This is a genomic window from Enterobacter cloacae complex sp. 2024EL-00214 (assembly GCF_043945575.1).
Classification (GTDB): Bacteria; Pseudomonadota; Gammaproteobacteria; order Enterobacterales; family Enterobacteriaceae; genus Enterobacter; species Enterobacter cloacae_P.
In genome coordinates this window covers 1-113,588 of sequence record NZ_JBIMRC010000003.1, presented here as the reverse complement: position 1 = coordinate 113,588, position 113,588 = coordinate 1, and the positions used below count along the sequence as shown (strand labels likewise).

The window sequence follows — 113,588 nt, the reverse complement described above, 5'->3', positions numbered from 1 at the left end:
GACACTTTAATGCCCGGATAGGCCAGCACCCACAGCCACTCATCAAACCCTGGCACCTGCTGGCTAATGATGCCATTTTCTTCAATCATCAACTGCATGCCGCCGAGGAAGCACGGTGCCACGTTGTCGTAATGAATGCTGCCGGAGATACGGCCTTCCAGCTCACCCATTAAGCCCAGCAGGCGGTTATTATTCAGTGGTTTGCCGCAGTGTTCGTTCATCGCCACCAGTGCGGCGACCACGGAGCAGGCGCTGGAACCCAGACCAGAGCCAATCGGCATACTTTTTTCCAGCGTCATGGTGACCGGCACCTTTTTGCCAATCTCCTGACAGAAGCGTTCCCAGCACTGATATACGATATTCTCGCGTGGGTCGGATGGCAGTTTGCTGGCAAAACGGCCCACATTATTCAGGCTGAAGCTCTCCGCCGCCTCAACCGTTACCGTATCGCCCAGCAGTGAACCATCAACCGGCGTAACCGCCGCACCCAGCACATCGAATCCGACGCTCATATTGGCGCTGGAAGCCGGGGCATAAACTTTGACCATGTTAAACTCCTAACTTCCATGACAGGGTACGCAGCAGATCGGCAAAGACACCCGCCGCCGTAACATCGTTCCCTGCACCATAACCGCGAAGCACCAGCGGCAATGGCTGATAATAGTGGCTGTAAAACGCGAGGGCGTTTTCGCCGTTTTTGACTTTGAACAGCGGATCGTTGCCATCCACTTCGGCAATCTTCACGCGGCACACGCCATCTTCTTCAATATTGCCAACATAGCGCAATACCTTACCTTCATCACGGGCTTTCGCAACGCGAGCGGCAAAGAGGTCGTCAAGCTTTCCTAAATTCGCCATAAAGGCGCTGACATCACCGCTGTCATCAAATTCTGCCGGCAGTACCGGCTCAATCACAATATCCGAAAGCTCCAGCTCACGACCGGTTTCACGCGCCAGAATCAACAGCTTACGCGCCACGTCCATACCGGAGAGATCGTCACGCGGGTCTGGCTCGGTGTAGCCCAGTTCACGCGCGGCACGGGTCGCTTCTGACAGGCTCATTCCCTCATCCAGCTTGCCGAAGATAAACGACAGCGAGCCAGAAAGGATACCGGAGAAACGTTGCAGCTCATCCCCCGCGTTCAGTAGGTTTTGCAGGTTTTCGATAACCGGCAGGCCCGCCCCCACGTTGGTGTCATACAGGAACTTACGGCGCGACTTACTCGCCGCCAGGCGCAGCTGGTGATAGTACGCCATTGACGAGGTGTTGGCCTTCTTGTTTGGCGTGACCACGTGGAACCCTTCACGCAGGAAGTCTGCGTACTGATCGGCAACCGCCTGGTTCGAAGTACAGTCAACAATCACCGGGTTAAGCAGGTGATACTCTTTCACCAGACGGATCAGTCGACCCAGATTGAACGGCTCTTTCGCATCGTCCAGCTCCGCCTGCCAGTTTTCCAGATTCAGGCCATGTACGTTGGTCAGCAGCGCTTTGGAGTTGGCAATTCCGCAGACGCGCAGATCAATATGTTTCTTCTTTAGCCACTCCTGCTGACGCTTAACCTGCTCCAGCAACACACCACCCACTCCGCCTACGCCGATCAGGAACAGCTCAATCACCTGGTCGGTGTTGAACAACATCTGATGCACCACGCGTACGCCAGTGGTCGCATCGTCGTTATCCACGACGACCGAGATTGAGCGTTCGGATGAGCCCTGCGCAATGGCCACGATGTTGATATTGGCCCGCGCCAGCGCGGCAAAGAATTTGGCGGAGATACCGCGCAGCGTGCGCATACCGTCGCCCACCACGGAGATGATCGCCAGACGTTCCTGAATGGCGAGCGGCTCCAGCAACTCTTCTTTCAGCTCCAGGTAGAACTCTTCTTCCAGCGCGCGACGGGCACGCAGGCAGTCGCCCTGCGGCACACAGAAGCTGATGCTGTATTCGGAAGAGGACTGGGTGATCAGCACCACGGAGATGCCGTTGCGGGACATGGCTGCAAACACGCGCGCCGCCATGCCAACCATCCCTTTCATGCCTGGGCCGGACACGCTAAACATGGCCATATTGTTCAGGTTAGAAATGCCTTTCACCGGCAGGCCATCTTCATCGGTACTGGCCCCAATCAGCGTACCTGGTGCTTGCGGGTTACCGGTATTTTTAATCAGGCAAGGGATCTGGAACTGCGCAATCGGGGAGATGGTACGAGGGTGAAGCACTTTAGCGCCGAAGTAGGAAAGCTCCATCGCTTCCTGATAAGACATCGACTTCAGCAGTCTGGCGTCTGGCACCTGGCGCGGGTCACAGGTATAGACACCGTCAACGTCAGTCCAGATCTCACAACAGTCTGCACGTAAACAGGCTGCCAGCACGGCGGCGGAGTAGTCAGAGCCGTTACGGCCCAGCACCACCAGTTCACCCTTCTCGTTTCCGGCGGTGAAGCCCGCCATCAGGATCATATGGTCAGACGGGATTTTGCTCGCGGCAATGCGGCGGGTCGATTCGGCAATATCGACCGTAGATTCGAGGTAGTGACCTACCGCCAGCAGTTTTTCAACCGGATCGATCACCGTGACGTTATGACCGCGCGCTTCCAGCAGTCCCGCCATGATGGCAATCGAGAGTTTCTCACCACGGCAGATCAGCGCGGCGTTGATGCTGTCAGGGCACTGGCCGAGCAGGCTGATACCGTGCAGAACGTGTTTGATGTGGGCGAACTCTTGCTCAACGAAGGTTTTCAGCTGTGCAAGCGGGAAGCCGGGTTGAGCCTCCGCCAGACCCTGCAGCAGCTCGGCGAAGATACGCTCGGCATCGCTAATGTTCGGGAGTGCATCCTGGCCACCGATGGTTTTTTCAATCATCGCCACCAGATGGTTCGTGATTTTCGCCGGAGCAGAGAGCACGGTTGCAACCTGCCCCTGCCTGGCGTTGTTCTCCAGGATATCGGCAACACGCAGAAAACGTTCCGCATTTGCCACTGATGTACCGCCGAACTTCAACACTCGCATGGTTCTACCTCATTTCCTTTAGCCGAAAAAAAAGCCCGCACTGTTTGGGTGCGGGCTTTTTTCTGTTTTTCCTGTACGCGTCAGCCCGCATCGTTACCTGTGGTAATGATGGTGGTTGTAGTAATGGTGGTGATGCTGATGCGTTTCATGGATGTTGTGTACTCTGTCATTATTATCTGTCTGTGCTGTATTCTTTTAGGGTTAAAGGATCAGGCTCGTTAAGTCAATTAATTTTTAATTTGATCACAATTCGGGACACTTTCACGTCCCGCTGCTTGCAGATTTATTTTCATCCGATTCCCCCTGATACACCTCACGACATTAGACGGTTACGCCATAATAAAAAAATATGACAGCATTTTACTCGGCTAATTTTTTTTCAATATCGTGCAGCAAACGGTGCAACATTGCCGTGTCTCGTTGCTCAAGACGCCCAAGCCGCTGTTGTAACCAGTCGGCCATTTTGAGGTCATCCGCAACACCAAGCTGCGTTAACAGCGTTTGTGCACGCACACGCAAGGCGGCGAGCTGGTTCTCATCTGTCCCGGTCGGCTGAGCGGGTGCAGTTTGCATTAAAGATGCTAATTGATAGCAATAGACCATCACCGCCTGGCCCAGATTAAGAGACGGATAATCCGCCACCATCGGCACACCGGTCAGGACATCTGCCAGCTCCAGTTCTTCGTTGGTTAATCCAGAATCTTCACGGCCAAAGACCAGCGCCGCTTTCGTTAACCACTGGCTTCTCTCACGCAACACGGGAACCAGCTCAGCCGGTGTGGCGTAGAAATGAAACTTCGCCCGGCTGCGCGCCGTGGTTGCAACGGTAAAAGAAATATCGTGTAGCGCATCGGCGAGCGTGTCGTAAGTGGTTATATTATCAAGAATATCACCCGATCCATGTGCCACCCAACGGGCCGCGGGTTCCAGGTGTGCCTCGCTCCCGACAATACGCAAATCGGTAAAACCCATAGTCTTCATGGCGCGCGCCGCAGCGCCTATATTTTCTGCTCTGGCTGGGGCAACCAGTACAATCGACAGATGCATTTATGCTCTCTTTTTAATCAGTTAGCGGGTAAAAATGTGATGCGTCTCAACATATTACGCAGCACGAATTTACAAATTTGCAACAGAAATCACCGAAATAGCGCTTTTTAATAAATTAAAAATACTAAACTATTCTGAGGCTGAACAATCAGTTAGAATGTTAACAAATACTCATTATCCTTATGTTTTATAATGATAATGACCATATGAATACCTTTCTATGATTGGATTCGTATTGTTTATCAATCAATGTCCGCAACTAGTTGGTTTATTGAAAATTTGTGACAAAGGCTAGCATTCAGCTACGATGATTTCATCAAACTGTTAACGTGCTACAATTGAACTTGATATATGTCAACGAAGCGTAGTTTTATTGGGTGTCTGGTGTCACTTAGCCTGTTATGTTGCTGTTAAAATGGTTAGGATGACAGCCGTTTTTGACACTGTCGGGTCCAAAGGGAAAGTACCCACGACCAAGCTAATGATGTTGTTGACGTTGATGGAAAGTGCATCAAGAACGCAATTACGTACTTTAGTCACGTTAAGCCGGTCATGTTAATTTGCGACATGTATCAGGCAGGTCAGGGACTTTTGTACTTCCTGTTTCGATTTAGTTGGCAATTTAGGTAGCAAACATGCAGACCCCGCACATTCTTATCGTTGAAGACGAGTTGGTAACACGCAACACGTTAAAGAGCATTTTCGAAGCAGAAGGCTACGATGTCTTTGAAGCGACCGATGGCGCAGAGATGCATCAGATCCTTTCTGAAAATGATATCAACCTGGTCATTATGGATATCAACCTGCCGGGCAAAAACGGCCTTCTTCTGGCACGCGAGCTGCGTGAACAGGCGAACGTTGCGTTAATGTTCCTGACAGGCCGTGACAACGAAGTTGATAAAATTCTTGGTCTGGAAATCGGTGCGGATGACTACATCACCAAACCGTTTAATCCTCGCGAGTTAACCATTCGTGCACGCAACCTCCTGTCCCGCACCATGAACCTGGGCACGGTCAGTGAAGAGCGTCGTAGCGTAGACAGCTACAAATTCAACGGCTGGGAACTTGATATCAATAGCCGTTCACTGATCAGCCCGAACGGTGAGCAGTATAAACTGCCGCGCAGCGAATTCCGCGCGATGCTGCACTTCTGTGAAAACCCGGGCAAAATTCAGTCCCGTGCAGAGCTGCTGAAGAAAATGACCGGTCGCGAGCTTAAGCCACACGACCGTACCGTAGACGTGACTATCCGCCGTATTCGTAAACATTTCGAATCTACGCCAGATACGCCGGAAATCATCGCCACAATTCACGGCGAAGGGTACCGTTTCTGCGGAGATCTGCAGGAGTAATCCCGCAGTCAGACCATAAAAAAACGGCGCTTTTGCGCCGTTTTTTTTATTTCCAGATCCGCATTGTGTCGTCATCCGGGTTGGCCGGAGGCATCGGTCGCTTCGACTGCGAGAGTGAATACCAGTCGAAGTGACGGGTCAGATACATCACCGCAAACAGCGCCATTGCCAGAACAGCGGAACCCAGCAGTAACGCACTGTCCTCAGAACGCAGCAGAAACCACATCACCACATCAAGCCCCAGCAGAGCCAGCACAAACATTCCGCTTCGTTTCCAGCTTTTCAGCACTGCCTGCAGGTATACGCTATTCATCAACGCACCGACAAGGCTTGCAATAATCCAGGCGGGGGTAAATCCTGCGTGCTCAGACAACGCCAGTAATACCAGATAGAACAGCACCAGCGATAACCCCACCAGCAGATACTGCATCGGGTGCAGGCGCAGCCCGGTTAAGGTCTCGAAAACAAAGAAAGCCATAAAGGTCAGTGAAATCAGCAAAATTGCGTACTTAATCGCGCGGTCAGTCAGTTGATACTGATCGGCAGGTGTTGCCACCGTCACGCTAAAGGCCGGGATTTCAGCCCATTCAGGCGACTCATCGCCATGAAACCAGCTTTCCATATTGTTAGCAAACCAACTGCTCTGCCAGTTTGCCTGAAAACCAGAATCACCAATTTTGTGTTTCACCGGCAGATAGTCGCCCATAAAGCCCGGATGCGGCCAGTTGCTGGTAAGCTGCATTTCGCTATTACGTCCCACCGGGACAACCGCAAAACTACCGGTTCCCGCCAGGTTTAGCGACATCCCGAATGCAAACGTTTTTGTCTCAAGTGCTTTATCGGTCAGCGGGATATGAATACCGGAAAGCGTCCCATATACGCCTGAACCCGGCTCTACGTCTGGCGTCTCACCGTTGATATTTGCAACCTTCACCGTGCCAATTCCCCGGGCATCACCAACGCCGACAACGATAAACGGCTGCCCCAGGGTCACCGTTTCCCCTTTCAGTTGCGCCATTTTCTCTGTGTTAAATTGCGCGTTTATCTTCAGATCCGTGTTCCAGATTTGCCCGTCATAGATCCCAATATTGCGGGACTCTACGTGCTGGTTTCCTTCAACAAGCAGAGTTTCTGGCAGAATGAAGTGCATATAGCTTTTCTTGTATTCGACCTTCTTCTCATCCTCTAACTTGTAAAAGATCTCCGCCACCGGAATGGCAATCAACGGACCGACCAGTTTTTGCGGTCCACTGGTACTTTGACGAAGCGTGTTTTCGACATCGTTGCGGTAACTTTCACGCTCTGAAATCAGGTTACTGACCATAAACAACGGAACTAAAAGCAGCAGGATGCACCCCAGTAGGGTGCTTACTTTCCAGAACAGGGGGGATTTCATCATAACGTCTCCTTTGTGATGAGGAGAGCGTAACCAGGCTGTGTGGGGTCAGTTTGAAGTTATGTGAAGGGACGGTGAAGTGTCAGCGTGGCAATCACGCCCCCTTCTTCCCGATTGTGTAGACCGATCTCCCCTTGATGCAGACGTGCGACTTCCTGGACAAATGCCAGCCCAAGCCCGCTGCTCTTCAACCCGTTCTCACGCGGAAGCGAATAAAAACGTTCGAAAATACGCTCAAGCGCATAATCCGGGATCCCACTTCCGCTATCGGTGACAGTCAGTTGTACCTGCCTGTGCCCCTCTCTGGACGACAGTTCAATGGCTCCGCCCTGCGGCGTAAAGTCGATGGCGTTATCCAGTAAATTACCCAGCGCCTGTTCGAGCAGGTCCGCATCCCCCTCCACCTGTAACGCCGTGCTTTCACAGATCAGCGTGATATTTTTAGCTGCCAGTAGCGCCGAGCGCGCATCGCTCAGTCGCGTAAACAGCGTGTCGATACTGACACTCGCGGGGACAATCTCTACCCGATTTTCAAGCCGCGCCTGGGTGAGCAGTTTTTCAACCAGCAACTGCATGCGCGCATTTTGTACCAGAATATTATCGATAAACCGCGCGGCCACCTGCGGCGGTGGCTGCTCGGAGAGAATTTCTGCCGCGCCTCGAATGGCCGCGATCGGGCTTTTCAGCTCATGGGTGAGGGCGTGAACATAGTGTTCAATATAGTTTTTCCCTTCCAGGCGAATACGCATGTTCTCCAGTGCCTGCGCCAGTTTGCGCAGTTCACTGCTGCCGGGGTCAGGTAACGGCAAAGGTATATCATTGCTCACGGAATCGGCATAGCGCGAGAGGGTACCGATCGAGCGGTTGATCCACGCTGCCACCACCAACCCTATCAGCAAAGCAATACCGAGCAGTGCCCCTCCTGCCCACAGGATCCGTCGCTCGCTACGGTGGATGACGGGTGCCATCGCGCTATTGGGTTTCCCCACAGAGAGCACACCAATGATTTTGCCCTGATCCACAACGGGCGCAGCAACATACATCACCGTGCTCTCTGGATCACCCGGACGGCTCTGGGTACTACGTGCCCCGTATTCCCCGCGAAGCGTCAGCCAGACATCATTCCATCGCGAGTAATCTTTACCCACGGCCAGACCAGCAGAATCAAACACCACCCTGCCCTGCGCATCGGTCATGTAAACGTGATACTCGTTACGGACTTTTTGAATGCCGCCGATACTGGCGCGAAAAGGGTGCTGATGGAGCAGTGAAAATGCCTGCGCCAGTTTGCCTTGTTGCGCATTACCCGAGAGCACATCATCACGCCCCACTTCGGCCAGTAAAGTGGCGGTATCGATTAGCGTGCCCTCGGTTGCCCTGCGAACGCCAGGCTTCACTTCCTGAACAAAGATCGACAGCACAAACCACGCGGCGATAGCCACAATCAGGAAGTACCCCAACAACAACCGCATCCCAATGCGCATTAATAAAGCCCCAGACTATAGCCCATACCCCGATGGGTGCTGATGGGTGAAAGCGTCTCGTTCACCGTTCGCAGCTTGGCACGCAGGGTCTTGATGTGGGTATCCACGGTACGATCGAAACTGTCGCCGTCTTCGCCCCACACCTTGTCCATTAACTGTTGACGGGAAAATACGCGCCCCGGTGCCTGTAACAAGGTTTTGAGCAGCAAAAACTCGTAGCGGGTCAGGGGCAACGGTTCGTCAAACCAGCTAATTTGCGCAGCAGGTTCGTTCAGTTCAAACTGGCCGATACGAACAATCTCTGTGGGTGCGGCCGACTTTTGCATCCGTCGTAAAATTGTCCGCACCCGCGCGCACACTTCTCGTGGGGAGAAAGGTTTGGCGACGTAATCATCCGCCCCCATTTCAAGGCCAAGCAACTTGTCCACTTCATCACTGCGCGCTGTCAGAAACAGTATCGGCAGTGACGGATGCTGCGCCAGCAACTGACGGCACAGCTCAAAGCCGCTGATATCCGGCAACCCGACATCCAGAATGGTGAGCGCGGGAACCTGCCGCCGCGCCTCCTCCAGCACCGGTAAGCCCCGTTCAAACGTCTTTACCGCAAACCCCTCCTGCTGGAGCATATAGACCAGCGTATCAGCGATGCTGATTTCGTCTTCAACCAGCCAGACCACAGGTTGTTGCATGGTTCGTCCCTGAATTAATGCCACGGCATAATCGGCACTGCACTCAGCGCGTTTTTCGGCGAACCATCGACCACTTTATCGGAGTAAGCCAGATATGCCAGAGCGTTACGTTTTGCATCGTAAAAACGCACAACCTGCAGTTTTTTGAACACCAGAGAGGTCCGTTTCTGGAATACCACTTCCCCCTGAGCTTTACCGTTTTTGATTTTATCGCTCAGCTCAACCGGGCCAACCTGCTGGCACGAAATGGCCGCGTCTGAGGTATCTTCCGCCAGCCCCAGACCGCCTTTAATACCGCCCGTTTTCGCCCGGCTGATGTAGCAGGTGACGTTTTGCACGTCCGGATCGTCAAACGCCTCCACCACGATTTTGTGGTCCGGACCAAACATTTTAAACACGGTATCGACGGAGCCGATCTGCTCTGCCTGGGCGATGCGCCCCACCATCAACATCAACGCGGTAAAGAGTAAAGTCTTGTATTTCATATTGTTACCATTCTTTAAATTTACGCTGGGTGATTATTCAACACTTTAGATAAAAATGTAGCAAGATCACAGGATTAGAATATATTTGCCCAAAATATGCGGCAAAAGGCATTTATGTGCAAAAAAAACACTGAATGCTAAAACATCAAAAAATGCTATTATCCGCTAACCTGTTATCAGGTACCTGCTGTTTTAAGGATGAGGATAGTATATGGATCAGGCTGGAATTATTCGCGACCTGTTAACCTGGCTGGAAGGTCATCTTGACCAGCCTTTGTCACTGGATAATGTGGCGGCTAAAGCAGGCTATTCCAAGTGGCATCTGCAGAGGATGTTCAAGGATGTCACCGGTCATGCTATCGGTGCCTATATTCGCGCACGTCGTTTATCAAAGTCTGCTGTGGCGTTGCGCCTGACCGCGCGCCCGATTCTGGATATTGCCCTGCAGTATCGTTTCGATTCGCAGCAAACGTTCACCCGCGCCTTTAAAAAACAGTTCTCGTTGACGCCAGCGCTGTATCGTCGCTCGCCAGACTGGAGCTCATTTGGTATACGTCCGCCGCTACGCCTGGGCGAATTTGCGATGCCAAAATATGAAATACTCACCCTGCCTGAGACCCACTTGATCGGCACAACGCAGAGTTACTCCTGTTCTCTGGAGCAGATTTCCGAGTTCCGCCATCAGATGCGCGTTCAGTTCTGGCGTGATTTCCTGAGTCATGCCCCGGCCATTCCGCCGATTCTGTACGGTCTCAACGAAACGCATCCAAGCCAGGAAAAAGACGACGAGCAGGATGTGTTCTACACCACCGCATTAACGCCTGAGATGGCAAATGGCCACGTTCAGGGTTCTAAGCCGGTCGTGCTGCAAGGCGGCGAATACGTGATGTTCTCGTATGAAGGGCTGGGGACGGGCGTGCAGGAGTTTATCCTGACCGTTTACGGAACCTGCATGCCAATGCTGAATCTGAATCGCCGTAAAGGTCAGGATATTGAGCGTTACTACCCGGCAAAAGATGCAAAACCGGAAGAAGGCCCTATCAATCTGCGTATGGAATTCTTGATCCCGATACGCCGTTAACGCTGCAGTTCATCGAGTGCAGGGGCATCAAGATGCGAAATGTCCCCTGCCATCTCCACCACCCAACCCGACGCCAGCCACAGACTTTCCTGATAATCGATACGGGAAATCGAGCAGTTGCGCAGGCGCAAACGACGTTCAGCATAGGCCGGTAACCCCAGAATGGTGCTGACCAGGCAGCCCAGCGCGATACCGTGACTCACCAGCAGCGGACGGCTCCCCGCCGGAAGCTTCAGGCATTCTGCCAGTGCCGCATGCATACGCACGCTCAGTTCCTGCATGGATTCACCTTCAGGAATACGGCCATCTTCAGTACCGTTCACCAGCGTGCGACGCCAGTCCTCTTCTGCTTTTGTCAGCGTATCAATATGGCGTTTTTCCAGTACGCCCATATCCAGCTCGCGCAGGCGCGGCTCAAGCATGACGTCACACCCGCAGGCATCCGCGATAATGCGTGCAGTCTGCTGCGTGCGACCTAAATCGCTTGAAATAACATGAGTAATGCCCAGCGTTCTGGCGCGTTCCGCCACCTGCCACGCTTGCTGCACACCCTTTTCGGTAAGAGGACTGTCTGACTGGCCTTGAATACGTCGCTCGGCGTTCCACTGCGTTTCACCGTGGCGAACAAGGTATACCTGTAACATGCTTTTTTTCCGTTATACTGCGATGAGTTTTTTTTGAATCGAGCTTAATTATGCACCATGTTGTCTCTGCTACCACTAATCCTGCCAAAATTCAGGCAATTCTAAGGGCATTTGAAGAGATCTTCGGCGAAGGATCCTGCCATATAGACGCCGTCGGCGTCGAGAGTGGTGTTCCCGAACAGCCGTTTGGAAGCGAGGAAACACGCGCTGGCGCACGAAATCGCGTGGCCAATGCAAAGGCGGTCTCCCCAAATGCTGACTTCTGGGTGGCGATTGAAGCGGGAATCGACGACGGTGCGACGTTTAGCTGGGTGGTGATCGAGAGCCGCGAACAGCGTGGTGAGGCACGTTCGGCAACGCTACCGCTGCCGGCAGTCATTCTGGAAAAAGTGCGTGAGGGCGAGGCGCTCGGGCCGGTGATGTCACAGTACACCGGCATTGATGAGATTGGCCGTAAGGAAGGGGCAATTGGCGTCTTTACCGCGGGCGCGCTGACGCGTTCAGGCGTTTATCACCAGGCGGTCATTCTGGCACTGAGTCCGTTCCATAACGCGATTTATCGTTGAATGCCTGTTCATCACCGGATGACGGTTTCACCTTATCCGGCCGACGAAAAGCACCGTCAGGCGTTATGTAACAGAACCTGTTCCAGCCACTGACGCAGCTCAACCGGCGCAGACTTCAGGCTGTTTGAACCACGGGTAATGGTCGCGATGCCCGCGCCCAACTCATTTTTCAGCTCACGCTGGCTCATCTCGCCGCGCAGCAACTCTTCAATGATCCGCACGCGCGTGCCCAACGCTTCACGCTCATCGGGCGTCAGCATCAACTGCAAAAGCGGTAAATGCAGATCCTTGTCATATGACTGGCGAAGCAGCTCCACAAAACGAAGCCACTCCTGATGACGTTGTTCGGCCATCGCCGAGGAATACGGGGAATGCTGGGTCATGTTATGCCGCCTGTTGTACTCATTAGCGAGTACAGCATAACACAACCCACGCCGATCAGTAACGTCTCTGCCACTCCGTATCGCTCATCAGCGTATCTTTCTGCCCCAGGAAGTAACGGTAGTAGGCATCATACGCCAGCACGTTCTTCACATAGCCGCGCGTTTCCGAGAACGGAATGCTCTCAACAAACGCCACGGCATCAATGCGCCCGGCGCTGTTACCCAGCCATGTGCGCACGCGGCCAGGACCTGCGTTATACGCCGCCGAAGAGAAGATACGGTTATTGCCAAACTGCTGATAAACATACTGCAGGTAGCTGGTACCGATATTGATGTTGGTATCCGGATCCAGCAGTTGTGACGGACTGCTGTAGCCAGGGATATTAAACATCTTCACCGTGTGCGTCGCCGTACCTGGCATAATCTGCATCAGGCCGCTGGCTCCCACCGGGGAACGCACTTTCGGGTTCCAGGCACTCTCCTGACGGGCAATCGCCATTGCGTAGCTCTGCGGGATATCTTTGCCGCTGGTATAGCGATCGAACAGATCTTTGTAAGCCAGCGGGAAACGCTCCTCAAGATGATCCCACAGCTTACCCGCGATCGTTGCCTGCACGCTCAGATCCCACCAGTGGTTATCAAAGGCGTAGCGGGCTAACTGCGCTTTCTCGTCCATCGTCCGGCTGGTGACAAGGTTGGCCCACTCACTGCGCGCGGTGTTATCCATATTCCAGTACATCAGCTCGCGAACGCGCGCCATCTCTGGCCCCTGCGTTAACGCTGGATTAGCGCTGGCCGGAGCTTTATCAATACGGAAGGTGTACTCCTCACCCAGACGCTGCGCCGCCGCCATCGGGTAAAAACCGCGCTGCTGCATCAGAGAATGGAGGATCTCTTTGGCTTCCTCATCACGACCTCGCTCCAGCAGCAAATCAGCCTGCCAGTAACGCCATTCGTCTTTCTCTTTGGCTTCCATTGGCAACCGTGCAAGCCAGGTATTAAGCCCACGGCGATCGCCCGTACCCAGCGCCATGCGCACGCGACGCTCCACCAGCGATGTGGAGTTTGAACGCATAACGGCATCATCACGCCAGCGAGCCTGTTCATCGGTCACATCGGTACCCATCAGTCGCCACGCCACAATGTCGCGCAGCTCCTGAGTTTGATCTTCATTAAGCTGCTGTGCCTGCACCAGCTGTGGGATCATTAGCCGCGCGTTTTCGACATCATCACGCGCCACACTGGTAAAAGCGACTGCCGCCATCTGGCGGGTAAAATCAGTCGCCCCCGTGCTACGCGCAAAGGTCAGCACCGAGTTGGGATCGTTCGCCAGCCCAATCACCGCAGTGGAAATTGCCTGATAATCCGATGGCATTTGCCCCGCCAGCGCGGTGACCAGACGCGTATTCCCGGCCTTCATCGCCAGGCGAATGCGTTCAAGGTAAGACAGTGGATCTTGTTTGCCAGAGGCACGCCATGCGCCAAAGAGCGAATCACAGGCATTAGGCTGATCTTTCCCGGTCAGCCACAGCTCTTTGGCTCCGATCCAGGCTTCTTCCTGCTGCCCCGCGGCCCATTTGGCGTAGTAATAGTTACACTGGGCTTCTGCTGTATTCGGCTTTTCCGGGCTGAAGGCCAACAGTCCACGCCAGTCTTCACGGCGCGCCAGTTCGTTCACAAAACGGGACTGCAGGGTACGCGCAGGTGGCAGGGTTGGGTTCGCCTGGATAAAATTATTCACGGTGACGGTGGGTTGGTTCATGAGATCGTCAGTAATCTGGCGATACTCCAGATACGGATACAGTGGATAGTCTTTTAACGTCGGCATTAACGCCTGTACGGTATCCATCTGCTTGTTATCCCACGCCTGTTTAATCTGGGCGTAGCGACTACGTTGTTCATCCAGTGAATCGGCATGCACCGCCTGGCTTACCGCCATTACGCATACGCTGGCAGCCAGCAGACGCCAGACCACCTGTTTGGCTTTTTCCACAAGCTCTTCCTCATTGTTTTTTCGTCAATTGCAGCGTCTTGCCACGTCAAAGTCTAATCAACTTATGCTAACCAGGCATCCGGCAACGCGCCACGTCATGGACACTTTTTTACCTTTCTTGCGCGTTTTAACACTCCCGACGTTCCTTGCTGGGATTAGGTCGTGAAAAAGGCTACACTTCGGGGCTGTTAACTATTCTCATCACGATAAAAGAGGCGAAGTCCAACGTGGCTCAATTCGTTTATACCATGCATCGTGTCGGCAAAGTGGTACCGCCGAAACGTCATATTCTTAAAAATATCTCGCTGAGCTTCTTCCCGGGCGCGAAAATCGGTGTTCTGGGTCTCAACGGTGCCGGTAAGTCTACCCTGCTGCGCATCATGGCCGGCATCGATACAGACATCGAAGGTGAAGCCCGTCCTCAGCCAGGCATCAAGATTGGCTACCTGCCGCAGGAACCTCAACTGAACCCGGAACACACCGTGCGTGAATCCGTCGAAGAAGCGGTTGCTGAAGTGGTTAACGCGCTGAAAGGTCTGGATGAAGTGTATGCCAAATACGCGGAGCCGGATGCGGATTTCGACAAACTGGCCGCACAGCAAGGTAAGTTTGAAGAGATTATCCAGGCGCATGACGGTCACAACCTGAACGTGCAGCTGGAGCGCGCCGCTGATGCCCTGCGTCTGCCAGACTGGGATGCGAAAATCGCCAACCTGTCCGGTGGTGAACGTCGCCGCGTGGCGCTGTGCCGTCTGCTGCTGGAAAAACCAGACATGCTGCTGCTCGACGAACCAACCAACCACCTGGATGCAGAATCCGTGGCCTGGCTGGAACGCTTCCTGCATGATTTCGAAGGTACCGTAGTGGCGATTACCCACGACCGTTACTTCCTCGATAACGTAGCAGGCTGGATCCTGGAGCTTGACCGTGGTGAAGGTATTCCGTGGGAAGGTAACTACTCCTCCTGGCTGGAGCAGAAAGATCAACGTCTGGCGCAGGAAGCTTCGGCTGAAGCGGCACGTCGTAAGTCTATCGAGAAAGAGCTGGAGTGGGTTCGTCAGGGCACGAAGGGCCGTCAGTCTAAGGGTAAAGCCCGTCTGGCACGCTTCGAAGAGCTGAACAATACCGAATACCAGAAACGTAACGAAACCAACGAACTGTTTATTCCACCTGGAGCACGTCTGGGGGATAAAGTGGTTGAAGTCAGCAACCTGCGTAAGTCCTACGGCGACCGCCTGCTGATTGACGACCTGAGCTTCTCCGTGCCAAAAGGCGCGATTGTCGGCATCATCGGCCCGAACGGTGCGGGTAAGTCCACCCTGTTCCGCATGATGTCTGGCCAGGAACAGCCTGACAGCGGCTCAATCACCCTGGGTGATACCGTGAAGCTGGCCTCCGTTGACCAGTTCCGTGACGCAATGGATAACAGCAAAACCGTGTGGGAAGAAGTCTCCGGCGGTCTGGATATCATGCGTATTGGCAACACCGAAATGCCAAGCCGCGCCTACGTTGGCCGCTTTAACTTCAAAGGTACCGACCAGGGCAAACGCGTAGGCGAGCTGTCCGGTGGTGAGCGTGGTCGTCTGCATCTGGCGAAACTGCTGCAGGTTGGCGGTAACGTACTGCTGCTCGATGAACCTACCAACGACCTGGACATCGAAACCCTGCGCGCACTGGAAAACGCCCTGCTGGAGTTCCCGGGCTGTGCAATGGTTATCTCGCACGACCGTTGGTTCCTTGACCGTATCGCCACCCACATCCTGGACTACCAGGATGAAGGTAAAGTGGAGTTCTTCGAAGGTAACTTCACCGAATACGAAGAGTACAAGAAACGCACGCTGGGTGCAGATGCGCTGGAGCCGAAGCGTATTAAGTACAAGCGTATTGCAAAATAAACGCATAACGGCAACTTCGGTTGCCGTTTTTTATGTTTGTTCCCTCTCCCTGTGGGCTGAGGGAGAGGGTCAGGGTGAGGGCATCAGGCCGCACAGTTTCACTACCCCACGTAAAACCGTTTCACCTCATCAAACTGCATCGCAAAGTCAATATAGCTCATCAGTGCAGGTGAGTTCAGCTTACGACTCGGGTAGACCAGCCACAGGTCATTCCCCTCGACATTCCACTCCGGCAGCACCTGAACCAGCGCCCCCTTCTCGATTTTATCTTCCAGCAGAAAGGCGGGTAACAGCGTGATCCCGGCTCCGGCAATAGCACACTCGCGGGCGTACACCAGGTTATCTGTCATGTGGATGTTGTCCGGCAGATAGCGGTAATCCTCACTCTCGCTTTGCAACAACCATTCAGACCAGGCCTTGTGGGTAATACAGCGATGTTCCACCAACTGGCGGGGATGCGTCAGCGGCTCCCGGCGGGACAGATAGTCCGCAGAGGCCAGCATATAGCGCGGGCAGTGCCCAATCATTCGGCCAATCAGAGAAGAGTCCTGCGGTTTGCCGGTGCGCAGGGCAACATCAAAGCCAGACTCCACCAGATCCAGCACGTCGTCGGAAATTGAAACATCCAGTGAGACATCCGGATAGCGCAGCTGGAACTCCGCGTTCATGTGCGCCAGCAACGTTGCGCCGATCCCTGCCGGACAGGTGATCCGCAGCCGCCCACTGGGGTTTTCGCGCAGCCGCTGTATGGCGTACTCTGCTCGCTCGCTGGCTGCCAGCATCTCGCGGCAATGCACCAGATAGTGCTCACCCGCAAAAGTCAGGTTGAGCCTGCGCGTGGTGCGGTTAAGCAGCCGGATCCCCACCTGCTGCTCAAGCTGACTGATCCGCAGGCTGACGCTGGATTTCGGTAGCCCGGCCCTCTGTGCTGCAGCAGTGAAGCTACCCATCTCGGCGACCAGTGCGAACAATGCCATATCCTGGAGCTGTTTAAACATGATTGTTCATCCCGTGCGAACACTTCATTCCTGATTGTTCATATTATCACGCAGATGAACGGGACTGTGGGGTGGGTTCGAGGGAAAGTGATGGTCGGGTGATGACGTGTATACGCCCTCTCCCCTTTGGGAAGAGGGCCGGCGTCAGGGCTTACTTCCGCTCCCCCATCATCTCCTTCACCAGCTCGACGCAGCGCAGGAAACGGGTGTCGTAATCTGGCTCTTCTACGTGCACAAACTCCACGTTGTTTTCGTGAAGCATCCCCACCAGCATGGTCTGGAACTCTTTTCGGTCCACCGAGCTGCCGAGGCTGCGCATACCATCCGCCACCCACGGGGTGTTATTCTCCAGCAGGATCACCAGGTCAAAGCGGTATTCATCAATCAGCACCTGCACAAACGGGTGTTCTCGCCCTTCGTACTTTTTACAAAATGCCTGGGTAGTGACGAAATCGGTATCAATGAATGCCACTTTATTGGCATATTTCACCGCAAAATCAATGTATTGAGCATGGCCGAGCGCGATTTTATCGTAATCGGAATACTGCAACGCCATCTCATCACCGCCCAGATGGGAGAAAACATAATCACGCCCGTATTCCCATGCGCTGGTGGTGTTGAAGATGTTCGCCAGCTTGTTGACCAGCGTTGATTTACCGCTCGACTCACCACCGAGGATCGCCACCGTACGCACAAAGAACGGCTTCACTTCTGTCGGGATGTAATCCCAGTAGCGGAACGGGTTTTCGCGGATCTGTGCCCCGCTGATGTTCATAAAGGTCCGCTTAGGGTCGATCAGCACAGTTTCAGTACCCAGATGTTTGCGGAACTGCGGCGCATCGGACTCTTCAGAGGTGTAGATCCAGTTCGGGGCAATGCCCTTCTCTTCCATAAACGCTTTAACGCCGTTGCTCCACACATCCCAGCCGTGCGGATACGGCTCCATGCCCTCTTCGTTAAAAGCATGAATACGAATGTTTTTCTGATACTTAAACGTCTGAAGCAGCCAGCGCAGGCGATCGGGCACCGTCGGCTGCTGCGACATGGCGCTGTCTTCAAACAGCTGACGGTCACGGGTTTCGTCGTAACCCATAATGATGTGCAGCTCGTCGACCTGGCTACAGGCGCGCTGGATCAGGTAGATGTGTCCGGTATGCAGCGGATAGAACTTGCCGAACACCACGCCAATGTTCTTTTGTATACGCGGGAATTCAAGCCCCAGAAAGCGGTGCAACGCTTCCAGCTTTTGCGCGCTGGGGCTTTTGATTTTAGCGTTCAGCAGTTGGCTCAGGTAGCCTTTGGTCATGCCGCTGGCATCCGCCACCTGCTGCAACGTGCAGCCATTCTGGCGGATTGCGGTCTTGAGATAGTCAAATGATGACATAAATTACGGTGCCTCCTGCAACATCGAATACATATACCCTAAATAATTCGAGTTGCAGGAAGGCGGCAAGTAAGCGCATCCCGGGAGCTTACTAAAGTAAGTGACCGGGGTAAGCGAACGCAGCCAACGCACATGCAACTTGAAGTATGACGGGTATAATTATAAGTCGTCAAAGACACTTAATGCATCTGCGAGTTTTTTTACGCCATAAACCTGCATCCCTTCCGGGATTTTTTTCGGCACATTGGCCGCAGGGACAATCGCACGACGGAAACCGTGTTTTGCCGCTTCGGAAATACGCTCCTGGCCGCTTGGCACCGGGCGGATCTCGCCGGCCAGACCCACTTCGCCAAAGACCACCAGATCCTGCGGTAATGGCCTGTCGCGCAGGCTGGAGACCATCGCCAACAGCAACGCCAGGTCAGCACTGGTTTCAGAGACTTTAACCCCGCCGACCACGTTGACGAAAACGTCCTGATCCGCCATCTGCAGGCCGCCATGACGGTGCAGCACAGCCAGCAGGATCGCCAGGCGGTTCTGTTCCAGACCGACCGCCACGCGCCGTGGGTTACCCATCATCGAGACATCCACCAGCGCCTGAATTTCGACCAGGAGCGGACGCGTTCCTTCCCACAGCACCATTACCGAGCTGCCAGAGGTTACTTCATCGCCACGGCTCAGGAAGATGGCCGACGGGTTGCTGACCTCGCGCAACCCCTGCTCGGTCATGGCAAATACGCCTAATTCGTTTACCGCGCCGAAACGGTTTTTGTGGCTGCGCAGGGTGCGGAAGCGGGAATCCGCATCGCCATCGAGCATCACGGAGCAGTCGATACAGTGTTCGAGCACTTTTGGCCCCGCCAGCGAGCCATCTTTGGTCACGTGGCCAACCATCACAATCGCCACGCCGCGCGTTTTGGCAAAGCGCGTCAGGTAGGCGGCCGTTTCACGCACCTGCGCCACACTGCCCGGTGAGGACTGAATGTCCGCCATGTGCATCACCTGGATGGAGTCAATGACCATCAGCTTCGGCTGCTCTTCTTCCGCAATCATGCAGATCTGCTCGATGCTGGTTTCCGAGAGCATATTCAGGTTGCTTGTCGGCAGGCCAAGACGGTGCGCACGCATCGCCACCTGCTGCAAGGACTCTTCACCCGTGACGTACAGGGTTTTCATCTGTTCAGCGAGCTTGCAGAGTGTTTGCAACAGTAAGGTTGATTTACCCGCACCCGGGTTACCGCCGATAAGAATGGCACTGCCCGGCACCACACCACCGCCGAGCACGCGGTCAAACTCTTTAAACCCGGTGGAAAAACGCGGCAACTCTTCAAGGCTGATGTCCGAAAGTTTTTGTACTTTCGCGACACCTGCGTTGCCCGCATAGCCACTCAGACGTTCGTTACGGGCCACGCCCGGCGAAGCCGCCACACCACGCACTTCGGTGATGGTATTCCAGGCATGGCAGGCGCTGCATTGCCCCTGCCAGCGCGGATAATCTGCACCACATTCGTTACAGACAAATGCGCGTTTTGGAGCTTTCGCCACGGTTTACCTCGTTATTTCTGATTAATGCTGCCGGAGAGAATGCAGAACACTCCCATCAGGTCAGCATGACGGATAGTGATTTCCGTCTTTTCATTTACTTTTGGCTTGGCATGATAGGCGATACCAAGACCGGCAGCCTTGATCATCGGCAGATCGTTGGCCCCGTCACCAATCGCCACGGTCTGCGTGACTGGAATTTCATATTTCTCCGCCAGACGGGTCAGCGTATTGGCTTTGTATTGCGCATCCACGATATCACCAATCACGTGGCCGGTCAGTTTACCGTCGATAATCTCCAGCTCGTTTGCCACCACGGTGGTCAGACGCAGCTTGTCGCGCAGGTAATCAGCGAAGAAAGTGAACCCGCCGGAAGCAATAGCCACTTTCCAGCCAAGTGTTTCCAGCTTCAGCACCAGCTGTGTCAGCCCTGGCATCAGCGGCAGCTCATCACGCACCTGACGCAAAATGTTGGCATCAGCCCCTTTCAGGGTCGCGACGCGCTGTTTCAGGCTGGCAGTGAAATCCAGTTCGCCACGCATGGCACGTTCCGTGACTTCAGCCACCAGCTCGCCGCTGCCCGCCAGCTTCGCGAGCTCGTCAATGCACTCGATCTGAATAGCCGTCGAGTCCATGTCCATCACCAGCAGCCCCGGCGTTTTCAGGTGCGGAATTTTACCGAGCGGCGCAACATCCAGCCCGGCGTCATGCGCCAGACGCGTCGCGCGCTGCGTCAGAGAACCCGCCAGGCGGATAACCTGGAAATCTTCCACACACCAGGCGGCGACAATCACCATCGCAGCACCCAGCGTGGTTTGATATTGGGTAAGGCGTTGCTTATCCAGGCCGCGTCCGTACAGCAGCCAGCCGCTACGACCGGCGTGGTAATCCAGAGGCATCACCTCATCGCCACTTAAAGAGAGTGGCAATCCTGGCCATAAAGAGACATCCGTTGGCAGGTCACACCAGGTAATGTTCGGCATTGAAGCTCCTGTAATTTCGTTCGCAGCGGTTGGTTCCACGGGGAAAATAACGCATGAGGCTACCCTGTAACCATCACTTCTGGCAACATTAAGCCGTAAATTTTCAGCAGGTGGAATATGGCTCGCGCAAAACTGAAATTTCGGCTTCACCGTGCCGTGATTGTCCTTTCCTGTCTCGCACTATTAGTGGTGCTGATGCAAGGGGCATCGTGGTTTAGCCAGAATCATCAACGGCAACGCAACCCGCAGTTTGAAGAGCTGGCCCGCACGCTGGCACGTCAGGTGACGTTTAACATCGCCCCGTCCATGCGTACCGAAACACCGGACGATAAGCGAATAAGCCAGATCTTACGCCTGTTAACGGAGAACAGCCGCATTCTGGATGCCGGTGTGTATGACGAGCAGGGTGACCTGATAGCCCGTGCTGGCGAGCACGTTGACGTGCGCGACAGGCTGGCGCTGGACGGCAAAAAAGCCGGGGGCTATTTCAACCAGCAGATCGTTGAACCTATTCAGGGGAAAAATGGCCCGCTGGGGTATCTGCGCCTGACCCTCGACACCCACACCTTGCCTACCGAAGCCAAACAGGTGGATAACACCACCAACATTCTTCGCCTGATGCTGCTGCTTTCACTGGCCATCGGCGTGGTGCTGGCGCGCACCCTGCTGCGAGGTAAACGCAGCCGTTGGCAGCAATCACCGTTCCTGCTGACCGCAAGCTCATCGATTCCCGAAGAGGAAGAGAGCGAGAAGAAAGATTAGTGATAAAGTAGGCTGGCGATTCAGAAAAGGAACTTTGCCATGACGACGTTACGCCTGCTTATCTCTGACTCTTACGATCCCTGGTTTAACCTCGCGGTGGAAGAGTGCATCTTCCGCCAGATGCCCGCCACTCAACGCGTACTGTTCCTGTGGCGCAACGCCGATACGGTGGTCATTGGGCGTGCACAAAATCCGTGGAAAGAGTGCAACACGCGACGCATGGAAGCAGACAATGTCCGGCTTGCGCGCCGCAGTAGCGGCGGCGGTGCGGTGTTTCACGATCTCGGCAATACCTGCTTTACCTTTATGGCCGGCAAGCCGGAATACGATAAAACCGTCTCGACCGCAATTGTGCTTAGCGCGCTGAGTACTCTTGGTGCCACGGCGGAGGCCTCCGGGCGTAACGATCTGGTCGTGAAAACCACCGGGGGAGATCGAAAGGTTTCCGGTTCAGCCTATCGGGAAACGATAGATCGAGGGTTCCACCACGGTACCCTGCTGCTGAATGCCGATTTGAGCCGTCTGGCAAACTACCTCAATCCGGATAAAAAAAAGCTGCAGGCGAAAGGTATAACCTCCGTACGTGGCCGCGTGGCGAACCTGGTCGAACTCTTGCCGGGGGTTACGCACGCCCAAATCTGCGAAGCGATCCGCGAAGCATTCTTTGATCATTACGGCGAGCGCGTGGAAGCGGAAGTGATTTCCCCCGACAAGACCCCGGATCTCCCCAACTTCGCGGAAACCTTTGCTCGCCAGAGCAGCTGGGAGTGGAACTTCGGTCAGGCCCCCGCCTTCTCCCATCAGTTGGATGAGCGCTTTAGCTGGGGCGGCGTCGAACTGCACTTCGACGTTGAAAAAGGATATATCACCCGCACGCAGGTCTTTACCGACAGCCTGAATCCGGCACCATTAGAAGCGCTGGCAGTACGTTTGCAAGGCTGTTTGTACAGAGCGGACAGGCTGCAGCAGGCATGTGAGGCATTGCTGACCGACTTCCCTGAGCAGGAAAAGGCGTTGCGGGAACTGTCGGTATGGATGGCTGGGGCAGTGCGTTGAACCACGCGGAAACCAACAGCGAAAAAACACCAGTGAGTAAATAGCGGGTTATAAACCCGCTATGAGAACATCGATTAAATAAATTATATTCATCTAAATAAATTAAGCCCTTCATTGCAATGTTATTAATTATAATTAATACATTTACAATTTAAATTCCCTACATATATTCACCAAACCAATTAAATAACCCATCACCCCGTCAAAAAGCGCCCTCACTCCTTCAGTAACTGTATAAAACAATTCATTAAATGAATTGTTTTATACCTGGCAACACCTGGCAACATTCGAGGGCATAGATAATGGAGAGTATAATAACCGACCACCGAATAATATTTTATTTCATATACAGGGTATGACTACGAGAATTCATACCTCGTACTAATCAGGCTCGATTATGCAAAAGAAAAAGCTAATTGCCGCTGCTGTCGCTATTGCGCTGCAAACCTATTATTACCCGGCCATGGCTGCCGATAATGATAATAATGATGACAAGAAAAAATGTCCGACCAATATTTCTTTATTATCTGAAACAGCACGCGAAAAGCTTCCGGCGACCTGCCTCGTCGGACAGGAAGCCAATCATGACTGGGCGTGGATCGCTGGCAGCGCAGCAGCGTTGATTACCGGCATCGCCATTGGTAACCACGACAGCGGCGGCTCTGACCATCACTCATCCCCCCCTGCACCGCCGGACGATGACGGCGGTGACGTCATACCACCGGACGATGGTGGTGGCGACGTCATACCACCGGACGACGACGGCGGCGACGTAACACCACCTGACGATGACGGTGGCGACGACACGCCAACCGATAACACCGTGAAAACGTTCAGCAATGGCGTCACCATCGACAAAGGTAAGGATACGCTGGCGTTCGACGATATCAAACTGGATAACGGTGAACATCCCGGCCCAGCTACCTTCAGCTACTCAAAACAAAACGACCAGTGGCAGATGACCACCCAGGACGGTAAAACGCTCTACATCACCGGCTGGCATGTAGACGGCAACAATGCCGCCATCATTGAAGGCACGCAGGCAAACGGCGACTACTGGAAGTATGACAGCCGCGGCTACCTGATCCTCGCCGATGCTCAAACTGCGGTAATTACGGGTGATAACGCAACCCATGCCTTCGATCGCGGACAGGACGTCAGCGGCCAGGGCAAAACCGGCGTCATTATTTCCGGCGACAAAACGACCAACACCCTGAACGGAAACTCTCACATCACCGATGGCGCGACCGGCATTGTGATCACCGGCGATGACACCACCAATGTTATCTCGGGGCAGTCCACCGTGGATAACGCCATCGGCGCGCTGATTTCAGGCGACGGCTCAAGCCTTAATATCTCCGGCGGTATCGACGTCACCGGCGGCGGCACCGGGCTGATTGTTGACGGCGACGACGTCGATATCAATAACGCCGGGACATCGAGTACCAGTGGCAAAGGTTCCACCGGCGTCATCGTCAAGGGCAACAACGCGAATATCGTCAACAGCGGCGACATGACCGTTACCGATGGCGCGACCGGCGGAGCCATTACCGGCGACAACGTCACCATCGATAACAAAGGGGACTCAACGACCAGCGGCTCAGGCTCCACGGCGATGATCCTCGACGGCGACGGCACAACCATAACCAACGAAGGGAGCCAGACCGTCTCCGACGGCGGCACCAGCATCGCCATCAACGGCGATAACGCGCGCGTAACCAATGATGGCGCACAGACGATCACCAGCGGCGGCACTGGCACCAAAATCACCGGCAACGACGCCATGGTCAACAATACCGGCGAAACGAACGTCAGCGACGCGGACTCCATTGCGATGTCCATTGACGGCGATGGCGTGCTGGTGCTCAACGAAGGGGATCAGACGATTTCAGGCGGCGGCACCGGCACAAAAATTAGCGGCGATAACGCCACACTCTCCAGCACCGGCGATATCAGCGTTGACGGGTCAAGCTCCGCCGTCGTCATCCTTGACGGCAACGACGCCAGGATGACGCAAACGGGCGATCTGGTTGTCACCAATGGTGCGTGGGGGCTGGTCTCCCACGGTGAGAACAACACGCTCTCCAACACCGGTCATACCACGGTGCATGACGAAGACTCCATTGCGTTTATTGTGGCGGGTAAGAACAGCACCTTCACCAATAAAGGTGATGTCGATGTCAGCCTGAACGGCACCGGCGCGCTGGTCAGCGGCGATGGTTCGAAGGTGACACAAAAAGGCAACATCAACGTCACGGCCGTGCAGGACAGCAGCGGCCTGTACCGCGGCGCAACGGGTATCGACATAGCAGGAAATAGCACCACCACCAACATTCAGGGCAACGTCACGCTGACGGGCAACCTTGCCGAAAAGAAGCTAACGGACGAAAGCCTCACCGGCATCCGCATTAAGGGCGACAACAATAACGTATCGTTAAGCGGCACACTGACGATTGAGACAAATGATCAAACCGAATGGTCTACAGAATCGCTGGACTCTGTCGGTCTCGATATTCAGGGCGATGGCAATACGGTCAATCTGACCGGCGGTATTGATTTAACCCTGACTTCAATGGCAACGCCAGCCGCCCATATCTACGGCGTGAAGATTGACGGTAACAGTAGCGTCACGCTGAGCGGTCATTCGCAAATCGATACTTTGAGTATCATCGGAGGGCCGCTCACCCTGGCCGCCGTCAAAAACGGCGGCGATATGGTGTTCTCGGACAGTTCCGTGGTGGATATCACGTATGAGCTGCTGCCACAAACCGCAGTCATCAGCTCAAGCGTCCTGCTGACGGCCGACGATCAGGGATCAACGATCGATAACCAGGGGGCGATCAACTCTCAGGGCATCATGTTGATGATGCAGGCGCAGAATGGCGCAGCGATCAAAAACAGCGGTGAGATAACCGCTAAAACTGGCGCAGTGAATTACGGGCGTGGCGTGGGTATGATCGCCAAAAATAATGGGTCAACGGCAACCAACGCAACGGGCGGTAGCGTGACGCTGGTCAGCGGCGCGACACCCTTTTGGGGAGGTGATATCGGCGGCTACCCAATGACGGGCTATGACAATACCGCCTACGGCATGATGGCGTTTGATGACGGTGCAATCAGCAACCAGGCCGGGGGCAATATCTCGGTGTCTGGCGCAGGTCTGTACGGCATGGGGGTTACCGACGGGACGGCAAGCAATGCGGGCGACATCTATGTTGATGGCTTTAAGCAGATACTGGATGCCGACGGCAATATCACCGGTGAACAATACTGGAAAGCCTCTTCGGCTCAACTGCCCAGCACGGGTATGGTCGCCGGTTCGGAAAACAATGACGACAGCAAAGCCACCGCCACGAACACCGGCACCATCATCGTGCATAACGCGGGCTACGGCATGAGCGCCATGTACGGCGGTATGGCGATTAACCAGGGAACCATCACCCTGACCGCCGACGGCAATACCGGGGAGGCGAATCAACTGGTCGGCATGGCGGCGCTCTCGGGCGGCGAAGTCATCAATGACACCACCGGCATCATCAATATTGACGCCGCCTACGGCCAGCCATTCCTGTCCACCGGGGGCGGTATCGTCCTTAACTACGGCACCATCTGTATTCAGGGAGCCTGCCAGGACAGCGCAGCCTATAACCCAACAGACCCTTATATAAGCATACTCTATTCCGGTGGGGTGATCGCCGCCACAGGTGAAACGGTCACGCTTACTGGTGGTGGGCTGATTCAGGGCGACGTCACCAATGACGGAACGGTGAGCGGCAGCGGTCAGTTAACCCTCAGCGACAGCAGCAGCACGCTGACCAACCATGCCACCGGCGTTATCAACACCAGCGTTACCGTCAATGAAGGCACCATGACCAACAACGCGTCCGGCATCATTAACGGCAAAATCACCCTCAACGATGGCATAGTGAACAACGAAGGGACGGTGAATAGCGTCGCCCTTAATGGTGGAACATTCAATAATGACGGCACGATAACCCAACATATCATCACGAACGGCGGCACGTTAAACACGCGTTCAGGTAGTCAGGTACTGCGTGGCGCGCAACTGAATGGCAAGACGGTGGTCAATAACAGCGGCATCTGGACTCTCGGCTATATGGGAGAAGGGAACTACAAAGGCACGCTCGACATCAATGGTAGCGCGGTCTTCAACAACAGCGGCAAGTTGGTTATTAATAACGCGCAAAACAACGTTAACATCTCTTACAATGGCGTGCTCTATAACACCAGCGCTGGAGATATCGAGATCACCAATGCCATAGCGGGTGCCGGTATCACGGTTCAGAAAGGCGTAGGCACGTTCATCAACGCCGGCGTAGTGAACGCTACGGCGCAGTCCATGATGGCAAGCGCCGGGGATGCCGACAGCGGTCACGCTTTCTTCTGGAACCAGGATGGCGGTATCGTTAACTACGACGTCGATAACGGTAAAGCCGTCAACTTCACCCACAATAACTACGTGGCGCAGAACGACGGCACCATGAACATCAGCGGCAACAATGCCATCGCGATGAACGGCAGCAAAAACGCCCAACTGGTGAACAACGGCACCATCAACCTGGGTACCACAGGTACCACCGATACCGGCATGGTCGCTATGGCGCTGGACGCGAACGCCACGGCAGATGCGGTGATTGAAAACAACGGCACCATCAATATCCATGCCAGCAACTCTTACGCCTTCAGCGTGGCGGGCGCGGGACATGTCGTCAACAACGGTACGGTGGTAATTGACCCGACAGTGACCGGTTCCGGTCTTATCAAACAGGGCGATACCGTTAACGTGGAAGGCACAAACGGCAATAACGGCAACAGCAGCGAGGTGCATTACACCAACTATACCTTGCCGGGGACGCCATCCACGGTATCCGGCTCGTCGTCTTCCACCCCCGCTTCCTCCTCCGATATGAACGACCTGTCGGGCTACGTGGTCGGCACTAACACCGACGGCAGCGCAGGTAAGCTCCAGGTCAGCAACGCCAGCATGAATGGTGTTGGCATCAACACCGGCTTTACCGCTGGCACCGCTGACACCACCGTCACGTTTGATAACGTGGTCGAAGGCAGTAATCTGACCGATGCCAGCGCCATCCAGTCCACCTCCGTGGTCTGGAATGCGCAGGGCAGCACCGATACCAACGGCAACGTTGACGTGACCATGACCAAAAACGCCTACACCGCTGTCGCCACTGACACCAGCGTGAACAGCGTGGCAAAAGCGCTGGATGCGGGCTACACCAACAACGAGCTGTACACCAGCCTCAACGTGGGTACCACCGCCGAGCTGAACAACGCCCTGAAGCAGGTAAGCGGCAGCCAGGCCACCACCGCCTTCCGCGAGGCGCGCATACTCAGCAACCGCTTTAACATGCTGGCCGATGCTGCGCCGCAGGTGAAAGAGGGTCTGTCGTTTAACGCGGTGGCAAAAGGCGATCCGCGCGCCGAGCTGGGTAACGACACCCAGTACGACATGCTGGCGCTGCGCCAGACGCTGGACTTAACGGAAAACCAGAACCTGACGCTGGAGTACGGCATCGCCCGCATCGACGGTAACGGTTCGCAGAGTGCAGGCGACAACGGTCTGACCGGCGGCTACAGCCAGTTCTTCGGCCTGAAGCACAGCATGGCGTTTGACAGCGGTCTCGCCTGGAACAACGCCCTGCGCTACGATGTACACAGCCTCGACAGCAGCCGCGCCGTCTCCTACGGCGACGTCAGTAAAGTCGCAGATTCCAGCGCCCGTCAGCAGTACATGGAGTTCCGCAGCGAAGGGGCAAAAACCTTCTCCCTGCTGGATGATGCGCTGAAAGTGACGCCGTATGCCGGAGTGAAGTTCCGCCATACGCTGGAAGACGGTTATCAGGAGCACAGCGCCGGGGACTTTAACCTGAGTATGAATGCGAGCAGCGAAACGGCGGTGGATTCCGTGTTTGGCCTGAAGCTGGACTACGCCGGTAAAAACGGCTGGGGTGCCAGCGCCACGCTGGAAGGCGGCCCGAACCTGAGCTACGCCAAAAGCCAGCGTACCGCCTCGCTTCAGGGCGCGGCAGGCCAGCAGTTCAGCGTCGATGATGGTCAGAAAGGCGGTGGCATCAACGGTCTGGCGACGGTCGGCGTGAAATACAGCGCCAAAGATACCCGCCTGAGCGTCGATGCTTACCAGTGGAAGGAAGACAACATCAGCGATAAAGGCTTTATGCTGAACCTGAAGAAAACCTTCTGATTACCCGGCGGATAAAACGCAAAACCGGGGAGACGTAAACGCCTCCCCGGTTATATGCAGGCCCGGTAAGCTAGCACCTCCGGGCACAAACTTTCTTACGCTTTATCGCCCAGCAGAACGGATTCCAGCGCGATTTTAATCATGTCGTTGAAGGTAGTCTGACGCTCAGCAGCCGTAGTCTGCTCGTGCGTACGGATGTGGTCAGACACTGTGCAGATGGTCAGGGCTTTCGCACCAAACTCTGCCGCCACACCGTAGATGCCCGCCGCTTCCATTTCCACGCCCAGGATGCCGTACTTTTCCATTACGTCGAACATTTCACCGTCCGGGGAATAGAACAAGTCAGCCGAGAACAGGTTGCCCACGCGCGCATCAACGCCCAGCGCTTTTGCCGCATCTACCGCGTTACGCACCATATCGAAGTCAGCAATCGCGGAAAAATCGTGATCCTTGAAGCGAATACGGTTCACTTTGGAATCGGTGCAGGCACCCATACCGATAACCACGTCACGCAGTTTAACGTCCATACGAACAGCGCCGCAGGAACCCACGCGAATGATTTTCTTGACGCCGAAATCAGTGATCAGCTCTTTAGTGTAGATGGAGCAGGACGGGATACCCATACCGTGGCCCATTACCGAGATTTTGCGGCCTTTGTAGGTACCGGTGAAGCCCAGCATGCCGCGAACGTTGTTCACTTCACGCACGTCTTCGAGGAAAGTTTCTGCAATGTGCTTCGCGCGCAGCGGGTCACCCGGCATCAAGACGACGTCAGCGAAATCACCCATTTCTGCGTTAATGTGAGGAGTTGCCATCTTCAGTTCCTTATTCGTTATGTATTCTCCCTCTCCCTGTGGGAGAGGGTTGGGGTGAGGGCATCAGGCCACACCCGTATTTCCCGTGGGAGAGGACCTGGGTGAGAGCATCAGGCCTCACCCAATGTGACTCAGAACATGGCCTTGCCATAATCCATGTCGGACGTACCAAAGTGTTTTGCAATCGTCTGACCGATATCCGCGAAGGTTTCACGGTGGCCGAGCGAACCAGGTTTCACTTTCGGGCCGTACACCAGCACCGGAATGTGCTCACGCGTGTGGTCGGTTCCGGTCCAGGTTGGGTCGCAGCCGTGGTCAGCAGTCAGGATCAGAATGTCATCTTCCCCGACCAGCTCCATCAGCTCTGGCAGACGGCGGTCGAACAGCTCCAGACCGGCAGCATAGCCAGCCACGTCACGGCGGTGACCCCAGGAAGAGTCGAAGTCAACGAAGTTGGTGAAGACAATGGTCTTATCGCCCGCGTCTTTCATCTCTTTGATGGTGGCATCAAACAGCGCATCCAGGCCGGTGGCTTTCACTTTTTTAGTGATACCGCAGTTGGCATAGATGTCCGCAATTTTACCCACGGAAACCACGTGACCGTCTTTCTCTTCGACCAGTTTTTGCAGCACGGTTGGCGCTGGCGGCTCAACGGCCAGGTCGTGGCGGTTACCGGTACGCTGGAAGTTACCTGCTTTGTCACCGATAAATGGACGCGCAATAACACGGCCAATGTTGTAGCCGCCTTCGGTCAGCTCTTCACGGGCGATTTCACACAGCTCGTAAAGTTTATCCAGGCCATAAGTCTCTTCGTGGCAGGCGATCTGGAACACGGAGTCAGCAGAGGTGTAGAAAATCGGCTTGCCGGTTTTCATGTGCTCTTCACCGAGTTCATCCAGGATCACGGTACCGGAAGAGTGGCAGTTACCGAGGTAACCCGGCAGGTTGGCGCGCTTAACCAGTTTGTCGAGCAACGCCTGCGGGAAGCTGTTCTGGTGATCGGAGAAGTAGCCCCAGTCAAACAGAACCGGCACACCGGCAATTTCCCAGTGACCAGACGGGGTATCTTTACCGGAAGAGAGCTCATGCGCCCAGGCGTACGCGCCCACCACTTCCGCGTTAGCATCCATACCGGCTGCAATCTTACCGGTAGAACCTTCGTGCGCTTTCACCAGACCCATACGCGTCAGGTTTGGCAGAGTCAGAGGGCCTTTACGACCGTTGTCCGCTTCGCCTTTGGCACAGGCTTCAGCGATGTGACCCATCGTATCGGCACCCACGTCACCAAAACGTTCTGCATCTTCTGTCGCGCCGATGCCGAAGGAGTCCAGCACCATAATAAATGCACGTTTCATAATTGTTCTCCGTACGTAGTGCTCAAAAGTAAGTGATCAGATCAGTATACTGCTATTCGGTAATACGACGATAGACCGTTGGTGTGCTTTCTGGTGCTTTATTGTCGAGCTGGATGGCGGCTTTCACGGCTTTTGCCGCTTCTTGCCAGCTGCTTTCATCTTTCGCGTGGATCACCGCCAGTGGGCGTTGTCCGTCGACGCTGTCACCCAGGCGGGCCATATCGGTAAAACCGACGCTGTAATCAATGGTGTCCGACGCCTGACGACGACCACCGCCCATTGAGACCACCGCCATGCCGAGCGCACGGGTGTCCATCGCAGAAACAAACCCAGCGGTATCAGCATAAACGGCTTTGCTGAGCGTCGCGGTTGGAAGGTATTTTGCGTAGTTTTCCACGAAATCAGTCGGGCCTTTCTGCGCGGCAACCATACGGCCAAAGATCTCTGCCGCTTTACCGTTGTCCAGTACCGCCTGCAGTTTCACGCGCGCGTCTGCGTCGTCTTTGGCGAGTTTGCCGGAGATAAGCATCTCCACGCACAGTGCCATTGTCACGTCGAACAGGCGCGGGTTACGGTATTCACCGGTCAGGAATTGCACGGCTTCACGCACTTCAACGGCGTTACCGGCGCTGGAAGCCAGCACCTGGTTCATATCGGTCAGCAGTGCAGTGGTACGCACGCCCGCACCGTTGGAAACACCAACGATAGCCTCGGCCAGTGCAGCAGAAAGTTCATACGTTGGCATAAACGCGCCGCTGCCCACTTTCACGTCCATCACCAGCGCATCCAGACCTTCCGCCAGCTTTTTCGCCAGAATCGAGGCGGTGATCAGCGGGATGGAGTCAACGGTTGCGGTGATATCGCGGGTAGCGTAGAAACGCTTGTCTGCCGGAGCAAGAGAGCTGGTCTGGCCGATAATTGCCACACCCACATCTTTAATAATATCGCGGAAGCGGTTGTCATCCGGGAAGATATCGAAGCCCGGAATGGCTTCCAGTTTATCGAGCGTACCGCCAGTGTGTCCCAGGCCACGCCCGGAGATCATCGGAATGTAACCCCCGCAGGCCGCGACCATTGGGCCAAGCATCAGCGAGGTTACGTCACCCACACCACCGGTGGAATGTTTATCTACAATCGGACCATTGAGGTCGAGGCTTTTCCAGTCCAGAACGGTTCCTGAATCTCGCATCGCCATGGTCAGCGATACACGCTCAGGCATCGACATATCGTGGAAGAAAATGGTCATCGCCAGAGCAGCAATTTGCCCTTCAGAGATGGTGTTATCACGAATACCATTGATAAAGAAGCGGATTTCTTCATCGCTTAATGCATGACCATCACGTTTTTTACGAATAATTTCTTGTGCGAGAAACACGGTAACCTCCCGAAGTAGGCCGGGCTCGCTACGCGCCACCCGGCATTTCAAATCTTAGTAGCTGCTTGCGCTCTTACCGTCGCCGTGACCCAGCGCCTTCAGCAGGCTTGCCAGCAGGCTGGATGCGCCAAAGCGGTAGTGACGGGAGTCCGCCCAGTCCGCACCGAACAGCTCATCAGCAATCGCCAGGAACTGTTGCGCGTCTTCAGCGGTACGCACGCCACCAGCTGGTTTGAAACCAACGGTTTTGGACACGCCCATATCACGGATCACTTCCATCATGATGCGTGCGCTTTCCGGGGTAGCGTTAACCGGCACTTTACCGGTAGACGTTTTGATGAAATCCGCACCGGCTTTGATGGAGATTTCAGACGCTTTACGAATCAGCGCCTCTTCTTTCAGTTCACCGGTTTCGATGATGACTTTAAGCAGCACGTTTGCCGCAGCACACGCGTCTTTACAGGCTTTCACCAGGTCGAAACCAATCTTCTCGTTGCCCGCGATCAGCGCGCGATACGGGAACACCACGTCAACTTCATCAGCACCGTAGGCAATGGCCGCGCGGGTTTCTGCCAGTGCAATGTCGATATCGTCGTTGCCGTGGGGGAAGTTAGTCACGGTAGCAATACGCACATCCGGCGTGCCCTGCTCTTTCAGAGTCTTACGTGCAATCGGGATAAAACGCGGGTAAATACAGATGGCTGCGGTATTACCGACGGGCGTTTTCGCCTGATGGCACAGGGCGATGACTTTCTCATTGGTGTCGTCATCGTTCAGGGTGGTCAGGTCCATCAGTTTCAACGCGCGCAGGCTGCTTGCAGTTAAATCGGTCATAACATTCTCCAACGGCATTGCCGTATAAATTTACCTTGCGGGTCTGTGAGTATTCTAACATTCACCCGCACTTACACTTCGACATTCATCACAGTTAATGAAAACTGCGTACAAATTTGCATTACTGTAATGAGATCAACTTCAAACTTTAGTTCGCTAATTGCTGACTAAAGCAGCGATTACCCCTGTCGGATCAAAGGCCCTGACGGGATGGCTTCCTACAATCCGTTCATCATCCGCAGAACAATAAAGGAAGCGAATATGTCCCACGCCGGCCCCGACGCCCTGCAACAACGTTGTCAGAACATTGTGACAAGCCCGGTATTAACCCCGGAGCAAAAGCGGCATTTTCTGGCGCTGGAAGCGGAGAACAATCTCCCCTATCCAGACCTGCCTCAGGCTGCCCGTGCCGCACTGGACGAGGGCGTTATCTGCGACATGTTCGAAGGCCATGCGCCTTACAAACCCCGTTACGTCCTGCCGGATTACGCAAAATTTTTGGCTAACGGCTCGGAATGGCTGGAGCTGGAAGGGGCAAAAGATCTTGATGATGCCCTCTCGCTGTTAACCATCCTGTATCACCATGTGCCATCCGTCACATCAATGCCGGTCTACCTGGGACAACTCGATGCGTTACTGGATCCGTATGTTAGAATTCTAACACAAGAAGAAATCGATGTTCGAATAAAACGTTTCTGGCGTTACCTCGACAGAACGCTACCTGATGCTTTTATGCATGCCAACATCGGCCCGGCGGACACCCCCATCACGCGTGCCATTCTACGTGCGGATGCAGAAATGAAGCAGGTCGCACCCAATCTGACCTTTATTTATGACCCGGATGTTACGCCCGACACTCTGCTGCTGAGCGTGGCAAAAAACATTTGTGAATGCAGTAAACCACATGTTTCTAATGGCCCAGTCAATGATAAAATTTTCACAAAAGGCCGCTATGGTGTGGTGAGTTGTTACAACTCCCTGCCGCTCGCAGGCGGTGGTAGCACTCTGGTACGCCTCAACCTGAAGGCGATTGCTGAACGCAGCCATTCCCCTGAAGACTTCTTCACCCGCACGTTGCCGCACTACTGCCAGCAACAGATAGCCATCATTGATGCGCGTTGCACGTTCCTGTATGAAAAATCCGGCTTCTTTGAGAATAGCTTCCTGGTCAAAGAGGGGCTGATTGATAGCGATCGTTTCGTGCCAATGTTTGGCATGTACGGTCTGGCTGAAGCGGTGAACCTGCTTTGTGAGAAAGGCGGTATCAAAGGTCGTTACGGTAAGGATGAGCAGGCCAACGCACTGGGCTATCGCATTAGCGAGCAGCTCTCGGCGTTTGTTGAAAACACCCCGGTGAAATACGGCTGGAAACAGCGCGCGCTCCTGCATGCACAGTCGGGGATCAGTTCCGACTCAGGCACCACGCCGGGCGCACGTCTGCCTTACGGTGATGAACCCGATCCCATCAGCCACCTGCTGGCCGTAGCACCGCACCATCAACACTACACGTCCGGGATCAGCGATATTCTGACGCTGGAAGAGACGGTAAAACGTAACCCGCAGGCGGTCGTACAGCTTTGTCTGGGGGCGTTTAACGCGGGTATGCGCGAATTTACCGCCAACGTCGCCGGTAACGATCTGGTGCGCGTTACCGGCTATATGGTGCGCCTGTCGGATCTGGAAAAATACCGCGAAGCCGGGTCGCGCACGAACACGACGTGGCTTGGCGAGGAGGCCGCGCGAAATACCCGCATTCTGGAACGTCAGCCACGCGTGATAAGCCATGAACAGCAGATGCGCTTTAGTTAGTCAGGTTATCCCCTTCTCCTGTGTGGACGGTCCAGGCAGCCGCCTGGCGCTGTTCCTGCAGGGCTGCAACCTGCGCTGCAAAACCTGCCACAACCCGTGGACAATCGGTCGCTGCAACGACTGCGGCGATTGCGTCCCCCATTGCCCGCACGATGCGCTGAACATTCAGGCCGGACGCGTCTGGTGGCAGGAGAGCCACTGCCAGCAGTGCGATACCTGCCTGCATTTATGCCAGCAACAGGCGACACCCATGGCGCACCGCTTCAGCGTGGAAGAGATCCTCACGCAAATTCACAAAGCAGCACCGTTTATAGAGGGGGTTACCGTAAGTGGCGGCGAAGCCACCACGCAGCTGCCGTTTTTGATCGCCCTTTTCTCGGCGATCAAAACCGATCCCGCGCTACGTCATTTAACCTGTCTGGTGGACAGTAATGGTCTGTTAGGGGAAACCGGCTGGCAAAAACTGCTGCCGGTGTTTGACGGTGCCATGCTGGATCTGAAAGCCTGGGGAAATGAGCATCACCGCTTCCTGACCGGGCGTGAAAACCCGCAGATCAAACACAGCATCCGCTGGCTGGCGCAACATCAACGGTTAACGGAACTGCGGCTGCTGGTGATCCCGGATCAGTGTGATTATCTGGAACATCTCAAACCGCTGATCGTCTTTATCCGTTCTCTGGGGGATGTCCCGGTGCGGATCAATACCTTTCACGCACAGGGAGTTTACGGTGAGGCCGCGTCATGGCGCAGCGCCACGCCGGACGACGTTGAGCCGCTGGCACTGGCGCTGGAAAAACAAAAGATTACGGTGATCCGCCCGGCGCTTTATCTATAGTGTGACGCCAAAGAGTGAACGGGTATTCTCAAGCAACGCCCCGGCAATGAGCGCTTCTGGCTCCTCACGCAGCTCGCACAGCGTGGTAAACACACGCGCCGCCTGCTCCGGGCGATTAGGCTGTCCCTGAAAACCGTTGAGCGGCATATCGGGGGCATCCGTTTCCAGTAACAACGCTGACAGCGGCAATTGTGCCATCACCTCCCGGGTTTTGCTGGCACGCGGGTAGGTAATTGTCCCGCCAACGCCTATTTTATAACCCAGTTCAATAAACCGCTGTGCCTGTTGCAGGCTACCAGAAAAACCATGCACAACGCCCGTTCGCGGCAAATCGATACGTTTCAGATGCATTGCCAGTTTGTCATGGGTACGTCTGGAATGGAGGATCACCGGCAGATCGTGGCGTTTTGCCAGCCTGAGCTGTGCATCCAGGAGAGCCTGCTGGCGCTCAAACTGCGGATCATCGCGCCAGAGATCGAGCCCGATCTCACCGATGGCGACGAGTTTGTTCCCGGCGGTTTGCAAAACCACATCCAGCTTCTCAATATGCTCATCAAGATGACGCTCAATAACTATCGGATGCAGCCCAAGTGCAGCATATATGGCGCGATGGTGCTGAGCGAGGTTAAGAACACGCTCAAAATTAGCCGCTTCGATCGCAGGTACAATGATCGCCTGAACGCCTGCTTCGGCGGCTCTCGCAATGCTTTGTTCTTCATCACCCGTAAACGGCGGAAAATCAAAGTGGCAATGGGTGTCGACAAAGCAGTGCATCACGCCAGATCCTCGCTATCAAATTGTGCCTCATTCGCTGCGCCTGGCTGGCGAGGTGATAATCCATTTATGCTCCTCCAGCCCGTGGTCATGTTCAGACACAGTAACGCACATCCCCACGGGTACTCAAATGAGAAAAAGCCAGTCGCAAGGACTGGCTTCAGTGTCGCTGTCAGAGTAATGCATAGCTATGGACGGCGACGTCCAGTAAACAGGCTGACCAGGAACAGGATAATGCCGACGACAAAGACAATTTTCGCCGCACCCGCTGCCGTCCCCGCCAGACCACCAAAGCCCAGCGCGGCGGCAATTAACGCGATAACCAGAAATATAATGCCCCAACGAAACATAAGCCTCTCCTTTACCATAGTTAATGTCGGCCGCTAAGCATGAGCGCTCAGGCTACTCACCGGCGTTTTTCCAGGTGTAGTTCTTATTTCGCCCTCAGGCCTCAGCCAGACGGGCGAATTGTGCTCATTTACTTCGTCTTCAGATCGTTGTTGACGCTCTTCACACCCTCAACGGCTTTCGCAATGGATACGGCATGTTCAGCCTGAGCCTGACTCTCGACAACACCACTCAGGGTGACAACTTTATTGTCGGTTTTAACGGAAATACCAGCGCTCTTGATATTTTTATCATCCACCAGCGCAGCTTTCACTTTTGCTGTAATTGAGCTGTCATCCATGAAATTACCGACTTTATTCAGAGAGCTATCGATTTTTTCCCCTGCGCTATTTGCGGTGGACTGCACGTTATCCATTGTGTTGGTTTCCGCGAGGACAGAACTGCTCACGAGGATGCTACCCAATGTGACCGCCAGCAGAGTTTTCGAAATCTTCAGTCTTGTCATATTCATCGATATATTCCTATGTTTTACCCGTTATTTGGGCGACATATTTTCCTTACAGACAGATTGATATATTGCGAATAAACACCAGGATAAAATAGCGAACCAGAAAATATATTCTGAATAGTTAATTCATCCACATTCGGTGCTAAACACTGAGTTAAATATAGATCACTATCCCTGTGTCGCATTCAGAATAGGTCAAAAAACGAGCGACACTCAGGAAAATGCGATGATTTAAGAACATTCCGCAAGGGATTAATAAGACTGGATTTAAAGAAGAGCACGGCGGCTGCCGTGCTCTGAGAGGAGATTAGTGTTCGCGCGTTTTGCGGAACTGCACGTCAGGATAACGTTCCTGCGTCAGGTTCAGGTTCACCATTGTCGGCGCGATATAGGTCAGGTTATCACCGCCATCCAGCGCCAGCTGAATTTCGTTCTTACGCTTAAATTCTTCGAATTTCTTCACGTCAGAACACTCAACCCAGCGCGCCGTGGCCACGTTGACTGATTCGTAAATCGCTTCGACGTTGTACTCGCTTTTCAGACGCGCAACGACCACGTCGAACTGCAGCACACCGACAGCGCCCACGATCAGATCGTTGTTGGCAATCGGACGGAACACCTGTACAGCACCCTCTTCGGAGAGCTGTACCAGCCCTTTCAGCAGCTGTTTCTGCTTCAGCGGATCGCGCAGGCGAATACGACGGAACAGCTCCGGTGCGAAGTTCGGAATACCGGTGAACTTCATCATCTCACCCTGGGTGAACGTATCACCGATCTGGATGGTACCGTGGTTGTGCAGGCCGATGATGTCACCCGGATACGCTTCTTCAACGTGGGAACGGTCGCCCGCCATAAAGGTCAGTGCGTCGGAGATCACCACGTCTTTACCGATACGCACCTGGCGCAGCTTCATGCCCTTTTCATACTTACCGGACACCACGCGCATGAACGCTACGCGGTCACGGTGTTTCGGGTCCATGTTGGCCTGAATTTTAAAGACGAAGCCAGTGAATTTTTCTTCCTGTGCTTCCACTTCACGGGTGTCGGTTTTACGCGGCATCGGGCGTGGTGCCCACTCAATCAGACCGTCCAGCATATGGTCAACGCCGAAGTTACCCAGTGCGGTACCGAAGAAGACCGGTGTAATTTCGCCACTCAGGAACAGCTCTTTGTCGAACTCATGAGACGCCCCCTTCACCAGCTCCAGCTCGTCACGCAGCTGCGCGGCCAGCTCTTCACCGACTGCCGTGTCCAGATCCGGGTTATCCAGACCTTTTACAATGCGCACTTCCTGAATGGTGTGGCCTTTACCGGTCTGGTACAGGTAGGTTTCGTCTTTATAGAGATGGTAAACGCCCTTGAACAGCTTACCGCAGCCAATCGGCCAGGTGATCGGCGCACAGGCGATCTTCAGCTCGTTTTCCACTTCATCCATCAGCTCCATCGGGTCGCGGATGTCACGGTCGAGTTTGTTCATGAAGGTGAGGATCGGCGTATCGCGCAGACGGGTGACTTCCATCAGCTTACGGGTACGATCTTCTACACCTTTCGCGGCGTCGATCACCATCAGGCAGCAGTCTACCGCCGTCAGGGTACGGTAGGTATCCTCGGAGAAGTCTTCGTGGCCCGGGGTATCCAGCAGGTTTACCAGGCAGTCGTGATACGGAAACTGCATCACGGAAGTGGTAATTGAAATACCACGCTGCTTTTCCATCTCCATCCAGTCGGATTTTGCATGCTGGCTGGAGCCACGGCCTTTTACGGTACCGGCGGTCTGGATCGCCTGTCCGAACAGCAACACCTTCTCGGTGATGGTCGTTTTACCGGCATCCGGGTGCGAAATAATGGCAAAAGTGCGGCGTTTGGCCACCTCTTGCAGATAAGGAGACAACGTCATAATCAAATCTTCTTATGTAAGCGCGACAGCAGGCCGCGCATCATGGAATACGAAAAATGCGGCTATTTTACCCATCAATGGGGGGCAGGCAATCATTGTTTACACAGGAGCTGCTCCAGTTCGTTCAATGACGTGACGGTCCAGGTCGGCTCGATCCCTTCCGGCTGCGCGCGGCCATGCGCGTTCAGCCAGACGGTCGACAGACCTGAGTTCATGCCGCCAAGAATGTCTGATTCGGCAGTATCGCCGACCATCAGTACACGCTCACGGTCAGGATTACCCGCTTGTTCAAGCGCATAATCAAAAATACGCGGATCAGGTTTTGGCACGCCGACCTCTTCCGAGATCACCAGCGCGTCGAAATGATCGCGCAGGCCGGTGCGCTCAAGGCGGATCTGCTGCAGCGCGGTAAAACCATTGGTGATGATCCCAAGCTTCGCCTTGCCTTTCAGCGAATCCAGCAGGGAAACCGCCCCTGGCAGCGGTGCGCAAATCTCGGCCATCGCGTTCAGGAACGCGTCGTTCAGCAAACCCGGGCTGACGTTTAACCGCTCCGCCCATGCATCAAAGCGCTGGTGCTGCAGCTGTAACGCGGTGATGGCACCGTTCTGGTAATCCACCCACAGCGGTTTGTTTACCGCCTGATAGTCCTGAAAATCTTCAGCGGTGAAGGTGACGCTATAATCCAGAAACATCCGCTGCAGGCCACCGAATGCGTCAAACGTGAACAGCGTTTCGTCGGCATCAAAGAAAATCCAGTCCCATTTCATCGTTACAACCTTATTTTAGTTATCCAAGCGGCAAAGCCATAATAATGGCGTCTTCACGTCCCTCTGCGGTGGGGTAGTAGTTACGGCGGATTGTCGCCTCGTTAAAGCCTAAGCTTTCGTAGAGTGCGATGGCGGCGACATTCGATGCACGCACTTCCAGCCACAGGGTGAAAACGTCACGGATTTCCAGCTCGCGGATGAGATGCTCAAGCAGTTCCCTGCCCAGCCCACGACGCTGAAACGCAGGATCAACGGCGATATTAAACAGCGTTGCCTCATCAAGGACGACCTGAGTAATCGCAAACGCGGCCATTGTGCCGTCAACATCCAGGCGGTAGTTCAGGTACCGTTCACCCTGGTTGCTGGCGAACGTTTTTTCGCTCCACGGAAATGCGTGGGCGCGTGTTTCAATCGCGAACGCTGTTGTCAGGTCAGGCGTCGTGAGGGAAGAAATCGTGTTCATATTCGCAGATTTGTTGCCATAGCGCGCGGCGCGCGTTTGGGTTGGCTTTCAGTTCTTCCAGCGCGGGCGAGCTGATCTGGCTCCCCTGGAGGGTGCTCTCGTCTGGCTCCCCCATTCGCCAGCTATTGCAGCGACTGTCAGGAGGGAGCATCGCGACCCGCTCTGGCGTCAGCTGTAAAACCTGATCGGAGGTCAGCTTCAGGCTACGAAGGACATCACCGATAAGGGGTTCATTCAGGGCAGGCAGTTCTTCCGCCACCATCACCAGGCGCACGTGCGCAGGGATGGAGATCGCGATTTCACCCTGCAACGCCGTCGGGCGACGCAAGGCCCACTGGGTAATGCCCAGTTGCTGCAACTGCCAGTCTCGTCGGGATGTCATAGCGAAAACTCCTGTCTCTCAGGCGCGCAAATATAGCAAATGTGTCGAAAGTGCGCCATCTACCTACTATAATCCCCGCCTGAGTTTATTGAGGAACAATTCATGTCTGCATTTACCCCGGCAAGTGAAGTCTTGCTGCGCCACAGTGATGATTTCGAACAAAGCCGTATTCTGTTTGCCGGAGATATGCAGGATGACCTGCCTGCGCGTTTCGACTGTGCTGAAAGCCGTGCCCACACCCAATATTACCACCACTGGCAGGTGTTGAGCCGCCAGATGGGCGAGCGCGCGCGCTTTAGCCTGGTGGCAGAGCAGAGCGATGTTGCCAACTGCGATACGCTGATTTATTACTGGCCGAAGAACAAACCGGAAGCCCAGTTCCAGCTGATGAACCTGCTCTCCCTGCTGCCGGTCGGTTGCGACATCTTCGTTGTCGGTGAGAACCGCAGCGGCGTGCGTAGCGCAGAGCAGATGCTCGAAGAGTATGCCCCGCTGAACAAAGTCGACAGCGCCCGTCGCTGCGGCCTGTACCACGGTCGCCTGGAAAAACAGCCATCGTTTGATGCAGATAAATTCTGGGGCGAATATCAGCTTGACGGTCTGACCATCAAAACCCTGCCGGGCGTCTTCAGCCGCGACGGTCTGGATGTTGGCAGTAAGCTGCTGCTGTCCACCCTGACGCCGCACACCAAAGGCAAAGTGCTGGACGTGGGTTGTGGTGCGGGCGTACTGGCGACAGTACTTGCCAGCCACTCGCCAAAAGTGCGTTTAACGCTGTGTGATGTCAGTGCTCCAGCGGTAGAAGCCAGCCGCGCAACGCTTGCGGCCAACGGCATTGAAGGCGAAGTGATGGCCAGCAACGTCTTCTCTGATGTGACTGGTCGCTTTGACATGATTATCTCTAACCCACCGTTCCACGACGGGATGGAGACCAGCCTTGAGGCGGCGCAAACGCTGATCCGTGGTGCAGTCCGTCACCTCAACAGCGGCGGCGAGTTGCGTATCGTCGCGAACGCCTTCCTGGCGTACCCGAAAGTGCTGGATGAAACCTTTGGCTTCCACGAAGTGATCGCCCAGACCGGCCGCTTTAAGGTTTACCGCACCGTGATGACACGTCAGGCGAAAAAATAATTCGTCATGTTTGTTTGCCGGATAAGCGCCAGCGCCATCCGGCAAACAGGCGTCTCTGTTCCGACCATTTTTGCAGCAATCAATAAAAGGTGCGCACTTTTCAGTTGACGTAAAGCTGAAAACATCTAGAATGCGCCTCCGTGGTTACGATACTTTTACAGTATCGATGGTATGCGAAGGTGGCGGAATTGGTAGACGCGCTAGCTTCAGGTGTTAGTGTCCTTACGGATGTGGGGGTTCGAGTCCCCCCCCTCGCACCATAAATCACGTTGATATTGCTCGCACTGGGCGAAGGTGGCGGAATTGGTAGACGCGCTAGCTTCAGGTGTTAGTGTCCTTAGGATGTGGGGGTTCGAGTCCCCCCCCTCGCACCAACGAGGCGATATCAAAAAAGTAAGATGACTGTGCGAAGGTGGCGGAATTGGTAGACGCGCTAGCTTCAGGTGTTAGTGTCCTTAGGATGTGGGGGTTCGAGTCCCCCCCCTCGCACCAATTATCTTACATCCCTTCTGTTGTACCTCTTCTTTTTCCCTGTTATTTCAAACTCATCAGTATCACCAGAATTCCACTGACCAGCGCAACGCATGATGGCAGCAACACAAAGTGCCGTAACTGCTTATGCCAGATCATTGCCGACGTCACCAACAACCCCGAAACAATGATGGCTTTCCAGGTCTCAATGGAGAGATCGGCAAACATCAGACCGCCCAGAATCACCCCCGGTAGCAGTACACCCCAACCACTTCCCAGCGCCCTGTTCAACATGCTTTACCCTTTCATACCGATAATGATAACCAATATCATATGGTAATAATTATCATATGTCAGCATGCATAATTAAAATCAATCGCCCTTTACCTTTCCTGTAATGACAGGAAATGCCTAAGGTGATAAATTGCTCACCTGTTAACTACCTATAAAGATTTTCTGATAATTATTTTTCGATTTACTTTGCATTCACTATTCAAAAACAACACCTATTCATCTGTTTTAATTAAATTTTAATAAAAACGTACTACTATGACATCACAATCCTGGCGGTCTTTGGTCAATAGCAAATATCAATTATCTTTACGTTTATTTTTATTCCTGAACGCTACCTCAGCCGTGTTCTCGGTAACAAACCCGCTCTATTCTGTCCCTCAGTTTCCGATGCCCCTGTTCGCTATTTTTGCAATCAGTAGTGGATTACTCCTCTGGCACTGGAAAAACAGAACCCGGAAAGTCAATATTTCTGTCGTTTCCTCGATCTTCGGTTCTTTATGGGCCTGGCAAATTGTCTCGAAATTTTTGTTAATTACGCACGATCAGCTGACATATTTGATCATGGCGTTATTAACAGTACTTTTTATCGGTTCACTGTCATTTGCCAGCAATATCAAAGCATTTATTCTGCATTCCTTACCCGCCTTTATTGCCTGCCTGTGGTTAAGCAATCATGAAAACTGGCTGAGAATGACCTACTCCTTCGCACTGCCTGTGGTGGCGATTGGTATTCACAATATTCTGCAAAGACGTAACGACCATTTCGCTCAGGAGCTGCTCTCCCGGTTACTGGAAGAACGAGAAACGCTTACCGATCTCAGTATGATGGATCCGCTTACCGGCCTGTATAACCGTCGTGGCCTGCAAAGCCGGCTGGAGAACCTGCCGACGGTAGAAAACGGCGAGCACTTTGTCCTGCTGCTGGATATCGACCACTTCAAGGCCTACAACGACCACTATGGCCATATGATGGGCGACCAGGCGCTGATCCGGGTCTCTGCGGCAATCCGTAATGCCGTGCGTTCACGTGATATTGTCGCGCGTTTTGGTGGTGAGGAGTTTATGGTACTGCTGACCAACATCTCGCTTGAACATGCCCGTCTGACGGCAGAGCGGATCCGCCAGAAAGTTTACGATTTAAAAATCCCGCATATGTTCAACGAAAGTGTCGCCACCAACGTCACCATCAGTATTGGCATTGCCATTTTTGAGGGTGACGACGTTGAAAGCGCGCTGGAAAAAGCGGATAAAGCCCTCTACGAAGCAAAGCATATGGGACGTAATAACATCCTGTTCAGCGAAGAGATGCAGACAACATAAGGACGGGAACCGGAAAGGTCGGCATGAATAATAGCGGCTTCTCCGGTGAGAAGGGTAAACACGCAAAACGGCAACCTCCGGTTGCCGTTTTGCTTTGACCTATGCAACCTGCTGGTTTTCCTCTTCAGCATTACGCTGCGCTTCTTCAGCTTCCTGTTCCAGCAACTGCTTCTCGTACACTTTAAAGAACGGGAAGTAGATTATTGCCGATACGCAGGCCAGCACCACCACCAGGATGGCTGCGCGGAAATCCCAACCCAGTGCCCATGCGGCACCCACTGGGGCAGGAGCCGTCCACGGCACGACAGAGATCACGCGGCTAATCAGATCAAACTTCATCGCTGACCAGGCCAGCACGGCATTGACCATAGGGGCCAGCAGGAAAGGAATAAAGAACACCGGGTTCATCACAATCGGGGTGCCGAAAATGACAGGCTCATTGATGTTAAAGATGCTTGGCACCACGCTCAGACGGCCAATTGAGCGCAAATGTGCAGAGCGGCTGCGCAGATAGCAGAACACCAGCCCCATCGTAGCTCCCGAACCCCCAATCACAATAAAGAACGTCCAGAACGCTTCCATAAAGATATGTGGCAGAGGCTGGCTGGCCGCCAGCGCGGTCTGGTTTGCCCCCAGGTTGGTCAGCCAGAACATCTGCAGCATTCCGGAGACAATAGCTGCACCGTGGATCCCCGCAAACCACAGCAGATGGCCAATCAACACCGCCAGCAGGATCGCAGGCAGGGAGTCTGCCGCAGAAACCAGCGGTTTAAAGACAGACATAATGGCCTGCGGGATCAGCATGCCAAACTCAGACTGAATCAGCAGACTCAGCGGATAGAGCGTCAGCACCACCACCAGTACCGGGATCAGCAGATCAAAGGAGTTTTTGATCATCGGTGGTACCTGGTCAGGCAGACGAATACCAATGTTGTGCGCTTTCAGGAACCGCATCATCTCTACGCAGTAGATTGCCACCAGAATGGCGGTAAAGATCCCCGTCCCCCCCAGGCTGTCTACAGGCAGAGTGCCTTTGGTTTTTGGCGCTGCGACCAGCAGAAATGCCATGAGCGACAGCATTGCGCACATGAACGGATCTAACTGATACGACTTAACATAGTGTTTGCCCAGGTTATAGGCGATGGCCGCACAGATATAGATAGACATCACCCCCATCGTCATATCAAACGGCGTCAGGATCTGGCCTTCGAATTGCTTCGCCATATCCAGCCAGGCGCGCGCGAAGCCCCAGGTGGTATCTGGCGAAAACGGTGGGTAAGCAAACACTAACAAGAATGATCCTACAATCATGAACGGCATTGCGGAGATGAACCCATCCCGGATAGCCATAACATGACGCTGGGAGGAGATCCGCCCGGCTATCGGGCTAACGTAATTCTCAACAAAACGGAATATCAGGTTAAACGCAGCATGGTTGGCAGACATAGCAGATCTCCTGTCAGACGTTCGTTACAGGCGCATCCACGCCACACGTTAATCCATAAATCAGCTTCACAACCTTGCTGGCTTGTGTACCAGCGGTACTGCTCAGACAGAATGGTTTCATAATTTGCTCTTATTATTGGATACAGGGGACGTTACGTACTCAGTATTAATCTCTCACGCACGCTCCGCAACCGGTTACTGTAACCGGTTTCTGTGAATGTGAAGGCGATCCAGAAATCAGCCATACGGGATATTTGTTACTTAAGAGATATTTACAGAGCATAATTTCTTATGACAGATTACGCAGGATATTTGTCAGGAGGAAACAATGAGTTTGCAGTCTGTACAGCAGTTTTTTGCCGACAACGCTCCGGATATAGAGGTCATAGAACTTAGCCAGAGTACCGCCACCGTTGCCCTGGCCGCGGCTGCCCATCGCGTTGAGCCGGGGCAAATTGCCAAGACGCTGTCATTAAAGGTCAAAAATGAGGTGATTCTGGTGGTCGCGAAAGGTGATGCACGTCTGGATAACAAAAAACTGAAAGACACCTTTGGTGCGAAAGCACGCATGCTCAGTAGTGATGAGGTGGTCACCATCACCGGCCATCCTGTTGGCGGCGTATGCCCGTTCGGGCTGGAAAACCAGCTGTCGGTGTACTGTGATATTTCCTTAAAACAATACGCTGAAGTGCTCCCCGCTGCCGGTGCAATCCACAGTGCTGTGCGCATTTCACCTGAGCGGATGGCTGAGCTGACATCCGCCAGGTGGGTCGATGTCTGCATTTGATCGTTGCGCCAGAGCGTATCTGGCGCATCCACACCAGGTTATGAGAATACTGGCGTGCTTAACACAGAGCCTCGAGTATCTCTGGCCGGAAGATGAGTCAAAATGTCCGCCGCGTCCAGTAGCCCTACATCTGAATTAACCCCCAGCTTCACCATCGCGTTAAACTTATGCGCCCGGATGGTTTTAATATTACGTTCAAGCTGTGTCGCGATTTCAGGGATGGAATACCCGAAAGACATATAACGCAAAATCGCGCGCTCCGTTGGGCTTAACATCCTGCTCTGGCTCACATACCAGTGGTTCAGTACATTGTCATTGATTCGATGTGTTTCACTTAGCAACGCAAGCAACTCCGCCTGCAGGTGGCTAAGCGACACCGCCTTACTAATAATGCCATGAAGGCGTGAAGGCGAAAGATGGCCAATCAACCGCGCTTCCATCTCATCAGATGCCAGTATAATCCGCTGGATGTCACTATGAGTAAACGCAAGATCCCGCAGACAGGCCAGACAGTTACGACGCTCCTCTCGCGCATCAGACAGTGAATAAATCACCGAGAAAAAGGAGATGTGAGGAAGTGCCGCCTTAAAACTGTCGAACTGGGTAAACAGGTGCAACTGATAATGGCTGAGCTCAGGCATCGCAAAGAGATGCTGCAGCCCAACCGCACTCATTGCGCAATTTTCGATGACAGCGATATGTCTTGCTGTAACGGTCTTTTCCATTCCTCGTACTCTCCATAGGCTGACATTAAACTCAGCTCTCTCATTCCCTGTGTACTGCTGATCCAGGCGTACATATCGGCATTACTACGTAGTGACAACCGGCGCATCGCACTATTTTTCTGCGCACTAATCGTTTTGTTGCTCTTCTTGAGCAGTGTGGCAATTTGGTTAATTCCCCAACCTTTACCTAACAGGCGCAATACTTTGCGTTCGGAGTGTGTGAGCGCAATAAAGTGTTCGTCTTCATCTTCAGAGCCTGGTGATTCTGCCAGTAATAACGTCTGGCTTATCCGCTCCGCCCGATCGCTACCTGCACGAATAGCGTTAATCACGCCTTCAATCGGCTCCATATCAGAAAGTAACGTACTTTCCGGACGCATAAGCAGCTCAACAGCAATCGGATAAAGAGGACGGGAGACTAAAAAAATCCAGTGAATACCCCGGTATTGGTTCAATAAACCGTAATACTCTTCCAGTAAGCCCCGGGGGTTTCCGTAATACCCTGAAACATCAGCAATAATGACGTCAGCACGGCGTAACTGAAGCAAGGTTAACTCTTGCAGTGAGCGGCAGTATGTCAGCTCAAACTCAGGAAAATGGCGTGCCATGACGCTACCCAACCCGTTTTGCATGACGGGTATCCTGCTAATCACCACTCCGTGTTTACCATTCAATGGCAACATAGACCCTCCGTGTCCATTTTTCATTTATCGGGTAATCTTTAGGTTTAACGTACATTCGCCCCTGAATGCACAACTGATTAATACACGCAGAAGATGGCAGATGTTATTGAATTAAGAAACGTCTAAAACAGTTATAATATCTCATAAAGATCAACTAAATTTAATTCAAACAACCTTAAAATAACGAAAATATAAAATTAGAAAAACTTAATATAAATGTTTTATATTTTGAGATTAAAGAATTCACAATATTAATGAATTAAGGCACGCACCGTGGCGCAAACCGGGTGACAACTGTTTGCACAAACCTTGATCTGACCCAGAGCACAAGACACCTCTCTTTGTGCTAAAAGTAAGCATTCAGTGCCATCAGGCAAGCATTCTTTCTTCTCTTCAGGGCAATACATGCAGGCAGATCAGTCAATGCAGCGTGCGATAACGCGGCTATGTATTCAGTGCGGACTTTTTCTCCTCCAGCATGGAGCGGAAAGCGCGCTGGTCGAGGAACTTTCTACGCGGCTGGGGCTGGCGATGGGTATGGATAGCGTTGAAAGCGCTATCTCATCAAACGCCATTGTGCTGACCACCATTAAAGACGGTCAGTGCCTGACCTCCACCCGTAAAAACCACGATCGCGGTATTAATATGCACGTTGTGACGGAGGTGCAGCATATCGTTATTCTTGCGGAGCACAAACTGCTCGACCTCAAGGAAATTGAGAAACGGTTTAACCAAATCAGGCCATTACGCTATCCACGTTGGCTGGTTGTGCTGATGGTGGGACTGTCATGCGCCTGTTTTTGTAAGCTCAATAAAGGTGGCTGGGACGGCGCACTCATCACGTTCTTCGCCAGCAGCCTCGCCATGTATGTCCGTCAGTTACTGACGCACCGGCAATTGCACCCACAAATTAACTTCTGCATTACCGCGTTTGTCGCCACCACGGTTTCAGGCTTGCTCCTGCGCCTGCCACAGTTTGCCGATACTCCCACCATTGCTATGGCCGCCAGCGTACTCCTGCTGGTACCTGGCTTTCCGTTAATTAACGCGGTTGCCGACATGTTTAAAGGACATATCAATACCGGTCTGGCTCGCTGGGCTATCGCCAGCTTACTTACGCTGGCCACCTGCATCGGTGTGGTCATGGCAATGACACTGTGGGGGTTACGCGGATGGGCGTGATAGATTTTCTGCTTGCACTGGCGCAGGACATGCTCCTGGCCGCCATTCCTGCCGTCGGATTTGCGATGGTATTTAACGTACCGCAACGTGCACTGCCGTGGTGTGCTCTGCTGGGTGCTATTGGTCACGGCTCGCGGATGCTGATGATGACGGCGGGCTTTAACATCGAATGGTCGACATTTATCGCCTCAATGCTGATTGGCAGCATTGGCATTCAGTGGTCACGCTGGTATCTGGCACATCCAAAAGTGTTCACCGTCGCAGCCGTTATCCCTATGTTCCCGGGTATCTCCGCCTATACGGCCATGATTTCAGCGGTAAAAATCAGTCACTTTGGTTACAGCGAACCACAAATGATCCTCCTGCTGAGCAACTTTCTTAAGGCATCCTCCATTGTTGGAGCGCTCTCCATCGGGCTGTCGATCCCCGGTTTGTGGCTGTACCGCAAACGTCCACGCGTTTGAGAGTCGAGTTGTTTCGCTGCCGTGGGGATAATCTCGCCATTCCGCCTGGTGCTGAATGGCGCTCACCAATAAAATTGCTTGCAATTATATCGCGCACTACCTATATTCAATCCATGAATGCAAAAACGAACGACACCACCACCGCGCTTCTGCTGGATAACCAGCTCTGTTTTGCCCTCTATTCGGCAAATCTGGCGCTTAACAAGCTGTACCGGCAACTGCTGGCACCGCTAAACCTGACCTACCCGCAATACCTGGTGATGCTGGTGCTGTGGGAGCAGGATGACATTACGGTGTCGGACATTGGTGAACGGTTGTTTCTTGACTCCGCCACCCTGACGCCTTTGTTAAAACGTCTGGAAAGTGCCGGGCTGATAAACCGCCATCGTTCGCGTAAAGACGAGCGCCAGGTCGCGGTCACCCTGAGTGATGCGGGGCGCGCACTTCAGCAACAAGCGCTGGAAGTCCCTCACGCGGTGGGCTGTGCAGCACAATGTGACACTGACAGCATGCTGGCACTCAAGCAACAGCTTGAACTTTTGCGACAACAGTTACAGCACGCGTAAGGCTATACTTTACGCGTATTTATTTACCCACATATATCGCACGCTATTTAATAGCGCACATAAACGTAAGATGAGGAACCTGCCATGTCTTTAGAAAAAGTTGTCTACACTGCCAAAGCCAAAGCAACCGGAGGCCGTGATGGCCGCGCCACCTCTTCCGATGGCGTCCTGGACGTTAAACTGGGTGTGCCAAAAGAGATGGGCGGCATGGGCGGTGAAGTCACCAACCCTGAACAGCTGTTTGCTGCGGGTTACTCTGCCTGCTTCCTGGGCGCAATGAAGTTTGTGGCCGCACGTGACAAATTCACTCTGCCAAAAGATGCCTTTATTGAAGGCGAAGTGGGGATTGGCCCGCTGCCAACCGGTTTTGGTATTGAAGCAAAACTGAACATCCACGTCGAAGGTATGGATCCTGCTGAAGCCAAAAAACTGGTGGATGCTGCGCACATTGTTTGCCCATACTCCAACGCCACCCGCGGTAATATCGACGTAACGCTGAACATTATCGCGTAATCCAGACTGATTCCCTCTCCCTGTGGGAGAGGGTTAGGGTGAGGGCATCAACCCGCACTTTCCCCCTCCATTCCCTCCCCCGCTCTGTGCTACCATAAACCCATATCACGCCCGTAGTTATCAGCAGAGAAAGTGTTATGTCCTCCAGAATCCTGACCAACAGCGTCGCTGGCATTGATGCCTTTATGCGCGATCCCCGTGGCGTGTTGACCCATGCCGAAGGCGGTACGCTTGCCGTGTTTGCCGATAACGCTCCGGCGTTTTATGCAATTACACCGGAGCGTCTGGCGCAGCTTCTGGAGATTGAAGCGCGGTTGTCACGCCCGGCGAGCGATGTCACTCTGGATAACCAGTTCTTTGACGAACCGGGTCACGCCCCTGTGGCCATCCCGATGGGGAAATTTGCCCTGTACGCGGGCTGGCAGCCGGACGCCGATTTTCAGCGTCAGGCGGCGCTATGGGGCATTGCACTGACTCAGCCCGCAACCCCCGAAGAGCTGGCCGCGTTCACCGCCTGGTGGCAGGCAGAAGGCAAAGTATTCACCCATATTCAGTGGCAGCAAAAGCTCGCACGCAGCCTTCAAATCAACCGCGCCAGCAACGGCGGGCAACCTAAGCGCGATATCAACGCGTTTTCAGAACCGGATAAACAGATCCCCAACGGATTCCGAGGTGCGAAATGAAAAACGTCGGCGACCTGATGAAACGTCTGCAAAAAATGATGCCCGCTAACGTAAAACCCGCCTTTACCACGGGTGAAGAACTGCTGGCATGGCAAAAGGAACAGGGTGAGATCCGTGCAGCCGCCCTCGCCCGCGAAAACCGGGCGATGAAAATGCAGCGCACCTTTAATCGCTCCGGTATCCGTCCGCTACACCAGAACTGCTCTTTTGATAACTATAAGCTTGAGAGCAACGGGCAGATGAACGCTCTCGCCGCCGCACGTCAGTACGTGGATGAATTCGACGGCAACATCGCCAGCTTCATCTTTAGCGGCAAGCCAGGCACCGGGAAAAACCACCTTGCCGCCGCCATCTGCAACGAACTTCTGCTGCGCGGGAAATCCGTATTAATCATCACCGTGGCCGATATTATGTCCGCCATGAAAGACACCTTCAGCAACCGTGAAACCAGCGAAGAACAGCTGCTTAACGATCTGAGCAACGTCGATTTACTGGTCATCGACGAAATTGGCGTCCAGACCGAATCACGCTATGAAAAAGTGATCATTAACCAGATTGTCGATCGCCGCTCCTCTTCCAAACGCCCAACCGGCATGCTGACGAACCACAATATCGACGAGATGACCCGCTTACTGGGCGAACGCGTGATGGATCGCATGAAGCTCGGCAACAGTCTGTATGTCATCTTTGACTGGGAAAGTTATCGCAGCCGCGTCACCGGCAAAGAGTATTAGGATATTTCCAGGAAATGCAGGTGACCCGAAGGTATATACTGGAGCCACTTTCGGCCCGAAACGGACCTTTTTTGAGTAAGCCACTATGAAAAAAACTTTTCTTTTCAGCACACTGTTAGGCGCACTGCTGGTTACCGGCGCGGTGCAGGCTGCATCATGGCAGGATTCTCTGACCAGTGCCGCGAACGAACTCACCAAAGAGAGCAGCAGTTCTCAGGGCGGTCTGTCAGCGTCTTCCCTCACCAGCCTGTTAGGTGGCAGCACTCAGGGGCTGAGCGCGGGCACAATGAATAACGCCGCGGGTATTCTGGAGTATTGTGCGAAGCAAAAACTGGCCTCCGTGACCGACGCACAAAACGTGAAAAACCAGGTGCTGGGTAAACTAGGTCTGGATACCCAGGAACAGAAACAGGACACCAGCTATATGGATGGTATTCAGGGCCTGCTCAATGCGCAAAACGGGCAGCAGCTTAACCTGAGCACTATCGGCAACTCCTCGCTGGCGAAACAGGTGAAAACCAAAGCCTGCGATCTGGTACTGAAACAGGGCATTAATTTCATCTCCTGATCCACCCCATTTTCTGCCACAACACGCCGCGTTTATTACGATAGTCTTGCAACGCGGCGTCAACTGAGCGTTTTTACCACCTGCCACCGTCTCAGCGTCCATATGTCAGGATGCGACCGCCTTCAAAAAAGCGATTTTATAAACCAATTCCTAACAACTGCATGCTTTAGTGACACTAAAATTGCAGCTTAACAACATCGTAATTACATTGTACTACCAAAACATGAACAGTTAGCCAGCTAAGATCCTGGCGTGATGAGGATAGCTTGTTGTCAGAGTTAGTGTCCCTATTCCTTTTCCTGGCTTCCATCGGCGTTTACGCCTGGAAAGCGGGCCGTAACACCTGGTGGTTTGTCGTCACGCTGGGGGTACTCGGTATTTTCATTGTTTTAAACATTACCCTGTACGCCAGTAATTATTTTACCGGAGACGGTATTAACGATGCGGTGCTCTATACCCTGACCAACAGCCTGACCGGTGCGGGTGTCAGTAAGTACATACTTCCAGGTCTGGGAGTCGTCCTGGCGCTGGTTGCCATTTTTGGGACTCTCACCTGGGTACTGCGCCGCCGTCGGCATCGTCCTCATCATCATGGCTACAGCCTGCTGGCGCTTTTCCTTGCGCTGGCCTCCGTCGACGCCAGCCCGGCATTTCACCAGATAACCGAGCTGGTAAAATCCCAGTCGCGTGACGGCGATCCGGATTTCGTGGCGTATTACAAAGAGCCATCGAAAAAGATAGACCACCCGAAGCTCAACCTGGTCTATATCTACGGCGAGAGTCTGGAACGCACGTATTTTGATGACGATGCCTTCCCGAACCTCACGCCGGAGCTGGGCGCGCTGAAAAACGACGGTCTCGACTTTAGCCACACCATGCAATTACCCGGTACTGATTACACCATCGCCGGCATGGTCGCCTCACAGTGTGGTATCCCGCTGTTCGCGCCATTTGAAGGCAATGCTTCAGCTTCGATGTCGAGCTTCTTCCCGCAGAATATCTGTCTTGGCGATATCCTGAAGAACTCCGGCTACGAAAACTATTTTGTACAAGGTGCCAACCTGCGCTTTGCCGGAAAAGACGTGTTCCTGAAATCGCACGGTTTTGACTATCTGTATGGTTCAGAAGAGTTAAAAACCACGGTCGCCGATCCGAATTATCGTAACGACTGGGGCTTCTACGATGATACGGTGCTGGACGAAACCTGGAAGAAATTCGAGGAGCTGTCTCGCTCCGGCAAGCGCTTCTCGCTCTTTGCCCTGACCGTGGATACCCACCATCCTGACGGATTCGTTTCACGCACCTGTAAGCGTAAAAACTACGCCATTGACGGTAAGAGTAATAAATCCTTCAGCGCCGTGGCCTGCAGCCAGGAGCATATCGCTGCATTAGTCGAGAAAATCAAAGCCTCACCGTATTTTAAAAACACGGTAATTGTTGTCTCTTCTGACCACCTGGCGATGAAAAACAGCGCATGGGATGCCCTTAACAAACAGGATCGCACCAACCTGTTCTTCGTTCTGCGCGGCGATCACCCACAACAGGAGGTGATTGCCACCAAACGCAACTCAATGGATAACGGAGCCACCGTGCTGGATATCCTGGGGGGAGATAACTTTATCGGTCTTGGCCGCAGCACCCTGTCGGGACAATCGTTGTCAGAAGTGTTCCTCAACATGAAGGAAAAAATCCTCGCATGGAAACCGGATATCATCCGGCTGTGGAATTTCCCGAAAGAGATGAAAGACTTCACCATCGATCAGGATAAAAGCATGATCGCGTTCTCCGGTAGCCATTTCCGCTTGCCGCTACTGCTGCGCGTGTCGGATAACCGGGTCGAGCCGCTGCCGGAAAGCGAATACTCCGCGCCGCTGCGTTTCCAACTGGCCGATTTCGCCCCGCGCGATAACTTTGTCTGGGTCGACAAATGCTACAAAATGGGTCAGCTCTGGTCGCAGCCGCTGGCGCTTTCTACCGACTGGTGTGTTTCTCAGGGGCAGCTCGGGGGGGAACAGACTGTCCAGCGCGTCGACAAAGCACAGTGGAAAAGTAAAACCGCGTTTAAGGATACGGTTATTGATACCGCGCGCTACCAGCGTAACGTCGACATGCTGAAAATCGTCGACAACGACATCCGCTACAAGGCCGACAGCTTCATCTTCAACGTGGCCGGAGCCCCGGAAGAGGTGAAGCAGTTCAGCGGCATCTCCCGCCCCGAATCCTGGGGACGCTGGTCCAACGCACAACTGGGCGATGAGGTGAAAATTGAGTACACCCATCCTCTGCCGGAAAAATTCGATCTGGTGATCACGGCGAAAGCCTTTGGGCCGAACGCAAACCAGCCCATTCCTGTACGCGTGGGCAATCAAGAACAAACGTTAACGCTCGGAAACAACGTCACCACCACCACGCTGCATTTCGATAACCCATCGCGCAGCAAGACCCTGGTGATTGTGCCGCCAGATCCGCAATCCACTAACGAAGGCAATATCCTCGGCCACTCACCGCGACAGCTTGGGATCGGAATGGTTGAAATTAAAATCGTGAGCAGCGCGGGCTGATGGATCTGTACACCATGAAAATGACCGTTCGACCTGCAACATTTCACGATGTCGCTGCCCTGCCCGCCATTGAGCGCGCCGCAGGCCAGCGCTTTCGTGAGATTCCTGCGCTGGCATGGCTTGCCGACAGCCCTGCCATTTCAGCAGAACGTCATCTGGCCTGTATCGAACAAGGGATGAGCTGGCTGGCGCTGGTCGGGGATAAGCCGGTTGGTTTCATCCTCGCGGAGATACATCCCACATCGCTGTTTATTGTGGAACTCTCGGTTCACCTGGACTGGCAGAGAAAAGGCGTCGGTCGGCAGCTTATCGCCTGTGCTGTTGAGCAGGCTCGCAAACTGGGGCTGACGTCGCTCACGCTGACCACCTTCCGTGACGTACCGTGGAATGCGCCGTTTTATTCGCGGCTGGGGTTTGAAATAGTCACAGAATTAACGCCAGAGCTGCGTCAGAAAAGAGAGGAAGAAGCCGCGCACGGATTAGCGTATGACTCTCGCTGTGCCATGCGCCGGCATCTTATTTAGGCGCTAAAAAACCGAACCATCGGCCGGGTCAGGCGCAACCGCCACCCGGCACAACAGACAGAATTAGAACGTTTCCCAGTTATCGCCCGCATCGGCCGTTGCCGCTTTACGCGCCATGACCGGGGCAACGGTTTTCGCTGAGGCAAGCTCGCGCGCTTTCATCTGCTCCTGCTGAATGCGGAATACCGCAACGGCCTGCGTCAGACGGCTCGCCTGCTCTTCCAGCGCTGCCGCAGCAGCGGCGGACTCTTCCACCAGCGAGGCGTTCTGCTGGGTCACGCGATCCATCTCAGCCACCGCCAGACCCACCTGGTCAATACCGCGGCTCTGCTCGTCAGAGGCAGAGGCGATTTCACCCATGATGTCAGTCACGCGGGTCACCGCATTGACGATTTCACCCATCGTTTCACCGGCGCTTTCTACCAGGGTAGAACCCACTTCCACGCGGCCAACGGAGTCTTCAATCAGGCTCTTAATTTCGCGTGCCGCCTGGGCGCTGCGCTGTGCCAGGTTGCGCACTTCACCCGCAACCACGGCAAAACCACGCCCCTGCTCACCCGCACGCGCCGCTTCTACCGCCGCGTTCAGTGCCAGAATGTTGGTCTGGAAAGCAATACCGTCGATCACGCTGATAATATCAGCAATCTTCTGCGAACTGCCGGCGATGTCACGCATGGTTTGCACCACGTTATCCACCACTTTACCGCCTTTCTGCGCGGTTTCAGACGCGCTCAGCGCCAGGTTGCTCGCCTGACGGGCGTTCTCGGCGTTCTGCTTAACCGTCGCGGTCAGCTGTTCCATGCTGGCAGCGGTCTCTTCCAGGGAAGCAGCCTGCTGTTCAGTACGGGAAGAGAGATCGTTGTTACCCATCGAGATTTCGCTCGCGCCGCTGTAGATGGCGTTCGCACCGTTACGCACGTCACCCACGGTACGCACCAGCTCACCCTGCATATGACGCAGCGTGTCGGCCAGAACCCCCATCTCGTTGGAACCTTCCACATCAATGCGTTTCACCAGGTCGCCGCTGGCGATATGGCGAATGCTGTCGATCAGACGGTTCAGCGGGGAGATCAGCGCCTGCTTAATACCCAGCCAGACGGCAATAATCACTACCAGCACGGCAACCAGCACGCTAATCAGCACCCAGATAGCCTGGCTGTAAGAGCTGTTACTGTCTTCCACCGCGGTCTGGTACAGCTTGTCGTTCTGCTGCAGGTAGCTCACATACTGCTTCTCAAAACCATCCTGATAGCTCTGGGTTGGTTGATCGAAGAACGCATTGATTTTGCCTGCACCCAACAGCTGGATCAGCTCCGCCAGCGCACCGTGGTAGATATCGTAGTTACGTTTGATTTCCATCGCTGCGGCGTCGCTCTGACGCGGGTCACGCGGCAGGGCTTCGTAGTCAGCCCAGTTTTTTTCCGCCTGTTTCAGAGACGCAGAAGCAATGTGCATCAGATCGGAAACGGTCGCGCCGCTGCCAATATTGCTCTGATCCATCATGTAGCGGATGCCCGCACGGTTCAGGGTGTTACGGGTTTGCAGCAACGCAACCCAGCTGCCGTTCAGCGTGGATTGTTGCTGGCGAATGGTTTGCAGGACGGTGAAGTTCTCTTTGTCATGCTTGAGGGCATTGAAGAAAAGACCACCGGAGGTAAGTTGTAACAGGCCAAAAATAGCGAGAACCAGCATTAAGCTGGTGACAATCTTGATACGATTTAACATGTTTTCTCTTTCCATCAGACAGATAACAGAATTTTCGGCCTGGGAAAGGAAAACTTTACGAAAAACGTACTACCAGGAAGGACATAATCCCTCCTGATATGTTGATAACGCCGACAATTATTTGATCAGAGAAGAGATATCCCTGAAAAGTGAATGGGTTATATTCACTCCCTCGCGGATCGTACGCTCACGAGAAAAATAGCGACGCTCACCCGGCAGACGAGCGCCTTGCTGCTGCATCCCGATAAAAAGCGTCTCGGCACGCGCCAGATGCCGCGCTGCGTCCGTACCCAGGAAGCGATCCGGATCCAGCGCCAGAATAAGCTCACCACCATAGGGCAATCCGCCTGCGCCATTATCCCACGCCAGCGACTCCGCGCTGGTCATGTCGCCAATCAGCGGCCCGGCAAGCAGTTCAACCATCGCCGCCAGCGCCGAACCTTTATATCCGCCGAACGTCAGCATCGCACCGTCGAGGATCGCCTGCGCATCCGTGGTGGCCTGGCCGTCGCGGTCGATCCCCCACCCTTCCGGTACCGCTTTTCCCGCCCGTTGATGGAGCTGGATCTCACCGCGGGCTGCCGCACTGGTGGCCATATCAAAGATAAACGGTGGTTTATCCCCGCGCGGCCAGCCAAACGCAATCGGGTTAGTGCCAAACAGTGGCTTCGTCCCGCCAGCGGGGGCGACCCACGCATGGCTGGGGGTGGTAGCCAGTGCCACCAGCCCCGCATCCGTCAACGGCTCGACATCGGCAAACAGCGCCGAAAAGTGTACGCAACGATTAATCGCCAGAGCAGCCATTCCGCTGTGCCGTGCCTTTTCCATCAACAGCGGGAGCGCCCGCTCGAACGCCAGCAGGGAAAATGCCCCACCGGCGTCCACCTTCACGATGGCGGGCGCGGTATCGGTGATAACCGGCTCAGCGTCTGGCGACACCTTCCCTTTGTGCAGGGTCGCAACAATCCCCAGCAACCGCCACAAACCATGCGAGGCACAACCATCACGCTCACCGTGGGTGACATTTTTTGCCACCACGGCGGCATGTGCCTCACTGAATCCATTCCCGTGCAGCACCCGGTGTGCCAGCGCATAAGCCTCTGCTAACGAGAGGTTGACCATCTCCATTACCGACACCTCTTACTCTTCTTCGTCCCCGGTAAAGTTAGCCTGCGGCAGGCAGGTTCGCTCGCCCCAGTAGTAAATTCCCAGCGACATCACCGCCACGATGACTGTATCCCACGGATGCGCAATCACTCCCGAACCACCAAAGCTGCCAAGCCAGGAGAAGAGCATAATCAGCGCGTAGAAGGCGATAAGCCAGAGGGACGATTTCACCTGCTGCGCCAGGCTGACGGTATGCACCGGCACTTTAGATTTGCACAACACGTAGACCACAAACATCACAATTTGCAGCCCCAGCAGCCACGACAGCGTGCCCCAGCCAGACCAGAACACAATCAACGCCGAAATCACAAATGACACCGGGCCGATCACCCCGAAAGCACGCACGCGGAACGGGCGCGGCAGATCCGGCGCATTACGGCGCAGCCCCGCCGCCGTGACCGGTGCAATGGCATAGCTCAGCACCAGCGCCGCCGACACCACGCTAATCAGCTGTTCCCATGACGGGAACGGCAGCGTCCAGAAGATAGACATCGCGAAAGTCAGCCACAGCGCCGGACGCGGAATGCCAGACTCTTTATCAATGTGGGTGAATGCCTTAAAGAACGTCCCCGCTTTCGCCCAGCCATAAATCACGCGCGGCGTGGCGTTCATATAGATATTGCCGGTACCGCTTGGGGAGACAATCGCGTCACACACCACCATAAATGCCAGCCAGCCCATCCCGAGCGTAATGGCGATATCCCGGTACGGCAGCGAAAACTGCTTGCTGATCTCCGCCCAGCCGCTACCCAGCATCTCCGTCGGAATACTGCCGAGAAACGCCAGTTGCAGCAGCACGTAGATAATCGTCGACAGCACCACCGACAAAATCAGCGCCACCGGGATGGTACGCTGCGGGTTCTGCACTTCGCTCGCCACCGAGATGATTGGCGTCAGCCCCAGGTAGGCAAAGATTATCCCCCCCGCGCTGATCGCCGCTTCCACGCCCGACATGCCAAACGGCGCAATGCCCTGAACGTGCAGGTTCTCAGGCCTGAAGAAGGTAAACAGGGTGACGACGACCGCCAGTGGCACCAAAAACTTCAGAATACTGATGATGTTATTGGAGCGGGCGAACGTTTTCACACTGTAGTAGTTCAGTCCGAAGAAGAAACACAGCAACAAAAACTGCACCCCCCAGCCCAGTAGCGTCGGGTCACTCGACCCGGGCTGAGTCAGCATCGGGAACCAGGCTGCCGCATACTGGCGCGCGGCCACAATCTCGATAGAGATCAGGCTGGAGAACGCAATCAGCGTAATAAAGCCGAGCAGATAGCCCATCAGCTCACCGTGGGAGAACACCGGATAACGGATAATCCCCCCGGCGCGGGGCAGCGCGGCCCCCAGCTCACAATAGACAATCCCCAGCAGCAGAACCGCAATCCCGCCGATGACCCACGAGGCAATCCCCGCTGGCCCGGCAATGGATGCCACATGGCTTGCAGCAAACAGCCAACCGGAGCCGAAGATCGCCCCAAGACCGATAAACGTCAGGTCGGTGAGCGTGAGCTGCTTTTTAAATTTCCCCGACTCAACAACGCGGGACTGTGTTTGATGCGTAGAGTGGATCGTCATGGTCAAGCCCTTCAGTCAACAGAGGGGGAAATGGCTTCCCGGGTCCACTGCCCGTTAATCTGGCGCAGCAGGTTCAGGGGGTTGGCATCCTGGACAGCAGGCGGCAACAGTGCGGCAGGCACGTTTTGCAGGCACACCGGGCGCAGAAAACGCTCAATGGCTTTTGTCCCTACGGAAGTACCGCGTGAGTCAGTGGTGGCAGGCCACGGACCGCCGTGTACCATCGCATCGCACACTTCCACCCCGGTCGGATAACCGTTAAACAGCACGCGCCCTGCTTTTTCGCTCAGGGCAGGCAGCAGGCGCTGCGCCAGCGGCCCGTCGTCAGATTCCGCGTGAACCGTCGCAGTCAACTGGCCCGGGATGGCGCGCAGAATAGACAACAGTTCAACCTCGTCAGCCACCTCCACCAGCACCGCCATCGGGCCGAACACCTCATGCTGTAACAGTGGATCCTCTGCCAGCAGCAGCGAAGCCGGAGCCTGATACAGCCGGGCCTGTGCGCAGCCTGTGGCCGATCCGTCAGCTCCCGCCAGCCGCTGAATAGCGGGATGCGCCTCAAACGCGCTGACGCCTTCCTGATAGTGCGCCAGCGTCGGGGCATTCAGCATGGTCTGTGCCGGAGCCTGATTCACCGCCGCCTTCAGCGCCTGAGTGAAGCGGGTAAAACCCTCCCCCCGCAGGGCGAGGATCAGCCCCGGCTTCGTACAAAACTGCCCACAGCCCAGGGTGAAGGAGGCCACCAGCTCATTTGCCAGCGTCTCTGCCCGGGTAGCTAACGCCTGAGGCAGAATCATCAGCGGGTTAATGGCTGACATTTCCGCAAAGACCGGAACAGGCTGCGGACGCTGCTGCGCCAGCTGCCACAGCGCCTTGCCGCCGCGCAGTGAGCCGGTAAAACCGACCGCCTGAATAGCCGGATGGCGAACCAGCTCAGCCCCAATGTCGGTGCCGAAAATCATGTTAAAAACGCCCGCAGGCAGCGACGATTTATCAACTGCGCGCACAATGGCCTGGGCGGTCAACTCCGCCGTTGCCATATGTCCGGGATGCGCTTTCACCACCACCGGACAGCCTGCCGCCAGTGCGGAAGCGGTATCGCCTCCTGCCGTGGAGAAGGCCAGCGGGAAATTGCTGGCACCGAACACCGCCACCGGGCCCAGCGCGGTCAGATACTGGCGCAGATCCGGGCGCGGCAGCGGCTGGCGTGCAGGCAGCGCGGTATCAATACGCACGCCAAAGGTGTCACCCCGGCGCAGCACACCCGCAAACATCCGCAGCTGATTGCTGGTACGGGCGCGCTCTCCCTGCAGCCGTGGCAGCGGTAGCGCCGTCTCCTGGTGAGCTATCGCGAAAAAGTCCTCGCCGAGTAAATCCAGCTCGTCGGCGAGGGTATCGAGAAAGCGGGCGCGCACCTCGGGTGAGGTCTGCGAAAAGACAGGGAACGCCTGCTCAGCCGCCAGTGCCGCAGCGGCGACCTCCTCGCGGGAGGCAGGGAAGAAACGGTATCCGGTCGGCTCATTGTCAGCGGCACGCAGGCCCGGCAGCGTCGCCTCACCGCTTGCCACGCGGCGTCCGGCGATAAACTGCTGGCCTGATATGCAGAGAGATAAAGTCATCGTCGTTCCTTTTCTCAGAGGCCTACGTCCGGCAGCTGCGGTCGGGTCGCCAGCGCCTTCTCAACAACCGCCACCACGTGCGCACGGGTCTCCCCTTCCAGCGCTAAACGCGGTGGACGGGTAATGGCGCTGCCGCGTCCCAGCAACTCTTCGCAAAGCTTAATGCACTGCACCAGATCCGGACGCGCGTCCAGATGCAGCAACGGCATAAACCAGCGGTAAAGTGCCATCGCCTCTTCGTACCGCTGCTGCTTCGCCAGGCGGAACAACGTCTCCCCTTCACGTGGGAAAGCGTTCGACATCCCGGAGATCCAGCCTTCCGCCCCAACGGCAATACTCTCTACCACCACGTCATCCAGCCCGGCAAACAGCACAAAGCGGTCACCAACGGCGTTACGCAGGTCGGTAAAACGGCGGGTATCGCCGGAGGAGTCTTTGAAGCAGACGATGTTGTCGCAGTCGGTGAGCGTCGCCAGAATGTCCGGCGTCACGTCGTTTTTGTAGATTGGCGGGTTGTTGTACACCATGATCGGCAGGTCGGTGGCGGTCGCCACGCTGCGGAAATGGGCGGCAGTTTCATGCGGCTTAGAGGAGTAAACCAGCGCAGGCATCACCATAATACCGTCAACGCCCACGCGCTCAGCCTCTTTCGCCATCTTCTGCGCAAACGCGGTGGTGAATTCAGCCACCCCGGCAATCACCGGGATCTGACCGCCCGCCGCGTCTTTCGCCACCTCGATAATCTGCAGCTTTTCCTGCGTGGTCAGCGAGGTGTTCTCCCCCACGCTGCCGCACACCACCAGGCCGGAAACACCATCCCTGACCAGGTTTTTCATCACTGCATGGGTGGCATCCAGATCGAGAGAGTAATCGCTACGAAACTGGGTAGTGACTGCCGGAAATACACCGCTCCAGTGAATGGCTTTCTTGCTCATGTTCAGTTCCTTGTCGTCAATTTGTTAAATCAAAGTGAATGAATGGTGAATATTCACTGACAGATTGACGTTTCAGGCGACCGACGGCTTGGTGGTTTTCCTCCCCTTTGATGACGAAATTAGCACAGTGAGTTTGTCTTACCCGGCCAGCGTGATGCGAAAATCACGCGGCGTAGAGCCGGTCATCGCTTTAAACTGGCGGCTAAACGCGCTGTGATCGGTATAACCGCATTGCAGGGCAATATCGGTAATCGGCGTATCGCCGGCCAGCAGCTCGGTGGCCTTTTCCAGCCGCACCTTGTGGATCATCTGGCGTGGGGTGAGGTGAAAAATGCGCTTACAGTAGCGTTCGATCTGCGCCACCGACATGCCGCTCAGCGCGGTCAGCTCTTCCATCGCGATTGGCCGGTGGTAATGGTTGCGGATATGCTCATCGACAATCGCCAGCCGCTGCCACGCCGGGTGACGCGCCTGCGCTTCCTGCAAGTCGTGCGAAATGCCTGCCATGCCGATCACCTGGCCCTGCGTATCCCGAAGCGCCAGCTTCTGAGTCAAACACCAGCCGCGCTCACGACCATTGTAGAGATGCATCTCCAGCTGATCGCGCAGGGTCACCCCCTCACGCAACACCCGCATATCCTGTTCGGTATACCCCTGCCCCAGCGCGGAAGGGAACACATCGGCAGAGGTTTTGCCCAGCAGAGAAACAACGTTCTTAAACCCACAGCGGCGTGCCAGGGTCATGTTGACCATCAGATAGCGCGCCTGCACGTCTTTAACAAAAAACACCACGTCAGGAATGGCATTGAGCAAGGGTGCAATCAACGCTATCGCATTCAGCAACATCTGGATATCTTCCGGACGCTGGCGCGCCAGCCCTTCACATATCTGGCTGAGTTCAGACACTTCCAGCACCGGCGACGGAGCCAGCACATCATCAATAACACAGGACATAACGCTTCCTCCCGATTAGTGAGCTGGATCTTTATTAACTTTTCATTAACTCATCAAGCCCCCATGCTGCGTTTTGCGATCCTGCCACAGGTTTGTCATTTCCTCTGTATCATCCACTGGCGCAGTCCCCTTTTTTGGTTTACCACACCATCAACAGAATGATTAATAAGAAATAAATATGAATTTCACTTAAGAATGAAACCGGTCACTGTGCTGATTTCGTCATTTCCGGTGACGAAAGCGATCAAGCCGGAACGTCAGGCTTACGCCAGCATTTAGCAACAAGATTTTAACTTTCCGGAGATCCCATGACAGCGCAGCACAGTGAACTGAGAGTAATTGACTCCCACACCGGCGGCGAACCCACCCGCCTGGTCATCGACGGTTTTCCGGATCTGGGAACAGGCAGCATGGCCGAGCGCCGGGCGCGCTTTGCCCGCGATTACGACGACTGGCGTAAAGCCATCATCCTTGAGCCACGCGGTAACGACGTGCTGGTCGGAGCCCTGCTCTGTAAGCCAGTTTCACCGCAGGCCACGGCGGGGGTCATCTTCTTCAACAACTGCGGCTTTCTGAACATGTGCGGCCACGGCACTATCGGGCTTATTGCCTCGCTGGCCTGGCTTGGGCGCATTCAGCCAGGCCGACACGTGATTGAAACCCCGGTGGGTGACGTTACCGCTACGCTGCACGAAGATGGCAGCGTCTCAGTCGAAAACGTCCCGGCTTATCGCTGGCGTAAGCAGGTGCAGGTAGAAACCGCCCACGGCACGGTCACGGGCGATATCGCCTGGGGCGGCAACTGGTTCTTCCTCGTCAGCGATCATCCGTTTGCAGTCACGCCGGATAAGCTCCCTGAATTGACCGAATACGCCTGGGCAATCCGTGAAGGGTTAGAACATGCAGGTATTCGCGGCGAACATGACGGCATTATCGACCATATCGAACTGTTTGCTGAGGATACCCATGCGGACAGCCGCAGCTTTGTACTCTGCCCCGGTAAAGCCTGGGATCGCTCGCCCTGTGGCACTGGTACCAGCGCCAAGCTGGCCTGTCTGGCGGCGGATGGCAAACTCAGACCCGGAGAAACCTGGCGACAGGCGAGCATCATCGGCAGCGAATTTACCGCCCACTATGTGCCGCATGGCGACAAAATCGTACCGACGATCCGCGGTGAGGCGTGGGTCTGCGGTGATAACCGGTTGATCCTCAATGCTGGCGATCCGTTCCGCTGGGGGATCGCGCTGTGATCGAAAGTGACGTGATTGTCATCGGGGCCGGGATTATCGGCGCGGCCTGCGCCTGGCAACTGGCAAAGCGCGGGCAACGGGTCACGCTGGTCGACGACGGCAACGCCGGGGCGACGGCAGCGGGTATGGGTCACCTGGTCTGTATGGATGACGACCCCGCCGAACTCACCCTCTCCGCCTGGTCTCTGGCACGCTGGCGGGAACTGACCCCCCGGATGCCGGAAAGCTGCGCCTGGCGCGGATGCGGCACCCTGTGGCTGGCGGAAACTGCGCAGGAGCTTGCGCTGGCAGAGGAAAAACAGCAGCGGATGGCACAGGTCCAGGTCACCAGCGAGATGCTCACCCGCGAGCAGCTTGCCGCACGCGAACCCCTGCTCACCTCCCGGCTCACCGGCGGGCTGTCGGTGCCCGGTGACAGTATCGTCTACGCACCGAACGTCGCCCGCTGGTTTATTGACGATGCCGGCGTCACGCATCTTCGTGATAGCGCCCTCTCTGTCGAGGCTCCTTACGTCACCCTGCGCAGCGGTCAACGTCTGCGTGCGGGCGCTATCGTCATCGCCTGTGGTCTGAATGCCAACACGCTGCTGGAGGAAAACTGGCTCAGGGCGAAAAAAGGCCAGCTGGCGATCACCGACCGTTACGGCCCGTTGCTCAGCCACCAGCTAGTGGAGCTGGGATACGGGGCCAGCGCCCACGCAGGCGGAACGTCGGTGGCGTTTAACATCCAGCCTCGCCCCACCGGACAGTTACTGATTGGCTCTTCCCGCCAGTTCGATAACACGGACCGCGAGCTGGATCTCCCCTTGCTGGCACAAATGCTGGCGCGCGCACGTCATTTTTTACCCTCGCTGGAGAGCCTGAATATCATCCGCTGCTGGAGCGGTTTTCGCGCTGCATCGGCAGACGGCAATCCGCTCATTGGCCCGCATCCCACACGTCCGGGTGTCTGGCTGGCGCTGGGTCATGAAGGGCTGGGCGTCACGACGGCCCCCGCAACCGCCGAGCTGCTTAGCGCGCAGATCCTGGGCGAGCGCCCGGCGGTTTCCCCAAACGCCTGGCTTCCCGCACGGCTGTACAAACAGGAGGCCATCGCATGACGATCCTGAACATGATTATCGACGGCCAGCCCTGCGAGGTTTCCGTTGGTATCAGCATCGCGGCAGCACTGGCGCTGATGGGCAACGGTGTCACACGCCACTCGGTCAGCGGCGAACGGCGAGCGCCCTTCTGCGGAATGGGAATATGCCAGGAGTGTCGCGTCACGGTAAACGGACGCCGGGTGCTGGCCTGCCAGACGGAATGCCAGCCCGATATGGTGATTGAAAGGAGCCAGTATGCGAATGTTTGACTGCGAAATTCTGATCCTCGGCGCAGGGCCTGCCGGGCTATCGGCGGCGCTGGCCGCCGCACGCTGCGGAAAATCGGTCATGGTTCTTGACGACAACCCGCGTCCTGGCGGGCAAATCTGGCGCGATGGCCCGCAGGTCTCGCTGCCCCGACGCGCCCGTCGTCTTCGTCAGGCGGTGGCAGAACAGCCGCGCATTACGCTGCTGAACGGCGCGCGGCTGATTACCCGTCCTCACGCGCATTCCATTGTTTTTGAAACCGCAGATGGCTGCGGAGAGATCCGCTGGCAGCGGTTAATTTTATGCTGCGGTGCGCGCGAGCTTTCGCTGCCGTTTCCCGGCTGGACGTTACCCGGCGTGACGGGAGCCGGAGGGCTACAGGCACAGATTAAACATGGCCTGTCGCTCAACGGCGAACGGGTGATCATTGCCGGAAGCGGCCCGCTGCTACTGGCGGTCGCCAGCACGGTGAAACGCGCGGGCGGAAATATCGTTGCCATCATCGAACAGGCTCCGGTGAGCGCGCTGGCCCGCTTCGCGGCGGGGCTTTGGCGCTGGCCTGAAAAACTGCGCCAGCTCGGCGAGCTTTTCCCCGCCCACTATCACCCGGCAAGCCAGGTTATCCGTGCGCAGGGTGTCTCACATCTGCACTCCGTCTCCGTACGTCATCAGGGAAACACCCGGGAGATCGCCTGCGACAGGCTGGCTATCGGTTACGGACTGGTGCCGAACCTTGAACCCGGATTGATTTTTGGCTGCAAAACGGAAAATCAGGCAATTTGGGTTGATGCAGGGCAACGCACCAGCGTGCCGGATATCTACGCCGCAGGGGAATGCACCGGCTTTGGCGGCAGCGAGCTGGCGCTGGCGGAAGGGGAAATAGCGGGTTATATCGCGGCGAATAATCCCGAAAAGGCAGCAAAAGCCATCGCCGCCCGTGCCCGCTGGCAACGTTTTTCCCGGGCGCTACATACCACCTTTGCCTTACCGGACGCGCTAAAAGAGGTTGTCACTGCGGATACGCTGCTCTGCCGCTGCGAGGACGTGCGCTGCGGCGATGTGCAAAATGCCGAAAGCTGGCAGGCGGCGAAGCTCGCATCACGCTGTGGGATGGGTGCCTGCCAGGGAAAAACCTGCGCCACCAGCGCCCGCTGGCTGTACGGCTGGCCGCTGCCACAACCGCGCGAGCCCCTTTCCCCCGCGCGTATCGACACGTTGATCCACCTGGCGAAACCGGAGGGCTGAATTATTCCTCTTCCCCACGCTCTGCAATATGGCGATTGCCGAGCGAGATAAACTCTTCCAGCAGCGTCGTCAGTTGCTTCATCTTCTCCGGCGTATATTCCGCTTCAATGTGCTGATACGCCTCTTCCACCTGCGCCTGTGCGTGCTCATACAGCACATTCCCCTCTTTGGTCAGCGACACGTACAGCTTGCGCTGGTCATTCACCGGCTTTAAGCGCAGCACCAGACCGTCGCGCTCCATGCGCGTGAGAATGCCCGTCAGGCTCGGACGCAAAATGCAGGTCCGAAACGCCAGGTCGTGAAAATCCATCGACGGGCTTTCTGCCAGCACGCGCACAATCCGCCACTGCTGTTCGGTCAGATTATGCCGCTTCACAATCGGGCGAAAGTAAGCCATCGCCGCTTCCCGCGCCTGCAACAGCGCGATGGTTAATGAGTCATGCATAGCCTCTCCCCGCCAATCATTAACAAGTAAACAATTTAAAAAAGATGTTTTTATAAACAACACGTTTTACATCAAAAAGTCTAACAGAAACCAGTCAATTTTATTAACAGAATGATTTATATAAAATTTAAAATTGATATGTAAATTTATTGTTACTCATATCACAATTTCTTCACTTCTGATTGCGAAACAAACAGCAAAAGCATAAAACCAGATTATTAACATATTAATGAAATCACAACCCGGATCCCCGGCCTGAGGAGTAGTCAATGAAAGGTACTGTTTTTGCCGTGGCGCTTAACCATCGCAGCCAGCGTGATGCCTGGGGCGACGCGTTTGAAAAAGCCCCTTATCACACCCCACCTAAAACGGCGGTATGGTTTATCAAACCCCATAACACCGTGATCCGCGCAGGTGAACCCATCCCGTTTCCGCATGGGGAAACGGTGTTAAGCGGTGCAACGGTGGCTCTGGTGGTCGGCAAAACGGCCAGCAAGGTACACGTGGAAGACGCTGCGGAGTACATCGCCGGATACGCGCTGGCCAACGAGGTGAGCCTGCCGGAAGAGAGCTTTTACCGCCCGGCGATCAAAGCCAAATGCCGTGACGGCTTCTGCCCTCTGGGTGAGCTTGTCGCCGTTGATAACGTCGATAACCTGACCATCATCACCGAGATCAATGGCCGCGAAGCCGACCACTGGAACACCGCAGATCTGCAGCGTAACGCGGCCGAACTGCTGAGCGCCCTGAGCGAATTCGCCACCCTCAACCCCGGCGATGCCATTCTGATTGGCACGCCACACTCGCGCGTGGCGCTGCGCCCCGGCGATCGCGTGCGCATCCTGGCGAAAGGGTTCCCGCCCCTGGAAAACCCGGTGGTTGAGGCGTGCGACGTCGCCACCGTTCAACGCCCACACCCTCACGCCACGCTGTTTGCGCTGGGCCTGAACTACGCCGATCACGCCAGCGAGCTGGACTTTAAGCCGCCGACTGAACCGCTGGTGTTCATCAAAGCACCGAACACCTTTAACGGCGACAACCAGACGTCGGTACGCCCGGACAACGTCGACTACATGCACTACGAAGCGGAGCTGGTGGTGGTGATCGGCAAAACCGCGCGCAATGTCAGCGAAGCCGGGGCGATGGACTATGTGGCGGGCTACACGGTGTGTAACGACTACGCCATTCGCGACTACCTGGAAAACTACTACCGCCCGAACCTGCGGGTGAAAAGCCGCGACGGGTTAACCCCCATCAGCCCCAACGTGGTGCCCAAAGAAGCTATCCCCGACCCGCACAACTTAACCCTGCGCACCTTCGTTAACGGCGAGCTACGCCAGGAAGGCACCACGGCGGATCTGATCTTCAGCATCCCGTTCCTGATTGCGTACCTGAGCGAATTTATGACCTTACAACCGGGCGACATGATCGCCACCGGCACGCCAAAAGGCCTTTCCGACGTAGTGCCTGGCGACGAAGTGGTGGTGGAAGTGGAAGGCGTTGGCCGCCTGGTGAACCGAATTGTGAGTGAGGAAACGGCAAAATGAAAAAGATTAACCATTGGATCAACGGCAAAAACGTAGCAGGAAGCGACTACTTCCACACCACTAACCCGGCCTCCGGCGAGGTGCTGGCTGAAGTGGCCGCCGGCGGTGAAGCAGAAATTAATCAGGCGGTTGCGGCGGCAAAAGAGGCATTCCCGAAATGGGCCAATCTGCCGATGAAAGAGCGCGCACGCCTGATGCGCCGTCTCGGGGATCTTATCGATCAAAACGTCCCTGAGATCGCCGCAATGGAAACTGCCGATACTGGCCTGCCGATCCACCAGACCAAAAACGTGCTGATCCCGCGCGCCTCGCATAACTTCGAGTTCTTCGCCGAAGTGTGCCAGCAGATGAACGGCAAAACCTACCCGGTCGACGACAAAATGCTCAACTACACCCTGGTGCAGCCCGTTGGCGTCTGCGCGCTGGTGTCGCCGTGGAACGTACCGTTTATGACCGCCACCTGGAAAGTCGCACCGTGTCTGGCGCTGGGCAATACCGCGGTGCTGAAGATGTCTGAACTTTCGCCGCTGACCGCCGACCGTCTGGGCGAGCTGGCGCTGGAAGCGGGTATTCCGGCAGGCGTGCTAAACGTGGTGCAGGGCTATGGCGCAACGGCGGGCGACGCGCTGGTACGCCATCACGACGTGCGTGCCGTCTCCTTTACCGGCGGCACTGCCACCGGACGCCGTATCATGCAGAACGCCGGCCTGAAAAAATACTCAATGGAGCTGGGGGGAAAATCCCCGGTGCTGATTTTTGAAGATGCCGACATTGAGCGCGCACTGGATGCCGCCCTGTTCACCATCTTCTCCATCAACGGCGAGCGCTGCACCGCCGGTTCACGCATCTTCATTCAGCAGAGTATCTACCCGGAGTTCGTAAAACGCTTTGCCGAACGCGCTAACCGTCTGCGCGTGGGCGACCCGACCGATCCAGACACCCAGGTTGGCGCACTGATTAGCCAGCAACACTGGGAAAAAGTCTCCGGCTATATTCGCCTCGGTATTGAAGAGGGAGCCACCCTGCTGGCAGGCGGCCCGGACAAACCCACCGATCTGCCTGCGCACCTGAAAGGCGGCAACTTCCTGCGCCCGACCGTGCTGGCAGATGTCGACAACCGCATGCGCGTGGCGCAGGAAGAGATTTTCGGACCGGTGGCCTGCCTGCTGCCGTTTAAGGACGAAGCGGAAGGTCTGCGCCTGGCCAACGACGTGGAATACGGTCTGGCGTCGTACATCTGGACGCAGGACATCAGTAAAGTGCTGCGCCTGGCGCGCAATATCGAAGCGGGCATGGTATTCGTCAACACCCAGAACGTGCGTGACCTGCGCCAGCCGTTTGGCGGCGTGAAGGCCTCCGGCACCGGGCGTGAAGGCGGTGAATACAGCTTCGACGTGTTCGCAGAGATGAAAAACGTCTGCATCTCGATGGGCGACCATCCCATTCCAAAATGGGGAGTCTGATATGGGCAAGTTAGCGTTAGCGGCAAAAATTACCCATGTTCCGTCGATGTATCTTTCTGAGCTGCCGGGGAAAAACCACGGTTGCCGTCAGTCGGCCATCGACGGCCACAAAGAGATCAGCCAGCGCTGCCGCGAGCTGGGCGTGGATACCATTATCGTGTTCGACACCCACTGGCTGGTGAACAGCGCCTACCACATCAACTGTGCGGATCACTTTGCAGGGATCTACACCAGCAACGAGCTGCCGCACTTTATCCGCGACATGACCTACGACTACGACGGCAATCCGGCGCTGGGTCAGCTGATTGCTGACGAAGCGGTGAAGCTCGGCGTGCGCGCCAAAGCGCACAACATCCCGAGCCTGAAGCTGGAGTACGGCACCCTGGTACCGATGCGCTACATGAACAGCGACAAGCACTTCAAAGTGATCTCCATCTCGGCGTTCTGCACCGTGCATGACTTCGCCGACAGCCGCAGGCTGGGTGAGGCCATCGTCAGCGCCATCGAAAAATACGACGGCACCGTGGCGGTGCTCGCCAGCGGTTCGCTGTCGCACCGTTTTATCGACGACCAGCGCGCGGAAGAAGGGATGAACAGCTACACCCGCGAGTTCGACCGTCAGATGGACGAGCGCGTGGTGAAGCTGTGGCGCGAAGGCCAGTTCAAAGAATTTTGCAGCATGCTGCCGGAGTACGCCGACTACTGCTACGGCGAGGGCAACATGCACGACACGGTGATGCTGCTGGGGATGCTCGGCTGGGATAAATACGACGGCAAGGTGGAGTTTCTCACCGAGCTGTTTGCCAGCTCCGGTACCGGTCAGGTCAACGCCGTTTTCCCGCTGCCCGCGTAAGGAACCCCTATGCCGCACTTTATTGCTGAATGTACTGACAACATCCGCGAACAGGCTGACCTGCCGGGGCTGTTTGCCAAAGTGAACGACGCACTTGCCGCCACGGGCATCTTCCCGCTCGGCGGTATCCGCAGCCGCGCGCACTGGCTGGATACCTGGCAGATGGCCGACGGTAAGCACGATTACGCGTTTGTGCATATGACGCTGAAAATCGGCACGGGGCGCAGCCTGGAGAGCCGGGAAGCCGTGGGGGAGATGCTGTTTGAGCTTATCAAAACGCACTTCGCGGAACTGATGGCAAACCGTTATCTGGCGCTGTCGTTTGAGCTCGACGAGCTGCACCCGACGCTCAATTACAAACAAAACAACGTGCACGCCTTGTTTAAGTAATACCGTCCCCTCTCCCTTTGGGAGAGGGTTAGGGTGAGGGGAAATCTCTGCGGCCTGATGCCATCACCCCGGCCCTCTCCCACGGGGAGAGGGAGAAAACAAACATAAAACTGGATACCGCCATGCTCGACAAACACACCCATACCCTGATCGCCCATCGTCTGCATCAGGCTGAACAGTCCCGGGAGCAGATCCGCCAGATCTCACTCGACTACCCGACGATCACCATCGACGACGCCTACGCCGTACAGCGCGAATGGGTGAGCCTGAAGATCGCCGAAGGCCGGGTGCTGAAAGGCCACAAGATCGGCCTTACCTCCAAAGCGATGCAGGCCAGCTCGCAGATTAGCGAACCGGACTACGGCGCACTGCTGGACGACATGTTCTTCCACGACGGCTGTGACATTCCCGTCGATCGCTTTATCGTCCCGCGCATCGAAGTGGAGCTGGCCTTCGTGCTGGCAAAACCGCTGCGCGGCCCGAACTGCACGATCTTCGACGTTTACAACGCCACCGATTACGTGATCCCGGCTCTGGAGCTGATCGACGCCCGCTGTCACAACATCGACCCGGACACCCAGCGCCCGCGCAAGGTGTTCGACACCATCTCCGATAACGCCGCCAACGCAGGCGTGATCCTCGGCGGCCGCCCGATTAAGCCCGACGCGCTGGATCTGCGCTGGATCTCCGCCCTGCTCTATCGCAACGGCGTGATCGAAGAGACCGGCGTCGCCGCTGGCGTACTCAACCACCCGGCGAACGGTGTGGCATGGCTGGCCAACAAACTCGCACCGTACGACGTACAGCTTGAGCCAGGGCAGGTCATCCTCGGAGGGTCGTTTACCCGTCCGGTCACCGCCAGTAAGGGCGATACCTTCCACGTGGACTACGGCGACATGGGTTCCATCAGTTGCCGCTTTGTCTAGGAGACAACCATGCAAAACGCATTCAAAGCGGCGCTGAAAGCCGGAACACCGCAAATCGGTTTATGGCTGGGACTGACCAGCAGCTACAGCGCTGAACTGCTGGCGGGTGCAGGCTTCCACTGGCTGCTGATCGACGGGGAGCATGCCCCCAACAGCGTGCAAACCGTGTTAACCCAGCTTCAGGCGATTGCGCCGTATGCCAGCCAGCCGGTGGTGCGCCCGTCGTGGAACGACCCGGTACAGATCAAGCAACTGCTGGACGTGGGCGCGCAAACCCTGCTGGTGCCGATGGTGCAAAACGCTGACGAAGCGCGTCTGGCCGTACGTTCCACCCGTTATCCGCCTGCGGGAATTCGCGGTGTGGGCAGTGCTCTGGCGCGTGCATCACGCTGGAACCGCATTCCCGATTACCTGCAACAGGCCAACGACGCCATGTGCGTGCTGGTACAAATTGAAACCCGCGAGGCGCTGAAAAACCTGCCGCAGATCCTGGATGTAGAAGGCGTGGACGGCGTGTTTATCGGCCCGGCGGATCTCAGTGCCGACATGGGCTTTGCCGGTAATCCGCAGCACCCGGAAGTACAGGCCGCCATCGGGCAGGCGATCGTGCAGATTCGTGCTGCGGGCAAAGCGCCCGGCATCCTGATGGCCAATGAGCAGCTGGCAAAACGCTATCTCGAACTCGGCGCGCTGTTTGTCGCCGTCGGCGTGGACACCACCCTGCTCGCCCGCAGTGCCGAAGCGCTGGCGGCACGTTTTATCGATAACCCGGTTACGTCAGTTAATAACAATAAATCCGTCTACTGAATGTAAGATCTGGAGCGCACCATGACGACCTCTACCCTGCAAGATAATAAAGCTGTTGAACATCGCGTTATAAACAAGCTGTTCCGTCGTTTGATCGTGTTTCTCTTTATCCTGTTTGTCTTCTCGTTTCTCGACCGCATCAACATCGGCTTTGCCGGGCTGACGATGGGCAAAGATCTGGGCCTCACCTCCACCATGTTTGGCCTGGCGGCAACGCTGTTTTACGTCACCTACGTGCTGTGCGGTATCCCCAGCAACATCATGCTGGCGAAAATCGGTGCGCGCCGCTGGATCGCCGGGATCATGGTGGTGTGGGGCATTGCCTCCACCTGCACCATGTTCGCCACCAGCCCGCAGACGCTCTACGTTTTACGCATGCTGGTGGGTATTGCGGAGGCGGGCTTCCTGCCGGGGATTTTGGTCTATCTCACCTGGTGGTTCCCGGCCTATCACCGCGCCCGTGCCAACGCGCTGTTTATGATTGCCATGCCGGTGACCATGATGCTCGGCTCGATCCTCTCTGGCTATATTCTGGCGCTGGACGGGCTATGGAATTTGAAAGGCTGGCAGTGGCTGTTTCTGCTGGAAGGGCTGCCCTCCGTGGTGCTCGGCGTGGTGACCTGGTTCTTCCTTAACGACACGCCGGATCAGGCCAGCTGGCTGGATGATGACGAAAAACGGGTGCTGAAAACGATGATCGCCCGCGAGCAGGAAGTCGCCATTGCCCGCTCCGTCACACCACGATCGACGCTGCGCGAAGTGCTGACCCCGGCAGTGCTGCTCTACACTCTGGCCTATTTCTGCCTGACCAACACGCTGAGTGCTATCAACATCTGGACGCCACAGATCCTGCAAAGCTTTAACAGCCACAGCAGCAACATCGTGATCGGCCTGCTGGCGGCGATCCCACAGTTTTGCACCATCCTCGGGATGATCTGGTGGAGCCGCCGCTCCGACAGGCTAAAAGAGCGAAAAAAGCACACCATCCTGCCGTATCTGTTCGCGGCGGCGGGATGGATGCTGGCGTCGGCGACAGACCACAGTCTGATCCAGCTGCTTGGCATCATCATGGCCTCAACCGGATCGTTTACCGCTATGGCGATATTCTGGACGACGCCGGATCAGGTTATTAGCCTGCAGTCCCGGGCGGTCGCGCTGGCGGTGATCAACGCCATCGGTAACGTAGGATCTGCAGTCAGCCCCCTGTTGATAGGCATTTTGCGCGATACGACCGGCAGCTTCAGCTCTGGTCTGTGGTTTGTGGCCGGGCTGCTGGTGGTTGGCGCGCTGGTGCTGACCCGGATCCCGATGACGCAGCGGGAAAGCCTGGAGCATGAACCGGACATCGCCGCGCAGAAGATCCACTGAGGAACGGTTATGTGCCAGAGCCCTGTCGCCAATATCGACATCAGCAAAGAGTACGACGAAAGTCTGGGTACTGACGATGTGCACTACCAGTCGTTCGCCCGCATGGCGGCCTTTTTTGGCCGCGACATGCAGGCGCATCGTCACGACCAGTATTTTCAGATGCACTTTCTCGATACCGGGCAGATTGAGCTGCAGCTCGACGATCACCGCTACTCGGTGCAGGCTCCGCTGTTTGTCTTAACGCCACCGTCGGTACCGCACGCGTTTATCACCGAATCCGACAGTGACGGGCACGTGCTGACGGTGCGCGACGATCTGATCTGGCCGCTGTTAGAGGTGCTCTACCCCGGCACGCGGGAAGCCTTCGGCCTGCCGGGCATCTGCCTGTCACTGGCCGATAAACCCGACGAGCTGGCGGCACTGAAACACTACTGGCAGCTGATTGCGCGCGAATCCACGGAACAGCTGCCCGGGCGCGAGCATACGCTGGCGCTTCTGGCACAGGCAGTTTTTACTCTGCTACTGCGCAACGCGAAGCTCGACGACCACGCCGCAAACGGCATGCGCGGCGAGCTGAAGCTGTTCCAGCGCTTTAACCAGCTGATTGACGTCCATTACCATGAACACTGGACGGTGCCGGATTACGCCAACGAGCTGCACCTTACCGAATCCCGACTGACCGATATCTGCCGTCGCTTCGCCAACCGGCCGCCAAAACGGTTGATCTTCGACCGGCAGCTGCGTGAAGCCAGGCGGCTGCTGCTGTTTTCCGACAGCCCGGTGAGTGAAATTGCCTGGCAACTGGGGTTTAAAGATCCGGCCTATTTCGCGCGGTTTTTTAATCGCTTAGTGGGGTGCTCACCCAGCAGCTATCGGGCGCAGAAAGTACCGGTGTCGCCTGTTCCCCTCACCCCTGCCCTCTCCCAAAGGGAGAGGGAGTAACCGTCCCCTCTCCCTTTGGGAGAGGGTTAGGGTGAGGGAAATCACACTCTGCGATCTATCGTGAAAAGTACCCGTCGTTGTCCCAATCGTCCCTTCACCTGCCGCCTCTCTCACGCTTCAATTAAACAACAAAAACAAAACATAAATTTAACAACACTATTCCGTTACGAGGTCCCTATGAAGCCTGAAGATTTCCGCGCTGATGCCAAACGTCCGTTAACCGGCGAAGAGTATTTAAAAAGCCTGCAGGATGGTCGTGAAATTTATATCTACGGCGAGCGCGTCAAAGACGTCACCACCCATCCGGCGTTTCGCAACGCGGCAGCCTCCATCGCCCAGATGTACGACGCGCTGCACAAACCCGACATGCAGGACACGCTGTGCTGGGGCACTGATACCGGCAGCGGCGGCTACACCCACAAGTTCTTCCGCGTGGCGAAAAGTGCCGACGACCTGCGCCAGCAGCGTGACGCCATCGCCGAGTGGTCGCGCCTGAGCTACGGCTGGATGGGCCGCACGCCGGACTACAAAGCAGCGTTTGGCTGCGCGCTGGGAGCCAACCCGGCCTTCTACGGCCAGTTCGAGCAGAACGCCCGCAACTGGTACACCCGCATCCAGGAAACGGGGCTGTACTTCAACCACGCCATCGTTAACCCACCGATTGACCGCCATAAACCGGCGGACGAGGTGAAAGACGTCTACATCAAGCTGGAAAAAGAAACCGATGCCGGGATCATCGTCAGCGGTGCAAAAGTGGTGGCGACCAACTCGGCGCTGACCCACTACAACATGATCGGCTTCGGCTCTGCGCAGGTGATGGGTGAAAACCCGGACTTCGCATTGATGTTCGTCGCACCGATGGATGCCGAAGGGGTGAAGCTCATCTCCCGCGCCTCCTACGAAATGGTGGCTGGCGCAACCGGTTCTCCGTACGACTACCCGCTCTCCAGCCGCTTCGACGAGAACGATGCCATTCTGGTGATGGATCATGTGCTGATCCCGTGGGAAAACGTGCTGATCTACCGCGATTTCGATCGCTGCCGTCGCTGGACGATGGAAGGTGGTTTTGCGCGGATGTACCCGCTGCAGGCCTGCGTGCGTCTGGCAGTCAAACTCGACTTCATCACCGCCCTGCTGAAAAAATCACTGGAATGTACCGGCACCCTGGAGTTCCGCGGCGTACAGGCCGATCTGGGCGAAGTGGTGGCCTGGCGCAATATGTTCTGGGCGCTGAGTGACTCCATGTGCTCCGAAGCTACCCCGTGGGTGAATGGCGCGTATCTGCCGGATCATGCCGCGCTGCAAACCTACCGCGTGATGGCCCCAATGGCCTACGCGAAGATCAAGAACATCATCGAACGTAACGTTACCAGCGGTCTTATCTACCTGCCGTCCAGCGCCCGCGACCTGAACAACCCGCAGATTGACCAGTATCTGGCGAAATACGTGCGTGGCTCCAACGGCATGGATCACGTTGAACGCATCAAGATTTTGAAACTGATGTGGGATGCCATCGGTAGCGAATTTGGCGGTCGTCACGAGCTGTATGAGATCAACTACTCCGGCAGCCAGGATGAAATTCGCCTGCAGTGTCTGCGCCAGGCGCAGAGCTCCGGCAACATGGACAAGATGATGGCGATGGTCGACCGCTGCATGTCCGAGTACGACCAACACGGCTGGACGGTGCCACACCTGCACAACAACAGCGATATCAACATGCTGGATAAGCTGCTGAAATAACGCAGCGGGAGGTTTCAATGCAATCAAATGAACAACGCCTGCGTTTTCGCGATGCGATGGCCAGCCTGTCGGCGGCGGTCAATATTATCACCACTGAGGGCGATGCAGGTCGCTGCGGCATTACCGCCACCGCCGTCTGCCCGGTCACGGACACGCCCCCTTCGTTGATGGTCTGTATTAACACCAACAGCGCGATGAACCCGGTGTTTCAGGGGAACGGTAAACTGTGCGTCAACGTGCTCAACCATGAGCAGGAGCTCATGGCTCGCCATTTTGCCGGGATGACCGGCATGACGATGGAGGAGCGTTTTAGCCTCTCCTGCTGGCAGAAAGGCCCGCTGACACAACCCGCGCTCAAAGGCGCGCTGGCAAGCCTTGAAGGGGAGATAAGCCAGGTGCAAACCATCGGCACGCATCTGGTTTATCTTGTTGAAATTAAAAACATCATTCTGAGCGAAGAGGGCCATGGCCTGATCTATTTTAAACGCAACTTCCACCCGGTGATGATGGAGCCAGAAGCAACCGTCTGATCTGCCACGCGCTGGCGCACCCCGCAGCCAGCGCGTTTCCCGCAAAAAATACTAAGGTTTCCGCTAAATCACGCCGTTATATAACCATAAGATAAATTTTCTGTGTCTGAATACTGACATTTCCTGTCAGTGCCACCCGCATAATTCAGCGCATATCCCTTAAATAAACAGGAATACCTTATGGCTAATTCGACGCGGAGCCGCTCGGCTGAACGTCTGGTCGATATTCTGGTGGAGCTACATTTAAACGGTGTGGTAAACCGCAGCGCGCTGATGGAAAAATTTAAAATTACCGAGCGTACCGTCTACCGTGATTTAAATGCGCTCTCCCCGATAGTGGAACATACCGGTAATGGGCTATATCGTTTGATCCACACCGCACAATCAACTTATGGACAAGGCCTGCACCACACCATCTCTAACTTCCTGAATGCTGATAATTTTTTCCCGGAAAGAAATACAGATTTTTGGCAAAAACTTGAATCCCGCGTTGACGAAAATCATATTCTTATTCTTGGAAATGATGCAGAGCATACCGTACAGCGTGATATTCTCCGCCATTTATCGAAAATTGAGAAATCGATTAAGAATCGTAATGTTTGCCAGATTGTGTATAAAGGCAAAACCCGTCTGATTAATCCATACAAACTCATTAACCAAAAAAATATATGGTATTTACAAGCCACCGAAAATAGCAGGTTGAAATCCTTCTCCCTGAGTCAGATTAGCTGGCTTGATATTCAGAAAAGCACATTTATGCCTGAGGAGCACGTGATTGAGCTACTGGAGAAACGCCTCGATCCGTGGGTGTCTGAGAGTACTTTCGAAGTGAAAGTATTTATCAATCGTAATATTTCGCACTACTTCCAGCGCCGCAATTTACTACCAGAACAAGAACTACTGGGTGAGGAAAGCGGTGGCGTCACGCTCCGCTGCCTGGCGGCACATGAGAACCAGATCCTGCCGCTGCTTTTCTACTGGCTGCCGAACATTCAGATTTTAGAGCCGGTGTGGCTGAAAGAGAAGTTCGTGAAGACGCTGGAAGCCTATCTGGCACAGGAGTCTGCACCCTAATCAGGTGATCTCAATCACATAATTTCATCCACTGACGGCGGGTCTGAACCACTCGCCGCCACCTTTGACCGCTTACTCATCGCTTTCAACCACTCACCGATTTACCGTCCTTGACACACGCGACACTCTGGCACGATCGCTCCAGCATTAATCAATACCTCCTCAACGAACCCTGACCCTTTTTTCTTCACATAAAAAACCAGGTCTTACTATGGATACTAAAAAACTACTGAAGCACGTGCCCTGGGCATTACTCGGGATCCTCGGCGCTTTCTGTCTGGCGGTTGTCGCATTACGCCGGGGCGAACACGTAAGCGCCCTGTGGATCGTGGTGGCGTCTGTTTCCGTCTATCTTGTGGCTTATCGCTACTACAGCTTGTACATCGCGCAGAAGGTCATGAAACTCGACCCGACGCGTGCTACCCCGGCGGTCATTAACAATGACGGCCTGAATTACGTGCCCACCAACCGCTACGTGCTGTTTGGTCACCACTTTGCCGCGATTGCGGGTGCAGGTCCGCTGGTCGGCCCGGTGCTGGCCGCGCAAATGGGCTATCTGCCAGGTACCCTGTGGCTGCTCGCAGGCGTCGTGCTGGCGGGTGCAGTGCAGGACTTCATGGTGTTGTTTATCTCTTCTCGCCGTAACGGTGCCTCTCTGGGTGAGATGGTCAAAGAAGAGATGGGCCGCGTGCCGGGAACGATCGCCCTGTTCGGCTGCTTCCTGATTATGATCATCATCCTTGCGGTGCTGGCACTGATCGTGGTGAAAGCGCTGGCCGAAAGCCCGTGGGGGGTGTTCACCGTCTGCTCAACCGTGCCAATTGCGCTGTTCATGGGTATCTACATGCGCTTCCTGCGTCCGGGACGCGTGGGCGAAGTGTCGGTGATTGGTATTGTGCTGCTGGTCGCGTCCATTTACTTCGGCGGCGTGATTGCACACGACCCGTACTGGGGTCCGGCACTGACCTTCAAAGACACCACCATCACCTTCGCACTGGTCGGTTACGCATTTATCTCCGCCCTGCTGCCGGTCTGGCTGATTCTGGCTCCGCGTGACTACCTGGCAACCTTCCTGAAAATCGGCGTTATTGTCGGTCTGGCACTGGGTATCGTGATCCTCAACCCGGATCTGAAAATGCCTGCGGTCACGCAGTACATCGACGGCACCGGTCCACTGTGGAAAGGCGCGCTGTTCCCGTTCCTGTTCATCACCATCGCGTGTGGTGCGGTCTCGGGCTTCCACGCCCTGATCTCCTCCGGTACCACGCCAAAACTGCTGGCGAATGAAAACGACGCACGCCTGATCGGTTACGGCGCAATGCTGATGGAATCCTTCGTAGCGATCATGGCTCTGGTTGCCGCCTCCATCATCGAACCGGGTCTGTACTTCGCGATGAACACCCCACCAGCGGGCCTGGGCATTACCATGCCAAACCTGCATGAGATGGGCGGTGACAACGCGGCAATGATCATGGCGCAGCTTAAAGATGCCAGCGCCCATGCGGCGGCGACCGTCAGCTCCTGGGGCTTTGTGATCTCGCCTGAGCAGATCATGCAGACCGCAAAAGACATTGGCGAACCGTCCGTACTGAACCGTGCCGGTGGCGCACCAACGCTGGCCGTCGGTATCGCACACGTGTTCCACAAAGTGCTGCCGTGGGCGGACATGGGCTTCTGGTACCACTTCGGTATTCTGTTCGAAGCACTGTTCATCCTGACCGCGCTGGATGCCGGTACCCGTGCAGGCCGCTTCATGCTGCAGGACTTGCTCGGTAACTTCGTACCGTTCCTGAAGAAAACCGACTCTCTGGTCGCGGGCGTGCTGGGTACGGCGGGCTGCGTAGGCCTGTGGGGTTACCTGCTGTATCAGGGCGTTGTCGACCCGCTGGGCGGCGTGAAGAGCCTGTGGCCACTGTTCGGTATCTCTAACCAGATGCTGGCAGCCGTTGCTCTGGTGCTCGGTACCGTAGTCCTGGTGAAAATGAAACGCACCAAATACATCTGGGTGACCGTGGTTCCTGCGATGTGGCTGCTGCTCTGCACCACCTGGGCGCTGGGTCTGAAACTGTTCAGCACCAACCCACAGCTGGAAGGCTTCTTCTTCATGGCTAACCAGTACAAAGAGAAGATTGCCGCAGGCGGCGGTGACCTGACCGCGCAGCAGATTGCCAACATGAACCATATCGTGGTGAACAACTACACCAACGCGGGTCTGAGCATTCTGTTCCTGGTGGTGGTGTACAGCATCATCTTCTACGGCATCAAAACCTGGATGAAAGTGCGTAACGCTGAAGGTCGTACGGATAAAGAGACTCCGTATGTACCGGTTCCGGAAGGCGGCGTGAAGACCTCTTCACACCACTAAAAATAACGGCGGGTGGCGCTACGCTGACCCGCCCTACAACGGTACAGTAGGCCCGGTAAGCGTAGCGCCACCGGGCTTTTTCTGTCTGGAACGTACAATGTTTGGTAACTTAGGCGAAGCAAAAAAATACCTCGGTCAGGCGGCGAAAATGCTGATTGGCATTCCGGACTATGACAACTACGTTGAGCATATGAAGACCAACCATCCGGATAAGCCGTACATGACCTACACCGAATTCTTCCGTGAGCGCCAGGAAGCGCGCTACGGCGGAAGTGGAGAAGGCGGCATCCGTTGCTGCTAAAGGAGAGATCATGACCCCGATTACCGTCACCCTGTTGACCGGTTTCCTCGGCGCAGGCAAAACCACCCTGCTGCGCCACATTCTGAATGCGCAGCATGGCTTCAAAATCGCCGTCATTGAAAACGAGTTCGGCGAAGTCCCGGTGGACGATCAGCTGATTGGCGACCGCGCCACGCAGATCAAAACCCTGACCAACGGCTGCATCTGCTGCACCCGTTCTAACGAATTAGAAGATGCCCTGCTCGACCTGCTCGACAGCCGCGATCGCGGTGATATCGACTTTGACCGCCTGGTGATTGAATGCACCGGCATGGCCGACCCGGGCCCGATTATTCAGACCTTTTTCTCCCATGACATCCTCTGCCAGCGCTATCTGCTGGACGGTGTGATTGCCCTGGTCGATGCGGTTCACGCCGACGAGCAGATGAACCAGTTCACTATCGCCCAGTCACAGGTGGGTTACGCCGACCGCATTCTGCTGACCAAAACCGACGTGGCAGGTGCCAGCGAAAAACTGCGCGAACGTCTGACGCGCATTAACTCACGCGCCCCGATTTACACCGTCACGCACGGCGATATTGACCTGTCTCAGCTGTTTAACACCAACGGCTTTATGCTGGAAGAGAACGTCACCTCAAAACCGCGCTTCCACTTTATGGCGGATAAACAAAACGATGTGTCGTCGATTGTGGTCGAACTGGATTACCCGGTGGATATCAGCGACGTCTCCCGCGTAATGGAAAACCTGCTGCTGTCGTTTGCTGACAAACTGCTGCGCTACAAAGGGATGTTGTGGATCAACAGTGAACCGAACCGCCTGCTGTTCCAGGGCGTGCAGCGTCTGTACAGCGCCGACTGGGACAGACCGTGGGGAGAGGAAACGCCGCGCAGTGTAATGGTGTTTATTGGTATGCAACTGCCGGAAGAAGAGATCCGGGCAGAGTTTGCGGGGCTGAAAAAATAAAATACAGACTCCCTTTTGATTGAGAAAGGGAGTAATTTTTCCGTAACACAAATTTCGTGCAGCCTCCTTTGTGTTTCCCATATTGTCTGTTAAGGTCATTAACAATAATTAAATTATGCTTTGGATGAATATTCACTGAAATATTAATCGAGCGTAAATCTATATTTTTCATGAATTGATAGGCGTAATATGGCAATCGTCATCCCCACAATTAGTAGTTGTAGCGAGAAAATCACGGCCGGCGAGAAAAGACTGGCAAGGCTTCTTGAAGGGGGGCTCAGCGATTTGTGCACATGCTGGTATGATACCCGAATGGGGGAAAAGCAAAATCACCCAGATTTTGTGATATTGACCCCAGACAAAGGCTTGTTATTCATTGAGGTCAAAGACTGGTATATCACAAAAATAAAATCTGCCAACAAAACGCATATTCATTACGAAACCAGGAACGGCGTTGAGCCGTTGAAAAACCCACTCGAACAGGTTCGTCAATATACCTTTCACACCATTGACAGCCTGAAAAAAGATCCTCTGCTTCGCCAACAAGAAGGGGATTATCAGGGAGGTTTTATTATGCCGTATGGATATGGTGTTTATTTTAGCAACATCACCCGAGCCCAGCTTGAAAAGAGTTTTCTACCCGACGAACTAAATGAAATATTGCCCACCAGCCAGGTAATTTGTAAAGATGAGCTCACTGAATTTATGACCAGGGAACAAATCTCTGCCCGGCTCGAATCCCTTCTCAAGCATAACTTCGTTCATCACACAACACCGCAACAGCTTGATCGCATCCGATGGCATCTTTATCCCGATGTACGCATTAACACGTCTGTTACGCAGGGTGTTCTGGATAATTTTACGTTCCATACCCCTGATATAGTTTGCATGATGGACAGGAACCAGGAACAACTCGCCAGAAGCATGGGAGCGGGACACCGGGTTATTCACGGCGTGGCAGGATCCGGCAAAACGCTCATTTTGCACCACCGCTGTATTGAACTTGCCAACAATATTGAAAACACCAAACCGATTCTGGTGATTTGCTACAACATCACGCTGGCCAAAAAACTCAAAGCGCAACTCGAGCAGCACACCCTCAGACTCCCCGTCGAAGTCATCCATTTTCATGCCTGGTGTTATCAGCAATTAAACGCGCATCATCGTATTCCGCCAAATAACAAAAACTTTATTGAGCTGATGGAAAATGCACTGACGGTGGCATTTGAAGAGGGGATTATAAAACCGGAGCAATACAGCGCCGTTCTAATCGACGAAGGACACGATTTCAAGCCAGAGTGGTTGAGAATACTCGCCCGTATGCCGGACAACAAAGATAATTCGCTTCTTTTCCTCTACGATGACGCCCAGTCTATCTACCAGAAGAAAAAAGCGCTCGACTTCACACTCTCCAGTGTCGATATCAAGGCCCTCGGCCGCACGACCATCCTGAACACCAATTATCGTAATACCCGGCAAATACTCCATTTCGCCAGCAGCATTGCATTTAATTACCTCAATAATCACATTGAAGAGGCGCTCAAATACCAGCAACCTGATGCCGGAGGATTGTCAGGTAATTACCCGGCACTGGCCAGCTTTGATAATCAGGACCAGGAGATTACTCACGTGCTCGATTGGGTGACAGAGCAGCGGCAGCAAGGTGTTGCATGGTCAGAGATCGCCATACTGTGCCCTTCAACATACAGCCTCTCGGGTATGCTGGGGCCACGTCTCTCGGCACGTAACATCCCTTACCAGATGATTGTCACCAGCGATGATAAAAAGCACTGGTCGCCGCAAAATGATTTCCTTTGCGTGATGCCGTTACCAAGCAGTAAAGGGCTTGAATTCCACTCGGTCGCTATTATGGATGCCGCAAAGGAAAGGGACGAGGAGGATCTGAGTGACGATATCAAGCGCCTGTATGTCGGATTTACCCGCGCGCGCCAGAATCTTCTGGTGACAATGCACGGAACCGGAAGCCTGCGCGATCATCTTGTCGATACCTACGAGCATAGCGCGAAGGCAATTTAGTGAATCTACGCTATTAATCAACACACATTCCCTCTCCCCGGGCTGTACACCAACGAGGAGAGGGTCAGCCCCTACTTCAACGCTTCCGGCAGCGTCACAATCCACAGTTCACTGTCTGACTCCGGCTTCTTCAGCGGCTTCACGCTGAGCGTGGTGGTCACCGGTTTGTCATCCAGCGTCAGAGCCCCCTGGGTATTCACCCGATAATCCTTGAGCTTCTTACCTTCGACCGGGTTTTGCATCGCCACCTTCACGCCAAAGTCGTTATCGTTCGCCACCGCCAGCGTTTTATTGTCAATCAGCGCCAGCCCTTCGGCCTTCTCCTGTTGCCAGCCCAGCGCGCGCAAATCGGTCACCCGCGTTTTACCCGCAAGTGTAATACCGCGCTTCGCCAGCGTCTTCTCATCATCAAATTCCGGGTACTCATCCGGCTTATCGAAAGCGGCTAAATCGCTCGCCTTGCTGAGATCGACCTTGTAGATGAGGTTACGCATCTCTTCGTTTTTACCCTCACCTTGCTCAATCAGCAGGATGTGCTGGTTATCAAGCGCCACGATATCGCCGATTTTGGCATCACTGTTTTTGCTGTAGGCCGCACTGTCTATGGGATAGCCGTACATCGCGGTTTTTCCGGTTGCCGGGTCGAAGCTCACCAGACGCGTAAACAGCGCCTGTTTTTTACTCTTACCGTCGATATCCAGCGTGCTTTGTACTGCGGCAATAATACGCCCGTCCGGCATACGGGTGAGGCCTTCAAAGCCCCGGTTCGGTTGACGCCATTTGATAATATTGGGCAAACCACCCGCGACAGATTTTTCCCCCTCCGCCGCCTGCGGCCCGTGGACGGTCAGGATTTTACCTTTGCTGTCGACGTTAATCAGAAACGGGCCATACTCGTCACACAGCCAGTAACCGCCTTTCCCATCCGGCGTAATCCCTTCCGTATCCAGCCCGCGATTGTCGCCCTTCAGCACCTTTAACGTGTCGCTGAACGCCACTTCATTGGTGGAGCCGATCACGCCGCTTTGTAGCGGCAGCCCGTTAATTTCACCTTTATCGTCATGCAGAGGACGGGCATCAATGGCCTCTGCTTTGCCGTTCTGTACGCGAATTGTCATGAGAAGCGGTGCGAAATCCGGTGTCACAAAGATTTTGGCTTCGTTTTTACCCACCTTTGGCGAATCCGCATTCGGGCCGCGATCGGTGACGGTGACAAAGGTCAGGGCATCACCCTGTTTACCCGTAAACAGCAGGCCGGAACCAATACCAACGGGGAGTCCATTCGGGAACGCACTGGCAAACGCACCGCTGTATTTCACGTGTGTACCTTCGGGAAAACTCACGATATAGCGTTCGGCAGTGGGCTGCGCCGCCAGGGCAGAGGAAGAGAGAACACAACCGATAAATGCGGGAATAATTTTTCTTTTCATAATGTTAGCATCCATAAAGGGAAGCTAACACCGTAAAGAATAAACGTGTCAGGAAAATGACATTGGATGGAAACATTACCGCTCCCGATGGTGCTGCATCTCCAGTAGCAGCAGCATGGTCAGCGCCTGTGCATAAGGCACGGGTGCAACCGCGATATCGCAGTAATACTGGATATCCCAGCCGAGCATGGTACCGCGCGACGCCTCAAGCACCAGCCCGTCGTCGTCGATACGCGCCATCACGGCGTCGCAGGCGCGCAAAGCATGTGCTCTCACGTCATCGTTCAGGATCCCCATACGCATACCGCGCAGCATTCCATAAGCAATACCGGCTGTTGCTGAAGATTCCTGCGGAGACAACGGGTCGTCGAGCACCGTGTGCCACATGCCGTTCTCCGCCTGCAGTTCGCACAGCGTGCGCACCTGGCGCACCACAACCTGCGACAGATAACGGCGTACGCTCACGTCAAGATGCTCACCCATCAGTTCAATAAATTCAGGTATGGCAACGGTGATCCACGCGTTCCCGCGCGCCCAGAATACGCCAGCAAAATGGTGCTTATCGATAAACGTCCAGCCGTGATACCACAGACCGCTGACGGGGTCGCTCAGGTAGCGGGTGTGCAGCAAAAACTGGTATCCCGCTTCGTCGATGAGCTGCCGGCGTTCAAGCACAACCCCCGCCACGCCGAGGAACAGACACGTCATAAACAGCGTATCGTCCCACAGTTGCCCGGTGTTGGGCTGCTCCTTCACCACATGCTGGAAACCGCCCTCTTCGGTTTTCGGTAGCTCACGCAGCAACGCATCGGCCCAGTGGTTGACCACGGCGAGCAGATCCTGACGCTGATGGTGCCCGGCCACCAGCGTCAGCGCGATCATCGGCGCAGTGGTATTGATCTGCACCTCCGGCAGACCTTTGCCAATCTGCGCGTCATACCACGCGAGAATGGCACGTTGTAGCGCCGTATCGTTGCGGAAATCAGCAAAGCGCCAGTAACCGTACAGCCCCACGCCCACCTCCCATTCCCACTCCTCGAAATGAATGGCAAATCCGTCCCCCACGCCCACTTCATCGAGATTTTTCAGGCGACAAAAACCACGTACCACGCGCTCCAGGGTGTTCATTAGCGGCTCGTTGTTCATGCTTTGCCTCCCTTCATCCGCATCTCGCCAAGCCGCCGTTGCCGATCTCCGGTACGTGAAGAGGCAATAAAAAGCGCCTCCGGGAACAGCTGTCCGGCAAGATGCTGGGCGGTATGAAACGCAGCAGCATGGCCTGGGTCCCAAAAATCCATCACATCGCAACCCCGTTCGTCGTGCCAGTAGCGATACCCCAGAATGGCCGATTTCACCCTTCGCCACAGCGGTTCAGGGAAACAGGCATTCCGGTGCGCCTGCCAGAGCCGCAGCAGCGTCAGCAGGGAAAACACAGATCCTTCCTCACGTGCGCTCACCCGTTTGAGCAGCCCATACAGCAGGGCATCTGCCTCCGGGCCGTATTCACGCTGCGCCATCAGCGTCAGCAGGCGCTCCGCGTCAGGCTCCGGCGGCACAGATCTTTGGGGAAGTGCCTCACCCTCATGCCACACAACACCCAGCGGCGGTTCACCGAGATAGACCATTTTCAGCGCACAGAGGGTATCGCGCTCAAACAATTCGTCGAGATGGAGAAGCACGCGGTTTTCGCCCTGGCAAAGCGGGAGGCTGACGTCCAGAAACTGCATTTCGTTACGGGTAAAGGGCGTAAAGCAGGCCGCCAGTGTACCGGAGCACCACAGACGCACGCCGCCGCAGGTACCGAGACGAAATGCATATTCCCCGCCATGTGGCGCGATAACATCGACCGCCAGCCAGCGCTGAACATGAAACGGTAAAGGGCAAAACGCGGAGAAAGAGACAACGCCGTCTGCATCGCTCGCCGCAATATGATCCAGCGGCCACGCCTGCAACGGGTCGATGCCCCGCCCGGCATAGCGGTGCTGGAATATGCGGCGGCAAAACGACATATCCTGTGCCCTGCGGGCATGGCGGATACGTTCGTCAAACACTTCCCCGGTATAAAATTCCGCAAAACGTTCTTCTTTTGCGGCAGATACGCGAAAACGCGTCAGCGCCCCGCCCTGCGTCAGTTGCCTTTCACCCTGGAACATCGCTTCCTCATCTCACGAATCCATACAAAACACGGATATTTTCAGAGAACGGGATAAACAGAACGAGGGAACATCACCGACGAATATCAGGTTCTGCCTGGTCACTCACAAAGCCGCCAGGCTCCGGGGGAACAGCGTGACAGGTATCACACCTGACGGATGGCAGAAAAATCGTGATGCGACAAACGTCACACAAACTCCCCAGTCCGGGATTTTTATGTGATGCCCGTCGACTTACTTAAGCCCTTTCAGCTCCTCGCCCAGGCTATCGGCCAGGGCGCGAACGCGGGATGCATCAAACAAGACGTGTAAGCCGGGGGAGGCATCAGCGTGCTTTGCGCAGTAGTCGTCCATCTCGGCGGCGCTGCGGTACAGCTCCTGAATGTTGATCTGACAAATTTCCCGCATGCTCCAGCTGTTCTCCACTTCACGGGCAAAACGCAGGGTAAAGAAGGCTTTCTGCGCATGTAAAAACAGGAGGCAGTAGAGTGAAAAACCCTGCCACTCCTCCAGCCAGCGCTGTTTGAGCGCCCACGGGAATGCCGCTGTGTCGGCAAAACGCAGCGCCTGTTCACGCAATTCGGCAGACGCCGCCCCCGCATCGTCCTTCTCTTTAGCGATCCGCGAAAGGGAGCTGGCAGACGCCTCAACGTCGTGGGCGCTGAAAAAGACCTCGCGCTCCGAACCAGGCAGCCAGTGGTTGCGGTTAAGCTGCCCGAACAGGCTCCACACCGCCTGACCGTAGCTTTCGGGTACCTGGCTGTGACGATGAAAAACGTGATCGCGCACGTAGATAGCCTGGTAAAGCACCTGTCCGGCTCGCTCCAGCAACGCCTGGAACGTCTCAAAAGTCTGCGCATCTGGCCGCCAGCCGTAGCGCTCATCCAGCCAGTGAGTCAGCAGCTGCGCCTGCGTCTGGTGCGTGTCATCACTCGCCAGCATGCGGCTACAGGCCACCAGATTGCATTCACTCAGGGTGCCGATGATCCAGTGGTTATCAACCCCTTCCCAGCTGGCTTTGCACACTGCACCGCGGATCGCCGGGTTGCTGCGACACCACAACAGCCGCCCCTGCAGTTCGTCAATACGCGGGAACGGAAACACGCCCCAGCCCACCTCTTCTCCTACCAGATCGATCTCCGCCCACACTTCACGTTCCTGTACCGCCAGCAGCGCCGGGTTATTCGGGAACGACGGCCAGAACCGTTCAGGCGTCAGCTTGATGGAGACGCTCACGCTTTCCGGCAGCGGGTGAATAGCATCCAGCACGTTAGCCACATCATGATTCCCCGCCGGGAAAACGCGCAGCACCAGGTGTTTATTTTCGTGCTGCATGGCGCGAGACAGGGCGTTAAAACAGCGGCTGTAGAGCGCTAAACTGCGCTCATCATGCTGCGGCGCTTCCGCGCTTAGCTCCCAGTTCGGACGCGAAACAGGCAGCAGACCGTCCGTATTGGAGATGGCCACCAGCAGGCCATGCAGCGCGGGAATACGCTGGCAAATGAGTGAAACTTTCTCGGCCAGATACCCGCTCCAGAAATCCACGTCAAAGCGCACACCGTGCCCTGGCTCAAACAGATGAGGGTGCGCGAGCAGCAGATCGGTCGGGAAGTTGAACTCTTTCGCCTGCAGGTAAAAACGCAGTCCCTTTTGCTGACACAAAAGACCGAGGCGGTTGAGATACACGCAGCGGGCGCGCTGCTGGCTGGAAAGGCGGTCATTGTACTGATGCGGCGTGTAGCCTTTGGGAGAGACAAGTTTGTCGAACAGATCCACCTGCCCGACAATCACGGTATTGAACGCATGTGCGACGGCGTATTCCACCAGCTCACAGGCCTTTTCCCAGTTCCAGTAAGCCTGATTATTTAACTCCAGCGCGCGCGTCTGCCACATTCATTCGTTCCTTTTGTCGCCCGGTTGACCGGCCAACAGTGATACCACAGAACGACAAAAAGAGATGTGTCACGTGTTACGGATCACGTAGCGCGTCGCCTCAAAGCGATTGAGGATCAGATGCACCAGAAAGACCATCGTCAGCGTCGCCACCAGCGCAAAGGTCACGGAGGTGATGCGGTACAGATCGCTGAACACCAGATCGCTGTCCGGGTGCATGTTCTGCCCGAACATAATGCCGATGGTGGTAATGCTGGCAAAACCCACGCCTGCCCCAACCTTCTCCATCACGTGTAAGCGTGCGCCAAACGCCAGCCCCATGCCGATAAGCGGCATCATCAGCAACATGTGGCTGCTGTGATCGTAGAGGATGAGCTGCACAACAAGAATATACAGGCAGCCCAGCACCACGCCAACCACGCGCCAGATCGAGCTGATTACCGCGCCACGGTAGTGCATCGGGAACAGGATCAAAATCCCCGCCATCAGTGCTGAAAGAGAGTCGCTCAAATCGCTGAGCTGGAAGACCACAAAAATCAGCGTGGCGACGGTGCCGGAGAGCAATGACTCATGGCGTACGCGGGCGTCATCTTTCTCTATCAGCGGCGGCGGGTTGCGCGGCTCAACGTCCGGCAGCAGGTAGTTCATCAGCGCGCTCAGGCACACGGCCATCACGCTCGCTTCGAGGTTGGAAAACAGCAACGTGTGCCAGTGAGTGGTGGGGTAACTCATAAAGTTGAGCATCACGCTCTGGCACACCACGCCCATCGAACCGAACAGGAACAGCGGCCCCTTGCTCATAAAGCGAAAACGCATCACGTACAGGGCAAATACCACCAGCGTCATGATCAGTGGCCATTGCGACAGATAGCCGATGATCATCACCATTTCGACGCAGTTCAGCAATGCACTGAAGATAAACTGCTTCGCTACATGGCGATTAAACACCGGTACCAGCGACAACAGCATGATGGGGTACACCACATAAAACACGCCGTAGCGGGTGTTGTAAAAACTCGAGATGCTGAGCGCAATCATCCCGGCAAAGACGATGCGCAGGGTCTGGCGAAAGTCGTTTGCCGTGTAGACGATGTTGCCGTGCGGGGTAAACACCCGCGCCAGAGTGCTAATAGACATAATGCAGCAGGCTCACCAGATGGATTTGCATCCCGGAGAAAAAGCGCGCAAACGCCCCTTCGCTGTTGTAGAGCTGCACGGTGGCACGTGCGCCTGTTGGCAGGTGTTTCGGCAGCGCCTCATCCACCGCCACGTGAATACGCATGCGCTGAGCATCACGCACCCAGCGGCTGGAGGTTTCTGGTTCAGACAGTTCACCGTTAACGGCCTCCTGCCCTGCGAGGATCCCCGCGTCGCTGCTGGTCACATGGGCGTGGAACACCTGCCCCGGGAAGGCATCAAACACCACGGCGGCATCGGTCCCCTCGCGGGTATGGCGCAGACTCTTCTCACGAAAATCTGCCACAATATCGGTCTGGTTGTTCACCAGCGCCAGCGAGGCCGAACCGGAGGAGGCGTAAAATCCAGGACTGAGCTGCAGGTTACTGACCGTACCGTCCGCTTGCGCGTAGACCTTCGTCCAGCCGAGGTTCAGCTCGGCTTCATCCAGCGCATTACGGTATTTTTGCAGCGTAACGTTGCGGTGTTCATCCCGCTCGCCGCGCTGGATACGCAGGTTATGAATGTTCGCCTGAATCGAGCTGACGGACTGCTCGCTGCTCTGCCATGTGGTGCGAACTTTATCCAGATCCGCCTGCGAGACGTTTTGCAGGGTGCTCAGCTTCTGGTAGCGGTCAAAGGTCACTTTATCGTTACGCGCCGTCAGTAGCGCCGTTTGCAGGCTGGCCTGTGCGGCGGTAATTTGTGCATCCAGCTGGGCATTGGAAAGACGCGCCTGCGCCAGCGCAATTTGTGCCGCTTCAACCTTGTTGCGAAACGGCGTGTCATCCAGCTCAAACAGCAGATCGCCTTTCTTCACCAGGCTGTTGTTGTGCACATGGACTGCCGCGACATAGCCGGAGACGCGCGCCGATACCGGTGTCACCACGCGCATCACGGTGGAGTCCGGCGTCAGCGGGATCCAGATATCCGCGACGATAAAGTAAACAAACATCAGCAGGAAAGAGGCAATACTCACCCTTACCCAGCGGGCAAACTTTTGTTCAGGAGTCATTATTTTTCGGTCTTGTTATCTTCTTCGCGGATAGTCCGCAAATTGCAGGCAAATTGTTGTAATGTGGCGCTAAAAGCCGCCATCTGTTCCGGCGCGATATTGTGCGATACACGCGCCTGATATGTCTCAATCACCCGGGTAAGCCGTTGCAGGATGGCGTTACCTTCAGGCGTCAGCGTCAACAGCCGGATGCGTTTGTCATAGGGCGATACGGTGCGTAGCAGGTAGCCCCGCGTCTCCAGCAGTGTGAGGGTGCGCATCAGCGGCGGCAGTTCAATGCCCTGCACTTCCGCCAGCTCGCTCACCGAGACGTTATCCCCGAGTTGTTGCAGCTGAACCATCACCGTCCAGCTCGACTGGGTCAACCCGGTATCGAGAATGGCATCGTCGATAACAGCACGCCACTGGCGCACGATCATCGCCATCTGCATACCCATCGGCCTGCGGCTAAACAGTTCGTCTTCACTCATGGGGGAACCCTCTTGCATAACATGATCACGATAATAGTTATCATGGTAACTATCAAGAAACGCGAGGGGAAAGAGCAGGAATTGCGAAAGAAGATCCTCCTTCTCTCTGCGGGGCGAGGGGCATCGGACCGCAGAGAAATTTAGCGACTAAAATGCTTCTTAACGGCACTCCTGCCGGAAGCGGTCACCACCACCTCCCGAAACCCCACCACCCGCTGGATCCACCCTTTACTTTCAAGATGAATCAGTAACGCCGCACCTGCCTCACCGCCAAGGTGAAACCGCCGTTCACTCCAGTCGAGACAGGCGCAGCAGGCCTTACGGCGCGAATGTGCACTCAGGGAAATGCCGAGCTGCAGAAACTGCTCGCGACCATACAGGGTCAGTGCCGAACCGTCCTCCTCCAGCCAGCCCTCCGCCTGCATATAATCGTAAATCTGTACAGCAACCGCGCCCGCCAGATGGTCATAGCAGGTTCGTGCATCACGCATCGCTTTCGGCGCGGTGGTTTCCGGCGGAGTAATACGGTTCCAGGAGAGTCCCATCATCTGCTCAACCAGCACCGCCACATCGTGCCCCGTCAGGCGATAGTAACGATGCCGCCCCTGTGCAAGACAGGCGATCAACTTCCCCTCCACCAGCCGGGCGAGGTGCCCACTGGCAGTCGAAGGAGCCACATCCGCCACCGCGCTCAGCTCGGTGGCGGTCCACGCCCGTCCGTCCATTAACGCGCAGAGCATTTTCACGCGCGATGCATCGGCCATCGCCGCAGCGACCGCCGCAATGGCCTGCTCCAGTCCCGCATGATTATCGGGAGGTAAGCTCGTTTTTAACATCGACAGCCCACGGTTCAGTGATCTCTGCGGCCAGCTTATCATTATCCGTCAGCAGGATAAGCTGATTTGCATGGTCGCTGTATTGAGTAAGGATAGAGACCCCCTGCCCGGCCAGCACCGCCGCAATCTCACCCAGCTCGCCGGGGCGCTCCTGTTTAAGCTTGCGGATTATCGGCCTGCGCACCGAACGCACCTCAAACCCGGCCTCAAGCAGAATGCGTCCTACTTTTTCCCCCTCTTCCACCAGGAAATGTGCCTCAACGCCAAATACACCACCGCCTTCCAGCCCCACGCCGCTGCGTCCCAGCAACTGGCCGAATCGCGCCAGTTCGCCTGGCACATCATTGAAAATCACATGAACGTCATACATTCGCGTGACCTCCTGTTTCGAAAGAATATTCCCGCACCATCTGCGCGATGCGTATGCGGTAGTCGCTAAAAATCGACTCTCGCCCCTCGGCCTGTGCGGCCTGGTGAAAGACGTTCTGCTTCCAGTTGCGGATAGCCTCTTCGTCCCGCCACCAGGAGAGGGAGAGGATCTTGCCGTCGTTCGTCAGGCTCTGGAATCGTTCAATATCGATAAACCCGTCAATTTCCGCCAGCAAAGGCTTAAGCTCTGCGGCAAGTTGCAGGTAGCGAGCCTGGCAGGCAGGTTCAACTTTAGCTTCGAAAAGGACTGCGATCATGTTTGTCTCTCCGTTGTGGGTTAGAGAGAGCATGCGGGAAAGAAAAGCGTGATGCTTCGGTGAGGAGCGAAGTATTTTGTCGGTTGACGCTGCGCTTATCCGCCCTACACATTCCCGTCAGTCCGGTAAGCGCAGCGTACAGCGATTACTCCAGATTAGCCTTATTCAGCCCGTAAGCCGCATCCAGCGAGCCAGGTTCCATGCGGGAAGTGATACCCAGACGGTTCCAGGCGTTGATTGCCACGATGGCGAAGTTCAGCTCTGAAATCTCCACGTCCGAGAAATGCTCCGCCACGCTGCGGTACAGTGCATCGCTCACGCCGTGAACGCCGATTTGCGTCAGCGCTTCGGTGAACGCCAGTGCCGCTTTCTCACGAGCGCTGAACAGCGGGGACTCACGCCATGCCGCCAGATGGTACAAACGCAGCTCACGCTCCCCGGCAATTTTGGCCTCTTTCGAGTGCATATCCAGGCAGAAAGTACAGCCATTCAGCTGCGAAACGCGGATGTCGATCAGGTGCTTCAGTGCCGGGTCGATGGAGGTTTTCGCCACTTCCATGCTCAGGTCGGACAGCGCTTTGGCGAGGGCTGGTGTGGCTTTATGGTGATTGACGCGAGTGCTCATTGTCTTTCCTCTTTTGTATGCGGCATATGTCATGCGATGAGGAAAATTTACGCGATTCATGACATAGTAAAAAGATACAAAAAGCGTGAAATGAGGTAGGACATGAAACCCGGCTATCACGAGATTTATACCCGCTATCGCGACAACATTACGCGCGGCGTGCTGAAGCCTGGCGACAAGGTGCCCGCCATTCGCGTCCTGGCGGAAGAGCTGAAGGTAGCACGCAAAACTGTCGAAACGGCGTATGCCATCCTGACGGGCGAAGGGTATCTGGTGAGCCAGGGCGCGCGCGGTACGCGAGTGAACCCGGATCTCCTGTTACCTGTCCGGAACGTGCCCGCAGAACAGGCGACCGGCACGCTGCCGGCATCGCTTATCAGCCAGCGTGAACGGGCCGGTTTTTTGCGCCCGGGGATCCCGTCTCTCGACAGTTTTCCCTATAAAAAATGGCTGCTGCTTTCAGGCCAGGCAACGCGCTCTATGCGCCAGGAGGAGATGCTCAACCCGCCGGTGCTGGGCTGGTATCCGCTGCGCCAGGCCATCGCCCGCTATCTGAACATCTCGCGCGGGCTGTCCTGCACCGCCGAACAGGTGCTGATCACCAGCGGCTACAGCGGCAGCCTGCGCCTGATCCTCTACACCCTCGCCAGCCGTAGCGACAAAGTCGTGTTTGAAGATCCGGGTTATTTTATGGGACAACAGCTGCTCAAACGGATTGTGCCCCGGCTGCACACCGTGCCCGTCGATCATTCGGGTATGGATACGGAGTACCTGCTTCGCCACCACCGCGATGCCCGTTTTGCTATCGTCACGCCCTCGCACCAAAGCCCGCTCGCGGTTACGCTCTCCCTGCCGCGTAAACAGCAGCTTCTCGACTGGGCAAGCCAGAACGAGGCGTGGATCATTGAGGATGATTACGACGGCGAATTTCACTACACCCGCAAGGTGCTGCCGTCGCTGAAAAGCCTCGACCAGCATGACCGGGTGATCTTTATGGGCACCTTCAGCAAAACCATTATGCCGTCACTGCGTATGGGCTACGTGGTGATGCCCACCAGCACGGTGGACGCTTTTACCGACTGCGCGGATATCGTCACCAGCGGCCAGCCGGTGCTGACGCAAAAGATCCTCACCGCCTTTCTCAACGAGGGCCATTTTTTCCGTCATCTCAAGAAGATGCGTGCCCTGTACCAGACCCGCCGTGACTGGATGATCGCCGCGCTCAAAGCGGTGTATGGCGACCTGTTCTTTACCGAACAGAACGACGGCGGGATGCACATCGTGGCGTTTCTGGCGAAAGGCAGTTGCGACAGGGAGATCGCACGTTGCTGGCAAGCACAGCAGTTGCAGGTCAATGCACTCTCCGAGTGGTATCGCGGGTCAGGCAAACGCTACGGGCTGGTGATGGGGTATAACAACGTGCGGAGCTATGAGGAGGCGCTGGCGTTACTGGAAAGGCCGAAACAACACACGCTGGAATTACTACTCTGAAATCAGATAGCTGTCCGGCTGGCTACTGATTGTGATACAGATACAATCTTGACGCTTTTTTATATTTCTAAGGAAAAGAAAATGAAATCAATTCTGGGATTCGACTATTTATTAACGCCACGCGTGCTGGTCTTTTTCTACTGGATCGCCATGCTGCTTATTTTCGTCGGCGGCATTTACTCCATGTTCACAGAGCATCTGATTACCGGATTTATCGGTATGATCTTCAGCCTGATTGGCTGTCGCGTCATGTTCGAACTGATCATGGTGGCGTTTAAGAATAACGAATATTTGCGCCGCATCGCTGAAAACACATCCGTGAAATCAGTCGAATAATCCTGTTCGTAAGCCCGGTAAGCGTAGCGCCACCGGGCGATACCCGCCAAAACTTACACATCATGTCGCGACAGCCCGACATCCCTGAGCTGCTCGTCGCTCATCTGGCTTAAAATCCTGCGGGTACGGTTGATCAGATACCACTGTCTCACCGTTTTCCAGATCCAGACAAACGCGATAAACGGACGTTTTGAACGATTCTCATAGAATTCCATGATGCTCTCCTCACTGTGCCAGTGGGGTTATCATCGTGGAAATCAGCCTGCGCAATACAGACTCAAAAACAACTTTTGTTTAACATACAGATCCGCTAAAACAGTATCTGCATGCCGTTTTTTACGGCAATCTGTACTGGTTTTTAAATCTGTATGGTGAAAACTGAGGATACAGCATGACGCGCTATCAACATCTCGCCAACCTTCTGGCAGAACGCATTGAACAAGGGTTGTATCGCAGCGGTGAGCGTTTACCGTCGGTTCGCACGCTGAGCCAGGAGCACGGCGTGAGCATCAGCACCATACAGCAGGCCTACCAGATCCTCGAAAAGCTGCAGCTGATTACCCCCCAGCCTCGTTCCGGCTATTTTGTCTCTCAACGCAAAGCTCAGCCCCCGGTCCCGGCCATGACGCGCCCGGTGCAGCGCCCCGTAGAGGTCACCCAGTGGGATGAAGTGATGATGCTGCTGGATGCCCGCGCAGACAAAGAGATGATCTCTTTTGGTGGTGGCTCGCCGGATATCTCCCAGCCCAGTATGAAGCCCCTGTGGCGCGAGATGAGCCGCATTGCGCTGCACAATCCGAACGAAATGCTGAGCTATGACGTCCTCGATGGCCGCCTGGAATTGCGCGAGCAGATCGCACGCCTGATGCTGGACGGGGGGTCTACCGTGGCAGCGAACGAAATTGTCATCACCAACGGCTGCCACGGCGCGCTGTCGATTGCCCTGCTTTCGGTCTGTAAACCGGGGGATATCGTGGCAGTCGAATCCCCGTCATTCCACGGTACCATGCAGATGCTGCGCGGGTTTGACATTAAGGCCATTGAAATTCCTACCGATCCTCAAACAGGGATCAGCATTGAGGCGCTAGAGCTGGCGCTGGAGCAGTGGCCAATCAAGGCGGTGATCCTCGTGCCTAACTGCAATAACCCGCTCGGTTTTATCATGCCGGAGGCACGCAAGAAGCAGGTGCTGGCACTGGCCCAGCGTCACGATATCGTCATTGTTGAAGATGATATCTACGGCGAGCTGGCGGCAGAATACCCGCGCCCGCGCACCATTCACTCTATGGACATTGATGGCCGCGTGCTGCTGTGCAGCTCGTTTACCAAAACCGTCGCACCGGGGCTGCGCGTCGGCTGGATTGTGCCAGGCCGTTATTACGACCGGGTGATGCACATGAAATATGCCGCAGGCGGGTTCAACGTGCCGGGCACGCAGATGGCGGTGGCGGCGTTTATCCGTGACGGTCACTACCATCGCCACGTGCGGCGTATGCGCCAGATTTATCAGCAAAATATGGAAACCTATACCTGTTGGGTACGGCAGTATTTTCCGGCAGGGATCTGCGTGACGCGTCCACAGGGAAGCTTTCTGCTGTGGGTGGAGCTGCCGGAGAAGGTCGACATGGTGTGCGTCAGCAAGCAGCTGTGTCGCCTGAAGATCCAGGCCGCGGCGGGGTCACTCTTCTCCGCATCCGGGAAATACCGCAACTGCCTGCGGATCAACGTGGCGTTGCCGCCTACCGATAAAAATCGCGATGCGCTGAAGAAGATGGGTGAAGCGATTGTGATTGCAATGGAGGCGTAGGGAGTTTTGCCCGGTAGCCTGTGCCTACCGGGCAAGGGATCATTACTCTTCGAAGAACCAGTAACCCTGGTTAATCAGCCCGGTCAGCTCTTCAACAAACGCCGGGTTATTCAGGGCATCGCCCAGCTCGGTCTGGCCGAGTTCGGTGTAGCGACACAGCGCATCCGCCGCCTTCGCATCAACCGTTTCCAGCTGTTCACTGTTGATAAAGAAGCTGCCGCCAATATTCAGCACGCGCAGACCACTCAGGCGAGTCAGGGTTTCCCCGCCCTGCAGCGCATCCAGCACCTCTTCCGGTGCATACGGCGGTTCGGCGGTGGCGATATCCAGCTCATGACGCGGCGTAGAGACAAAGCTGCCGAACCATTTTGTGAAATCGTCCGGTTTTCTGATCATGTCGATCATCATCTGGCGAATACGATCAAGTTCGTACTGTTCAATACGGCCTGGGTGTTCACGGCAGGTGAGATCCGGATCGCTGTAATGCTCGCCGCCCAGATCGTTTTCCAGCGCGTAATCAGCAAAGCTGCTGATCAGATCGCGGCCGTTCGGCCCACGGAAACCGACAGAGTAGTTCAGCGCGGTTTCATGGGTAAAGCCGTCGTGCGGGAATCCAGGTGGAATGTAGAGGATATCGCCCGGCTCCAGATCTTCGTCGATGATCGGCTCAAACGGGTCAACATGCAGCAACGCCGGGTGTGGACAGAACTGACGCATCGGCAGTTTGTCTCCTACGCGCCAGCGGCGGCTTCCCATCCCCTGAATGATAAACACATCGTACTGATCGATGTGCGGACCCACGCCGCCGCCAGGGACAGAGAAGGAGATCATCAGGTCATCGAGACGCCAGTCCGGCAGCACGCGGAACGGACGTACCAGCTCAGCCGCCGGCATATGCCAGTGGTTCACCGCCTGCGCCAGCAGCGACCAGCCGGTCTCGCCAAGCCCGTCAAAATGCTCAAATGGCCCATTGCTGGCCTGCCACTTGCCGTTGAAATGGCTCACCAGACGGCTATCGACTTCCGGCTCCATCGCCAGACCGGCCAGCTCGTCCGGGGTAATCGGATCGACAAAATTCGGGAAGGCATTTTTCAGCACAACAGGTTGTTTCTGCCAGTATTTTTCAAGAAATTCCGGCCAGTTCAGGTTCAGTTGATACGCCATAGGTAGCACCCGTGAGAAGGTAAACAGGTGTGATTATGAAAGACGCCGTACCGGGCTGCCTTGTCGTGGGTCAAACGGGAATAAAAAGCTGCCGCTTTCAGACTTTCTCATGACACACCATGACAGTTTCACGCTTTATCGTTACCGCCAGGATTTACAGCAGCTTATATCGTTACGTTAAGAGAGTGTGTTTGTCATGAGGCCTGAAATGAGCGATTTCACTGAACTGCCGGTGACGGGCAACGTGAAGACCATCATCGGGGTCTACACGCGCAAGGATAACCCGTCGGTTTTCTCCCCGGTGGCACAGGCACTGCCTGCGGGAAGCCGGGTGACAATCCAGGCCGCCGTGGTGGGTGATGCGGTAGAAGGTAATGCGCACTGGTATCGTATTGATGAGAATACGTTTATCTGGGCGGGAGCCTGTACACGCCTTGATCCGTACCCGGAGTTTCCGGAAAACACCCGTATCAACTGGATGGCGGTGGTGTTTGAGGTGCGTTAGCGCCCGCAGCCGGGCGCTATTGCGAACTTAGTCGAGCTTCAGCTCGTCATAGTGGGTAATCAGCTTGCCCACGATGCCGTAGTCCAGCGCTTCTGCCGGAGACATCCAGAAGTTGCGGTCGGTGTCTTTTTTCACTTTTTCCAGCGGCTGGCCGGTGGCGTCAGCAATCAGCTTGTTTACGCGATCCAGCATGCGGATGATCTCGCGCGCTTCAATTTCAATATCTGTCGCCTGACCACGCACGCCGCCCAGCGGCTGGTGGATCATAAAGCGGGTATTTGGCAGGGAGTAGCGGTGCTCTTTTTTCGCTGCCAGGAAGATGGTGATCCCGGCGCTTGCCACCCAACCGGTACCGATGACGTGTACATCCGGGCGAATAAACTTGATGAAGTCGTGGATGGTGTCGCCCGCTTCCACGTGGCCGCCCTGGCTGTTGATGTACAGCTTGATAGGATCATTGCTTACGCTTTGCAGCAGGATCATCTGGGTGATGACTTTCTCAGCCAGCTCCTGGTTGATCTCACCGGAGATCACAATCGAACGGGATTCCAGCAGTTTTTGCTGCAGAGCGCCCGCGCCGTGTGTCCCTTCCGCTTTACCTTTATCGTCGCTGTCTTTCAGTGTGTAGTGCATTGTTATTTCCTCAGCATTAGCGCTCAAAACCAGAGTGTAGCCTGTTTTACCTGTTGAAGTCCTCACGCGATACGGCGCTCAGCACACCGCGTATGACAATCAGAACCCGACGGAAAAAAAATTAACACCCGCCGTGCCAGTGCTGTCAGGCCCGGTGCTTTTGCTATCTTGCCTGAATACCGTGGTCAGAGCCACGCGCGCAGGATGCTGCAAAATCTCAGCGCGCTCTATCCGGGCATCTGCACACCCGTCGCAGTACCCGAGAGATTTGCGCCGCTGTTCACCTCCGCCGGATATCAGCCGCTGGCGGTTACTCAGTATGAGAGGATTCAGGATCCCTTCTGCGGATAAAAGACCATCCCCGCATACGGTTTCTCCCGACACGCAGCCAGCCGCGCGGCAAGATTGCCGACATGCAGCTCCAGCTTGTGCCCGTCCGGGTCGAGAAAATAGAACGATGCTCCCTCACTTTTGTTCTGCTTCCAGACGGTGACACCCGCCTGCTCCAGCCTGCGCGAGAGCAGCGCAAAATCGTCCTTCGCAACGGTAAACGCGTAATGGGTATAGTCGCTCTCCTGCGGCGGCACGTAATGGCGCGCCTCATCGTATGACAGGCACAGCCAGAGATCGCCACAGGTGAGATACGCCCCGGTATCCCAGCGAGCATGAAGGGTTAAGCCCAGCAGCTCGTGCCAGAAGGTGATACTTTTTTGCAGGTCGCTGACCGCGAGGGTCAGATGGTTGAGAGATTGCAGCATGACGTGCCCTTTTGTTTTTCGCGCCAGTCGTGGTACGGTAATGGAATGAACATAAATCACGCCGCGCTCACCGTAAACCGTTGGTGGCTGCCTTCTTAAAGGCGGCATAGCGTAGTTCACCCTACATTCAGATAGCCGCCGAAAGGCGGCTTTTACACATTTAAGACCCCTTTCGGCATTTGCACATTAAGGAGTCTTTATGAACACCCCAACCACTATCCTCACCGGCGACCGTCCGACTGGCCCACTGCATCTTGGTCACTACGTCGGTTCCCTGCGCCAGCGCGTGGCCCTGCAACAGACGCACAATCAGTTTGTGTTGATTGCCGACCTGCAAGGGCTGACCGACAACGGCAGTAACCCGCAAAAAATTCGCGACAACATCCCCGAAGTGCTGGCCGACTATCTCGCCGCCGGTATCGACCCGAACCTGACCACAATCTGCCTGCAGTCCGCCCTGCCCGCCCTCGCCGAGCTGACAATGCTGTATATGAACATCGTCACCGTCGCCCGCGTGGAGCGTAACCCGACGGTGAAAAACGAGATTGCGCAGAAAGGCTTCGCCCGCTCGCTGCCGGTCGGGTTTATGGCCTACCCCATCAGCCAGGCGGCGGACATCACCGCGTTCAAAGCCGGGTGCGTACCCGTCGGCGACGATCAGTTGCCGATGATTGAGCAGACCAACGAGATTGTACACAAGATGAACAGCCTGCTCCCCGCCCCGGTGCTGCACCACTGCAAGGCGATGCTGAGCGACACCAGCCGCCTGCCGGGTATCGACGGCAGCGCCAAGATGTCGAAATCCCTCGGCAACACGCTGCACCTCTCCGCAAGCGAAGAGACCATCCACCGCGCGGTGAGCGCCATGTACACCGACCCGAATCACCTGAAGGTGAGCGACCCAGGGCAAATTGAGGGGAACGTGGTGTTTACGTATCTCGACGCGTTCCACCCGGACAAAGCCAACGTGGCGGCGATGAAGGCGCACTATCAGGCGGGCGGGCTGGGAGACCGGGTGTGTAAGAACGAGCTGGAGATGTGTTTGCAGGAGCTGATTGCGCCGATGCGGGAACGACGGGCGATGTATATGCAGGACAAAGGGGAGCTGATGGCGATGCTGAAACGCGGAACAGAACGGGCACAGGGGGTGACGCAGGGGACGTTAAGGGAAGTGAAAATGGGGCTGGGGGTGCCGGTGTTTTGAAAGTAGCTTTATTATAAATAACAATCCCGGCGCAGGGCCGGGATATTTCTCAGGCATTGCGCTTAATGACCGGTATATCGCCGGTATCATTCAACGCCCCCGGAAACGTCTTCAGCCACTGCGCGACTTTCTGCTTATTAATATTCACCACGCTCATACCTTCCAGGCATCCCCATAATTCTCTTGTATGTTGTGGGGTAATCACAATGCAGTCTTTCATCGCGCGGATTTTCACGGGCATACCGTTAATAAAGCCCGCCCGTTTTAACCAGTCGCCGCCCAGAAGAAGGTATTTCATGTCTATGCGCGCATACAGTTCGCAGCAGGCTGCACTGTCTTGCGGCGTTTCCGCACGGGGATGGACGGGCGCGGCATTGGGCTGGTTGCCATGTAAACGGCGGGCGCTGTTTTTGCGTACCAGCTCGCGGTTTTCAATCATGCCGGTAAAAGCATCTGATTCTGTTTTGCAAACAGTAAACTCTGGCTTAAAATTCGTCGCAGCCATTTTCAACTCCTTCGTAGTTGGTTGTGGTTAGCGGTATGGGGGTGTTGCAGCACCTTCATATCGCGAATTCTTCATTAATTTCCTGTGATACTTCCTTTTGCCATTCGGCGTTATTTATTGTGGCTATTATACCGTGCTGAATATAAATACAGCGGTTTTGGATGGGGTAAATTTGAGAAATGCGAGGAGGGTTCAGGAAATAGAGATGGGTGGAGTAAGGTCATGTTTTTGCTGGTTGTGGGTTGATTGACCTCAGTTTTGCGAGCATCATCGCAATTATTTACCTTCTTCCGTAACGCGATGGCTTCCAGCAAAACTCTCGAACAGGCAATTGCCGACATCACCATCTGGCGCAAAGGCGAACAACGTGCGCCACATAAGCCTTTATTGCTTCTGTACGTGCTGGCGAACTACCAGCAGGGGCATGCGCGTTTGTTTGATTATGGTACGGAAGTACGCGATCAGCTGCACAGCCTGCTGGAACGTTTTGGGCCACAGCGTGCACAGTACCGTCCTGATATGCCGTTCTGGCGTTTACAAGGTGATGGCTTTTGGGAACTACAAAATGCGGCGCGCTGTTCCACATCAGGTACCAGCAGACAACCACCTGCGGGAGAATTAGTTGAACATCATGTTGCAGGTGGTTTTGACGAGCAGCATTACACTCGTTTGATCAACAGTAAGAACCTGATTAACGCTATCGCTCAGCAAATCCTCGAAGCACACTTTACCGAAAGCATTCAGGAAGAAATCGCCGACGAGTTGGGATTTAATCTCCTGCAAATTCGTAAACAGCGCGATCCCTTGTTCCGACAGCAGGTATTGCGTGCTTATAACTATCAGTGCGCCATTTGCGGTTTCAATATGCGACATGATAATACCTCTGTCGCACTTGAAGCCGCTCATATCAAATGGAAGCAACATGGAGGACCATGTGAGGTCGTGAATGGCTTAGCCCTCTGTGCAATCCATCATAAAGCCTTTGATAAAGGATCTCTTGGAGTGGATGAAAACATGCGTGTTCAAATATCTTCCGCTGTAAATGGCAATAGCGTTGTATCCAGATTCTTTTGGGACTTCGCAGGATCTCAAATTCACCTCCCACTACAGAAAGAAAATTATCCGCAAGCTAGTTTTATTGAGTGGCATATACGAGAAATTTTCAGGAAGTAATCCATACAATTTGGAGAGCATAAAGATGTCGTTCCCTGGCTACAAAGAGATTGAAATCCCTTTACTTTTAAATATTTATAATCGTGGCGGAGAAGTAAGCTCTTCCTCATGTTATGAACCGCTGGGGAAGGAGTTTGGCCTTACAGATGAAGAAATGAGCATCTTACTTCCTGATGATAGCAATCGTCCTCAATGGAATAACATGGTCCAATGGGCACGAAAAAAGCTAGTTGATTACAAGTACCTTCATAATGCTAAAGAATCAGGCCTTGGCATCTGGAAACTCACGCAAGATGGCATCAAAAAAGCAGAGTCGCTTTCTACAAGGTTAGATATCGACTATCCAGATGATGTGCCCGAAACCTTTTATGAGGGGGCTGTTAAGCAGATCAAAGTTAATAAATACGAACGTAGCAAAACAGCAAGAGATAAATGTATAGATCATTACGGCTGTCAATGTAGCGTGTGCAATATGGACTTTGAGAAAACGTATGGTGAAACCGGTAAGGACTATATTCACGTCCACCATATCACGCCTCTCTCTGAGATTGGGGAGCGCTACAAACTCGACCCCGTGAAAGATCTTCGCCCTGTCTGTCCTAATTGCCATGCAATGCTCCACAGACAAAAACCCTCACTCACTATTGAAGAATTGAAAGCCTTGATGACCAAAGCACAAAAAGTAGATGAATCAACACAGAGTGAGTTAACTCAGTAATTCATCACTTTGGTCAGCTCAACTTCACCCGTAGCGGCATTAAAGTACAGATAGAAAATGTCCCCTTTTACCTGTTCGGGTTTTGACCAGATCTCCTTTTCCCCCAGGCGACGCTTTTCCTTCGCGTATCCCAGCGTTTCGAGATACGCGCGCAACGGTGCGACCCCGGTAGCCCCTTTAAAAACGATACTATTTGAAGGGGCATAACCATCGCCGGGATGCGCCTCGAAATAGTAGTCGTCCGTTACACGCGGGGCGTGTTCAATATCCTTGTCAGTCAGCGTGTGGTAGTGGAAAAAATCATGTTCTGTGTAAACCGTCGTTTCCTCAGAACCCGATGCCACGAGCCAGACAAACAGCCATCCAAGGATAAAGACTGTGGCAACCGAGAGTGCGCACCACTTCAGGATTTTTAAAAGGATTGTCATAGCTTAGCCCCCATGAACGAGAGCGATGTCCCATCATTTGTAATGACCTTCACCACTCCGGATGTGAAATCATCCCACGGCCTGAGCCATGTCATAAAATGCGGAAGATTAACCGTATACGGCTGGTGTCGCACACACTGGTCAACAGGATCGGGAAAAAGAATCGGACGGAACCCACGATTTTTATGGGAACCGATAGCGCCGTAATAATCCCAGCGACGCACGGCTGAATCATAACTCACGGGCTTGAGACGATAGCCATACCGACCCGGTATGATAGCCCGATAGAACCCGAACAAGTCAGACACCAAATCCTCACCGCTAAAGCCGCTGTCTGTATACCAGGAGAAGAACCGCAGGCTTTGCAGGCCTTCAAATCTGGATGCGGTCATCATCATCATCGCCAGCATGATTCTGTTAATGTCTTCGGTACTCCGGCCACGCTTAATTTCCCAGTGAGAGAACTTCCCGACGCCAAGCCGCGATTGGAATTTTAAGACGCCCATATCTTGCCGATACATGACGAAATAAGATGGTTTGCCGCTACGCTCTCCCTCAACGAATTGACGTTTAAGCGCCGCCACATCATTGCCACGGGCATGTCCCATATCAATCCAGCCCAACACCTCTGTGTAGACGATTCCTCTGTCGAGAACGTCAAACAGAGCCCCATCCCTTATCTCTCCTCTGGTGCTCATACTTACATCTCCATATGTAGTCTAACTGGCTATGTTATAGACGATTTTTCAGGCAGTCCAGATAACTGTTAAAGTGTTTGGGTGTAAGTATCCCAGTAAAACGAACCACTCACTTTTAGAGATCTTCCGACATACTGATTGTATTCCCTGAGGAGATCGCCATGCGTAAAGCCCGATTCACTGAGCACCAGATCATCGCTGTCCTGAAGTCTGTTGAAGCCGGACGTACCGTCAAGGATGTCTGCCGCGAAGCAGGGATTTCTGAAGCCTCGTACTACAACTGGAAAGCAAAGTACGGTGGGATGGAAGCCTCTGATATCAAAAAGATGAAAGATCTTGAGGACGAAAACCGACGCCTCAAACAGATGTTTGCTGATCTCAGCCTTGAGTGCCGGGCACTTAAAGACGTCATCGAAAAAAAGCTTTAAAACCAGCGATAAAGCGTGAACTCGTCAGCTATCTGACAGCGCAATTTGCCATGAGTTTACGCCAGGCCTGCAGGTCAGTATCGCTGAGCAGGACGGTGTATTTTTATCGGCCCGATACTCGGCGTGATGAACCGGTGATCCATGCACTGACTGAACTGGCAGAACGCTATCCGCGATATGGTTTTAAGAAGCTGTTCCAGCTGCTGCGCAGGCAGGGCAATACCTGGAACCATAAACGCGTTCACCGGATTTACTGCCTGCTGAAACTGAATTTTCGTCGCAAGGGAAAACAGCGTCTGCCAGTGCGTAACCCGGCACCACTGGCGACGCCGAAAGCGTTAAACCAGAGCTGGTCCATCGATTTTATGCACGACGCGCTGCTCTGCGGCTGACGCTTCCGGACCTTCAATGTGGTGGATGATTTTAACCGTGAAGCACTGGCGATAGAAATCGACCTGAATATCCCGGCTCAGCGAGTCATCCGGGTGTTGGACAGGATCGTGGCAAACCGCGGCTACCCGCTGAAGATGCGGATGGACAACGGGCCAGAACTGGTCTCACTGGCGCTGGCACAATGGGCCGAAGAACATGGCGTGCAACTCGAATTTATCAAGCCGGGTAAACCAACACAGAATGCTTTTATCGAACGGTTCAACCGGACATACCGGACAGAAATCCTGGATTTTTATCTGTTCAGGACACTAAATGAAGCACGGGAAATTACTGAGCGCTGGCTGATGGAATATAACAGCGAGCGACCTCATGAGTCCCTGAATAACCTGACGCCGGAAGAGTACCGGCTGATGGCTGAAAAACTGGAAATCTCAAAAAGTGCGTGGAACTAAAACAGGTGTGCTTACAATTCCACTAGCTGGTCCTCGCCAGCACTAAAGAAATTTATCCGATGCAAAACAAAAAACGATGGAAGCCAGACTGGTTTCTACAGTCACTCCTGAACAACCATGTCGACAAACTGGTAGAGCGCTATGCTTGCCTGCGTGCATTCCGAACAGATCTGTTTTACCAGGATCATACCACTAAGTTTTTCCTGCGGGATCATCACCAACTTGAATGGGATGTCCGAAAGCTGATGAACCGTATGATGCAACTCGAAGCGGTAGTCGGTTTCTTCTGGGTTATCGAATGGACCGAAGATCACCACTACCATGCCCACGTCGTGTTCTGGCTGGATGGTAGTAAAACTCAGAATACATATTCCTGGGCGCAGCAAGTCGGTTTGTACTGGAGCGATATCACTGACCGAGATGGATGGTATCACCGATGCGAGTTTAAAGAGCATTACGAGGCCGATATCAATATCCCAGTACGTTACAGCGATCCGGACAGTATCACCAACATCCGACAGGTACTGGCGTATATGACCAAAACCCATCAGAAACATGGCCTACTGTTGTTCGGCTGCAATGAGGTCCCCCAACGACCGTTAAGCGGACGGCCACGCAGAACAACCTCCTGAGCATGAAAGTTTTTACGCCAACAGCCCATAGTGTGACAACTACATCGCTATCCACTTCTCAATTCATTTAGACCAATTCAACAGCATGGCGTCTGTCAGTCCTTAAGAAACGGCTTACGCCTGCGTGTTGTCTGACAGGAGCCATTGTTATGTTTGCCAAATCTTTTATCACTCTCGATGGTATCGGTTGCCTGAGCGGTGCCCGTACCTTGCTCAATATATTGCTTAGCCACCGGCATTCCGGCCTCGACTTATTTCAGGATGGGCATGATCTGGCCATCAGAAAAGCATAATTTTTTATAGAGCTGTCTCCGGTTGAGATTAAGAGAAAAATCTAATTATCAATACATCAGATTTTCGAGGGGATTACCGAAGAGCAATAAAAATACCTCAATCCTGAGCATCAACATCGTTTTCGTCGTTTCCTATTGGTATGGCCTCCCAATAGGAACAAAATATGAGCGTACACGACGAAAGGCCATCAAGGAATAACATGTCAGAACATTAAGATCCAAATACTAATTTAGACAATATAATTTAACTTCAAATCGCAAAATATGACTTCAGTATAAAATTTGTGGTACAATCTCTTACTATAGTCAAGACAACTACAAGAGGCATCGCCATGGTCCGCTGCCACCTCGCCCGCATGATGGGTGAACGCAAAATGCGTATTGCAGACGTTGTCAGAGAAACAGGACTCAGCCGCACTACGGTGACTTTACTCTACAAAGAGACAGCACAGAAAGTGGATCTGAAAGCGCTCGATAAATTATGTGAACTATTCGACTGCGGCATTAGTGAACTGTTAGAACGTGCGACGCCGACAGCCAACAAATATTAAGTGCGCAACGACAACCAGTAGGCAGGGACTTAAAGCATGGTCAATCAAAATCCAGAACAAAAAGCTCGCGACCAAATAGACGTGTTGCTCGCGCAAGCGGGATGGGTAGTACAAGACAAGAAGAAGATCAATTTTTCCGCTTCTACTGGTGTTGCAGTGCGCGAGTATCAAACCGACGTAGGGCCTGCAGATTATGTGCTGTTTGTTGATAAGCAAGCAGTGGGTGTGATTGAAGCCAAACCTGAAACTTGGGGTGAAAAGATCACCACAGTTGAGGATCAGTCACAAGGATATGCTAACGCAACTTTGAAATGGGTAAACAACAACCACCCTTTGCGCTTTATATATGAAAGTACTGGAGTTATTACACGCTTTACTGATGGTTTAGATCCACTTCCACGCTCCCGCGAAGTGTTTAACTTCCATCGCCCGGAAACCCTCGCCAAGTGGCTCAAAGAACCTAAAAGCCTGCGCGGTCGTTTGCAAGATTTCCCACCACTGATTAAAGAAGGTTTGCGTGATTGCCAGATTACGGCCATCACCAACTTAGAAAAGTCATTCAAACAAGACAGACCCCGTGCACTGGTGCAGATGGCCACTGGCTCCGGAAAGACCTTTACTGCTATTACGGCCAGTTATCGCCTGCTACGGGAGCCCGTGAATGCTAATCGCATTCTGTTTCTGGTGGATACCAAAAACCTTGGGGAACAGGCCGAACAAGAATTCATGAGCTTCGTGCCAAACGACGATAACCGAAAATTCACCGAACTATACACAGTTCAGCGATTGAAAAATCAGTTCATCGCCAAAGATGCACAGGTTTGTATTAGTACTATCCAACGTATGTACTCCATTCTAAAAGATGAGGCGCTGGATGATTCTCTCGAGGAGCAAAACCCAGCGGAGCAATCTACTAAGCCCAAAGAGCCACTGCCGGTGGTGTATAATGAAAAGATTCCACCTGAGTTTTTTGATGTAATCATCATTGATGAGTGTCACCGCTCTATTTACAACCTGTGGCGGCAGGTGCTGGAGTATTTTGATGCCTATCTGGTTGGTCTGACCGCCACGCCGGACAATCGTACCTACGGATTCTTCCGCAAGAATGTTGTCAGCGAGTATAACCACGAAAAAGCCGTGGCCGATGGTGTTAACGTGGGTAACGAAATCTTTGTGATCGAAACCGAAAAGACCAAGCAAGGCGGAAAGATTGAAGCGAAGCAGCAGGTGGAGCGCCGCGAGCGTACTACCCGCCGCAAGCGCTGGGAGCAACAGGATCAGGACGAGGCCTACACTGCAAAGCAACTCGACCGCAACATCGTGAACCCGGACCAAATTCGCACTGTCATCCGTACTTTCAAAGATTCACTGCCGACCATCTTTCCCGGTCGTCAAGAAGTACCCAAAACCCTTATCTTTGCCAAATCCGACAGCCACGCTGATGACATCATTCAAAACGTGCGCGAAGAGTTTGGCGAAAGTAACCAGTTCTGTAAAAAAATCACCTACCGTGTTGTCAATGACAAAACTGATGCTGAAGGCAAAGTGATTGAAAAAGGTGAAGACCCTAAATCTGTGCTCGCCCAGTTCCGCAATGACTATTACCCACGTATTGCGGTTACCGTCGATATGATTGCCACCGGAACCGACGTAAAGGCGCTGGAATGTTTGCTGTTTATGCGTGATGTAAAAAGTAAAAACTACTTTGAACAAATGAAGGGGCGCGGTACCCGCACACTCGATAAAGACAGTTTGCAAAAAGTCACTCCATCCGCGCAGAGCGCTAAAACACACTATGTGATTGTCGATGCTATTGGCGTCACCAAGTCGGTTAAGACCGCAAGCCAACCTCTGATCACCAAACCTAGCGTGCCGCTCAAAGACTTGGCAATGGGCGTAATGATGGGTGCAAGCGATATTGATACTGTATCATCGCTAGCCGGACGCCTGGCGCGATTAGACAAACAGCTTGATGACAAAGAACGTGCCCGTATTGCTGAAAAAGCTGGTGGCACGCCTTTACTTACGATTGTTGGTGAACTCTTCAACGCCATCGATGGTGACCGCATAGAGCAAAAAGCGTTGGAAATCGTCGGACAGCCGGTCGGCACCGACCCTGGTGACTATGCCCGTAACAAAGCTCAGCAGCAGTTGGTCGGCCAAGTGGCAAACGTGTTTAGTGGCGAGCTGATTGAGCTGATCGATACTATCCGTCGCGACAAAGAACAAACCATCGTGCACGATGATCTTGATACGATACTCAAAGCCGAATGGGATGGAGAAACAACCGAAAACGCTAGGGTGCTCATCCAAGAATTTGCCGACTATCTGCAAGAGCATGCCGACGAGATCGATGCGCTTAACATCTACTTCCATACACCTGCGCGCCGCAGCGAAGTGACCTTTACGCAAATCAAAACTTTGTTAGAAAAGCTAAGGCAAGATCGCCCCAAGCTGGCACCGTTACGTATTTGGCAGGCTTATGCCCATTTGGATAACTATCAAGGCGAAAACCCTTTAACTGAACTCACCGCCTTAGTCGCTCTGGTCCGCAGGGTGTGCGGCATAGATAGTGAAATCAAGCCTTTTGACAACACCGTAAGAAAGAATTTTCAGGATTGGATTATGAAGTACCACTCAGGTAATTCAGAAAAATTTAATGAACAGCAAATGCAATGGCTACAAGCTATTCGCGACCATATCGTGAGCTCTTTTCACTTCGAACGTGATGATCTGGATATGACCCCCTTCGATGCTCAGGGCGGTTTGATGGGCATGTATCAACAGTTTGGGGACAAGATGGACTGGTTGCTTGAGGAATTGAATCGGGAGTTAGTGGCATAATGGCTATTGAAACTATTGACACTGTTGTATTTAAAAAAGTTGAATCAAGAATTTTAGATGTTATTCCAGAAAGTTGGGTAAAAACAACGTTGGGTGAATGCTTTAAATGGGGAAGTGGTGGCACCCCCAAAAGCGGTAATCCAGAGTATTACGGTGGAAACATTCCTTGGCTGGTTATTGGTGATTTAAACGACGGCATCATTAATGAATCCAGCCAAAAAATTAACGAGAAAGGCCTGCAAAATAGCTCAGCCAAACTAGTTGATGAAGGTACACTGCTTTTAGCAATGTATGGCTCTATCGGAAAACTGGGAATAGCTGGTATGAAGTTAGCGACCAATCAAGCAATAGCTTTTGCTGAAAAAAATGAGATCGAAACAAAATATCTATTTAATTTCCTTCGATATGCCAGATTAGAACTGGCCGGTTTGGGAAAGGGCGCGACACAACAGAATATAAGTCAAACAGTTATTAAGGCCTTTCCATTTCCATTAGCTCCGGTAAATGAACAAAAGCGCATTGTCGCTAAAATCGAACAACTATTCTCTGAGTTGGATAATGGAATTACCGCGCTGAAAACTGCCCGCGAGCAGCTTAAGATCTACCGCCAAGCCGTTCTCAAACACGCCTTTGAAGGCAAGCTCACTGCAAAGTGGCGTGAGAAAAATGCCGATAAACTGAAATCCACTGAACAACTTCTAGCCCATATCCAGCAAGAGCGCGAATCCCGCTACCAGCATCAACTGAATGATTGGAAGACTGCGATAAAAGAATGGGAAGCTAAGGAAGGTGCGAACAAGTTCCTGATATGAGATCATCATATTCATCCGGAGCGCATCCCAGAGGGACATCATGAGCCATCAACTCACCTTCGCCGATAGTGAATTCAGCACTAAGCGCCGTCAGA

The 113,588-nt window shown here is 54.7% G+C and carries 107 protein-coding genes, 3 tRNA genes, 2 pseudogenes and 1 other annotated feature (1 of these 113 running past the window's edge); of the genes and pseudogenes, 56 read left to right on the top strand and 56 right to left on the bottom strand.

The genetic code is table 11. From position 1 onward, the window contains the following. From thrB to yjjY, 5 genes are all read right to left on the bottom strand, one after another. Window positions 1-548 carry the 5' portion of a homoserine kinase gene (gene thrB, locus ACHHZ6_RS04745; RefSeq protein ID WP_182919381.1) on the bottom strand. 382 nt of this gene lie to the left of the window's left edge, so the window shows 548 of its 930 coding nt (coding positions 1-548); its start codon is at window positions 546-548; its stop codon lies beyond the left edge, outside the window. A gap of 1 nt (window position 549) precedes the next feature. Continuing rightward, complete coding sequence (gene thrA, locus ACHHZ6_RS04740) at window positions 550-3,012, bottom strand: bifunctional aspartate kinase/homoserine dehydrogenase I (RefSeq protein WP_182273678.1); 2,463 nt, start codon at window positions 3,010-3,012, stop codon at window positions 550-552. Between the two features lie 24 nt (window positions 3,013-3,036). Beyond that, window positions 3,037-3,154: a sequence feature (Thr leader region), on the bottom strand. Continuing rightward, on the bottom strand, window positions 3,093-3,161 hold the full coding sequence (gene thrL / locus ACHHZ6_RS04735; protein WP_072039575.1) for a thr operon leader peptide: 69 nt from the start codon (window positions 3,159-3,161) through the stop codon (window positions 3,093-3,095). (Overlaps the previous feature by 62 nt.) A gap of 211 nt (window positions 3,162-3,372) precedes the next feature. Further along, entirely contained in the window at window positions 3,373-4,059 is a 687-nt protein-coding gene (locus tag ACHHZ6_RS04730) for a tRNA/rRNA methyltransferase (RefSeq protein ID WP_395121859.1), read from the bottom strand. 399 nt (window positions 4,060-4,458) lie between these two features. Further along, entirely contained in the window at window positions 4,459-4,599 is a 141-nt protein-coding gene (yjjY, locus tag ACHHZ6_RS04725) for a protein YjjY (protein WP_001541509.1), read from the bottom strand. A gap of 95 nt (window positions 4,600-4,694) precedes the next feature. On the opposite strand from yjjY, the gene arcA reads away from it, so the two are divergent. Further along, window positions 4,695-5,411 (top strand): two-component system response regulator ArcA, encoded by a 717-nt coding sequence (gene arcA / locus ACHHZ6_RS04720; RefSeq protein ID WP_003856501.1) that lies wholly within the window; start codon window positions 4,695-4,697, stop codon window positions 5,409-5,411. Window positions 5,412-5,457: 46 nt separating this feature from the next. Here the strand turns inward: arcA and creD are convergent, their stop codons facing one another. The 4 genes from creD to creA are packed head-to-tail and all read right to left on the bottom strand — an operon-like array spanning window position 5,458 to window position 9,465. Beyond that, window positions 5,458-6,810 carry a cell envelope integrity protein CreD gene (gene creD / locus ACHHZ6_RS04715; protein WP_395121858.1) on the bottom strand — a complete coding sequence of 451 codons (1,353 nt, stop codon included), beginning with the start codon at window positions 6,808-6,810 and terminating at the stop codon, window positions 5,458-5,460. Window positions 6,811-6,866: 56 nt separating this feature from the next. Beyond that, entirely contained in the window at window positions 6,867-8,291 is a 1,425-nt protein-coding gene (gene creC / locus ACHHZ6_RS04710; RefSeq protein WP_395121857.1) for a two-component system sensor histidine kinase CreC, read from the bottom strand. Beyond that, window positions 8,291-8,980 carry a two-component system response regulator CreB gene (gene creB / locus ACHHZ6_RS04705; RefSeq protein ID WP_395121856.1) on the bottom strand — a complete coding sequence of 230 codons (690 nt, stop codon included), beginning with the start codon at window positions 8,978-8,980 and terminating at the stop codon, window positions 8,291-8,293. The genes creC and creB overlap by 1 nt, the downstream gene beginning before the upstream one ends. Window positions 8,981-8,994: 14 nt before the next feature. After that, complete coding sequence (creA, locus tag ACHHZ6_RS04700; protein ID WP_395121855.1) at window positions 8,995-9,465, bottom strand: protein CreA; 471 nt, start codon at window positions 9,463-9,465, stop codon at window positions 8,995-8,997. 211 nt (window positions 9,466-9,676) lie between these two features. On the opposite strand from creA, the gene robA reads away from it, so the two are divergent. Continuing rightward, window positions 9,677-10,546 (top strand): MDR efflux pump AcrAB transcriptional activator RobA, encoded by an 870-nt coding sequence (gene robA / locus ACHHZ6_RS04695; protein ID WP_395121854.1) that lies wholly within the window; start codon window positions 9,677-9,679, stop codon window positions 10,544-10,546. Here robA and gpmB read toward each other — a convergent pair. Continuing rightward, entirely contained in the window at window positions 10,543-11,190 is a 648-nt protein-coding gene (gene gpmB / locus ACHHZ6_RS04690; RefSeq protein ID WP_182273671.1) for a 2,3-diphosphoglycerate-dependent phosphoglycerate mutase GpmB, read from the bottom strand. The two genes, robA and gpmB, sit on opposite strands and share 4 nt — an antisense overlap. Window positions 11,191-11,240: 50 nt before the next feature. On the opposite strand from gpmB, the gene yjjX reads away from it, so the two are divergent. After that, a complete protein-coding gene (gene yjjX, locus ACHHZ6_RS04685) occupies window positions 11,241-11,756 on the top strand; it encodes an inosine/xanthosine triphosphatase (RefSeq protein ID WP_182273670.1) in 516 nt (171 codons plus the stop codon). Between the two features lie 56 nt (window positions 11,757-11,812). Here yjjX and trpR read toward each other — a convergent pair whose 3' ends face one another. Both trpR and sltY read right to left on the bottom strand, forming a co-directional pair. Further along, on the bottom strand, window positions 11,813-12,139 hold the full coding sequence (gene trpR, locus ACHHZ6_RS04680) for a trp operon repressor (RefSeq protein WP_182273669.1): 327 nt from the start codon (window positions 12,137-12,139) through the stop codon (window positions 11,813-11,815). Window positions 12,140-12,194: 55 nt separating this feature from the next. Beyond that, a complete protein-coding gene (sltY, locus tag ACHHZ6_RS04675; RefSeq protein ID WP_182273668.1) occupies window positions 12,195-14,132 on the bottom strand; it encodes a murein transglycosylase in 1,938 nt (645 codons plus the stop codon). A gap of 227 nt (window positions 14,133-14,359) precedes the next feature. Between sltY and ettA the strand changes: the two genes are divergently transcribed. Continuing rightward, the gene (gene ettA, locus ACHHZ6_RS04670; RefSeq protein WP_182273667.1) at window positions 14,360-16,027 is read left to right on the top strand and encodes an energy-dependent translational throttle protein EttA; all 1,668 of its coding nucleotides are present in this window, start codon (window positions 14,360-14,362) and stop codon (window positions 16,025-16,027) included. A 101-nt stretch (window positions 16,028-16,128) separates the two neighbouring features. Here ettA and ACHHZ6_RS04665 read toward each other — a convergent pair whose 3' ends face one another. From ACHHZ6_RS04665 to serB, 4 genes are all read right to left on the bottom strand, one after another. Beyond that, window positions 16,129-17,025: a LysR family transcriptional regulator gene (locus ACHHZ6_RS04665; RefSeq protein ID WP_196390791.1), complete on the bottom strand. Its 897-nt coding sequence runs from the start codon at window positions 17,023-17,025 to the stop codon at window positions 16,129-16,131. A 151-nt stretch (window positions 17,026-17,176) separates the two neighbouring features. Continuing rightward, a complete protein-coding gene (gene nadR, locus ACHHZ6_RS04660) occupies window positions 17,177-18,409 on the bottom strand; it encodes a multifunctional transcriptional regulator/nicotinamide-nucleotide adenylyltransferase/ribosylnicotinamide kinase NadR (protein ID WP_395121853.1) in 1,233 nt (410 codons plus the stop codon). A 159-nt stretch (window positions 18,410-18,568) separates the two neighbouring features. Next, entirely contained in the window at window positions 18,569-19,954 is a 1,386-nt protein-coding gene (radA, locus tag ACHHZ6_RS04655; protein ID WP_182273664.1) for a DNA repair protein RadA, read from the bottom strand. A gap of 11 nt (window positions 19,955-19,965) precedes the next feature. Next, window positions 19,966-20,934 carry a phosphoserine phosphatase gene (gene serB / locus ACHHZ6_RS04650; protein ID WP_182273663.1) on the bottom strand — a complete coding sequence of 323 codons (969 nt, stop codon included), beginning with the start codon at window positions 20,932-20,934 and terminating at the stop codon, window positions 19,966-19,968. 117 nt (window positions 20,935-21,051) lie between these two features. On the opposite strand from serB, the gene ACHHZ6_RS04645 reads away from it, so the two are divergent. From ACHHZ6_RS04645 to ACHHZ6_RS04635, 3 genes are all read left to right on the top strand, one after another. Further along, on the top strand, window positions 21,052-21,696 hold the full coding sequence (locus ACHHZ6_RS04645) for a YtjB family periplasmic protein (RefSeq protein ID WP_182273662.1): 645 nt from the start codon (window positions 21,052-21,054) through the stop codon (window positions 21,694-21,696). Window positions 21,697-21,735: 39 nt separating this feature from the next. Beyond that, window positions 21,736-22,752 (top strand): lipoate--protein ligase LplA, encoded by a 1,017-nt coding sequence (gene lplA, locus ACHHZ6_RS04640; protein ID WP_395121852.1) that lies wholly within the window; start codon window positions 21,736-21,738, stop codon window positions 22,750-22,752. 397 nt (window positions 22,753-23,149) lie between these two features. Next, on the top strand, window positions 23,150-28,996 hold the full coding sequence (locus ACHHZ6_RS04635) for an autotransporter adhesin BigA (RefSeq protein WP_395121851.1): 5,847 nt from the start codon (window positions 23,150-23,152) through the stop codon (window positions 28,994-28,996). Between the two features lie 95 nt (window positions 28,997-29,091). On the opposite strand, the gene deoD is transcribed toward ACHHZ6_RS04635, so the two are convergent. The 4 genes from deoD to deoC all read right to left on the bottom strand — a co-directional run bounded on the left by deoD (window position 29,092) and on the right by deoC (window position 33,375). Continuing rightward, the gene (deoD, locus tag ACHHZ6_RS04630) at window positions 29,092-29,811 is read right to left on the bottom strand and encodes a purine-nucleoside phosphorylase (protein ID WP_182273659.1); all 720 of its coding nucleotides are present in this window, start codon (window positions 29,809-29,811) and stop codon (window positions 29,092-29,094) included. Between the two features lie 131 nt (window positions 29,812-29,942). After that, the gene (gene deoB / locus ACHHZ6_RS04625) at window positions 29,943-31,166 is read right to left on the bottom strand and encodes a phosphopentomutase (RefSeq protein ID WP_182273658.1); all 1,224 of its coding nucleotides are present in this window, start codon (window positions 31,164-31,166) and stop codon (window positions 29,943-29,945) included. A 52-nt stretch (window positions 31,167-31,218) separates the two neighbouring features. Next, window positions 31,219-32,541 (bottom strand): thymidine phosphorylase, encoded by a 1,323-nt coding sequence (deoA, locus tag ACHHZ6_RS04620; RefSeq protein WP_395121850.1) that lies wholly within the window; start codon window positions 32,539-32,541, stop codon window positions 31,219-31,221. Between the two features lie 54 nt (window positions 32,542-32,595). Then, window positions 32,596-33,375, bottom strand: a complete 780-nt coding sequence (deoC, locus tag ACHHZ6_RS04615) for a deoxyribose-phosphate aldolase (RefSeq protein ID WP_196390787.1) — start codon at window positions 33,373-33,375, stop codon at window positions 32,596-32,598. A 261-nt stretch (window positions 33,376-33,636) separates the two neighbouring features. Between deoC and ACHHZ6_RS04610 the strand changes: the two genes are divergently transcribed. After that, on the top strand, window positions 33,637-35,184 hold the full coding sequence (locus ACHHZ6_RS04610; protein WP_395121849.1) for a YjjI family glycine radical enzyme: 1,548 nt from the start codon (window positions 33,637-33,639) through the stop codon (window positions 35,182-35,184). Beyond that, window positions 35,159-36,019, top strand: a complete 861-nt coding sequence (locus tag ACHHZ6_RS04605; protein ID WP_395121848.1) for a YjjW family glycine radical enzyme activase — start codon at window positions 35,159-35,161, stop codon at window positions 36,017-36,019. The genes ACHHZ6_RS04610 and ACHHZ6_RS04605 overlap by 26 nt, the downstream gene beginning before the upstream one ends. On the opposite strand, the gene ACHHZ6_RS04600 is transcribed toward ACHHZ6_RS04605, so the two are convergent. The 7 genes and pseudogenes from ACHHZ6_RS04600 to ACHHZ6_RS04570 all read right to left on the bottom strand — a co-directional run bounded on the left by ACHHZ6_RS04600 (window position 36,014) and on the right by ACHHZ6_RS04570 (window position 41,161). Beyond that, window positions 36,014-36,796 (bottom strand): TatD family hydrolase, encoded by a 783-nt coding sequence (locus tag ACHHZ6_RS04600; protein ID WP_196390784.1) that lies wholly within the window; start codon window positions 36,794-36,796, stop codon window positions 36,014-36,016. The two genes, ACHHZ6_RS04605 and ACHHZ6_RS04600, sit on opposite strands and share 6 nt — an antisense overlap. A gap of 185 nt (window positions 36,797-36,981) precedes the next feature. Further along, window positions 36,982-37,143, bottom strand: coding sequence for a DUF1328 domain-containing protein (locus ACHHZ6_RS04595; protein WP_002887716.1), 162 nt, complete (start codon window positions 37,141-37,143; stop codon window positions 36,982-36,984). Between the two features lie 131 nt (window positions 37,144-37,274). Continuing rightward, window positions 37,275-37,652: pseudogene (locus ACHHZ6_RS04590) on the bottom strand (BON domain-containing protein); the annotation flags it as partial. 304 nt (window positions 37,653-37,956) lie between these two features. Beyond that, complete coding sequence (prfC, locus tag ACHHZ6_RS04585) at window positions 37,957-39,546, bottom strand: peptide chain release factor 3 (RefSeq protein ID WP_182919369.1); 1,590 nt, start codon at window positions 39,544-39,546, stop codon at window positions 37,957-37,959. A 92-nt stretch (window positions 39,547-39,638) separates the two neighbouring features. Continuing rightward, the gene (gene yjjG, locus ACHHZ6_RS04580; RefSeq protein WP_182919368.1) at window positions 39,639-40,316 is read right to left on the bottom strand and encodes a pyrimidine 5'-nucleotidase; all 678 of its coding nucleotides are present in this window, start codon (window positions 40,314-40,316) and stop codon (window positions 39,639-39,641) included. A gap of 19 nt (window positions 40,317-40,335) precedes the next feature. Further along, window positions 40,336-40,779, bottom strand: a complete 444-nt coding sequence (gene rimI, locus ACHHZ6_RS04575) for a ribosomal protein S18-alanine N-acetyltransferase (protein ID WP_182273649.1) — start codon at window positions 40,777-40,779, stop codon at window positions 40,336-40,338. Continuing rightward, window positions 40,748-41,161 carry a DNA polymerase III subunit psi gene (locus ACHHZ6_RS04570; RefSeq protein WP_182919367.1) on the bottom strand — a complete coding sequence of 138 codons (414 nt, stop codon included), beginning with the start codon at window positions 41,159-41,161 and terminating at the stop codon, window positions 40,748-40,750. Before ACHHZ6_RS04570 ends, rimI begins: the two co-directional genes overlap by 32 nt. A gap of 102 nt (window positions 41,162-41,263) precedes the next feature. On the opposite strand from ACHHZ6_RS04570, the gene rsmC reads away from it, so the two are divergent. The 4 genes from rsmC (at window position 41,264) to ACHHZ6_RS04550 (ending at window position 42,784) form a co-directional block, all read left to right on the top strand. After that, window positions 41,264-42,292 (top strand): 16S rRNA (guanine(1207)-N(2))-methyltransferase RsmC, encoded by a 1,029-nt coding sequence (rsmC, locus tag ACHHZ6_RS04565; RefSeq protein WP_182273647.1) that lies wholly within the window; start codon window positions 41,264-41,266, stop codon window positions 42,290-42,292. Between the two features lie 173 nt (window positions 42,293-42,465). After that, a tRNA-Leu gene (locus ACHHZ6_RS04560) sits at window positions 42,466-42,552 on the top strand. Between the two features lie 28 nt (window positions 42,553-42,580). Then, window positions 42,581-42,666: transfer RNA gene (locus ACHHZ6_RS04555), tRNA-Leu, on the top strand. Window positions 42,667-42,698: 32 nt separating this feature from the next. Next, window positions 42,699-42,784 (top strand) — tRNA-Leu (locus ACHHZ6_RS04550). Between the two features lie 42 nt (window positions 42,785-42,826). Here ACHHZ6_RS04550 and ACHHZ6_RS04545 read toward each other — a convergent pair. Further along, a complete protein-coding gene (locus tag ACHHZ6_RS04545) occupies window positions 42,827-43,057 on the bottom strand; it encodes a DUF1435 domain-containing protein (protein ID WP_182273646.1) in 231 nt (76 codons plus the stop codon). A gap of 255 nt (window positions 43,058-43,312) precedes the next feature. Between ACHHZ6_RS04545 and ACHHZ6_RS04540 the strand changes: the two genes are divergently transcribed. Next, window positions 43,313-44,377 (top strand): GGDEF domain-containing protein, encoded by a 1,065-nt coding sequence (locus ACHHZ6_RS04540; RefSeq protein WP_182273645.1) that lies wholly within the window; start codon window positions 43,313-43,315, stop codon window positions 44,375-44,377. Between the two features lie 99 nt (window positions 44,378-44,476). Here ACHHZ6_RS04540 and ACHHZ6_RS04535 read toward each other — a convergent pair whose 3' ends face one another. Continuing rightward, window positions 44,477-45,823, bottom strand: a complete 1,347-nt coding sequence (locus tag ACHHZ6_RS04535; protein WP_182273644.1) for a PTS sugar transporter subunit IIC — start codon at window positions 45,821-45,823, stop codon at window positions 44,477-44,479. A 328-nt stretch (window positions 45,824-46,151) separates the two neighbouring features. On the opposite strand from ACHHZ6_RS04535, the gene ACHHZ6_RS04530 reads away from it, so the two are divergent. Then, window positions 46,152-46,610 (top strand): YbaK/EbsC family protein, encoded by a 459-nt coding sequence (locus ACHHZ6_RS04530; RefSeq protein WP_182273643.1) that lies wholly within the window; start codon window positions 46,152-46,154, stop codon window positions 46,608-46,610. Window positions 46,611-46,648: 38 nt separating this feature from the next. Here the strand turns inward: ACHHZ6_RS04530 and bglJ are convergent, their stop codons facing one another. Further along, window positions 46,649-47,284: a DNA-binding transcriptional activator BglJ gene (bglJ, locus tag ACHHZ6_RS04525; protein WP_182274622.1), complete on the bottom strand. Its 636-nt coding sequence runs from the start codon at window positions 47,282-47,284 to the stop codon at window positions 46,649-46,651. Beyond that, window positions 47,281-48,018, bottom strand: coding sequence for a LuxR C-terminal-related transcriptional regulator (locus tag ACHHZ6_RS04520; RefSeq protein WP_182273642.1), 738 nt, complete (start codon window positions 48,016-48,018; stop codon window positions 47,281-47,283). The genes bglJ and ACHHZ6_RS04520 overlap by 4 nt, the downstream gene beginning before the upstream one ends. A gap of 405 nt (window positions 48,019-48,423) precedes the next feature. Between ACHHZ6_RS04520 and ACHHZ6_RS04515 the strand changes: the two genes are divergently transcribed. The 9 genes from ACHHZ6_RS04515 to ACHHZ6_RS04475 all read left to right on the top strand — a co-directional run bounded on the left by ACHHZ6_RS04515 (window position 48,424) and on the right by ACHHZ6_RS04475 (window position 55,813). After that, window positions 48,424-49,200 (top strand): threonine/serine exporter ThrE family protein, encoded by a 777-nt coding sequence (locus tag ACHHZ6_RS04515; RefSeq protein ID WP_182273641.1) that lies wholly within the window; start codon window positions 48,424-48,426, stop codon window positions 49,198-49,200. After that, window positions 49,191-49,664, top strand: a complete 474-nt coding sequence (locus tag ACHHZ6_RS04510) for a threonine/serine exporter (RefSeq protein WP_182273640.1) — start codon at window positions 49,191-49,193, stop codon at window positions 49,662-49,664. Before ACHHZ6_RS04515 ends, ACHHZ6_RS04510 begins: the two co-directional genes overlap by 10 nt. Window positions 49,665-49,777: 113 nt before the next feature. Continuing rightward, window positions 49,778-50,230, top strand: coding sequence for a MarR family winged helix-turn-helix transcriptional regulator (locus ACHHZ6_RS04505; protein WP_182273639.1), 453 nt, complete (start codon window positions 49,778-49,780; stop codon window positions 50,228-50,230). An 84-nt stretch (window positions 50,231-50,314) separates the two neighbouring features. Further along, window positions 50,315-50,743 (top strand): organic hydroperoxide resistance protein, encoded by a 429-nt coding sequence (locus ACHHZ6_RS04500; protein WP_023310299.1) that lies wholly within the window; start codon window positions 50,315-50,317, stop codon window positions 50,741-50,743. Between the two features lie 137 nt (window positions 50,744-50,880). Continuing rightward, window positions 50,881-51,426 (top strand): primosomal protein DnaT, encoded by a 546-nt coding sequence (dnaT, locus tag ACHHZ6_RS04495; RefSeq protein WP_182273638.1) that lies wholly within the window; start codon window positions 50,881-50,883, stop codon window positions 51,424-51,426. Continuing rightward, on the top strand, window positions 51,423-52,160 hold the full coding sequence (dnaC, locus tag ACHHZ6_RS04490; RefSeq protein WP_182273637.1) for a DNA replication protein DnaC: 738 nt from the start codon (window positions 51,423-51,425) through the stop codon (window positions 52,158-52,160). The genes dnaT and dnaC overlap by 4 nt, the downstream gene beginning before the upstream one ends. A gap of 85 nt (window positions 52,161-52,245) precedes the next feature. Continuing rightward, window positions 52,246-52,728, top strand: coding sequence for a DUF2501 domain-containing protein (locus tag ACHHZ6_RS04485; RefSeq protein ID WP_182273636.1), 483 nt, complete (start codon window positions 52,246-52,248; stop codon window positions 52,726-52,728). A gap of 269 nt (window positions 52,729-52,997) precedes the next feature. After that, the gene (gene opgB, locus ACHHZ6_RS04480; protein ID WP_196390778.1) at window positions 52,998-55,289 is read left to right on the top strand and encodes a phosphatidylglycerol--membrane-oligosaccharide glycerophosphotransferase; all 2,292 of its coding nucleotides are present in this window, start codon (window positions 52,998-53,000) and stop codon (window positions 55,287-55,289) included. Between the two features lie 14 nt (window positions 55,290-55,303). Then, on the top strand, window positions 55,304-55,813 hold the full coding sequence (locus ACHHZ6_RS04475; RefSeq protein WP_196390777.1) for a GNAT family N-acetyltransferase: 510 nt from the start codon (window positions 55,304-55,306) through the stop codon (window positions 55,811-55,813). Between the two features lie 63 nt (window positions 55,814-55,876). Here ACHHZ6_RS04475 and tsr read toward each other — a convergent pair whose 3' ends face one another. The 6 genes from tsr to ACHHZ6_RS04445 all read right to left on the bottom strand — a co-directional run bounded on the left by tsr (window position 55,877) and on the right by ACHHZ6_RS04445 (window position 63,788). Beyond that, window positions 55,877-57,538, bottom strand: coding sequence for a methyl-accepting chemotaxis protein (tsr, locus tag ACHHZ6_RS04470; protein WP_182919362.1), 1,662 nt, complete (start codon window positions 57,536-57,538; stop codon window positions 55,877-55,879). Between the two features lie 117 nt (window positions 57,539-57,655). Continuing rightward, window positions 57,656-58,666, bottom strand: a complete 1,011-nt coding sequence (locus ACHHZ6_RS04465; protein ID WP_395121847.1) for an Ldh family oxidoreductase — start codon at window positions 58,664-58,666, stop codon at window positions 57,656-57,658. Between the two features lie 12 nt (window positions 58,667-58,678). Next, window positions 58,679-60,280: an APC family permease gene (locus tag ACHHZ6_RS04460; protein WP_182273590.1), complete on the bottom strand. Its 1,602-nt coding sequence runs from the start codon at window positions 60,278-60,280 to the stop codon at window positions 58,679-58,681. Between the two features lie 11 nt (window positions 60,281-60,291). Beyond that, the gene (locus ACHHZ6_RS04455; protein WP_395121846.1) at window positions 60,292-61,899 is read right to left on the bottom strand and encodes an aldehyde dehydrogenase (NADP(+)); all 1,608 of its coding nucleotides are present in this window, start codon (window positions 61,897-61,899) and stop codon (window positions 60,292-60,294) included. Between the two features lie 14 nt (window positions 61,900-61,913). Further along, window positions 61,914-62,834: a dihydrodipicolinate synthase family protein gene (locus ACHHZ6_RS04450; protein ID WP_182273592.1), complete on the bottom strand. Its 921-nt coding sequence runs from the start codon at window positions 62,832-62,834 to the stop codon at window positions 61,914-61,916. 138 nt (window positions 62,835-62,972) lie between these two features. Then, complete coding sequence (locus tag ACHHZ6_RS04445; protein WP_395121845.1) at window positions 62,973-63,788, bottom strand: helix-turn-helix domain-containing protein; 816 nt, start codon at window positions 63,786-63,788, stop codon at window positions 62,973-62,975. A gap of 308 nt (window positions 63,789-64,096) precedes the next feature. On the opposite strand from ACHHZ6_RS04445, the gene ACHHZ6_RS04440 reads away from it, so the two are divergent. The 4 genes from ACHHZ6_RS04440 to ACHHZ6_RS04425 are packed head-to-tail and all read left to right on the top strand — an operon-like array spanning window position 64,097 to window position 67,632. Further along, window positions 64,097-65,038 carry a 4-hydroxyproline epimerase gene (locus ACHHZ6_RS04440; protein ID WP_395121844.1) on the top strand — a complete coding sequence of 314 codons (942 nt, stop codon included), beginning with the start codon at window positions 64,097-64,099 and terminating at the stop codon, window positions 65,036-65,038. Then, window positions 65,035-66,138: an NAD(P)/FAD-dependent oxidoreductase gene (locus tag ACHHZ6_RS04435; protein WP_395121843.1), complete on the top strand. Its 1,104-nt coding sequence runs from the start codon at window positions 65,035-65,037 to the stop codon at window positions 66,136-66,138. Before ACHHZ6_RS04440 ends, ACHHZ6_RS04435 begins: the two co-directional genes overlap by 4 nt. Then, window positions 66,135-66,389 carry a (2Fe-2S)-binding protein gene (locus tag ACHHZ6_RS04430; protein ID WP_395121842.1) on the top strand — a complete coding sequence of 85 codons (255 nt, stop codon included), beginning with the start codon at window positions 66,135-66,137 and terminating at the stop codon, window positions 66,387-66,389. The genes ACHHZ6_RS04435 and ACHHZ6_RS04430 overlap by 4 nt, the downstream gene beginning before the upstream one ends. After that, window positions 66,376-67,632: an FAD-dependent oxidoreductase gene (locus tag ACHHZ6_RS04425; protein WP_395121841.1), complete on the top strand. Its 1,257-nt coding sequence runs from the start codon at window positions 66,376-66,378 to the stop codon at window positions 67,630-67,632. The genes ACHHZ6_RS04430 and ACHHZ6_RS04425 overlap by 14 nt, the downstream gene beginning before the upstream one ends. Before the next feature lies 1 nt (window position 67,633). Here the strand turns inward: ACHHZ6_RS04425 and hpaR are convergent, their stop codons facing one another. Beyond that, complete coding sequence (gene hpaR, locus ACHHZ6_RS04420) at window positions 67,634-68,077, bottom strand: homoprotocatechuate degradation operon regulator HpaR (protein WP_395121840.1); 444 nt, start codon at window positions 68,075-68,077, stop codon at window positions 67,634-67,636. A gap of 269 nt (window positions 68,078-68,346) precedes the next feature. Here hpaR and hpaG point away from each other — a divergent pair, with 269 nt between their 5' ends. From hpaG to ACHHZ6_RS04345, 15 genes are all read left to right on the top strand, one after another. Then, window positions 68,347-69,624, top strand: coding sequence for a 4-hydroxyphenylacetate degradation bifunctional isomerase/decarboxylase (gene hpaG / locus ACHHZ6_RS04415; protein WP_196390771.1), 1,278 nt, complete (start codon window positions 68,347-68,349; stop codon window positions 69,622-69,624). Further along, window positions 69,621-71,087, top strand: coding sequence for a 5-carboxymethyl-2-hydroxymuconate semialdehyde dehydrogenase (hpaE, locus tag ACHHZ6_RS04410; protein WP_395121839.1), 1,467 nt, complete (start codon window positions 69,621-69,623; stop codon window positions 71,085-71,087). The genes hpaG and hpaE overlap by 4 nt, the downstream gene beginning before the upstream one ends. Window position 71,088: 1 nt before the next feature. Further along, window positions 71,089-71,940, top strand: a complete 852-nt coding sequence (hpaD, locus tag ACHHZ6_RS04405; protein ID WP_182273601.1) for a 3,4-dihydroxyphenylacetate 2,3-dioxygenase — start codon at window positions 71,089-71,091, stop codon at window positions 71,938-71,940. Window positions 71,941-71,949: 9 nt separating this feature from the next. After that, entirely contained in the window at window positions 71,950-72,330 is a 381-nt protein-coding gene (locus tag ACHHZ6_RS04400) for a 5-carboxymethyl-2-hydroxymuconate Delta-isomerase (RefSeq protein ID WP_182273602.1), read from the top strand. Between the two features lie 122 nt (window positions 72,331-72,452). After that, window positions 72,453-73,256: a 2-oxo-hept-4-ene-1,7-dioate hydratase gene (gene hpaH / locus ACHHZ6_RS04395; RefSeq protein ID WP_182273603.1), complete on the top strand. Its 804-nt coding sequence runs from the start codon at window positions 72,453-72,455 to the stop codon at window positions 73,254-73,256. Window positions 73,257-73,265: 9 nt separating this feature from the next. Further along, entirely contained in the window at window positions 73,266-74,063 is a 798-nt protein-coding gene (gene hpaI, locus ACHHZ6_RS04390) for a 4-hydroxy-2-oxoheptanedioate aldolase (protein WP_182273604.1), read from the top strand. Between the two features lie 21 nt (window positions 74,064-74,084). After that, window positions 74,085-75,431 carry a 4-hydroxyphenylacetate permease gene (hpaX, locus tag ACHHZ6_RS04385; RefSeq protein ID WP_182919350.1) on the top strand — a complete coding sequence of 449 codons (1,347 nt, stop codon included), beginning with the start codon at window positions 74,085-74,087 and terminating at the stop codon, window positions 75,429-75,431. Window positions 75,432-75,440: 9 nt separating this feature from the next. After that, on the top strand, window positions 75,441-76,373 hold the full coding sequence (gene hpaA, locus ACHHZ6_RS04380) for a 4-hydroxyphenylacetate catabolism regulatory protein HpaA (protein WP_395121838.1): 933 nt from the start codon (window positions 75,441-75,443) through the stop codon (window positions 76,371-76,373). Window positions 76,374-76,550: 177 nt separating this feature from the next. Continuing rightward, window positions 76,551-78,113, top strand: a complete 1,563-nt coding sequence (hpaB, locus tag ACHHZ6_RS04375) for a 4-hydroxyphenylacetate 3-monooxygenase, oxygenase component (protein WP_014168483.1) — start codon at window positions 76,551-76,553, stop codon at window positions 78,111-78,113. A 17-nt stretch (window positions 78,114-78,130) separates the two neighbouring features. After that, window positions 78,131-78,643, top strand: a complete 513-nt coding sequence (locus tag ACHHZ6_RS04370; protein WP_395121837.1) for a 4-hydroxyphenylacetate 3-monooxygenase reductase subunit — start codon at window positions 78,131-78,133, stop codon at window positions 78,641-78,643. Window positions 78,644-78,823: 180 nt separating this feature from the next. Continuing rightward, a complete protein-coding gene (locus ACHHZ6_RS04365) occupies window positions 78,824-79,717 on the top strand; it encodes a helix-turn-helix transcriptional regulator (protein WP_395121836.1) in 894 nt (297 codons plus the stop codon). Window positions 79,718-79,928: 211 nt separating this feature from the next. Then, window positions 79,929-82,082 (top strand): carbon starvation CstA family protein, encoded by a 2,154-nt coding sequence (locus ACHHZ6_RS04360; RefSeq protein WP_182919347.1) that lies wholly within the window; start codon window positions 79,929-79,931, stop codon window positions 82,080-82,082. A gap of 97 nt (window positions 82,083-82,179) precedes the next feature. Then, a complete protein-coding gene (locus tag ACHHZ6_RS04355) occupies window positions 82,180-82,383 on the top strand; it encodes a YbdD/YjiX family protein (RefSeq protein WP_058840493.1) in 204 nt (67 codons plus the stop codon). A gap of 10 nt (window positions 82,384-82,393) precedes the next feature. Beyond that, entirely contained in the window at window positions 82,394-83,347 is a 954-nt protein-coding gene (yjiA, locus tag ACHHZ6_RS04350) for a GTPase (RefSeq protein WP_182273610.1), read from the top strand. 189 nt (window positions 83,348-83,536) lie between these two features. After that, complete coding sequence (locus ACHHZ6_RS04345) at window positions 83,537-85,384, top strand: 3'-5' exonuclease (protein WP_395121835.1); 1,848 nt, start codon at window positions 83,537-83,539, stop codon at window positions 85,382-85,384. Between the two features lie 71 nt (window positions 85,385-85,455). On the opposite strand, the gene ACHHZ6_RS04340 is transcribed toward ACHHZ6_RS04345, so the two are convergent. The 11 genes from ACHHZ6_RS04340 to ACHHZ6_RS04290 all read right to left on the bottom strand — a co-directional run bounded on the left by ACHHZ6_RS04340 (window position 85,456) and on the right by ACHHZ6_RS04290 (window position 95,668). Continuing rightward, on the bottom strand, window positions 85,456-86,814 hold the full coding sequence (locus tag ACHHZ6_RS04340; protein WP_182273611.1) for an esterase-like activity of phytase family protein: 1,359 nt from the start codon (window positions 86,812-86,814) through the stop codon (window positions 85,456-85,458). Window positions 86,815-86,889: 75 nt separating this feature from the next. Next, window positions 86,890-87,960 carry a glycoside hydrolase family 105 protein gene (locus tag ACHHZ6_RS04335; protein ID WP_395121834.1) on the bottom strand — a complete coding sequence of 357 codons (1,071 nt, stop codon included), beginning with the start codon at window positions 87,958-87,960 and terminating at the stop codon, window positions 86,890-86,892. After that, entirely contained in the window at window positions 87,957-88,967 is a 1,011-nt protein-coding gene (locus ACHHZ6_RS04330; RefSeq protein ID WP_395121833.1) for a hypothetical protein, read from the bottom strand. Before ACHHZ6_RS04330 ends, ACHHZ6_RS04335 begins: the two co-directional genes overlap by 4 nt. A 234-nt stretch (window positions 88,968-89,201) precedes the next feature. After that, the gene (locus ACHHZ6_RS04325; protein WP_182919343.1) at window positions 89,202-90,860 is read right to left on the bottom strand and encodes a hypothetical protein; all 1,659 of its coding nucleotides are present in this window, start codon (window positions 90,858-90,860) and stop codon (window positions 89,202-89,204) included. A 69-nt stretch (window positions 90,861-90,929) separates the two neighbouring features. Next, on the bottom strand, window positions 90,930-91,997 hold the full coding sequence (locus ACHHZ6_RS04320) for a DUF2955 domain-containing protein (protein WP_182273614.1): 1,068 nt from the start codon (window positions 91,995-91,997) through the stop codon (window positions 90,930-90,932). Beyond that, window positions 91,987-93,054 carry an HlyD family secretion protein gene (locus ACHHZ6_RS04315; RefSeq protein ID WP_182274620.1) on the bottom strand — a complete coding sequence of 356 codons (1,068 nt, stop codon included), beginning with the start codon at window positions 93,052-93,054 and terminating at the stop codon, window positions 91,987-91,989. Before ACHHZ6_RS04315 ends, ACHHZ6_RS04320 begins: the two co-directional genes overlap by 11 nt. After that, window positions 93,051-93,521, bottom strand: coding sequence for a MarR family winged helix-turn-helix transcriptional regulator (locus tag ACHHZ6_RS04310; RefSeq protein ID WP_182273615.1), 471 nt, complete (start codon window positions 93,519-93,521; stop codon window positions 93,051-93,053). Before ACHHZ6_RS04310 ends, ACHHZ6_RS04315 begins: the two co-directional genes overlap by 4 nt. A gap of 140 nt (window positions 93,522-93,661) precedes the next feature. Next, window positions 93,662-94,357 carry an ArsR/SmtB family transcription factor gene (locus ACHHZ6_RS04305; RefSeq protein ID WP_395121832.1) on the bottom strand — a complete coding sequence of 232 codons (696 nt, stop codon included), beginning with the start codon at window positions 94,355-94,357 and terminating at the stop codon, window positions 93,662-93,664. Continuing rightward, window positions 94,329-94,727, bottom strand: a complete 399-nt coding sequence (locus ACHHZ6_RS04300) for an amino acid-binding protein (RefSeq protein ID WP_395121831.1) — start codon at window positions 94,725-94,727, stop codon at window positions 94,329-94,331. Before ACHHZ6_RS04300 ends, ACHHZ6_RS04305 begins: the two co-directional genes overlap by 29 nt. Further along, a complete protein-coding gene (locus ACHHZ6_RS04295) occupies window positions 94,720-95,043 on the bottom strand; it encodes an antibiotic biosynthesis monooxygenase (protein ID WP_182273618.1) in 324 nt (107 codons plus the stop codon). Before ACHHZ6_RS04295 ends, ACHHZ6_RS04300 begins: the two co-directional genes overlap by 8 nt. 145 nt (window positions 95,044-95,188) lie before the next feature. Further along, window positions 95,189-95,668: a carboxymuconolactone decarboxylase family protein gene (locus ACHHZ6_RS04290; RefSeq protein ID WP_182273619.1), complete on the bottom strand. Its 480-nt coding sequence runs from the start codon at window positions 95,666-95,668 to the stop codon at window positions 95,189-95,191. Window positions 95,669-95,770: 102 nt separating this feature from the next. Between ACHHZ6_RS04290 and ACHHZ6_RS04285 the strand changes: the two genes are divergently transcribed. Beyond that, window positions 95,771-97,159 (top strand): PLP-dependent aminotransferase family protein, encoded by a 1,389-nt coding sequence (locus ACHHZ6_RS04285; protein WP_395121830.1) that lies wholly within the window; start codon window positions 95,771-95,773, stop codon window positions 97,157-97,159. 81 nt (window positions 97,160-97,240) lie between these two features. After that, complete coding sequence (locus ACHHZ6_RS04280) at window positions 97,241-97,495, top strand: DUF4282 domain-containing protein (RefSeq protein ID WP_182273621.1); 255 nt, start codon at window positions 97,241-97,243, stop codon at window positions 97,493-97,495. A 53-nt stretch (window positions 97,496-97,548) separates the two neighbouring features. Here the strand turns inward: ACHHZ6_RS04280 and ACHHZ6_RS04275 are convergent, their stop codons facing one another. Then, window positions 97,549-97,710 carry a DUF1127 domain-containing protein gene (locus ACHHZ6_RS04275; protein WP_182273622.1) on the bottom strand — a complete coding sequence of 54 codons (162 nt, stop codon included), beginning with the start codon at window positions 97,708-97,710 and terminating at the stop codon, window positions 97,549-97,551. A 176-nt stretch (window positions 97,711-97,886) separates the two neighbouring features. On the opposite strand from ACHHZ6_RS04275, the gene ACHHZ6_RS04270 reads away from it, so the two are divergent. Next, entirely contained in the window at window positions 97,887-99,302 is a 1,416-nt protein-coding gene (locus tag ACHHZ6_RS04270) for a PLP-dependent aminotransferase family protein (protein ID WP_182273623.1), read from the top strand. A 42-nt stretch (window positions 99,303-99,344) separates the two neighbouring features. Here the strand turns inward: ACHHZ6_RS04270 and ACHHZ6_RS04265 are convergent, their stop codons facing one another. Further along, entirely contained in the window at window positions 99,345-100,466 is a 1,122-nt protein-coding gene (locus ACHHZ6_RS04265) for a cupin domain-containing protein (RefSeq protein ID WP_182273624.1), read from the bottom strand. 208 nt (window positions 100,467-100,674) lie between these two features. Between ACHHZ6_RS04265 and ACHHZ6_RS04260 the strand changes: the two genes are divergently transcribed. Then, on the top strand, window positions 100,675-100,971 hold the full coding sequence (locus ACHHZ6_RS04260; RefSeq protein WP_182273625.1) for an SH3 domain-containing protein: 297 nt from the start codon (window positions 100,675-100,677) through the stop codon (window positions 100,969-100,971). A gap of 27 nt (window positions 100,972-100,998) precedes the next feature. On the opposite strand, the gene ACHHZ6_RS04255 is transcribed toward ACHHZ6_RS04260, so the two are convergent. Further along, on the bottom strand, window positions 100,999-101,604 hold the full coding sequence (locus ACHHZ6_RS04255; protein ID WP_182273626.1) for an ATP-dependent Clp protease proteolytic subunit: 606 nt from the start codon (window positions 101,602-101,604) through the stop codon (window positions 100,999-101,001). A 329-nt stretch (window positions 101,605-101,933) separates the two neighbouring features. Continuing rightward, the gene (gene fosA / locus ACHHZ6_RS04250; RefSeq protein ID WP_395121895.1) at window positions 101,934-102,362 is read right to left on the bottom strand and encodes a FosA/FosA2 family fosfomycin resistance glutathione transferase; all 429 of its coding nucleotides are present in this window, start codon (window positions 102,360-102,362) and stop codon (window positions 101,934-101,936) included. Between the two features lie 199 nt (window positions 102,363-102,561). Here fosA and trpS point away from each other — a divergent pair, with 199 nt between their 5' ends. After that, complete coding sequence (trpS, locus tag ACHHZ6_RS04245) at window positions 102,562-103,566, top strand: tryptophan--tRNA ligase (protein WP_182919340.1); 1,005 nt, start codon at window positions 102,562-102,564, stop codon at window positions 103,564-103,566. A 49-nt stretch (window positions 103,567-103,615) separates the two neighbouring features. Here the strand turns inward: trpS and ACHHZ6_RS04240 are convergent, their stop codons facing one another. Continuing rightward, window positions 103,616-104,071: a SymE family type I addiction module toxin gene (locus tag ACHHZ6_RS04240; RefSeq protein WP_163281775.1), complete on the bottom strand. Its 456-nt coding sequence runs from the start codon at window positions 104,069-104,071 to the stop codon at window positions 103,616-103,618. Between the two features lie 300 nt (window positions 104,072-104,371). Between ACHHZ6_RS04240 and ACHHZ6_RS04235 the strand changes: the two genes are divergently transcribed. Continuing rightward, window positions 104,372-105,244, top strand: coding sequence for a phosphorothioated DNA-binding restriction endonuclease (locus ACHHZ6_RS04235; protein WP_395121829.1), 873 nt, complete (start codon window positions 104,372-104,374; stop codon window positions 105,242-105,244). A gap of 25 nt (window positions 105,245-105,269) precedes the next feature. Then, window positions 105,270-105,962 (top strand): winged helix-turn-helix domain-containing protein, encoded by a 693-nt coding sequence (locus tag ACHHZ6_RS04230; RefSeq protein ID WP_395121828.1) that lies wholly within the window; start codon window positions 105,270-105,272, stop codon window positions 105,960-105,962. Here ACHHZ6_RS04230 and ACHHZ6_RS04225 read toward each other — a convergent pair. Both ACHHZ6_RS04225 and ACHHZ6_RS04220 read right to left on the bottom strand, forming a co-directional pair. Beyond that, on the bottom strand, window positions 105,956-106,390 hold the full coding sequence (locus tag ACHHZ6_RS04225) for a hypothetical protein (RefSeq protein WP_395121827.1): 435 nt from the start codon (window positions 106,388-106,390) through the stop codon (window positions 105,956-105,958). The two genes, ACHHZ6_RS04230 and ACHHZ6_RS04225, sit on opposite strands and share 7 nt — an antisense overlap. Further along, a complete protein-coding gene (locus ACHHZ6_RS04220) occupies window positions 106,387-107,088 on the bottom strand; it encodes a hypothetical protein (protein ID WP_395121826.1) in 702 nt (233 codons plus the stop codon). The genes ACHHZ6_RS04225 and ACHHZ6_RS04220 overlap by 4 nt, the downstream gene beginning before the upstream one ends. A gap of 161 nt (window positions 107,089-107,249) precedes the next feature. Here ACHHZ6_RS04220 and ACHHZ6_RS04215 point away from each other — a divergent pair. From ACHHZ6_RS04215 to ACHHZ6_RS04190, 6 genes and pseudogenes are all read left to right on the top strand, one after another. Then, window positions 107,250-108,361, top strand: a pseudogene (locus ACHHZ6_RS04215) (IS3 family transposase). Between the two features lie 59 nt (window positions 108,362-108,420). After that, window positions 108,421-108,993, top strand: a complete 573-nt coding sequence (locus ACHHZ6_RS04210; protein WP_395121825.1) for a hypothetical protein — start codon at window positions 108,421-108,423, stop codon at window positions 108,991-108,993. 149 nt (window positions 108,994-109,142) lie between these two features. After that, entirely contained in the window at window positions 109,143-109,286 is a 144-nt protein-coding gene (locus ACHHZ6_RS04205) for a hypothetical protein (protein WP_395121824.1), read from the top strand. Window positions 109,287-109,618: 332 nt separating this feature from the next. Beyond that, complete coding sequence (locus tag ACHHZ6_RS04200) at window positions 109,619-109,837, top strand: helix-turn-helix domain-containing protein (RefSeq protein ID WP_395121823.1); 219 nt, start codon at window positions 109,619-109,621, stop codon at window positions 109,835-109,837. Window positions 109,838-109,873: 36 nt separating this feature from the next. Continuing rightward, window positions 109,874-112,681 carry a DEAD/DEAH box helicase family protein gene (locus ACHHZ6_RS04195; protein ID WP_395121822.1) on the top strand — a complete coding sequence of 936 codons (2,808 nt, stop codon included), beginning with the start codon at window positions 109,874-109,876 and terminating at the stop codon, window positions 112,679-112,681. Then, window positions 112,681-113,493, top strand: a complete 813-nt coding sequence (locus tag ACHHZ6_RS04190) for a restriction endonuclease subunit S (RefSeq protein WP_395121821.1) — start codon at window positions 112,681-112,683, stop codon at window positions 113,491-113,493. Before ACHHZ6_RS04195 ends, ACHHZ6_RS04190 begins: the two co-directional genes overlap by 1 nt. The last annotated feature ends 95 nt before the right edge of the window (window positions 113,494-113,588 follow it).

Excerpts from the sequence above, each read along its gene's own strand:
- thrA (WP_182273678.1), bottom strand. The coding sequence starts at position 3,012 with ATGCGAGTGTTGAAGTTCGGCGGTACATCAGTGGCAAATGCGGAACGT.
- ACHHZ6_RS04730 (WP_395121859.1), bottom strand. The coding sequence starts at position 4,059 with ATGCATCTGTCGATTGTACTGGTTGCCCCAGCCAGAGCAGAAAATATA.
- arcA (WP_003856501.1), top strand. The coding sequence starts at position 4,695 with ATGCAGACCCCGCACATTCTTATCGTTGAAGACGAGTTGGTAACACGC.
- creD (WP_395121858.1), bottom strand. The coding sequence starts at position 6,810 with ATGATGAAATCCCCCCTGTTCTGGAAAGTAAGCACCCTACTGGGGTGC.
- creC (WP_395121857.1), bottom strand. The coding sequence starts at position 8,291 with ATGCGCATTGGGATGCGGTTGTTGTTGGGGTACTTCCTGATTGTGGCT.
- creB (WP_395121856.1), bottom strand. The coding sequence starts at position 8,980 with ATGCAACAACCTGTGGTCTGGCTGGTTGAAGACGAAATCAGCATCGCT.
- creA (WP_395121855.1), bottom strand. The coding sequence starts at position 9,465 with ATGAAATACAAGACTTTACTCTTTACCGCGTTGATGTTGATGGTGGGG.
- robA (WP_395121854.1), top strand. The coding sequence starts at position 9,677 with ATGGATCAGGCTGGAATTATTCGCGACCTGTTAACCTGGCTGGAAGGT.
- gpmB (WP_182273671.1), bottom strand. The coding sequence starts at position 11,190 with ATGTTACAGGTATACCTTGTTCGCCACGGTGAAACGCAGTGGAACGCC.
- yjjX (WP_182273670.1), top strand. The coding sequence starts at position 11,241 with ATGCACCATGTTGTCTCTGCTACCACTAATCCTGCCAAAATTCAGGCA.
- trpR (WP_182273669.1), bottom strand. The coding sequence starts at position 12,139 with ATGACCCAGCATTCCCCGTATTCCTCGGCGATGGCCGAACAACGTCAT.
- ACHHZ6_RS04665 (WP_196390791.1), bottom strand. The coding sequence starts at position 17,025 with ATGTTTAAACAGCTCCAGGATATGGCATTGTTCGCACTGGTCGCCGAG.
- nadR (WP_395121853.1), bottom strand. The coding sequence starts at position 18,409 with ATGTCATCATTTGACTATCTCAAGACCGCAATCCGCCAGAATGGCTGC.
- serB (WP_182273663.1), bottom strand. The coding sequence starts at position 20,934 with ATGCCGAACATTACCTGGTGTGACCTGCCAACGGATGTCTCTTTATGG.
- ACHHZ6_RS04645 (WP_182273662.1), top strand. The coding sequence starts at position 21,052 with ATGGCTCGCGCAAAACTGAAATTTCGGCTTCACCGTGCCGTGATTGTC.
- lplA (WP_395121852.1), top strand. The coding sequence starts at position 21,736 with ATGACGACGTTACGCCTGCTTATCTCTGACTCTTACGATCCCTGGTTT.
- ACHHZ6_RS04635 (WP_395121851.1), top strand. The coding sequence starts at position 23,150 with ATGCAAAAGAAAAAGCTAATTGCCGCTGCTGTCGCTATTGCGCTGCAA.
- deoD (WP_182273659.1), bottom strand. The coding sequence starts at position 29,811 with ATGGCAACTCCTCACATTAACGCAGAAATGGGTGATTTCGCTGACGTC.
- deoB (WP_182273658.1), bottom strand. The coding sequence starts at position 31,166 with ATGAAACGTGCATTTATTATGGTGCTGGACTCCTTCGGCATCGGCGCG.
- deoC (WP_196390787.1), bottom strand. The coding sequence starts at position 33,375 with ATGACCGATTTAACTGCAAGCAGCCTGCGCGCGTTGAAACTGATGGAC.
- ACHHZ6_RS04610 (WP_395121849.1), top strand. The coding sequence starts at position 33,637 with ATGTCCCACGCCGGCCCCGACGCCCTGCAACAACGTTGTCAGAACATT.
- ACHHZ6_RS04605 (WP_395121848.1), top strand. The coding sequence starts at position 35,159 with ATGAACAGCAGATGCGCTTTAGTTAGTCAGGTTATCCCCTTCTCCTGT.
- ACHHZ6_RS04595 (WP_002887716.1), bottom strand. The coding sequence starts at position 37,143 with ATGTTTCGTTGGGGCATTATATTTCTGGTTATCGCGTTAATTGCCGCC.
- prfC (WP_182919369.1), bottom strand. The coding sequence starts at position 39,546 with ATGACGTTGTCTCCTTATCTGCAAGAGGTGGCCAAACGCCGCACTTTT.
- yjjG (WP_182919368.1), bottom strand. The coding sequence starts at position 40,316 with ATGAAATGGGACTGGATTTTCTTTGATGCCGACGAAACGCTGTTCACG.
- rimI (WP_182273649.1), bottom strand. The coding sequence starts at position 40,779 with ATGAACACGATTTCTTCCCTCACGACGCCTGACCTGACAACAGCGTTC.
- ACHHZ6_RS04570 (WP_182919367.1), bottom strand. The coding sequence starts at position 41,161 with ATGACATCCCGACGAGACTGGCAGTTGCAGCAACTGGGCATTACCCAG.
- rsmC (WP_182273647.1), top strand. The coding sequence starts at position 41,264 with ATGTCTGCATTTACCCCGGCAAGTGAAGTCTTGCTGCGCCACAGTGAT.
- ACHHZ6_RS04545 (WP_182273646.1), bottom strand. The coding sequence starts at position 43,057 with ATGTTGAACAGGGCGCTGGGAAGTGGTTGGGGTGTACTGCTACCGGGG.
- ACHHZ6_RS04540 (WP_182273645.1), top strand. The coding sequence starts at position 43,313 with ATGACATCACAATCCTGGCGGTCTTTGGTCAATAGCAAATATCAATTA.
- ACHHZ6_RS04535 (WP_182273644.1), bottom strand. The coding sequence starts at position 45,823 with ATGTCTGCCAACCATGCTGCGTTTAACCTGATATTCCGTTTTGTTGAG.
- ACHHZ6_RS04530 (WP_182273643.1), top strand. The coding sequence starts at position 46,152 with ATGAGTTTGCAGTCTGTACAGCAGTTTTTTGCCGACAACGCTCCGGAT.
- bglJ (WP_182274622.1), bottom strand. The coding sequence starts at position 47,284 with ATGAGTGCGGTTGGGCTGCAGCATCTCTTTGCGATGCCTGAGCTCAGC.
- ACHHZ6_RS04520 (WP_182273642.1), bottom strand. The coding sequence starts at position 48,018 with ATGTTGCCATTGAATGGTAAACACGGAGTGGTGATTAGCAGGATACCC.
- ACHHZ6_RS04515 (WP_182273641.1), top strand. The coding sequence starts at position 48,424 with ATGCAGGCAGATCAGTCAATGCAGCGTGCGATAACGCGGCTATGTATT.
- ACHHZ6_RS04510 (WP_182273640.1), top strand. The coding sequence starts at position 49,191 with ATGGGCGTGATAGATTTTCTGCTTGCACTGGCGCAGGACATGCTCCTG.
- ACHHZ6_RS04505 (WP_182273639.1), top strand. The coding sequence starts at position 49,778 with ATGAATGCAAAAACGAACGACACCACCACCGCGCTTCTGCTGGATAAC.
- ACHHZ6_RS04500 (WP_023310299.1), top strand. The coding sequence starts at position 50,315 with ATGTCTTTAGAAAAAGTTGTCTACACTGCCAAAGCCAAAGCAACCGGA.
- dnaT (WP_182273638.1), top strand. The coding sequence starts at position 50,881 with ATGTCCTCCAGAATCCTGACCAACAGCGTCGCTGGCATTGATGCCTTT.
- dnaC (WP_182273637.1), top strand. The coding sequence starts at position 51,423 with ATGAAAAACGTCGGCGACCTGATGAAACGTCTGCAAAAAATGATGCCC.
- ACHHZ6_RS04485 (WP_182273636.1), top strand. The coding sequence starts at position 52,246 with ATGAAAAAAACTTTTCTTTTCAGCACACTGTTAGGCGCACTGCTGGTT.
- ACHHZ6_RS04475 (WP_196390777.1), top strand. The coding sequence starts at position 55,304 with ATGAAAATGACCGTTCGACCTGCAACATTTCACGATGTCGCTGCCCTG.
- tsr (WP_182919362.1), bottom strand. The coding sequence starts at position 57,538 with ATGTTAAATCGTATCAAGATTGTCACCAGCTTAATGCTGGTTCTCGCT.
- ACHHZ6_RS04465 (WP_395121847.1), bottom strand. The coding sequence starts at position 58,666 with ATGGAGATGGTCAACCTCTCGTTAGCAGAGGCTTATGCGCTGGCACAC.
- ACHHZ6_RS04460 (WP_182273590.1), bottom strand. The coding sequence starts at position 60,280 with ATGACGATCCACTCTACGCATCAAACACAGTCCCGCGTTGTTGAGTCG.
- ACHHZ6_RS04455 (WP_395121846.1), bottom strand. The coding sequence starts at position 61,899 with ATGACTTTATCTCTCTGCATATCAGGCCAGCAGTTTATCGCCGGACGC.
- ACHHZ6_RS04450 (WP_182273592.1), bottom strand. The coding sequence starts at position 62,834 with ATGAGCAAGAAAGCCATTCACTGGAGCGGTGTATTTCCGGCAGTCACT.
- ACHHZ6_RS04445 (WP_395121845.1), bottom strand. The coding sequence starts at position 63,788 with ATGTCCTGTGTTATTGATGATGTGCTGGCTCCGTCGCCGGTGCTGGAA.
- ACHHZ6_RS04440 (WP_395121844.1), top strand. The coding sequence starts at position 64,097 with ATGACAGCGCAGCACAGTGAACTGAGAGTAATTGACTCCCACACCGGC.
- ACHHZ6_RS04430 (WP_395121842.1), top strand. The coding sequence starts at position 66,135 with ATGACGATCCTGAACATGATTATCGACGGCCAGCCCTGCGAGGTTTCC.
- ACHHZ6_RS04425 (WP_395121841.1), top strand. The coding sequence starts at position 66,376 with ATGCGAATGTTTGACTGCGAAATTCTGATCCTCGGCGCAGGGCCTGCC.
- hpaR (WP_395121840.1), bottom strand. The coding sequence starts at position 68,077 with ATGCATGACTCATTAACCATCGCGCTGTTGCAGGCGCGGGAAGCGGCG.
- hpaG (WP_196390771.1), top strand. The coding sequence starts at position 68,347 with ATGAAAGGTACTGTTTTTGCCGTGGCGCTTAACCATCGCAGCCAGCGT.
- hpaE (WP_395121839.1), top strand. The coding sequence starts at position 69,621 with ATGAAAAAGATTAACCATTGGATCAACGGCAAAAACGTAGCAGGAAGC.
- hpaD (WP_182273601.1), top strand. The coding sequence starts at position 71,089 with ATGGGCAAGTTAGCGTTAGCGGCAAAAATTACCCATGTTCCGTCGATG.
- ACHHZ6_RS04400 (WP_182273602.1), top strand. The coding sequence starts at position 71,950 with ATGCCGCACTTTATTGCTGAATGTACTGACAACATCCGCGAACAGGCT.
- hpaH (WP_182273603.1), top strand. The coding sequence starts at position 72,453 with ATGCTCGACAAACACACCCATACCCTGATCGCCCATCGTCTGCATCAG.
- hpaI (WP_182273604.1), top strand. The coding sequence starts at position 73,266 with ATGCAAAACGCATTCAAAGCGGCGCTGAAAGCCGGAACACCGCAAATC.
- hpaX (WP_182919350.1), top strand. The coding sequence starts at position 74,085 with ATGACGACCTCTACCCTGCAAGATAATAAAGCTGTTGAACATCGCGTT.
- hpaA (WP_395121838.1), top strand. The coding sequence starts at position 75,441 with ATGTGCCAGAGCCCTGTCGCCAATATCGACATCAGCAAAGAGTACGAC.
- hpaB (WP_014168483.1), top strand. The coding sequence starts at position 76,551 with ATGAAGCCTGAAGATTTCCGCGCTGATGCCAAACGTCCGTTAACCGGC.
- ACHHZ6_RS04370 (WP_395121837.1), top strand. The coding sequence starts at position 78,131 with ATGCAATCAAATGAACAACGCCTGCGTTTTCGCGATGCGATGGCCAGC.
- ACHHZ6_RS04365 (WP_395121836.1), top strand. The coding sequence starts at position 78,824 with ATGGCTAATTCGACGCGGAGCCGCTCGGCTGAACGTCTGGTCGATATT.
- ACHHZ6_RS04360 (WP_182919347.1), top strand. The coding sequence starts at position 79,929 with ATGGATACTAAAAAACTACTGAAGCACGTGCCCTGGGCATTACTCGGG.
- ACHHZ6_RS04355 (WP_058840493.1), top strand. The coding sequence starts at position 82,180 with ATGTTTGGTAACTTAGGCGAAGCAAAAAAATACCTCGGTCAGGCGGCG.
- yjiA (WP_182273610.1), top strand. The coding sequence starts at position 82,394 with ATGACCCCGATTACCGTCACCCTGTTGACCGGTTTCCTCGGCGCAGGC.
- ACHHZ6_RS04345 (WP_395121835.1), top strand. The coding sequence starts at position 83,537 with ATGGCAATCGTCATCCCCACAATTAGTAGTTGTAGCGAGAAAATCACG.
- ACHHZ6_RS04340 (WP_182273611.1), bottom strand. The coding sequence starts at position 86,814 with ATGAAAAGAAAAATTATTCCCGCATTTATCGGTTGTGTTCTCTCTTCC.
- ACHHZ6_RS04335 (WP_395121834.1), bottom strand. The coding sequence starts at position 87,960 with ATGAACAACGAGCCGCTAATGAACACCCTGGAGCGCGTGGTACGTGGT.
- ACHHZ6_RS04330 (WP_395121833.1), bottom strand. The coding sequence starts at position 88,967 with ATGTTCCAGGGTGAAAGGCAACTGACGCAGGGCGGGGCGCTGACGCGT.
- ACHHZ6_RS04325 (WP_182919343.1), bottom strand. The coding sequence starts at position 90,860 with ATGTGGCAGACGCGCGCGCTGGAGTTAAATAATCAGGCTTACTGGAAC.
- ACHHZ6_RS04320 (WP_182273614.1), bottom strand. The coding sequence starts at position 91,997 with ATGTCTATTAGCACTCTGGCGCGGGTGTTTACCCCGCACGGCAACATC.
- ACHHZ6_RS04310 (WP_182273615.1), bottom strand. The coding sequence starts at position 93,521 with ATGAGTGAAGACGAACTGTTTAGCCGCAGGCCGATGGGTATGCAGATG.
- ACHHZ6_RS04305 (WP_395121832.1), bottom strand. The coding sequence starts at position 94,357 with ATGTTAAAAACGAGCTTACCTCCCGATAATCATGCGGGACTGGAGCAG.
- ACHHZ6_RS04300 (WP_395121831.1), bottom strand. The coding sequence starts at position 94,727 with ATGTATGACGTTCATGTGATTTTCAATGATGTGCCAGGCGAACTGGCG.
- ACHHZ6_RS04295 (WP_182273618.1), bottom strand. The coding sequence starts at position 95,043 with ATGATCGCAGTCCTTTTCGAAGCTAAAGTTGAACCTGCCTGCCAGGCT.
- ACHHZ6_RS04290 (WP_182273619.1), bottom strand. The coding sequence starts at position 95,668 with ATGAGCACTCGCGTCAATCACCATAAAGCCACACCAGCCCTCGCCAAA.
- ACHHZ6_RS04285 (WP_395121830.1), top strand. The coding sequence starts at position 95,771 with ATGAAACCCGGCTATCACGAGATTTATACCCGCTATCGCGACAACATT.
- ACHHZ6_RS04280 (WP_182273621.1), top strand. The coding sequence starts at position 97,241 with ATGAAATCAATTCTGGGATTCGACTATTTATTAACGCCACGCGTGCTG.
- ACHHZ6_RS04275 (WP_182273622.1), bottom strand. The coding sequence starts at position 97,710 with ATGGAATTCTATGAGAATCGTTCAAAACGTCCGTTTATCGCGTTTGTC.
- ACHHZ6_RS04270 (WP_182273623.1), top strand. The coding sequence starts at position 97,887 with ATGACGCGCTATCAACATCTCGCCAACCTTCTGGCAGAACGCATTGAA.
- ACHHZ6_RS04265 (WP_182273624.1), bottom strand. The coding sequence starts at position 100,466 with ATGGCGTATCAACTGAACCTGAACTGGCCGGAATTTCTTGAAAAATAC.
- ACHHZ6_RS04260 (WP_182273625.1), top strand. The coding sequence starts at position 100,675 with ATGAGCGATTTCACTGAACTGCCGGTGACGGGCAACGTGAAGACCATC.
- ACHHZ6_RS04255 (WP_182273626.1), bottom strand. The coding sequence starts at position 101,604 with ATGCACTACACACTGAAAGACAGCGACGATAAAGGTAAAGCGGAAGGG.
- fosA (WP_395121895.1), bottom strand. The coding sequence starts at position 102,362 with ATGCTGCAATCTCTCAACCATCTGACCCTCGCGGTCAGCGACCTGCAA.
- trpS (WP_182919340.1), top strand. The coding sequence starts at position 102,562 with ATGAACACCCCAACCACTATCCTCACCGGCGACCGTCCGACTGGCCCA.
- ACHHZ6_RS04240 (WP_163281775.1), bottom strand. The coding sequence starts at position 104,071 with ATGGCTGCGACGAATTTTAAGCCAGAGTTTACTGTTTGCAAAACAGAA.
- ACHHZ6_RS04235 (WP_395121829.1), top strand. The coding sequence starts at position 104,372 with ATGGCTTCCAGCAAAACTCTCGAACAGGCAATTGCCGACATCACCATC.
- ACHHZ6_RS04230 (WP_395121828.1), top strand. The coding sequence starts at position 105,270 with ATGTCGTTCCCTGGCTACAAAGAGATTGAAATCCCTTTACTTTTAAAT.
- ACHHZ6_RS04225 (WP_395121827.1), bottom strand. The coding sequence starts at position 106,390 with ATGACAATCCTTTTAAAAATCCTGAAGTGGTGCGCACTCTCGGTTGCC.
- ACHHZ6_RS04220 (WP_395121826.1), bottom strand. The coding sequence starts at position 107,088 with ATGAGCACCAGAGGAGAGATAAGGGATGGGGCTCTGTTTGACGTTCTC.
- ACHHZ6_RS04210 (WP_395121825.1), top strand. The coding sequence starts at position 108,421 with ATGCAAAACAAAAAACGATGGAAGCCAGACTGGTTTCTACAGTCACTC.
- ACHHZ6_RS04205 (WP_395121824.1), top strand. The coding sequence starts at position 109,143 with ATGTTTGCCAAATCTTTTATCACTCTCGATGGTATCGGTTGCCTGAGC.
- ACHHZ6_RS04200 (WP_395121823.1), top strand. The coding sequence starts at position 109,619 with ATGGTCCGCTGCCACCTCGCCCGCATGATGGGTGAACGCAAAATGCGT.
- ACHHZ6_RS04195 (WP_395121822.1), top strand. The coding sequence starts at position 109,874 with ATGGTCAATCAAAATCCAGAACAAAAAGCTCGCGACCAAATAGACGTG.
- ACHHZ6_RS04190 (WP_395121821.1), top strand. The coding sequence starts at position 112,681 with ATGGCTATTGAAACTATTGACACTGTTGTATTTAAAAAAGTTGAATCA.